89 protein-coding genes, 3 rRNA genes and 2 riboswitches (2 of these 94 only partly in view) are annotated in these 115,343 nt (G+C 44.4%); of the genes, 66 read left to right on the forward strand and 26 right to left on the reverse strand.

Annotation, left to right across the window (positions count from 1 at the left end; genetic code table 11):
* Positions 1–638, forward strand: the 3' portion of a protein-coding gene (locus V6669_RS04125; protein WP_338590942.1) for a phosphotransferase. 352 nt of this gene lie to the left of the window's left edge; only the last 638 of its 990 coding nucleotides appear in the window; its start codon lies off the left edge, out of view; the stop codon is at positions 636–638.
* 114 nt (positions 639–752) lie between these two features.
* Here V6669_RS04125 and V6669_RS04130 read toward each other — a convergent pair whose 3' ends face one another.
* Both V6669_RS04130 and V6669_RS04135 read right to left on the reverse strand, forming a co-directional pair.
* Positions 753–1,745: a DUF4003 family protein gene (locus tag V6669_RS04130; protein WP_338590944.1), complete on the reverse strand. Its 993-nt coding sequence runs from the start codon at positions 1,743–1,745 to the stop codon at positions 753–755.
* Positions 1,746–1,817: 72 nt separating this feature from the next.
* Positions 1,818–2,183, reverse strand: a complete 366-nt coding sequence (locus V6669_RS04135; RefSeq protein ID WP_338590946.1) for a DUF6713 family protein — start codon at positions 2,181–2,183, stop codon at positions 1,818–1,820.
* 377 nt (positions 2,184–2,560) lie between these two features.
* Between V6669_RS04135 and V6669_RS04140 the strand changes: the two genes are divergently transcribed.
* Both V6669_RS04140 and V6669_RS04145 read left to right on the forward strand, forming a co-directional pair.
* Complete coding sequence (locus V6669_RS04140; RefSeq protein WP_338590948.1) at positions 2,561–3,940, forward strand: amino acid permease; 1,380 nt, start codon at positions 2,561–2,563, stop codon at positions 3,938–3,940.
* A 182-nt stretch (positions 3,941–4,122) separates the two neighbouring features.
* Positions 4,123–5,652, forward strand: coding sequence for an acetylhydrolase (locus V6669_RS04145; protein WP_338590950.1), 1,530 nt, complete (start codon positions 4,123–4,125; stop codon positions 5,650–5,652).
* Between the two features lie 26 nt (positions 5,653–5,678).
* Here the strand turns inward: V6669_RS04145 and V6669_RS04150 are convergent, their stop codons facing one another.
* The gene (locus V6669_RS04150; protein ID WP_338590952.1) at positions 5,679–6,683 is read right to left on the reverse strand and encodes a MerR family transcriptional regulator; all 1,005 of its coding nucleotides are present in this window, start codon (positions 6,681–6,683) and stop codon (positions 5,679–5,681) included.
* 313 nt (positions 6,684–6,996) lie between these two features.
* Here V6669_RS04150 and V6669_RS04155 point away from each other — a divergent pair, with 313 nt between their 5' ends.
* On the forward strand, positions 6,997–7,899 hold the full coding sequence (locus V6669_RS04155; RefSeq protein ID WP_338590954.1) for an SDR family oxidoreductase: 903 nt from the start codon (positions 6,997–6,999) through the stop codon (positions 7,897–7,899).
* A 126-nt stretch (positions 7,900–8,025) separates the two neighbouring features.
* Here the strand turns inward: V6669_RS04155 and V6669_RS04160 are convergent, their stop codons facing one another.
* Positions 8,026–10,548, reverse strand: a complete 2,523-nt coding sequence (locus V6669_RS04160) for a transglutaminase-like domain-containing protein (protein WP_338590956.1) — start codon at positions 10,546–10,548, stop codon at positions 8,026–8,028.
* A 304-nt stretch (positions 10,549–10,852) separates the two neighbouring features.
* Between V6669_RS04160 and V6669_RS04165 the strand changes: the two genes are divergently transcribed.
* Both V6669_RS04165 and V6669_RS04170 read left to right on the forward strand, forming a co-directional pair.
* A complete protein-coding gene (locus V6669_RS04165; RefSeq protein WP_338590958.1) occupies positions 10,853–11,272 on the forward strand; it encodes an ester cyclase in 420 nt (139 codons plus the stop codon).
* A 129-nt stretch (positions 11,273–11,401) separates the two neighbouring features.
* Positions 11,402–13,780: an NdvB protein gene (locus V6669_RS04170; protein ID WP_338590960.1), complete on the forward strand. Its 2,379-nt coding sequence runs from the start codon at positions 11,402–11,404 to the stop codon at positions 13,778–13,780.
* Positions 13,781–13,892: 112 nt separating this feature from the next.
* Here V6669_RS04170 and V6669_RS04175 read toward each other — a convergent pair whose 3' ends face one another.
* Positions 13,893–14,660, reverse strand: a complete 768-nt coding sequence (locus tag V6669_RS04175) for a GNAT family N-acetyltransferase (protein WP_338590962.1) — start codon at positions 14,658–14,660, stop codon at positions 13,893–13,895.
* A 336-nt stretch (positions 14,661–14,996) separates the two neighbouring features.
* Between V6669_RS04175 and V6669_RS04180 the strand changes: the two genes are divergently transcribed.
* The gene (locus V6669_RS04180; protein ID WP_338590965.1) at positions 14,997–15,659 is read left to right on the forward strand and encodes a SprT family zinc-dependent metalloprotease; all 663 of its coding nucleotides are present in this window, start codon (positions 14,997–14,999) and stop codon (positions 15,657–15,659) included.
* A 110-nt stretch (positions 15,660–15,769) separates the two neighbouring features.
* Complete coding sequence (locus V6669_RS04185) at positions 15,770–17,698, forward strand: flagellin (RefSeq protein WP_338590967.1); 1,929 nt, start codon at positions 15,770–15,772, stop codon at positions 17,696–17,698.
* Positions 17,699–17,844: 146 nt separating this feature from the next.
* Here V6669_RS04185 and V6669_RS04190 read toward each other — a convergent pair whose 3' ends face one another.
* Both V6669_RS04190 and V6669_RS04195 read right to left on the reverse strand, forming a co-directional pair.
* The gene (locus V6669_RS04190; protein ID WP_338590968.1) at positions 17,845–18,927 is read right to left on the reverse strand and encodes a saccharopine dehydrogenase; all 1,083 of its coding nucleotides are present in this window, start codon (positions 18,925–18,927) and stop codon (positions 17,845–17,847) included.
* Between the two features lie 99 nt (positions 18,928–19,026).
* Entirely contained in the window at positions 19,027–19,347 is a 321-nt protein-coding gene (locus V6669_RS04195) for a metalloregulator ArsR/SmtB family transcription factor (RefSeq protein WP_338590970.1), read from the reverse strand.
* Between the two features lie 184 nt (positions 19,348–19,531).
* On the opposite strand from V6669_RS04195, the gene V6669_RS04200 reads away from it, so the two are divergent.
* Complete coding sequence (locus V6669_RS04200) at positions 19,532–19,930, forward strand: DUF1801 domain-containing protein (RefSeq protein ID WP_091038905.1); 399 nt, start codon at positions 19,532–19,534, stop codon at positions 19,928–19,930.
* A gap of 181 nt (positions 19,931–20,111) precedes the next feature.
* Here the strand turns inward: V6669_RS04200 and V6669_RS04205 are convergent, their stop codons facing one another.
* Complete coding sequence (locus V6669_RS04205; protein WP_338590974.1) at positions 20,112–21,563, reverse strand: CAP domain-containing protein; 1,452 nt, start codon at positions 21,561–21,563, stop codon at positions 20,112–20,114.
* 173 nt (positions 21,564–21,736) lie between these two features.
* On the opposite strand from V6669_RS04205, the gene V6669_RS04210 reads away from it, so the two are divergent.
* The 3 genes from V6669_RS04210 to V6669_RS04220 all read left to right on the forward strand — a co-directional run bounded on the left by V6669_RS04210 (position 21,737) and on the right by V6669_RS04220 (position 25,264).
* Positions 21,737–23,320 (forward strand): glycosyltransferase family 39 protein, encoded by a 1,584-nt coding sequence (locus tag V6669_RS04210; protein ID WP_338590976.1) that lies wholly within the window; start codon positions 21,737–21,739, stop codon positions 23,318–23,320.
* A gap of 4 nt (positions 23,321–23,324) precedes the next feature.
* Positions 23,325–23,873 carry a hypothetical protein gene (locus tag V6669_RS04215; protein ID WP_338590978.1) on the forward strand — a complete coding sequence of 183 codons (549 nt, stop codon included), beginning with the start codon at positions 23,325–23,327 and terminating at the stop codon, positions 23,871–23,873.
* A 404-nt stretch (positions 23,874–24,277) separates the two neighbouring features.
* Positions 24,278–25,264 carry a phosphotransferase gene (locus tag V6669_RS04220; protein WP_338590980.1) on the forward strand — a complete coding sequence of 329 codons (987 nt, stop codon included), beginning with the start codon at positions 24,278–24,280 and terminating at the stop codon, positions 25,262–25,264.
* A gap of 142 nt (positions 25,265–25,406) precedes the next feature.
* Here V6669_RS04220 and V6669_RS04225 read toward each other — a convergent pair whose 3' ends face one another.
* Together V6669_RS04225 and V6669_RS04230 are read right to left on the reverse strand one after the other, a co-directional pair.
* Positions 25,407–27,647, reverse strand: a complete 2,241-nt coding sequence (locus tag V6669_RS04225) for an S-layer homology domain-containing protein (protein WP_338590982.1) — start codon at positions 27,645–27,647, stop codon at positions 25,407–25,409.
* 234 nt (positions 27,648–27,881) lie between these two features.
* Positions 27,882–28,484 (reverse strand): hypothetical protein, encoded by a 603-nt coding sequence (locus V6669_RS04230; protein WP_338590984.1) that lies wholly within the window; start codon positions 28,482–28,484, stop codon positions 27,882–27,884.
* Between the two features lie 347 nt (positions 28,485–28,831).
* Between V6669_RS04230 and V6669_RS04235 the strand changes: the two genes are divergently transcribed.
* From V6669_RS04235 to V6669_RS04245, 3 genes are all read left to right on the forward strand, one after another.
* Positions 28,832–29,308, forward strand: a complete 477-nt coding sequence (locus tag V6669_RS04235; RefSeq protein ID WP_338590986.1) for a GyrI-like domain-containing protein — start codon at positions 28,832–28,834, stop codon at positions 29,306–29,308.
* Between the two features lie 209 nt (positions 29,309–29,517).
* Complete coding sequence (locus V6669_RS04240) at positions 29,518–29,967, forward strand: hypothetical protein (protein WP_076217251.1); 450 nt, start codon at positions 29,518–29,520, stop codon at positions 29,965–29,967.
* On the forward strand, positions 29,964–30,404 hold the full coding sequence (locus V6669_RS04245; protein ID WP_133387315.1) for a hypothetical protein: 441 nt from the start codon (positions 29,964–29,966) through the stop codon (positions 30,402–30,404). The genes V6669_RS04240 and V6669_RS04245 overlap by 4 nt, the downstream gene beginning before the upstream one ends.
* Positions 30,405–30,524: 120 nt before the next feature.
* Here V6669_RS04245 and V6669_RS04250 read toward each other — a convergent pair whose 3' ends face one another.
* Positions 30,525–30,929, reverse strand: coding sequence for a CBS domain-containing protein (locus V6669_RS04250; protein ID WP_047840578.1), 405 nt, complete (start codon positions 30,927–30,929; stop codon positions 30,525–30,527).
* A 177-nt stretch (positions 30,930–31,106) separates the two neighbouring features.
* Between V6669_RS04250 and V6669_RS04255 the strand changes: the two genes are divergently transcribed.
* Complete coding sequence (locus V6669_RS04255; RefSeq protein ID WP_338590989.1) at positions 31,107–33,194, forward strand: penicillin-binding transpeptidase domain-containing protein; 2,088 nt, start codon at positions 31,107–31,109, stop codon at positions 33,192–33,194.
* Between the two features lie 100 nt (positions 33,195–33,294).
* Here the strand turns inward: V6669_RS04255 and V6669_RS04260 are convergent, their stop codons facing one another.
* Positions 33,295–34,050, reverse strand: coding sequence for a class I SAM-dependent methyltransferase (locus V6669_RS04260; RefSeq protein WP_338590991.1), 756 nt, complete (start codon positions 34,048–34,050; stop codon positions 33,295–33,297).
* Between the two features lie 278 nt (positions 34,051–34,328).
* Between V6669_RS04260 and V6669_RS04265 the strand changes: the two genes are divergently transcribed.
* From V6669_RS04265 to V6669_RS04295, 7 genes are all read left to right on the forward strand, one after another.
* Positions 34,329–34,745, forward strand: a complete 417-nt coding sequence (locus tag V6669_RS04265) for a VOC family protein (RefSeq protein WP_338594832.1) — start codon at positions 34,329–34,331, stop codon at positions 34,743–34,745.
* Between the two features lie 164 nt (positions 34,746–34,909).
* Entirely contained in the window at positions 34,910–35,086 is a 177-nt protein-coding gene (locus V6669_RS04270; RefSeq protein WP_338590993.1) for a hypothetical protein, read from the forward strand.
* A 36-nt stretch (positions 35,087–35,122) separates the two neighbouring features.
* The gene (locus tag V6669_RS04275; protein WP_310342688.1) at positions 35,123–35,302 is read left to right on the forward strand and encodes a hypothetical protein; all 180 of its coding nucleotides are present in this window, start codon (positions 35,123–35,125) and stop codon (positions 35,300–35,302) included.
* 328 nt (positions 35,303–35,630) lie between these two features.
* Complete coding sequence (locus V6669_RS04280) at positions 35,631–36,758, forward strand: FxLYD domain-containing protein (protein WP_338590998.1); 1,128 nt, start codon at positions 35,631–35,633, stop codon at positions 36,756–36,758.
* 14 nt (positions 36,759–36,772) lie between these two features.
* Positions 36,773–37,921 (forward strand): trypsin-like peptidase domain-containing protein, encoded by a 1,149-nt coding sequence (locus V6669_RS04285; protein ID WP_338591000.1) that lies wholly within the window; start codon positions 36,773–36,775, stop codon positions 37,919–37,921.
* A gap of 120 nt (positions 37,922–38,041) precedes the next feature.
* The gene (locus V6669_RS04290) at positions 38,042–38,641 is read left to right on the forward strand and encodes a TetR family transcriptional regulator C-terminal domain-containing protein (RefSeq protein WP_338594833.1); all 600 of its coding nucleotides are present in this window, start codon (positions 38,042–38,044) and stop codon (positions 38,639–38,641) included.
* Between the two features lie 32 nt (positions 38,642–38,673).
* Positions 38,674–39,894, forward strand: a complete 1,221-nt coding sequence (locus tag V6669_RS04295; protein ID WP_338591003.1) for an MFS transporter — start codon at positions 38,674–38,676, stop codon at positions 39,892–39,894.
* Between the two features lie 100 nt (positions 39,895–39,994).
* On the opposite strand, the gene V6669_RS04300 is transcribed toward V6669_RS04295, so the two are convergent.
* From V6669_RS04300 to V6669_RS04310, 3 genes are all read right to left on the reverse strand, one after another.
* Positions 39,995–41,404 (reverse strand): glycoside hydrolase family 1 protein, encoded by a 1,410-nt coding sequence (locus V6669_RS04300; RefSeq protein ID WP_338591005.1) that lies wholly within the window; start codon positions 41,402–41,404, stop codon positions 39,995–39,997.
* A gap of 42 nt (positions 41,405–41,446) precedes the next feature.
* Positions 41,447–43,345, reverse strand: coding sequence for a beta-glucoside-specific PTS transporter subunit IIABC (locus V6669_RS04305; RefSeq protein WP_338591007.1), 1,899 nt, complete (start codon positions 43,343–43,345; stop codon positions 41,447–41,449).
* Positions 43,346–43,529: 184 nt separating this feature from the next.
* A complete protein-coding gene (locus V6669_RS04310) occupies positions 43,530–44,390 on the reverse strand; it encodes a PRD domain-containing protein (RefSeq protein ID WP_338591009.1) in 861 nt (286 codons plus the stop codon).
* A gap of 312 nt (positions 44,391–44,702) precedes the next feature.
* Between V6669_RS04310 and V6669_RS04315 the strand changes: the two genes are divergently transcribed.
* The 28 genes from V6669_RS04315 (at position 44,703) to V6669_RS04450 (ending at position 82,696) form a co-directional block, all read left to right on the forward strand.
* Positions 44,703–44,870 carry a DUF3934 family protein gene (locus tag V6669_RS04315; protein WP_074093608.1) on the forward strand — a complete coding sequence of 56 codons (168 nt, stop codon included), beginning with the start codon at positions 44,703–44,705 and terminating at the stop codon, positions 44,868–44,870.
* A 165-nt stretch (positions 44,871–45,035) separates the two neighbouring features.
* The gene (locus tag V6669_RS04320; RefSeq protein WP_074093609.1) at positions 45,036–45,467 is read left to right on the forward strand and encodes a MarR family transcriptional regulator; all 432 of its coding nucleotides are present in this window, start codon (positions 45,036–45,038) and stop codon (positions 45,465–45,467) included.
* An 80-nt stretch (positions 45,468–45,547) separates the two neighbouring features.
* Positions 45,548–46,714 (forward strand): ABC transporter permease, encoded by a 1,167-nt coding sequence (locus tag V6669_RS04325; protein WP_338591015.1) that lies wholly within the window; start codon positions 45,548–45,550, stop codon positions 46,712–46,714.
* Between the two features lie 252 nt (positions 46,715–46,966).
* The gene (locus V6669_RS04330; protein WP_076333361.1) at positions 46,967–47,884 is read left to right on the forward strand and encodes an ABC transporter ATP-binding protein; all 918 of its coding nucleotides are present in this window, start codon (positions 46,967–46,969) and stop codon (positions 47,882–47,884) included.
* 4 nt (positions 47,885–47,888) lie between these two features.
* On the forward strand, positions 47,889–49,043 hold the full coding sequence (locus tag V6669_RS04335) for an ABC transporter permease (RefSeq protein WP_338591019.1): 1,155 nt from the start codon (positions 47,889–47,891) through the stop codon (positions 49,041–49,043).
* A gap of 1 nt (position 49,044) precedes the next feature.
* Complete coding sequence (locus V6669_RS04340) at positions 49,045–50,151, forward strand: ABC transporter permease (RefSeq protein ID WP_338591021.1); 1,107 nt, start codon at positions 49,045–49,047, stop codon at positions 50,149–50,151.
* Positions 50,152–50,254: 103 nt separating this feature from the next.
* Positions 50,255–52,912, forward strand: coding sequence for a condensation domain-containing protein (locus V6669_RS04345; protein WP_338591023.1), 2,658 nt, complete (start codon positions 50,255–50,257; stop codon positions 52,910–52,912).
* Positions 52,893–54,032 carry a condensation domain-containing protein gene (locus tag V6669_RS04350; protein ID WP_338591025.1) on the forward strand — a complete coding sequence of 380 codons (1,140 nt, stop codon included), beginning with the start codon at positions 52,893–52,895 and terminating at the stop codon, positions 54,030–54,032. Before V6669_RS04345 ends, V6669_RS04350 begins: the two co-directional genes overlap by 20 nt.
* A gap of 14 nt (positions 54,033–54,046) precedes the next feature.
* Positions 54,047–55,654, forward strand: coding sequence for a non-ribosomal peptide synthetase (locus V6669_RS04355; RefSeq protein WP_338591027.1), 1,608 nt, complete (start codon positions 54,047–54,049; stop codon positions 55,652–55,654).
* Positions 55,635–57,110 (forward strand): condensation domain-containing protein, encoded by a 1,476-nt coding sequence (locus V6669_RS04360; RefSeq protein ID WP_338591029.1) that lies wholly within the window; start codon positions 55,635–55,637, stop codon positions 57,108–57,110. The genes V6669_RS04355 and V6669_RS04360 overlap by 20 nt, the downstream gene beginning before the upstream one ends.
* A gap of 15 nt (positions 57,111–57,125) precedes the next feature.
* Positions 57,126–58,286, forward strand: a complete 1,161-nt coding sequence (locus V6669_RS04365) for an ACP S-malonyltransferase (RefSeq protein WP_338591031.1) — start codon at positions 57,126–57,128, stop codon at positions 58,284–58,286.
* Between the two features lie 36 nt (positions 58,287–58,322).
* On the forward strand, positions 58,323–62,099 hold the full coding sequence (locus tag V6669_RS04370; RefSeq protein ID WP_338591033.1) for an SDR family NAD(P)-dependent oxidoreductase: 3,777 nt from the start codon (positions 58,323–58,325) through the stop codon (positions 62,097–62,099).
* Positions 62,100–62,123: 24 nt separating this feature from the next.
* Positions 62,124–66,617 (forward strand): SDR family NAD(P)-dependent oxidoreductase, encoded by a 4,494-nt coding sequence (locus V6669_RS04375; RefSeq protein WP_338591035.1) that lies wholly within the window; start codon positions 62,124–62,126, stop codon positions 66,615–66,617.
* Complete coding sequence (locus tag V6669_RS04380) at positions 66,614–67,831, forward strand: beta-ketoacyl synthase N-terminal-like domain-containing protein (protein WP_338591037.1); 1,218 nt, start codon at positions 66,614–66,616, stop codon at positions 67,829–67,831. The genes V6669_RS04375 and V6669_RS04380 overlap by 4 nt, the downstream gene beginning before the upstream one ends.
* Positions 67,832–67,845: 14 nt before the next feature.
* Positions 67,846–68,571 carry a thioesterase domain-containing protein gene (locus V6669_RS04385; protein WP_338591039.1) on the forward strand — a complete coding sequence of 242 codons (726 nt, stop codon included), beginning with the start codon at positions 67,846–67,848 and terminating at the stop codon, positions 68,569–68,571.
* 14 nt (positions 68,572–68,585) lie between these two features.
* Positions 68,586–70,181 (forward strand): non-ribosomal peptide synthetase, encoded by a 1,596-nt coding sequence (locus V6669_RS04390; RefSeq protein WP_338591041.1) that lies wholly within the window; start codon positions 68,586–68,588, stop codon positions 70,179–70,181.
* Complete coding sequence (locus V6669_RS04395; protein WP_338591043.1) at positions 70,159–70,815, forward strand: hypothetical protein; 657 nt, start codon at positions 70,159–70,161, stop codon at positions 70,813–70,815. Before V6669_RS04390 ends, V6669_RS04395 begins: the two co-directional genes overlap by 23 nt.
* Before the next feature lie 11 nt (positions 70,816–70,826).
* Positions 70,827–71,498: a 4'-phosphopantetheinyl transferase superfamily protein gene (locus V6669_RS04400; protein ID WP_338591045.1), complete on the forward strand. Its 672-nt coding sequence runs from the start codon at positions 70,827–70,829 to the stop codon at positions 71,496–71,498.
* 160 nt (positions 71,499–71,658) lie between these two features.
* On the forward strand, positions 71,659–72,360 hold the full coding sequence (locus V6669_RS04405) for an accessory gene regulator B family protein (protein WP_338591047.1): 702 nt from the start codon (positions 71,659–71,661) through the stop codon (positions 72,358–72,360).
* The gene (locus V6669_RS04410) at positions 72,341–72,490 is read left to right on the forward strand and encodes a cyclic lactone autoinducer peptide (protein WP_338594834.1); all 150 of its coding nucleotides are present in this window, start codon (positions 72,341–72,343) and stop codon (positions 72,488–72,490) included. The genes V6669_RS04405 and V6669_RS04410 overlap by 20 nt, the downstream gene beginning before the upstream one ends.
* A gap of 217 nt (positions 72,491–72,707) precedes the next feature.
* Positions 72,708–74,009 carry a GHKL domain-containing protein gene (locus V6669_RS04415; protein ID WP_338591049.1) on the forward strand — a complete coding sequence of 434 codons (1,302 nt, stop codon included), beginning with the start codon at positions 72,708–72,710 and terminating at the stop codon, positions 74,007–74,009.
* 72 nt (positions 74,010–74,081) lie between these two features.
* Positions 74,082–74,816, forward strand: coding sequence for a LytTR family DNA-binding domain-containing protein (locus V6669_RS04420; protein WP_338591051.1), 735 nt, complete (start codon positions 74,082–74,084; stop codon positions 74,814–74,816).
* Positions 74,817–75,426: 610 nt separating this feature from the next.
* Positions 75,427–76,979, forward strand: a 16S ribosomal RNA gene (locus V6669_RS04425).
* A 311-nt stretch (positions 76,980–77,290) separates the two neighbouring features.
* Positions 77,291–80,216: ribosomal RNA gene (locus V6669_RS04430) — 23S ribosomal RNA — on the forward strand.
* A gap of 76 nt (positions 80,217–80,292) precedes the next feature.
* Positions 80,293–80,409, forward strand: a 5S ribosomal RNA gene (rrf, locus tag V6669_RS04435).
* Together the 16S, 23S and 5S rRNA genes form the textbook arrangement of a ribosomal RNA operon.
* A gap of 199 nt (positions 80,410–80,608) precedes the next feature.
* Complete coding sequence (locus V6669_RS04440; protein WP_017690540.1) at positions 80,609–81,232, forward strand: deoxynucleoside kinase; 624 nt, start codon at positions 80,609–80,611, stop codon at positions 81,230–81,232.
* Positions 81,229–81,885 (forward strand): deoxynucleoside kinase, encoded by a 657-nt coding sequence (locus tag V6669_RS04445; RefSeq protein WP_036672670.1) that lies wholly within the window; start codon positions 81,229–81,231, stop codon positions 81,883–81,885. The genes V6669_RS04440 and V6669_RS04445 overlap by 4 nt, the downstream gene beginning before the upstream one ends.
* A gap of 328 nt (positions 81,886–82,213) precedes the next feature.
* On the forward strand, positions 82,214–82,696 hold the full coding sequence (locus V6669_RS04450) for a hypothetical protein (protein ID WP_338591055.1): 483 nt from the start codon (positions 82,214–82,216) through the stop codon (positions 82,694–82,696).
* Positions 82,697–83,264: 568 nt separating this feature from the next.
* Here the strand turns inward: V6669_RS04450 and V6669_RS04455 are convergent.
* The 7 genes from V6669_RS04455 to V6669_RS04485 form a co-directional block, all read right to left on the reverse strand.
* Positions 83,265–84,008 (reverse strand): MerR family transcriptional regulator, encoded by a 744-nt coding sequence (locus V6669_RS04455; RefSeq protein WP_338591057.1) that lies wholly within the window; start codon positions 84,006–84,008, stop codon positions 83,265–83,267.
* A gap of 319 nt (positions 84,009–84,327) precedes the next feature.
* Positions 84,328–84,993: a thiamine phosphate synthase gene (gene thiE / locus V6669_RS04460; RefSeq protein ID WP_338591059.1), complete on the reverse strand. Its 666-nt coding sequence runs from the start codon at positions 84,991–84,993 to the stop codon at positions 84,328–84,330.
* The gene (gene thiD, locus V6669_RS04465; protein WP_338591061.1) at positions 84,993–85,805 is read right to left on the reverse strand and encodes a bifunctional hydroxymethylpyrimidine kinase/phosphomethylpyrimidine kinase; all 813 of its coding nucleotides are present in this window, start codon (positions 85,803–85,805) and stop codon (positions 84,993–84,995) included. The genes thiE and thiD overlap by 1 nt, the downstream gene beginning before the upstream one ends.
* Positions 85,802–86,614, reverse strand: a complete 813-nt coding sequence (thiM, locus tag V6669_RS04470) for a hydroxyethylthiazole kinase (protein WP_338591063.1) — start codon at positions 86,612–86,614, stop codon at positions 85,802–85,804. Before thiM ends, thiD begins: the two co-directional genes overlap by 4 nt.
* 129 nt (positions 86,615–86,743) lie before the next feature.
* Entirely contained in the window at positions 86,744–87,817 is a 1,074-nt protein-coding gene (locus tag V6669_RS04475) for an ABC transporter substrate-binding protein (RefSeq protein WP_338591065.1), read from the reverse strand.
* A 162-nt stretch (positions 87,818–87,979) separates the two neighbouring features.
* Complete coding sequence (locus V6669_RS04480; RefSeq protein WP_338591067.1) at positions 87,980–88,810, reverse strand: ABC transporter permease; 831 nt, start codon at positions 88,808–88,810, stop codon at positions 87,980–87,982.
* Positions 88,800–89,564: an ABC transporter ATP-binding protein gene (locus V6669_RS04485; RefSeq protein ID WP_338591069.1), complete on the reverse strand. Its 765-nt coding sequence runs from the start codon at positions 89,562–89,564 to the stop codon at positions 88,800–88,802. Before V6669_RS04485 ends, V6669_RS04480 begins: the two co-directional genes overlap by 11 nt.
* Positions 89,565–89,722: 158 nt before the next feature.
* Positions 89,723–89,825: riboswitch (TPP riboswitch) on the reverse strand.
* A 182-nt stretch (positions 89,826–90,007) separates the two neighbouring features.
* Between V6669_RS04485 and V6669_RS04490 the strand changes: the two genes are divergently transcribed.
* Both V6669_RS04490 and V6669_RS04495 read left to right on the forward strand, forming a co-directional pair.
* Entirely contained in the window at positions 90,008–90,883 is an 876-nt protein-coding gene (locus V6669_RS04490) for a radical SAM/SPASM domain-containing protein (RefSeq protein WP_338591071.1), read from the forward strand.
* 349 nt (positions 90,884–91,232) lie between these two features.
* Positions 91,233–91,901 (forward strand): pectate lyase, encoded by a 669-nt coding sequence (locus tag V6669_RS04495; protein WP_289391203.1) that lies wholly within the window; start codon positions 91,233–91,235, stop codon positions 91,899–91,901.
* Positions 91,902–92,091: 190 nt separating this feature from the next.
* On the opposite strand, the gene V6669_RS04500 is transcribed toward V6669_RS04495, so the two are convergent.
* Positions 92,092–93,045 (reverse strand): copper amine oxidase N-terminal domain-containing protein, encoded by a 954-nt coding sequence (locus V6669_RS04500; protein WP_338591075.1) that lies wholly within the window; start codon positions 93,043–93,045, stop codon positions 92,092–92,094.
* Positions 93,046–93,206: 161 nt separating this feature from the next.
* Positions 93,207–93,316: riboswitch (TPP riboswitch) on the forward strand.
* A gap of 230 nt (positions 93,317–93,546) precedes the next feature.
* Between V6669_RS04500 and V6669_RS04505 the strand changes: the two genes are divergently transcribed.
* From V6669_RS04505 to V6669_RS04550, 10 genes are all read left to right on the forward strand, one after another.
* A complete protein-coding gene (locus V6669_RS04505) occupies positions 93,547–94,140 on the forward strand; it encodes an ECF transporter S component (protein WP_338591077.1) in 594 nt (197 codons plus the stop codon).
* On the forward strand, positions 94,141–95,712 hold the full coding sequence (locus V6669_RS04510; RefSeq protein ID WP_338591079.1) for an ABC transporter ATP-binding protein: 1,572 nt from the start codon (positions 94,141–94,143) through the stop codon (positions 95,710–95,712).
* Entirely contained in the window at positions 95,687–96,481 is a 795-nt protein-coding gene (locus V6669_RS04515; RefSeq protein WP_338591081.1) for an energy-coupling factor transporter transmembrane component T, read from the forward strand. Before V6669_RS04510 ends, V6669_RS04515 begins: the two co-directional genes overlap by 26 nt.
* Positions 96,482–96,581: 100 nt before the next feature.
* A complete protein-coding gene (locus V6669_RS04520; protein WP_338591083.1) occupies positions 96,582–98,885 on the forward strand; it encodes a PQQ-binding-like beta-propeller repeat protein in 2,304 nt (767 codons plus the stop codon).
* A gap of 131 nt (positions 98,886–99,016) precedes the next feature.
* Positions 99,017–99,826, forward strand: a complete 810-nt coding sequence (locus V6669_RS04525; RefSeq protein WP_338591085.1) for a methionine ABC transporter ATP-binding protein — start codon at positions 99,017–99,019, stop codon at positions 99,824–99,826.
* Entirely contained in the window at positions 99,823–100,494 is a 672-nt protein-coding gene (locus V6669_RS04530) for a methionine ABC transporter permease (RefSeq protein WP_237176880.1), read from the forward strand. The genes V6669_RS04525 and V6669_RS04530 overlap by 4 nt, the downstream gene beginning before the upstream one ends.
* A gap of 64 nt (positions 100,495–100,558) precedes the next feature.
* Entirely contained in the window at positions 100,559–101,398 is an 840-nt protein-coding gene (locus V6669_RS04535; protein WP_338591089.1) for a MetQ/NlpA family ABC transporter substrate-binding protein, read from the forward strand.
* A gap of 373 nt (positions 101,399–101,771) precedes the next feature.
* Complete coding sequence (locus V6669_RS04540; protein ID WP_338594836.1) at positions 101,772–103,730, forward strand: methyl-accepting chemotaxis protein; 1,959 nt, start codon at positions 101,772–101,774, stop codon at positions 103,728–103,730.
* A 71-nt stretch (positions 103,731–103,801) separates the two neighbouring features.
* Positions 103,802–104,107, forward strand: coding sequence for a PAS domain-containing protein (locus V6669_RS04545; protein WP_036672654.1), 306 nt, complete (start codon positions 103,802–103,804; stop codon positions 104,105–104,107).
* 179 nt (positions 104,108–104,286) lie between these two features.
* Complete coding sequence (locus V6669_RS04550; RefSeq protein WP_338591096.1) at positions 104,287–107,526, forward strand: response regulator; 3,240 nt, start codon at positions 104,287–104,289, stop codon at positions 107,524–107,526.
* Positions 107,527–107,547: 21 nt separating this feature from the next.
* Here V6669_RS04550 and V6669_RS04555 read toward each other — a convergent pair whose 3' ends face one another.
* On the reverse strand, positions 107,548–108,222 hold the full coding sequence (locus V6669_RS04555) for a response regulator transcription factor (RefSeq protein ID WP_091034665.1): 675 nt from the start codon (positions 108,220–108,222) through the stop codon (positions 107,548–107,550).
* A 134-nt stretch (positions 108,223–108,356) separates the two neighbouring features.
* Positions 108,357–109,220, reverse strand: a complete 864-nt coding sequence (locus tag V6669_RS04560; RefSeq protein WP_338591100.1) for a helix-turn-helix transcriptional regulator — start codon at positions 109,218–109,220, stop codon at positions 108,357–108,359.
* Between the two features lie 138 nt (positions 109,221–109,358).
* Between V6669_RS04560 and fabF the strand changes: the two genes are divergently transcribed.
* On the forward strand, positions 109,359–110,597 hold the full coding sequence (gene fabF, locus V6669_RS04565; RefSeq protein ID WP_338591102.1) for a beta-ketoacyl-ACP synthase II: 1,239 nt from the start codon (positions 109,359–109,361) through the stop codon (positions 110,595–110,597).
* A 146-nt stretch (positions 110,598–110,743) separates the two neighbouring features.
* Here the strand turns inward: fabF and V6669_RS04570 are convergent, their stop codons facing one another.
* Positions 110,744–111,973, reverse strand: a complete 1,230-nt coding sequence (locus tag V6669_RS04570) for a nitrate/nitrite transporter (RefSeq protein WP_338594837.1) — start codon at positions 111,971–111,973, stop codon at positions 110,744–110,746.
* A 424-nt stretch (positions 111,974–112,397) separates the two neighbouring features.
* Here V6669_RS04570 and nirB point away from each other — a divergent pair, with 424 nt between their 5' ends.
* Positions 112,398–114,512 carry a nitrite reductase large subunit NirB gene (nirB, locus tag V6669_RS04575; protein WP_338591104.1) on the forward strand — a complete coding sequence of 705 codons (2,115 nt, stop codon included), beginning with the start codon at positions 112,398–112,400 and terminating at the stop codon, positions 114,510–114,512.
* Positions 114,513–114,533: 21 nt separating this feature from the next.
* Positions 114,534–115,343, forward strand: the beginning of a protein-coding gene (locus V6669_RS04580) for a molybdopterin oxidoreductase family protein (protein WP_338591106.1). The gene runs 1,323 nt beyond the window's last position; the window shows 810 of its 2,133 coding nt (coding positions 1–810); its start codon is at positions 114,534–114,536; its stop codon lies beyond the right edge, outside the window.

The raw sequence follows: 115,343 nt of genomic DNA on the forward strand, positions 1-115,343 counted from the left end.
ATATTGAGGGTACGGAGAACAACCTGGAGGATGAGGAGTCTTGTTACGCCTTTGGTCAATCTGCCGCTGAATTGCATAAGGCTATGGATCAGGTGAACGTGGAGCTGCCACGATATGAGCTTGATTTGAAATTTCTTATCGATGAACCCCTTAAGCGAATCATCCACTATATCGGTGAGAACAATGAAGCAGCAGCATTTCTCTATACGTTTGCCACAACGTTAAAAGAACGCATCGTTGCCGCTTCCAGACAAGATCTGGACTTTGGTCTGTGCCATGGCGATATGCATGGGAATAACAATGCGTTTCAACAGGAGCATCAGTTCATCCACTATGACTTCGAGTGGGCAGCCAAAAGCTGGCGTGCCTACGATCTGGCTCAAGTGAAGGTGCGAAAAAGGCAGTCTGATGAGCGAAAAGCAGCATTATGGGATGCGCTAATGGCAGGATATCGTTCAGTCAGAAGCTTCTCTGCCGAAGATGAGCAGGCGGTTGATCTCTTTATTATTGCTCGCCGATTCTGGGTGATGGGACTAGATGTTGCTTTTATTGAGAGTGATACGGGTGGGCTGGACTATGGTTCGGATTGGCTGGATAGTTTCGTGGAAGAGTTCCGGGATACAGGGATTGTATCATAGCGAATGATGAACATTATTTTAGATATAGCTTTGAATGCTTTAAGACCCTTCCGAGTTAACTTGAACTCGAGAGGGTCTTTTTCAACTCATAAGAGAAGGTAACAGGGTCACTTATTAGTTCGATGATGATGAAGAAGCGGCTGCAGCCGAAGCACCGGTAGCTGCGGCCATGGCTGCTTGTTGAGCGATGATAATATTTGTAATACTGGTTGAGATCGTTGTCGTAAGCACACCGTTTCGCAGATTCTCCACATGTTGAATGGCTATCAACGCGGATGAGAACAGGAGCAACTCCTGTTTGTCGATTGACCAGGCACCGAAGCCTTTTTGAGTCCGTAACCAGTCATTTGTTTCGGCGACTTCATCCACTAACGCGTCTCTGTCCGAAGGCAGTAGAGAAAGTATCCCGAGAGAGGGTAAGGTATACGTTTTATCCATTCGGAGATCCCTTTTTCGAAAAGCTTCATTTAAGGCAATCACACGAGTCCCTGCATCCGGGGTATCCTTTCCAAGAACCAGTACCTGTGTTAACGCCTGCACACTGTTTCTGGAAGAGAACTCTGGTTTTAATTCCCTATAGAGTTGTTCCATACGTGCCACACCAGTATCCACGTTGAGATCGGAAAGGGCTAACATGGCAGCAAAAATGTAGTCATCCTGACCAGTAAGGAAGCGATGCTCTGCTTTCATACTGTCATAGAATGATTTGGCTCGCTCCACCGTAGGTTGAAACTGGTCAGGTGATGTCTGAGTAGCGATCTGATAGGCGGCAATAACCAGATAATCAGAGTTGTGGAATTTGATCTCTTTCATCAAGTCATAGACATGCAGGGTATCTACCAATCTCGTCTCTTCATCTGTTGTAAGGGAGAGCATGGCAGCAATGCTAATGGCCGAGTTACCTCTGAATGCAGAGAAGAGTTTTGTGTTTTGCTTGATCAACTCTTGGCTTTGGCGAATGGCTTCCACATCAGCAACTTTATTCTCCGCTGCATAGAGCAAGGCGGCCAGACGGAGAATCATCCCATGTTGCCATTTGAACGACTTTTTGATGATCTGAGTGTTGGAAACGAATAATTCAGCTCGTTCTGCATGATGTTGTTGCATAGGCACACCTCCATATTCACTGTTATTCAACAATACCCTTCCAGCTTCCTTCATTCCGTCGGTGTAAACAAATTAGATGATTAGGAATATCAAATGAATTAAAGCAATTATTCCCATAGGGTAGATCAATGATCTGGAGAACCCGTTTTTAAATTCATTTCGAGGATGTTTTTCGAAAAAGAAGTGTAATACGGTATGTATGATGAAAAAGATATCCAGCACCCAGAATGTAATGGTCTGATACGAGCTAAAAAGAAGAGAGAGGATGATGGTATACATTGGCAGGTGAATCCAAGTGAAATACCTGTAGGCTTTATCATCTTCCATATCTTTTAACACCATAAACAATTTCCACTCGGACCGCCTGATGGCATCCATTTCGTGAAGCAGAAAGAGAGACAGATTAAACAAAAATAAAACCAGTAAAAATTCAGGCATGTAATGCCTCCCATTTTTCAATTTTATACAAGCAGGTCAATAGCGAACAAGTCACTTACGGTATTGCAATCCACATATACAATACGTGAGTTGTCCTTTGGGGGTTCCAGCAACCTCCCTGTCGAGTCATGTATTAGAAAGTCTCTGTCACTTTGTTTACACAACGCTGCAGTGAATTGTTTATTGAACTGTCTGCCATATTCATTAAGCGGTTATCCTATACCTATATGTGTAGTGAATCCGTTTCCTCACATTCCTTGTTGTATTTCTGCGGCACATCTCGTACAATTTGGTGAAGTAATTCTGCATTGCGTTAATGTGAATGTGAAAATTAAAATTACATCAGGAATCTGTACACAAGAAAAGGGGAGAATCGTTTGGAATCAAAGCAACTATCTAGAGGGCTAAAGCCCCGCCATGTAGAGCTGATTGCACTCGGAGGTACAATCGGCGTTGGTTTGTTCATGGGATCGGCAAGTACGATCAAATGGGCAGGTCCATCCGTGCTGCTGGCTTATTTATTGGCTGGTATCGTTATCTTTTTTGTCATGCGCATTATGGGGGAAATGTTGATTCAGGAGCCGGTCACGGGTTCGTTTGCAACATTTGCTCACAAATATATTAGTCCGCTTGCCGGATTTCTGACCGCCTGGAGCTATTGGTTCCTGTGGGTTACGGTTGGTATGGCGGAAGTTACGGCGATTGGTATCTATGTCGGGTATTGGTTCCCGGATATACCTCAGTGGCTGCCTGCACTTGCTGGGGTGCTCATCATTGCGGCGGCAAATCTGGCGGCTGTGAAGTTCTATGGAGAATTTGAATTCTGGTTTGCGATGATCAAAGTGACGGCTATTGTGGCGATGATCGTGATCGGAACAGGACTCATTTTCTTCGGCTGGGGGAATGGGGGTCAGGCCATTGGTCTGTCGAATCTGTTCAGCCATGGTGGCTTCTTCCCTGGGGGCATCAAAGGTTTCCTCTTCGCGCTGTGTATCGTAACGGCTGCGTATCAAGGGGTGGAGATGGTCGGTATTACAGCAGGCGAAGCGGAGAATCCGAAATACACCTTGCGTAAAGCGATCAAAAATATCGTGTGGCGTATTCTTATTTTCTACGTTGGTGCCATATTTGTTATCGTAACCCTGTACCCTTGGAACGAAGTGGGCGAGACGGGCAGCCCGTTTGTGCTCACCTTTGCCAAAGTTGGTATTGTTGCTGCAGCGGGGATCATTAACTTTGTGGTGCTCACGGCGGCCATGTCGGGATGTAACAGCGGGATCTACAGTGCAGGACGGATGTTATACACACTGGCTGAGAATGGGCAGGCACCTGCCTTTTTCAAAAAGCTGTCCAAAGGCGGGGTTCCCCGCAACAGTATCGTCATTACAATCTCCTTGCTGCTGATTGGGGTTGTGCTGAACTACCTGATGCCGGACTCCAAGCTGTTCCTGTACATCTACAGTGCAAGTGTTCTTCCGGGCATGGTTCCATGGTTCGCGCTGGCGTTCAGCCAGTTCCGATTCAGAAAGCGTTGGGGTAACGAAATGGCGGATCATAACTTCAAGTCCAAATGGTTCCCGATCAGCAATTACATTATTATTGTGTATCTGATCCTCGTCATTATCGGTATGGCGTTTAACCCGGATACGCGCTTGCCTTTGATTGTTGGTGCTACGTTTATGGCCATCGTGGTGGCTGGATATTTTGCATTTGGCATCGGAAAAAGACAACGGACAGATGGCGGCGAAGATCGCTAGTCTAATATTCAAAAATCAACTTATATCGTAATATCATACATGCATTCCTTGAAATGATTGAAGAACCTGCGGGTGATTCAGCGACATTCAGGGAGTGCATTTTTTTATCCTCAAAAATCATGCTTGAATCTCCTGTAACTGGAGGTTTTAAGATTGGAGGCAGACAAGGGGGCGTACATCTTATGAGAACAGTAGAATGGATTTCTCTTATTTTCAACCTGCTTATATTAGTGGGGGTAATCGGGATTGGAAGACAGAATCAACATTTTCGGAAAATGGTATGGGGTGGATTTGCCATATCGGGTGTGCTACTGATCATCCATGGTGTGGTCGAAGGACTACGTTGGCCGATGATTCCGGCGTATCTGCTCACGTTGGTTCCACTGGTTGTGTTATTTACAAAGGCAAGACGCCAGCAACAGTCAGGTGTAACCTCGCTGAACAGCAAAGGTTCCGGGGCATCTGCTTCGAAATCACCTGTGGCGGGGAAATTCGGACGTGTTCGAATCATCGCAACGTCTTTCCTGGTGTTGCTATACGCTGTTGTGAGCATTGGCTTGCCACTGCTGTTCCCGGTGTTTTCGTTTGCCAAGCCAGCAGGTCCTTATGGAATCGGAACCGTATCCTACGATTGGATAGATAACAGCCGGGAGGAGTTGCTGACGAGTGACGCCGGAGATAAACGGGAGCTGATGGTACAGATCTGGTATCCAACAAATCCAGAAGCAGAGGGAGCAACAGCCCCTTATGTTAATAAGCCGGAGATCTACGGGACAGCCTTCAATGAAGTGCTGAAACTGCCAAAGCTTTTATTTTCCAGTCTGATTCAGGTCAAAACACATGCGATTCAGGAAGCTCAATTATCAGATGCCGAAGCCAAGTATCCGGTTGTTCTCTTCTCTCATGGTCTGCATGGCTATGAAAATCAGAATACGTTCCAGGTCGAGCAGCTGGTCAGTCAAGGTTACATTGTTGTGGGCATTAATCACACGTATAACAGTCTGGTGTCCGTATTCCCGGATGGACGTGTGGCGCAGTTTGAATCGGAAGGGAAAGAAGGCTTTGAGCAGCTGCAATTCAGTTACATGGACAAGTTGAATGAGACATGGGTGAAGGATGCACAGTTTGTACTGGATGAGGTAGAGAAGTTGGGAACGGGAGATCCGAGCAGACGCTTTACAGGACATATGGATCTGGACAACATCGGCATGTTTGGGCATTCATTTGGCGGAGCAACGACAGTACAGATGTTAATGGATGATCCGCGTGTGAAAGCAGGCATGAATATGGACGGTGTATTGTTTGGCGAGAAACGTATCCCTGCGGAAGGCGTGGGCAAACCGTTCCTGATGATGAGTGCAGACTCAACCGTTGCAGGCACAAGTGTGATGAGTGACGAGGAAATTGCTGCGATGGGCACGACCCGTCCGGAAGCGGAGAAATATTACGAGGAAGTGTACGAGCGCTATGAGCCGGTAACCGCAGGAGGGAACTTCTGGATGGAGCTGACCAACACCAAACATCTGAGTTTCTCCGACCTCTACCTGATCTCTCCACTGCTCGAATGGACACAGGGTGTAGATGCGCGGGGAGCGCAACAGTTGGTCAACGATACAACGATTGATTTCTTCAACCACTACTTGAAAGGGCAACCGCTCCATATGGACACGGAAGTGGGAGAACATGAATCCTATTTGTTGAAAAAAGGCTAAACGTACAAATGGAAGGAGACTGAAATTCAGTCTTCTTCCATTTGTTTTAATCGTAACCGCATGCCCTCCTGCAACAGGTTAATGCCATCTACAATCTGGCTCCATTCGGGATTCATCACCTTGCACAGCTTGTTAAAACGCAAAATACGATCCGTCACAGAGTCCAGCATATATCGGGCCTGTTTGCGAAAAAATACTTCTGGTGCTTCCGCATGCTCAGCACTTGCATACATCAACACAAAGTCCCACACCATGCTTTGCACAGCAGGGCTATCGATTGCCCAACGCTTGTCCAGAGCTTCGGTAGTGCGAATGCGAATAGCCTCCATTTTTTTCACCCAGACGTCCGCTTCGACTTGTGGCTGATTCGCCATAATGAAGAAGGGAACCTCCAACCTAGCCAGATCAGCCCAATAGGCCGGATCATTGATCAGTTCCTGAATTTCCTTCCAGGCCAGTGTTTGCTGAGCCGTCAGTTTGGTATCTTTCATCATGTATTTGTCGAAAAAGTGCAGAAACGACACTCTCCAATCCTGCGGAATGCTGTCCAGCAGATGGGATTCATCCATCTTGGCAGCAACAAATTGTTTTCGCCTGCTCGCATTGGCCGTCAGGGATTCTACCAGACTGGAGATATACGTGAGAGACTGTTCCGAGCCAAGTGAAGTTTTTTCTTCATGCTGCCTCGCTTGCTGCAAAACAGAGAGCATGGAATTCATCGTGCCGATCTGGGTTTCCAACGCTTCAATCTGCAGATCCAGCGCCTGTGCTACCGCCAGTTCACCCGACATGAGTTTTCGAATATCCGGTATGCTGAAATTCAAATAACGTAGTGTTGTAATGAGTTCGAGTTGCCACAGGTCTTGCGTTGTATAGAGTCGATGCCCACCTTCCGTATGACTGGAGGGCTGTAACAGTTCAATCTCATCGTAATAACGGATCGTTTTCACCGTGGAGCCGATCAGTTTGGCTGCTTCACCGATGGAATAGGGTTCTTTGTTTGCATTCAACGAGATCACCTCATGATTCATTATACAACCTCCTGTCACTGGAGATTCAATGTTAGACGACTGTCATGGAATTCTGGCGGGCTTAGTTTAAATTCCACCCATCTCGGTTACAAAGGAAGGAGTGCAACTTTTAAGAAAACAACTTCTGAACATAAATTTAACATTTACATGATAACGAAGAGCACAGAAATAACCTGAAGAAACGGAGTGTTCGCCTTTATCACCGGATTTTCACCTTATATAAGGGAGAGAAAAAAATCTGGGGATAAGAGCGATCGGAAGGTTATTCTGTGATCGTAGTGATCAATGTAAATAACCAAGGAGGAAATTGAACATGGCTAATCAAGACCAGCACACCATGCAAGATCCAACGACACAATATCCGAAGGCTACACCGGAGTGGAAACAGCAACAGGATGAGCCGGGACTTCAGCGTGAGATGACTCCTGTTCCTGATGCGGGTGAGAAAAGTTATAAAGGTAGCGGACGTTTAACAGGACGCAAAGCGGTTGTGACCGGAGCCGATAGCGGAATTGGTCGGGCGGCTGCGATTGCGTTTGCCCGTGAAGGTGCAGATGTTGTTCTGGCCTATCTGCCGGAAGAGGAAGCAGATGCGCAGGAAGTTGTGAAGCTGATTGAGGAAGCCGGTCGCAAAGCAATCACAATGCCAGGTGACTTGAAGGATGAAAAATATTGTGAAGAACTCATTGAATCTGCGGTAAAAGAGCTTGGCGGGATTGATATCCTTGCTAACGTGGCAGGTAAACAGCAGTATGTCGAGCAGATTGCGGACCTGACCACCGAGCAGTTCGATGCAACGTTCAAAACAAATGTCTATTCCATGTTCTGGCTCTGCAAAGCAGCTGTGAAATACATGAAGCCGGGCAGCTCCATTATCAACACATCATCGATTCAGGCATACAAACCTTCGCCAATCCTGCTGGATTATGCGACAACGAAGGCATCCATTAACACGTTCAGTAAAGCGCTAGCACAACAGGTGGGTAGCAAAGGGATTCGTGTCAATGTTGTTGCACCAGGACCGGTATGGACACCACTTCAGGTCGTGGGTGGACAACCAGTCGAGAAGCTGGCTGATTTTGGCTCCAACACACCGCTTGGTCGAGCAGGACAACCTGCCGAGATGGCTCCGGCATTTGTGTTCCTGGCAAGCCAGGAATCCAGCTATGTGAGCGGCGAGACACTGAATGCGAATGGTGGTACGGTTAGTCCGTAAACGTTGGATATAAAAGGCCTATGAATCCTAGGTCAGTGATCATAGGCCAGTTAAATAAAGAACACCATTCCCTATGGAGGTGAATGGTGTTCTTTGTTGTTATGCTATTTTTTTAAAATTATAAAGTTACTTCTGCTCTGGTTTCGGGTCCAGAATGGCATAACTGCCTAGCGTGGCTAATTGTGCTGTATTCAGAAGGGCTTCATCCACTGCAGCAAGGGCTTCGCCAGCAGCTGTCATCAGCTCATCAGAGTCAACAGGCGAGGCAAAACGGAGGATGACCCGGTTCTCTCCTTTTTTAAGTTCACTCTCAGCCTTGGTTTTGTACTCATTAAGGGATGCGACTTCGAGATCATTCTGCACATAATAATCATTGGCATCGCTCTCGCCATTAAACATCGCGAGCTCGGAATCAAGCCAGTAATCCTTATCCGCTATTGTTTTCTGACTTGCAGCAGTCTCATCGTTGGCATTGTACAAGAAGTAGGGGATGCCGGAGTTTGTCAGGTTGTTGGTGGCATCCACATGGAACCATTCGTTCCCGATTTTGACCTTGTTCCATGCATGTGGTACACCGCTGGAAGCGCCCGTTACAACGATGCTTTCCAGTCCCGAGAGATCGGAGAGCAATTTGTAGACGGAGGCATAGCTGGCACATACCCCAACACCTTTGACCAGAATACCGTATGTGGTAAACGAGTCATTGAACTGCGGATCGACATTTTTGAAGTTGTTTTGCTCCGCATTTTCCAGCGCTGCATCATCATACTTCGCGTTATCGTTCAGATAATCGTAGATGGCTTTTCGTTTCTCGTCTTCGTTCATGCCATCCTTGATAATGGAAGCCACAACTTCGTTTGCTTTGGCAATAATCTCATCTTTCTTCTTCTGGATACCACTAGCCGATTCATTATAATGAATCGAAAGGGTAAGCGTACCATAGTTGTATTCAAAACCTTCCACACCAAGAATCAAGGGATTCTGGTACATCACTTTCAGAACAACATCCGAGAGTGTCGTGAAATTTTGAGCTTCAGGGAAAGCTTTTAACGAAATTTTATCTTGTGCCGCAATCATGTTTTTGGCTAAAACTTCTTCCAATGCGGAATCTGCATTGATCATTGCATCGCCTGTAGCAGGCTGAGGCACGGTTTCCTGATTACCTTGTTCTACATTTTGCTGTGTATTCGATTTCTGCTCATCTACCAGATTGTCTTCTTCAGCTTCGGGAGCTGGAGCAGGTGTTTCGGTGGAAGTTTCTTCAGAAGCCATATCTGAAGAATTATCAGAAGTATCATTAGAAGCCTCAGTAGATAGAGGATTAGTTACATCTTCTGACGTTCCCGTATCGGTTGTGGACTCTGTAGTTGGAGTTTCCGAAGCTGGTGCTTCTTCTGTTTCCGTTGCAGACTCAGGTGCATCATGATTGTTGATGATCGTTGGCACATCAGGTGCAGGGACGTAAGGTGTATCATTCTTCGGTTCCACCAGTCCGTTGCTGGACTCGGCTACGGTTTGCTGAGCAAGTTTTTCCAAATCTGCTTGAGTTACATTCTCTACGCGCACGTAGCTTTTCAGAGCCGTTCCTTTAACATGAAAAGGAATATTCGTTTCATTGAACTCCGAAATCTCTACGCTTTCGGTATCATAAACAATGGTTTCACGGGCTAGAGAGCCGTCATTGTACTCAACTGTTGTTTTCTGAGGAAGAACATCTATATTCTTTAATTTCTCCATATACAATTGTTCTTTCAAAGCTGTTGGTAACTGGGAAGCAAGCGGAGCTGTAGGGACACCTCTGCTAAAATTGGATTCTTTGCCTCCACCGATTGCAGTGACGTAATATTCTCCTCGTATACCATGGTTCTGAGTGGTAGTTATCATTTCATTATAAGTGCCTAGCCCGCCTTTTCCGTCTTTCATAAAATCATTGAAAGACGTCTCTGTTGTTACCGCAATATCTAAAGGCAGACTATTACTGAAAGCGTCCTCTGCGCCAGTTAGAGGTACATTTGTATCAAAGTTGGTTAGGTCAGAACGTTTATAAATTTTATATTCGGTGGCGCCTTCAACCTTGTCCCAGACCAACTTGAACCGTCTATCTTTGTCAATTTCGTATCTTAGGTTAGGTACGGGTAACTCCGATTTTACTGTAAACGGAATAATGATAGGCTGATCAAGTAGTGTTAGATTTTCCGCATCTGGATCATAATTCAGACGAATGTAATAAATGGGGGCACCGCCCCAAGAACTTTGATCCTTGTTCATTATGGAATCTGAACTTAATACGCCCCATCCAAGAGGTCTAATAGAAATACTATTGTCATGAATATCTGATAAAAAAGGTACTTCGCTTGCTTTGAGTGCTTTAATATCGGTATGTACGGATATGGTATCTCTCAGGGACCAATTAGATTTTCCTAAATCTGCTTTAAACTTGAACGTAAATTCTTCATCTTGAGCTACGTTGTACATCGGCATAATTGCTTGTTCCGATTCGGAGCCGTATTTTTGCTTCAAACTTAAAATGGTAGAACCTTCTACTACTTCGGTAGGATTATTCTCGGACGGACTGCTTTCCTGTTCATTACTCTGGCATCCAGCCAGTAACAGGGTGAGCGCAAACATAATGAAAAATAGACGTTTCATGATACACCGCTTTCTTGTTTTTCTGAATTGCTCTAATAGCTACGTTGCTACACACCGAAAGATTATCAGATATGGTTAAAACCCATATGTGAACCTCTTAACATCTAAACCTCCTATTAATTTCCTGATATCCTTTGCTAGTTTATGGTCATATTGACGCATTGTCAAGGTGATAGGATAGGATATAAGTCCTGTATAACAATAGAACAGTTGTAATTCCGTAGCGAGGGGACCATGTTAAAATACAAGAGTTACTACATATTTAAATATATAACAGAATAATTTGAATAGAATGGGGTGCCGTATGACAGCGGAACAGATTGTCAGAACCTTTTTTGAAGAAGTCCGATCAGGTCGGAATCCTGATTATGCAAGCAACGTGATGGCAGAACAAGTACTGGCCCATCAAGTGATATCTGAAGATGAGGTCACGGTCACCCGAACACCTTCTGATTATGCGGATCATGTGCGAGAGATGATTGAAGCATACGGGGAATTTTCACTCGAAATTCTGGAGTTGCTGACGCAAGGTGATAAAGTTTATGTGCGCTGGAGACAAACGGGTACCCATATTGGCGAAGTGGACGGATACAGCCCAACGAACCTCCCGGTGATTGAAATTGCCAGTGCGGTATACCGAGTGGAAAACGAACAAATTGCAGAGTATTGGATACAGATCGACAGGTTGGGCATCGAAAAACAATTGGAACGTAATCGGAGCTGAGTTTCTTAGCTCTTTTTTAGTTTTCAGTTCTTTGTAAGCGTTACCGTGTTATAATGAACAAAGTTGTATACAAGTTACCTAAAACGTTTTCTGTCTTTTGACTCCATTATCTGAAAGTGAGGTTCAGTGATGATTAAAGCAACGGAAGATAATCAATATGTTGAACTGACAAGCCCGACAAGTTTACCGAAGGCATCCGGATTCCTTTGGAATGAAAAGATGATGATTCATGTGAATTGCCGGGGGTACGCGGTGGCCCAATTCATGCAGCCCGAACCTGCCAAATACTCGTATGCGCCCAACCTGGAAGCGAAGACGTTTATGCAACCGGAGCAGCCGTACTATGCCCACCATCCGGGACGGTTTGTCTACATTAAAGATGAAATAAGTGGCGAAATTTTCTCAGCCCCGTATGAACCGGTTCGCAAGCAGGCGGATAGCTATACGTTCGCTGTCGGTAAACACGATATTCACTGGAAAGTGATTCAGGACGACATTTGCATCGAGATGTCCCTGCGTTTACCGAAGGAAGATGTCATGGAGCTGTGGCGTGTGAAGGTAACCAATCTGTCTTCGAGAAAACGCAAGCTTAGTATCTACCCGTATTTTACGGTCGGCTATATGTCATGGATGAATCAATCCGGTTCATATGTGGAAGATTTGCAGGGCATTGTCTGCTCGGCAATTACGCCGTATCAGAAATATCAGGATTATAGCAAAATCAAAAATTACAGCGACAAAACCTATCTGCTTGCAGATCACCAGCCGACCGCGTGGGAAGTAAATCATGAGAGCTTTGAAGGCGAAGGCGGACTTCATAATCCTTCTGCTCTTCAGTCGGAGATACTTGCTGGTGGAGATGCTCGTTATGAGACACCAGTGGCTGTATTGCAATACAGAGTAGAACTGGAAGCGGGAGCGGAGCAGGCGTATCGATTTATCTTTGGCCCGGCTCATGATGAGACTGAGATTGAGGGCATTCGTCAGCATTATTTTGTGAAGCAGAATGAGGAAGGACAGGATGGTTTCACCGCAGCCGAGCAGGAGTATGCTGAGTATATTGCGGAAGGGCAAGGAAACATCCAGATCAAGACACCGGACAGCTGGCTAGATAATGTCGTGAATCACTGGCTACCTCGCCAGATGTACTATCATGGCAAAACCAATCGTCTGACAACCGATCCGCAGACGCGGAATTATTTGCAAGACAACATGGGCATGAGTTACATTCAGCCGCAGATTGCACGAGCTGCGTTCTTGACAGCCTTGTCTCAGCAGCATATAAGCGGTGCGATGCCAGACGGCATTATTTTGCACCCGGACGCAGAACTGAAATATATTAACCAGGTTCCTCATACCGATCATTGTATCTGGCTCCCAGTCTGTATGAAGACTTATTTGGATGAAACGAATGACTATAGCATTTTGGAGGAACAGGTTGCTTTTACAGACAGTGAACAAAAGGTTTCCGTACTGGAACATATGAATCTTGCGATGCGCTGGTTGATCCATGAGCGTGACGCGCGTGGGTTGAACTATATCAATCAGGGTGACTGGTGTGATCCGATGAACATGGTGGGATACAAAGGCAAAGGCGTATCCGGCTGGCTGACCATTGCGACGGCATATGCGTTCAATGTGTGGGCAGATATTGGTGAACAGGCAGGGCATGCCGAGGTCGCAGCGGAATTCCGTCAGGAAGCCAACCAGACCAATGCGGTAGCCAATGAGTATCTGTGGGATGGGGACTGGTATGCCCGCGGAATTACGGATGATAACGTAGTGTTTGGCGTAAGAAAAGACGTGGAAGGACGCATCTATATCAATCCTCAGAGCTGGGCACTTATGAGCGGTGCTGCGGATCAGGAGAAACAGGAGAAGTTAATCCGTGCCGTAGAGGAGCAATTGGAGACGCCATATGGTGTCGAGAAACTCGCGCCGTCTTTCACAGCGATGCGTGAAGATGTAGGTCGAGTTACGCAGAAACATCCGGGAAGTGCGGAGAATGGTGCAGTGTACAATCACGCGGCGGCGTTCTATATTTACGCGTTGTACCTGGTGGGCGAGAAGGAGAAGGCGTATCGTCTGTTGCGTAAAATGATTCCTGGCCCTGATGGAGAGGATATTCTCCAGCGGGGTCAGCTACCCGTATTTATCCCGAATTATTATCGCGGAGCTTATCGGCAATTCCCACGTACAGCTGGGCGCTCCAGTCATCTGTTCAACACCGGCACAGTACCTTGGGTGTATCGCTGCCTGATCGACGGATTGTTTGGACTGCAAGGTCATGCACAAGGACTTCAAGTGCGTCCGCAGTTACCAGAAGATTGGAACGAGGCATCGGTCACCCGGTTGTTCCGTGGGGCTGAGCTGAACGTGAACATGAAGAAGGATGCAACTGTCCAGCAGATTGAAGTGTACGTTGACGGTGAACGGATCGAAGGCGACATCATCAAGAACATCCAAGCTGGCGTGAAATATGAGGTGCTGGTGAAGTTGCCATTGTAGAAAAGCGCAAGGGGTACTGCTGAACGATGTGAAGAGTTTTGGACAATCACGAAGACAAATTAAAAACTGCCTTTCCTTTATAGAAGGAGGGCAGTTTTTGGTTTCAGCATAGTCAGGACTCATTCCATTCTTTGACTCTGTACCAATAGCTATAAATCTCTGAATAACCCAGCTTGGCGTAAAGCTTCAAGGCAGGTGCATTATTCGCAACGACTTGCAGATAACTAGAAGTAGCACCTTGTTTTTTTGCCCAATGCAATAGATGCAGGATCATCTGTTCAGCAAGTCCCTGATTCCGGAAGTTAGCGTCTGTAATGATGTCATACAATCCAATGTAGCCACGTTCGATGACACCAAACCCACAAGCGACGACTTGCCCATCAATTAACAGCGAGATGAAACCTACCTGTGTGCGGATGTTATGTAACATTAATTCCGTCGTTTCCCGTTGCAGATCATTCACCTTGTTCAATCGGCAAAAGTGATCCAGCCAAGCTGTGGTCAACTGTTCGTCGATCTGTACAACTTGGTGCACAGGCTCTTTGATCTCTTCCAGACTCCGAGTTTGGATACGGGTCAGATCAACAACGCCATACCCTTTGTCTTGCAAAAGCTGGTCGAGATGATCCGGCTGAATAAACGGCGTGATTTTGAATATGGTACTTAATTGATTGGAAGCATAGATACGCTCACATTCCTCAATCTTTTCATGCACATCCAGAGTGGAGTAGTGGATCGGTTGAATGGAGTTGGCACGTTTGGTATATCCTTTGGCAAAACGCAGTACCCAGCCGTCATACAGTAAGGTGGACAAGGGTTGCCAGTGATTAAGCGATAGTTCTTCAATGGTTTTGTGTTCTGTATCTATTGTATGCGTCATATCCAACTCCCGATTTTATGATTAAATAATAATACATAATAATGTATAAAAATACAACAAAAACAGATATATCGCCGAACAGTATGCATTATAGCCGGAGATGGTATACAATTTGATATGGTTGAAAGAATGTATATATCTTTTACACATTAACGGAGAGGACAGAAATAACCTGAAGAAGCGAAGTTAAAAGCTTTCTGAAAGAAAGCTACTTCGGAAGCATACACCTCGCCTTTATCCACGGATTTTTCCTTTAAAAAAGGAATCAAAAAAATCTGGGGATAACAGCGATCGGAAGGTTGTTCTGTCATCGGAGTGCCAGAAGCGGAGCGCATTATGTTAACTATAGAATTAAATAATCACAGCATTAACTGTCATATCCAATACGGCAAACGCAAGAAAGTGTCTATCACGATGGACTTGCCTTACATGGTAACGATCAAAGCACCGAATGGTACCAGTGAAGACATGATCCGGCAACTTGTGGAGCAGCATGGGGATGTGATTTTGAAGAAATCCGCTCTGATGCAGCAAGCGCTCGACGGTCCTCAAGCCAAGGAATATGAAGATGAGGGCAAGGGGAAGTTCCTGCTTTTTGGCAAGGAACATGCACTGCATGAATTAATTCCTGTAGAGGGGCTTACAGAAGAGGAGCTGCGAGCGAATCTGAAGAAGTTTTATTTTGCCGAGTGTAAACGCATGATTGGGGAGCGCATCGGTCGCTATCAGCAGGAGTTGAAGGTGAAGCCGAAGTCAGTAGAGATCGTAGATTCTCCCACCAAGTGGGGCAGTTGTAGCTGGGACAAAAAGCTGACGTTCAATTATCGCCTGGCGATGGCGCCACTGGAAGTGATCGATTATGTCATCATTCATGAACTTTGCCATATTCACCACATGAATCATGACCGCTCTTTCTGGCGGCGGATCGGCAGCATCATGCCGGATTACAAAACAAAAGAAGATTACCTGATGCGAAATGGTAGAGCCATGACGTTGTGATTATAATTTTCAACACTTTATTGTTTTGTTATCAGATTTCATGTTTCTCTAGTATAATGGACAGTAAGTCCTATACATTTTAGTTAAAGAGTAGATTAAGAGGTGAGAATTTGATAGTAAAGAATAATATACTTGGCTTGAATATTACCAATAGATTAAAAAATACTAATAAATCAATCTCCGAATCAACAAGTAAATTATCTTCTGGTTTACGAATTAACAAGGCGGCAGATGACGCAGCAGGATTGAGTATTTCTGAGAAGATGAGGGCTCAGATTCGTGGTATGAATCAGGCGGAAAGAAATATACAAGATGGGATATCATTAATTCAAACTGCTGAGTCAGGACTAGGTAATATACAGGATCCATTATTAATTAGATTAAGAGAGCTTGCTGTGCAAGCAGCAAATGGTAGCTTAACAGATTCGGATCGTTTGATTATACAGGAAGAAGTTCGACAGATTAAAGAGGGCATTAATGATATTGCCAATAATACATATTTTAACGGGATTAATTTGTTGAATAATGGATCAAATGAAGTTGTTAATCAGGATGGAGAAATTAAACCAGGCTCAGTAAGTTTCATTACGTATGTAGGAGAAAATATATCCACTCTCGGCCGATCCACCTTGATTGGTAATAGTGGAAATATTCAGAATGCTATTGGAGTTGAAATCTTATCCGGAATTAATGATCAGTTAACGATAAAATTTGACGATACGGCATACACCATTAATATCAGTGCAGGTGTGTATCGTGGATCCTCTACTGCACTATATGATGATATTAACTCAAAACTAAGGGCTATAGGGGCTCCAGTAGAACTCTCCAATGCTTACAGTCATTGGGATGATACACATATGAGAACGCTATTGACCAGCACAATTTCAGGGAATCACAAGATAGAAGTTGAAGGAACAGCGTTTAATGAAATTTTCACCGAAGAGCTTACATATAGAGCAAGATATGAGGTTTGGGGCAGGGAAGCTGATTTTTCTATAGGTTATACGGTTAAAAGTGGTGTGAATGATACTCTTCATATTAAGGATTCGGGTGTTGACAAGACCATAATTCTTGCAGAAGGAACGTATAGCAGAGATGAACTTATTGAACAGTTAAATAACCAGTTCGATAGTGTCGGAGTCGATATCTCAGCTAGTTTTTCATCTGCTACTGGTGTGAATGTGAGTGCTGGACCGGGTAATAAACACTACATGCTAATATTGACACACAAAACAAGTGTTTCTCCGAACGCAATTCAACTAGTTTCAGGTAACGCACTTAATCCCCTTTTTATGCGTCCAGTGATTCCAGGTGATGTTTGGAATCCCAAAACGAAGAGTTCTTTAACGACAAATCTTGATCTAACTAATGGTATTGTTATTAATGGAGATAGTAACCGATGGGAAATTGGTCTTGAACATTCAATAAATAAAACATTTATTTTAGATGAGGGTAGTTACTCTTCATCAGAATTTATAGATTATCTGAACAATGAATTTCAAAAAAAAAGTGCGGGAATTATTGCTGTTGATGATAATGGTATGCTCAAATTTGAAAGAGAAATGAACGGTAGTAGTTACCAGATAACTGATTTTAAGATAACTGATATCAGTGGAAATGAAAATGGTTCAAGTTCTGACCAAACATATTTAGGTTTGCAAGTGGGAGCTAATCAAGGAGCAACTTACAAAGTTCAGCTGGCAGATGTTAGAACGAAATCAATTGGAGTAGAGAACATTAACCTTTCTTTACAGCACGATGCCAACAGATCACTCGTCCAGATTGATAAAGCCATTGAACATGTGTCTTCACACAGAGCTAGATTTGGCGCTTACCAAAATGCTCTTGGGCATGTATTGAACAATGTTATGAACGCTTCTTCTAACTTGTCCGCTGCAGAATCCAAGATAAGAGACGCAGATATTGCGAAAGAAATGATGAAAAATACGAAAGAAACTGTTCTTTTACAAGCGACACAAGCTATGCTAGCTCAAGCCAATCAAAAATCATCAGATATATTGCAACTGTTGAGATGAAAAATCAAATGGTCGAGCCGTGACGCTATAATGCCAGACACAAGCTTGTACTTAAAAAGATACATTTCTCCATTATTATTCGTAAAATCCGCGATGGTCCCACTGTTTGCAGTGAGCGGCTTCGCGGATTTTTTGTTATGACTGGATCAGGAGTGGGTTACTTGAACGCCATATTGTGTGAAAAAATGAGTAACTGCATCCATGTCCATTCGGTCATCGAACAGATGCTCAGGATAATAGATGCCTGGAGCCATAGGCTTGTCCGTTGGCATCAACAGTATCTTCTCGGCTTGCACCGCAGCGCCGAGTGCAGTCATATGAGTTTGACCGAGTGGGTCAGAGACTGTCATCGTTCGCTCAACCTTGTTCCCTTTCGCATCCAGCCCTTTCAATTGAATGACGAGATGATGTGCACTCCCAGTTCCCGGATTATAGAGCAATTTTCGCCGGAATGGCTGGAAACGTTCACCACTGATCATCTTCCAGACTCCGGTTTTGACCAATCCGGCGAGTGCATAGGTAGATACTTTACTATCGAATGAAATACGGAAACTGGCGGAATCGATATGGCTGGTATGAGGCAAAGTGACGTGATCGGGTGTGTCCAGTCTGTAACATGGGGTCGTATACCCGTTCGGGAAATGAACTTTGATCGGATCTGTCATGGGATAGACGAGTCGATGTGTATTGGATTCGGTTATCTGAAAAGGAATACTCATCCGGTCCATGAAGGCTGCCGAATCAGGGCCGGCCTTATCCCGCAGCGACCATAGGGCATGAATGTTTACTTCGACATGTTGCAGCGAGTTAGAGAGTATCATGGCAAATAGAGAAGCTGTTCCTGCCATCCATCCAGAGGATAGCACTACAGGGGCATGAAGTTCCTCCTGTTCTACTGAACGGATCGCTTGATTGAACACCTCAGTCCAGCGTGTTACATCGATAAGTGGAATTTTTCTCCGCACTGCCGATACCAGTAGCCGATCATCCAGATCGTTCACTGCATTAATGATTAACGATATATTCTCTCCTGCGTGAATCAGTGGATCGTCTGCATTGGTATCAACAACAACCGTTTGGACACGATTGGATGGAAAAGGTGCTGCTTTACCCGCAGAACGGCCTCCCAGTACCAATTCCAGATCAGGATGCCTGTCATGCAAAATGCGGGCAAGCTGTGCACCTACAGCACCATAACCTCCAGCGATAAGAACTTTTTTTCTATTCATTCGATAAACCTCCGTTGATATGTTTATGTACTTATATGTTTAAACTATTAAACATAATAGAGTGAAGAAAAGGAATGCAGTACACCAGCGCGGTATGCGCTAGCTCTGACATTCCACGTCCACGAGATGAACGAGCTGTTTGAGTAATTCGATCGCATCGTTGAACTCCAGCTTGTAATACATCTCCGTACCTTTTTTCTGAACCGATAACAGCCCGGATTGACGCAATATTTTCAAGTGATGAGAGACCGTAGGGCGTGACATGGGGACATGCTCTGCAATCTGTGATACGTTCATGCTCTCTTGATCAATGAGCAGCGATATGATTCGCTGGCGAACGGGATCTCCCAAACCTTGAAGATAAGGACTTAGATTCTCGAAAATATCAATAACTTTTTGGTTACCCATCGACTCGTTCATGGCTCACTCCGTTATAATGTTTAATTGTTTAAACGTATTATAAGGCTTAGTTCACTTGAAAATCAAATTTAACATTCCAAGTTGCAGAAAAATAGCTGTTCCGCTTGTCCATTTGAAGTACAATATAAGCAAATATGCCCGTACCACGAATCCATTGATGTATCCGTGGTGGAAGGAGTCCAAGATGGCTGAGAGTAACCATTATTCGGTGCTGGTAGATGAATATATCTCGGAGTTTGCACCTGATGTACAGGTGAGATTACAGGCAATAAGGCAGATTATTCGTGAAGCGGCTCCGAACGCCGAAGAGAAGATCAGTTACAAGATGCCTACGTATGCACAGCATGGGAATCTGGTTCATTTTGCCGCATACCAGCATCATATTGGGTTTTACCCAGCTCCCAGGGGAATTCAAGCTTTCCAGGAGGAACTCTCCAAGTATAAAGGGGGAAAGGGATCTGTCCAGTTTCCACTGGATCAGCCATTGCCCGAGGATCTCATCCGCCGGATTGTGGAGTATCGGGTAAAAGAAAATGTGGAGATTGCGTTGGAAAAGAAACGCAAAAAAGGAGCACCGAAGTAATTAAAGCTCGTATCATAAAAGCTCGTATCATAAAAGCTCGTATCATAAAAGCTCGTATCATAAACTATAAAAAAACAGTCGGATGCCTATGCATTCCGACTGTTTTTGTTTTTAGATTCTAGGTTTTACTCTGGTCGTACTTTATTTTACTTTAGTTTATTCCTATGCTCTTGCTTCGCTTCTATTCAAAGTAATACGTAACGTCTGAATTACTTGCTGTAGGAATCAGATACATAAAGCTTGGGTCCACTTGCAAGTATATGGTCAGATCGGACACGCCGAGATTGGGAACGGTCAGACTGAACCGACCATTAGCATCCAGCTTCACCGTTTCAGTGCGAATATGTTTTTCGTCAGGTGAAGGACCGTGGATCTGGAATGAGAATGTTTTGCCTGTATAAGCCGTGAGTGTTCCCCGTACTTTCAGCGTACGATCCGCTGTATATTCGAACTGCATTAGATGGTTATCCAGGTAATCCTCGTTCCCCGTATCCGGGTCCTGGGGCTCTGTTCCAGGGTCTTGTGGTTCTGTCCCAGGATTCTGTGGATCAGTTACAGGCTCTTGTGAAGGATTGATAACCGAGAAGAAACGTGTCTGATATGAAATTTCTGCTTTGGACCCGTCTTTCTTTTTCAAACCGGTTATGCGAACGTTGAACGTGTCGCCTGCCTTCAAGGATTTCAAATTATCTGGGCGGAAAATAACAGCATAGTTATACCCATAACCATCGGAATTTACATTGAAATAGGCCTTTGCAGGATCACTGCTAACCGGGTTTTTTGCTCCCAGTACCCAAGTTTTCTGATCCGATGAACGCACGATCTCCACCTGTACCTCCGATTTGGAAGGCTTCGCGAAGACGTCCGGATTCAGCTGTGCAGACCAAGCTTGTGACACATTGAATGCCTCAATCGGGAATGCCCCTTTGTTAGGATACAAGTTGTAATTGTAATTGAGTTTTCCTGAACGGCTTGTATCCATCACTTGCATGGTGCTGAAGTGGCTCGCATAGTTTTTGTTGTCCCGGGATGCAATCCCGAAACCGACTTTCTTCAGTTGCGGACTCAAAATCCAGCGACGATGGCCGAGTGCAGCAATGTTACTGGAATCCGAATCATCCATATAAGCTTCTACGCTTTTGACTGCAAGGTTTCCTTGAGCACCATAGGAAGCGTACAGGTTGGAGCTTGAAGCCGATTTGGCTCCCAGATCAAAAAAGTCTTTTGGCATATCTACCGGACGAGCTGGGAAGTGAGTCAATTCTCCGGTAGAAACAACGACTGCTCCATGTTGGGCTTGACGATTGAGAGCAGCATCGAGAATGAGATCTCCATCCAAACCGGAGAGATAACGATAGAAGTTGGCTGCACCTAGGGCCTGCTCTAATGTGGAATCACTTACTACACCAGCGACATAAGGTGCCTTGGTCGAAGGATTCTGAGTGAATGTAGCAGTTTGGTCCTTGCCACTCATCCATTGCGTCCATTTCTGACTGATTTCTTGCTCACTTCGCTCAGGCAGCAGACTATCGACAGGGGCAGCAGCGATCTGCTGGGTCCCCAGCAGCATGAATAACAGGCCTGCCAGAGGAAGAGAGAGTAACGAGCGGATGTACTTTTTTTGAATAAACATGTTCTAATCTCCTTCTAGTAAAAAAATATTATTATGTATTCGATGTATATTATCGACATTAAAGGTATAATTCGTTAGTTTAATGAATGCAATTGTTTATTCGAATTCAGCGATTTTTCAGCCAGAGCCATTATAATACTCACGGAATCCTGTAATCGAAAAGGAGTTTTTGCATGTCTAAGATGCTGCATAAGTCGTTTTATCTCATTTTGCTCGTGTTTGTTGCGGTGTTTATTGCTTCGTCCTTATTGGTTCGGGCACAGTACAACTACGCCTTGTATGGGGACAATCCCATTTTGGGCATGCAACAGTGGAGTATTTTTCTCCCGGTCATTCTTTTGCTTCTTGGTTCAGGTGTCGGGTTATATGCGCTGTGTCTGAAACTGAACAAATACAGCCCGAAGGTTGTCATTCCGATTGTGCTGTTATGTTCTCTGGTCATTCAGGTCATCATCATTTTTGTATTTCCGAGAGTGCCCACGGATGATTCGCAGACCGTTCTTTCACTTGCCATGAACATGCTGTATGACCAAGACTACTCTTCGTTTGAAACGGGTGGTTATCTGCACATGTTCCCGTTTAACTACTCGATCGTGTTGTACCTGAAGACATTGCTGTACCTGTTCCCGGACAACTATCTGGTCATCAAACTATTTAATATTTTGTTTTCAACGTTAACGACGTTCATGATTTATCTTATCTACAAACAAGTGAACGACAGATCCACGGAACGTGATTACGGTGTGTTAATCTTTGCAGCCACGTACCTGCCTTCCTTATTCCTGAACAACCTGATCTATAATGATGTGATTGCCACAGCATTCCTGATATCGTGTCTATACTTTATCATTCGTTTTGTACGTGAAAAGTCTTGGAAAACAATCGTCATTGCCGCCGTTTTTCTTGCGATGGCTAATTACTTCCGAAGCATCGGCGTGATCGTGCTAATTGCTGCCATCATAACTATCCTGCTGAATATGCGGAGCATCGGAATGAAGAAAGTCATCATTTCCATCGGTGTGTTGGGTATGTTGTTTAATGTCCCAACCTGGACTCAGAACGCGGTTCTTCAATCCTCTGGAGCTGTGAGCGAACCTGTTGGAGAGAACTCTGCACCGGTCTATATGTGGCTGAATATGGGGATTAATCTGGAGCGTTTTGGCTTCTGGGACAATATGGAGAGTTATCAGATCTATCAGAGGCAGGCCAACTACAATAAGGCTGAGAGCGCAGATTTATTCAAACAAGAGATTGGCAAGAAGCTGTATGAAGCAAGTGCGAGTGACTTGGTGCAGATGTATTACAAAAAGATCATATGGACCTGGACCGAAGGGACATACCAGATGGATCGATACGGAATCGGCAATGAAAGTTCCATGGGTGCCGGAAGAGGAAGGGGAGGCGGAATCGCAGGCTCCTATAGTTACACGAATGTGATAACAGAACTGTTGCAGGGGGATTCGGCTTATCGGACGGGGTTACTCTGGATCGTATATGTGATGAATTTCTTGATGTACTGTTTTATTTTCATCCGGTTGGTCGGTGGAATTCGTCGTAAACGGTATGACGAAGTTTCATTGATCCTGGTTATTCTCGGATTCATCGGGTTTTATATTCTGTGGGAGATTAAGTCCAGATACATCTATCCTGTATATCCGCTGTTGGTTGTTCTGTCCTATATGGGGTTCAAAGATACGTATGACTTCATATTCCATCGTAAAGGTACCTTGGAGCAATATTCCCTGAGAAAAAGGTGAGCATATGCGAAAAAATAAATATTTCACATCGGTTACGTCACTCCTGCTGATGGGATGTTTGGTTATGCTGACGGCCTGCGATGTTATAACCGCCCAGAATATTACCAACACCGGTTCTGTGCAAGGCATGAATGGATTCGGCATGCCGAATGGTGGTGGCCTGGGCATGAATGGAGGGACACCGAGAGGTGGAAGGGGCGGCACGGGTATGAATGACCGTACAGGCAGTCCGGACATGACGCAGGGGATGATGAATGCCGACATGATAGGTAGAGTTATTTCTGTGAATGGAAACACAGTCACGTTAGCGTTACTTGAGGTGCAGGACACCTCATCCCCAGGCATGGAATGGAAGGATACCGGAATGGAGATGAAATTAAATATAAATGATGATGTTGCTATCACGGAAGGTATGGGGACGCCGCGCTCGGGCAGTTCCAGCTCACGTGCGAATTCGTCCATTCAAGTGTCTGATCTTCAAAAAGAAAACATCGTGATGGTGTGGTATAAGGACAACACCGAGACGGTGGAACGGGTGATGGTTGTCCAGTAAAAAATGATGGGATTATCGTCATTTTGTAATTGCTTACATTTGGCTTATCGGCTATTATGGAAACAACTGGTTTTTTGAAGGGAGTGAGCGTCATGAAACGACGGTCTAAGATGGTATGTTCCATTACTACAATGAAGGTAAGCATAAACTGAATAATTCCGGCAGATCATTCAGATACAGTGTGGGACACATCCAGTTTCCCAGTCGATCTGAGATCTGCTGATATATAGGGATATAACTGCTCATTTTTTCTGGCGTATGCGAGGTTTATTTGCTTGTGCAAATTTCTCATACACTCAGAATTTTAAAAGCCGCAGGCATAGCCTGCGGCTTTTTGCGCGCAAAAATAGGCATTCGTTGGCTACGAGCAATCCACATGAAATGATCAAAAAGGAGAAATGCCCATGTTAAATTTAAAATATTTATTTCAACATAATGATCTTGCCGCGATGATTTTAAAGAATTGGAGTTATGATCCTGAGTCGCTGGACATGTTTCAGTATTATCGTATATCCTCCAATGCCGTGTATCCGTTCAGAGATCAGGGAGAAGTGAGATTGCTTCGATTTGCCCCGGTAGAGGAAAAAAATCGAGTCAACCTCAGCGCTGAACTGGAGTTCCTCCGTTATCTTCGAACGAATCAGTATGGAGGCATGGAGGTGGTACCTTCTCATTCAGGAACAGAACTTGTAGAAGCTCATACGCCATGGGGAGTGTACTATGCTTCCGTATTCAAGCGAGTACCTGGATCGCAGTTAGGAAGTATTGATTTGAATGACTCCATCCTGTACAGCTATGGTCAGGCATTGGGTGAGCTGCATCATCTATCGCGCGCATTCATGCCTGAGCAGAAGGAGAAACGCTGGACCTATAAGGATGTTTTGAATTGGATGCAGGAGATCTTGAAGGGTTTTCCTGGTGAAACGGCTGCTCTGAACGAGGTGGAGTTTCTCCGAACATATTTTGCGACTTGGCCGATGACCCAGCAAAATTTCGGACTCATCCACTACGATTTTGAATTGGATAATGTCTTCTATGACGAAGATAGCCAGTCTTGTTATGCCATTGATTTTGATGACTCGATGTATCACTGGTACGCGATGGACGTGGAACAGAGTCTGGATAGTTTACGTGAGGAGATCGAGCCTGAACAATGGGAGCAGAAGAAACAATTGTTCCTGAATGGTTACTGGTCCGAGGCAGGAGAACGTTATGATCTGGAGAGTATGTTCCCCGCTTGTCGCCGTTTTGCCAACTTGTACGGTTATGTGCGTATGCTTCAATCTGTTGCAGAGCAGTGGTCATATGAGCCGGAGTGGATGAGTGGATTAAGAGCGAGGTTAGCGAGGATAATGAATGAAAAGGCAGAGCAATTTGGTCATCCGATTTAAAGTCTACACTTAAAAAGTTATATCCACCAATAATTGAACACTGAACATTGAACGTATGTCATGTCTCATATCAAAATCAGTCCTCATAACAAACAAACCAGCTGGGAATTCAATGTAGAATTCCTAAGCTGGTTTTTACATGTTACTCGGTATAATCACTTATCGCAGTTCGCCCTGCCTCTACACTGATCCAGTAGGAATAATCTTCGCGTACGTCCACATAGAGGTTAAGTTCCTTCGCATCAAGGTTACTTACCGTGAGTTTAAAATTGCCATAGGCATCCGTTGTAACCTGCTGCGTCTGGATGTGTTCTACAGCAGGCGAAGGACCATGGATTTTAATCGGCATCGTCTGGTTGGCATACGCCGGGAACGTACCTTGAAGGACCAACGTGTGATCGTCAGAATATACTGCTTTCATGGTCTGATCCGGTAGTCCACCGTTCTTTTCATTCTCGGTAGCTTCAGTGGCATTCTTAGGTCTGCTCCATAGTTCGAAGCCTTTTTCCTTCAGGTTCTGGAGAAAAACAACGGCCTCTGCCCGGGTCAAGGATTCTTGTCCCGCATAACCTTGCACCGTAGCTGCCGTTTTGCCTGAAGAGTATCCCATGTTCAGCAGATACCGGATGGCATCGTCATCCTGGGTATAATTTTTACCGCCAAGCCCCGCCACGATTACGGCTACTTCTGTTCGGTTCAAGGCATGATTGCGCATCTTCGGATTCTGTTTGCTGGCATCCAGATTCAGATTCAACGCGGAAGCATAGGTATAATAACGATCACTCCAGATGTTTCCTTTGATAGCTTGTCCTTCTGCAGCATCAATGCTCTGAATGACATGGGAATTCGCATACAGCTTAAACAACATGGAGAGGAATTCGGCTTCACTGACCTGATTGTTGGGTTTGAACGTTCCATCCTCGTATCCACTGACCATCTCCTGTTGGACGGCCCATTGAATGGCATCTTTCGCCCAATGTGTACGGACATCAGTTAATTGGGGAATTCCCGTTACCGTAACAGAGACAACCGCTTCTTTCCCTTCAAAACGAATCCGAATTTCGGCTTTACCGGCCTGAAGTCCGACTATTTTTCCATCCTTGATGGCAATGCGATCTGACGTCGTGGTGAAGGAAACGTTAGATTGTGGAACATAGGATGTTCCGTTATCATTCACTGCAGTGATTGAAGGCAGATCAATCTGTTCTCCTGCTCGTACGTTCAGGTTTTGTTGTCCTGGCGTTATACGGGTAAGAGTGGCATCTTGAACACCGTCAACATGGAAGAAACGTGTGGAGTATGAGATCTCCGCTGCTGTACCATTTTTCTTTTGCAGACCTGTAATTCGAATGTCGAACGTATCGCCGTTCTTTAACAATTGCACATCGTCCGGACGGAAGATGATGGCGTAGCCATATCCATATCCACCTGTCTCTACATTGAAATAGGCTTGATTAAACCATTGTTTATCCGCAGGGTCCACGTTGTAATAACCGGTTGGAAAGCCACTGTTCTGATTCTTGGCATTAAAGGTCCACGTACGTTGATCGGAAGTCCGAGTCATCTCGACCTGTACCTCAGATAGTGATGGTTTCGCGAATACATCTGTATTCAGTTGAACAGACCAGGCCTGTGTACTGCCAAAGGCTTCGATTGGAAATGCGCCCTGATTCGGGAACAGGCTGTAGTTGAACGAAGTTCCACCAGTTCTGCTTTTATCAAATACCTGCATGGCACTATAGTACTGATCATATGTCTTGCCTGCTTCACTACGAGTGGCGAGTCCAAATCCGATTCGTTGCAGTTGTGGACTCAAAATCCAGCGCCGATGACCGAGTCGATCAATATTGGAGGCGTCTGAATCATTCATGTAGGCCTGTATGCTTTTTGTCAGGACGTTATTCTTGGCACTGCTGGTAACGTACAGATTGGAGCTGCTGGCAGACTTTGAACCGGTGTCAAAGAAATCCTTTGGCATATCTCCTGGCTGCTCTGGATAATGGGACAGGTATCCACCCGTGGAGACCACAACAGCCCCATGCTGGGCTTGACGATTCAAGGTAGGATCAAGGACAAGATCGCCCTGTAGCCCCGTGATAAAACGATAAAAGTTGGCTGCGTTCAGCCCTTGTTCCAGATAGGCGTCACTTACCACACCAGCAGAGTAGGGAGCACTTGTCGAAGGTGTCTCTGTATACAGGGGAGATGTATCATTGCCATTCATCCACTGATTCCACTTTTGAACGATCTCCTGCTGACTTCGCTCAGGCAACAAACTGTCGACCTGTTCCGCATGTGCAGCTTGAGCACCCCATAACAGAAACAGCAGACCTGCCAAGGGCAGAGCGAACAACGAATGCATTTTATTTTTCCGGTAAACCATGTTTCCAACCCCTCTCATATCTGAACGTACAAAGAACATATGCATGTACAGCATTATGGTATATTCATCGACATTACAGCTGGTTTTGCTTAGAGCCAGACATGGGAAGATAAGGCCGAGCGTATGAAGGAGGGGGGAAATTAGGCAGTTGGTGATTCATCTGTGAAAAAAAGAGCACAGGCTACCCCGCTGATTCGGGACAGCTTATGCTCTTTCTACATATGTATCTACTTTTTAGTCGAGACTCAGGTCGAAATCAGGCTCACACATATAATCTAATGGGTACAGATCATCTCGTGCCGAGATTAATGCACGGAAATGCAGATCCCTGATACCGTGCTCAGTTGCACTTTCATCTGAGCGATTGGAAACAAGTTCAGCTACCACAAAAACGTCTTCTGCGAGGTTACATTTAAAAAGAACATTTTTCGGATGAATGACTTCCTCCAGGTAACTATACGTCATCACGTGAAATGTTTGTCCACGCCAGTTTGTCTTGATCACTTTATAGGATTGCGTTCGCACCAGATCCAAATAACGTTCCAGCTGGAACGTATGTTCAAATTGCGTAATATAACCTTTTTTGTCCACATCAATCGTAAACTCCACATCATAGCTCACATGCATTTCATCTTTATAAGATCCGTTCATGACCTTCATGTTGTCAAAGTGTGATCCGAATTCCGGATCTTCCACATAGGGAATGGTAACGAGTTCAGGATCAACATGATCTGTAATTTGGCTGTTACTGGAAGGTGGGGTGTAATACTTCGATGGCTGAAGATCAATTGATCCAATCATGCTTCCTGGGAAACCGGGGCTGCAAGTTATTCGCATAGTCATCTCCTTAGTTGTTGGTCAGTAGTTAGACGAACGAGTAAGAATAAAGTTGCACCAGAATAAGGAAATGAAGGACGGGAAGAACCCAGTATGTCTATCTCCCAAAACATCGAGCAGGAACGAATGGTAGGCAAGTATTCTTTTAAGTCATGAATCGCACGTCTACTTCTGTTCCTGCTACTTTCATATGAACAGGAGTACTGGCACTATTTCCAATCTACTTACTCTTTTGATACAGTATCTGTAGGACATATCGGAGGTATATATTATGTATGGAACAATGTTTTCATGAATGGGTCATGGAGAACCGTGCCCCATATCGCTCTCGAAGAGGAATCCATCTAATGAATGTGAATGAACATGTGATCGAACAACAGTCCCTTACCTTTGTGGGCGTCAAACGAACGTTCTCTTGTGTGGATGGTGAGAATCTAAGAGAAATTCCTAAGATGTGGCAGGATGCATTGGCAGACGGAATTGAGGGACGTTTAAACGGGTTCAATAACGGAGCTATTCCCGGTCTGGTGGGCATCTGTGTAGATCAGCGAGAGCTGCAGGACAATCAAATGGAGTACTGGATTGCTACCTCTCACTCAGGTGAAGTGCCTGAAGGTTTGGTGTCCATCGAACTTCCCGCGTCCCATTGGGTTGTATTTGAGGCCGATGAATTAGAGCCGGAGGCGATACAACGCTTGTGGCGCCATATTATGACAGAGTGGTTTCCTTCCACTTCATATAAGCATGCAGGGATTCCGGAACTTGAAGTGTATAGAGGTCACGGCACACCTCCCCAAATCTGGATACCCGTAAAATCACTATAAGGGGTTGTTCAAAAAGTCCGCTTTTGATTACTAAGGATGCCTGGGGGCATCATCAGCATCGAATATGGAATTCAGCCGAAATGTCCGTTGCTCACGTAGTTATCCCTACGCTCCGCTACTCCATTTCTAGCTTCATCCCATCTTCTCGGTACTGAAAACCACTCTTTTTGAACAGGTATTATAAGCAAAATTGAATTAGGAGGTCTACGATGTTATCCAATAAAGTAATTGATCATTGCCAGGAGCAAGGCTGGTGGCATGAAGATGTTCCAGCAGCATACGAAGAAGCATTGCAAAAGCTGGAGATTGATCTTCAGTCGGATTTCGCACAATTTTATTTACATGCAGAGGATGGACCGACTTTTTACAGCAGGCATCAGGAGTTGTATCAGATCTGCTGGTTTATGGAGAACACCGTATATATGGAAGACATGAATGTAGCACAGCTTACACTGGGACTTCCCGAGGCGTATATTCCACTGGACAGTTTTGAAGGTGAAGGTGGATTTTTCTACAACCGTCAGACGGGAGAAGTGGTGCTGGTGGAACTGGGCGAATCGATTGAACGGTTTCTTAATGGTGAGAGTGAGCCACAGTGGGCTGATTTCAATGCTTTTCTGGAGTGGTATTTCGTCCTGGAGGAGGAGACGGTGCAATGAAAGATCTGACACCGGAACATGCCGAACTGGAGCGACAAATTGTAGAAACGGTAGAAGCCGGTAATGTGCTGGATGAGACGCAACAACATGAACAAGCACTTATCTATTATGATCAGGCATGGGGCATGTTGCCCGAGCCGAAGATGGAATGGGAGATTGCAAGCTGGATCGCATCCTGTCATGCGAATGCACATATCGATCTGAAGCAATATGAACTGGCGAAGCCGTGGGCTGAGATATCGTTAAGTACGCGGAGTTCGGATAGAAGTACGAGTCCGTTGATCGATCTCGGCATGATCTGCATGAGACTTGAACAGCATGACGAGGCGTATTCGTATCTGCATCAGGCGTATGAGTTCGGCAAAGAGCGGGCATTCCAGGGAAGCCCAAGGGACGTGTTGAACTATTATAAGGAAGAGCGCGCCAAGCGTACCTAGAGTGATTCCGACCATACCATGAAACAAAAAGGGTACCCCGGTTTGGCCAAACATGACCACAGGAGTACCCTTTCGAGTTGAATATTCGTTTATTACTTATTACAGGATGTTCCACTTCATCTAATCCGAAATGTTGCGCGTATAGTATTCAATAATATCCTTACGACGGATAATACCGAGGAAGACACGATCGACATCCACCACAGGCACAAAATTTTGGTCTGCTGCAAGTGTCAGCATATCCTCCATTTCAGCCTCAATGAATACACATTCATTATATACCCGATTGTTAATCTCATGGACTTGGACCTGATCCATCGTGTCAAAAGTCAATCCGGGTGTATTTCGCATTTTCCATAACAAATCGCCTTCGGACAGGGTAGCAACATATTTTCCATCCTGGTCAATCACGGGAATGGCGGTGTAGTGTTGCGATTCCAATTGCTCAATAGCATCTTTCATGGAAGCGGTAGACTTGATATAGGCCACTTCGGCTTTGGGGAGTAAAAAATAGCTGATTTCCATCATCGGGCTCCTTTTCAGCCTTTTGCATAGCAAAAAAGCTTTAGTATGTAATCTCACTCTTCTTATTTAAACATATTATGTGAGCTTTCGGCTATTTTTAATGATAAATTCGTCAGATTTGTTTCATTGTTTAAATGGCTCTGGAAATCTATAGTGTATATTAGAGGTGATGTAACCATGAAATCCAAACGTAAATTAATGTACGGACTGCTGCCCATCTTGTTTGCAGGTGGAATCGGAATGTATCTATACATGCAGAATAATAAAGAAGCAGAGGCCAAGCCCCAAACTACCGTGAATCAGTACATAGAGCATCTGCAAAAAAAAGAGTTTGACCAGTTGTACACCTTGATGACACCTGCTTCGCTGCAAGAGTCGGGCATGAACAAGGAACAATTTGTTGAGAAATACAATGCGATCTATTCGGGTATGGAAGTATCCACCGTCAAGGCGGAGGTTAAACCTGTGGAAGTTGCCGAAACGGCTTCCGATGGCAGTAAGACCGATGCAGAGAAACAAAACCCGGATACGTATGAGGTGGATTACAACCTGAAACTGACAACTTTTTTGGGAGAAGTCAGTGAGACGCATACATTGAAACTGGTCCGGCAAGAGCTTGAGGACGGGGGCAAAAACTGGCAAATAAACTGGCAGCCTTCACTGATTCTGAATGACATGGTTAAGGGTAGTAAGGTACGAGTGAGGACACTGTTCCCGGATCGTGGAGACATTGTGGATCGTGATGGTTTGCCGCTCGCTACCAAGGGCACGATGAATGAATGGGGCATTGTACCTGAGAAACTTGGTGATAACCCGGACCAGATGATTGCTCGAATCGCGAGCCATTATCAGGTTTCGGAAGATGCCATACATAAGGCGCTTGCGCAGACATGGGTGAAGCCGGAGTATTTTGTCCCGATTGGTTCAACGGAGGAGTTTGACGTACCAGAATCTTTAAGCGGGGTTACGATGCAAAGCAAGGAAATCCGCTATTATCCACTCGGCGAGGCAGCTGCGCACCTGATTGGTTACGTGCGTAAAGCCACCAAGGAAGATCTGGATAAGGATACGGAAGGGTATTATCGCGCAGAAGATTGGATTGGTAAAGCGGGTTTGGAGCAGTCCATGGAGAAACAGCTGCGTGGTGAACGTGGTGGTCTGATTGAAATCACCGATGAATCCGGTAACTCTCGTTCTGAGCTTATTCGCAAGGATGCTGTAGATGGACAGAATGTTCAGCTGACGATTAGCTCCAAACAGCAAAAGAAATTATATCAGACATTATCCAGTGGTGGAGACGCCGGTGCAATGGTTCTAATGAATCCGACGGACGGCAATCTGCTGGCGTTGGTCAGTGCACCTTCCTATAACCCGAACAAAATGGTCACAGGACTTACACAGGCAGAGTGGGATGCTTATTCGGCGAATGAGAAGCTTCCTTTTATCAACAGAGTCACTACCCGGTATGCACCAGGATCAACCTTCAAAGCGATTACAGCCGCAGCGGGACTGATGGAGAAGGTGACTACAGCGGACAAAACACATGATATCTCTGGCTTGCAATGGCGTAAAGACGATAGTTGGGGCGGTTATTATGTCAAGCGTGTGAAGAGTTTATCTCCGGTTAACATGGTTGATGCACTGGTATACTCGGATAATATTTACTTTGCCATGGAAGCGATTGAGATGGGCAGCGCCAAGTTTATTGATGGGATTCAGAAGTTTGGTTTTGGTGATAACTTTGGACTGGATGAAATGTATCTGAAGCCAAGCCAATATGCCAATGAAGCACATCTGGATCTGTCGTCTGAGGTGTTACTCGCTGATACGTCTTACGGGCAAGGGGAAATGTTAATGTCCCCGATTCATCTTGCAGCGTCATTTACACCTTTTATTAATGAAGGGAAGCTGGTGAAACCTGTTCTGATCGAGGGAAAAGAAAGCACTAACCCTGAGGTAATTATTACTCCGGAAGCCGCAAATACGGTTAAGGATGCTTTGGGAGAAGTTGTTTCCCGGCAGGGAGGCACCGCCCACACCTTGAATTCAGTTCCTGGAGGACTCGCGGGCAAGACGGGAACAGCGGAGCTGAAAGCGAAGAAGGGAGAGAAGGGGCAGGAAAACGGATTTTTCGTAGTATTTGATACCGATTCTCCGACCTTCCTGTTATCCGCTGTCATTGAAGAGGTGAACGGCCGGGGCGGAAGCCACTATGTCGTGGATAAATTAAAGCCTTTTTTGGAAAAGTTGGAGATTTCGCAGTAACTCTGATTTAATATATAGCCTCGCAAGCATAATAAATGGCCCGGTCACCATGTTATGGTTCTCACATGTGACCGGGCCTTTTTTGGTTTCATTTTATCATTTATTTCCTTGCAGTGATCATGAAGCGTGCAGAGTTGGTACGAATGCCCTTCTCGTCGTGATGTTCTTTCACAAACTGCTGGAATCGCTCGAAGTCAGTGTCTACCTTTCCGAAATCAGGAATGATGGGTGCATGGGTTAGGAGAAACATCAAATCTTCGGGTGTAGCGTAATGCTCCACCACATTATATTCACGGGCCTGAATGTCATGGAAACCTGCTTTTTGAAGTTCATGTCTGTACCGTTCCATCAATGTACCAGGTTGAATGCCAAGGCTCTGTCCACGGCCAATAGATTCTGAGATGTTGGATTTATCGTGTTCGCTGACCTGCTGGGTTAGAAATATCCCGCCATCAGCAAGAACCCTGAATACTTCTGAAGCAGAGAATCCGGAGTGTCTGGAAGATACCACATTAAAGAAGCAATCTGGAAAAGCCAGTTTTTCTGCGTCCATATGAAGAAAGCGTACATTGGAATGACCGCCCGTAGCCTGAAGATTATGCTGTGCGGTCTCAATCATTCCTTGAGCGAGATCAATTCCCACCAGTAATAAGGCTTCTTCCGCAATGGACAGAATAGCTTCTCCGCCACCTGTTCCGATATCTAGCAACAGATCGGACGGTCGTGTATGGCGAACAACTTCCTTATAGAAGTTCCATCCGATTTTCTCCGAGACAACGTTCATGGAGCTGAAGTTCCAGCCATTCGTCCGGCCTACTCGTTCATAAAAGTCAGCGTAATCTATTTTGTTTTTCATTTTCATATTCCTCCAATGTGAGTTTGTTTGAACAGGACAAGAGAGTTGTGCCAAATCGTTCTAGTGTAAATGGTCGAATAGGATCAAATGGGCAGACGTATCCCTTGATAGCTGGTACGCGTTTTGACCCAGCCCGACGACTAATTACTTCGAACAATACGGAGCAACAGCCGGGTCACCTCACAAGTTGGAATGTCTCCATTATATTCAATTGACAGCGTATACGCGAGGTGTTATTTTGAGGTGAAATCTATTCTATGAGTTCGAGGTGATCGATGGTGGCTATTCGTGCTAAGCAGATTTTTGTCAATTTACCTGTTCAAGATTTGAAGAAATCGGTTGAGTTTTTTACCAAGGTGGGGTTTGAGTTTGACGCCAATTTTACGGACGAGTCTGCTACTTGTATGATCATTGGGGAAAATATTTATGTCATGCTTTTGGTGGAGGAACGCTTCCAATCCTTCATCTCGAAAAAAATCTCCAATGCTGCCGATACAACCGAAGTCATCGTTGCCCTGGCTGTAGATAGCCGTGAGCAGGTAGATGTGATTGTACAAGCTGCCCTCGATGCAGGAGGGAAGCCATCCAACGAACCACAAGATCATGGATTCATGTATGGATGGAGTTTTCAGGATCTGGATGATCATCTGTGGGAAGTCTCCTATATGGATCTAAGCGCTTTTCCTTCGGCGTGACAAAATGAAAATAAGTAGAACCTTCCTAATAGTATAATAGGAAGGTTTTTTTGCATCTTTTCTTCATCCATTTATTATCGGAAGTATGCATTCACACATCCCCATGTACATGGACATGAATAGGATAACCCGAGCTTGTTAAAAACGATCACAGGGAGATGACCATGACTCGTTCAAACGTGAAAAGTTATCGCTATCGTGTTGGAAAAAAGCAATATATCGTAATCCAGATTCACCAAACGGCGAAGGGTTATGCTGACTCAGGTAACGTACTTGCAAGTAATGCAGTTAACGTGCAGATTCTGAAACAGAAAGGTCGCCGTTCTTCTCGCAGACGTTAGTCTGGCAGCAGAGAAGAGAAGTGTGGAGGGGGATGAATGATGAGTACACGCAAAAAGAAAGCAAAACAGGTTAACCGGGTGGACGTGGACAAAAGCCGTTTGAAATTCCAGGCACGACAGTCTGCCAAAGCTTCGGTTGGACAGGGCGGTAATGCATTCGCGATCAATGCCAACGAACTGGGCAACATCCGGGTGCGCGCAGGACAGCAGGGCTGAACAGGAGGAGATACCGCGTGTCGGTATCTCCTTTTTCGTTTATGGAAACACCACAGAATTTATCCGGATTACATATGGTGTATTTTACCTTTTTGCTATATGATAAGTGTCGATTCCTGTTGACACTAAGTATCGAAAGATGCCTAAAGCTGATGTACTAAAAAGTTAGAAGGTAAGTATACATACGTTTCTTTTTGATGGAGGGATTAGGATGTATTGTCACATATGTGGGACCAAAAGTAGTCCTGGGGATAGTACGTGCAGAAAGTGTAACACAAAACTGAAAGATGCAAGCTCCACAGAGGAACAGATCTGGGCGGAAACAGCCGTGGGTTTGGAAAAAAGAACAGAAGAAACAGCCGAATTATTATCCCGGCAGCAACAGCCTGCACCCAGACAGAGCAAGACCAGTCAGGGCCGCGCATTTAGTTGGATCATTCCACTGCTACTTGCAGCCGTGATGGGGGCTTTACTAACGTTCTACTACAAGCAGGAGATGAGTATTAATGCGGAGGTGAAAACTCTGCATCAACAGGCGGAACAAGCTGCACTAGAGGGGAAATATAAAGAGGCTCTTCAGCTGCTGGACAGCGCTCTAACGAAACGACCGAACTATGATGCACTTATACAGGATCGGCAAATTACGGCGAAAGCGTTCAATCTGATGAATCAGTTGGATGAGGCATCCATAAGTCTGAAGACAGGAAAGCTGTCCGCAGGAGACAAGACCATTCAAGCTGTAGCCAAAGCGTTGATGGAGCGGGAAGAACCTGTTTTTGCCAAAGTGCGTGCCGCATTCAACAACAGAAAGGTAACGCTGGCCGTATTGAAGGTGAAAAAGGAAATCGACAGTTTGACAACAATTGAGGCACTAGCTGAGAAGCTGGATACCGTATCAAACTTGAAAGGCAAGGAAGCTGAGACGGTAGAGAAGCAAATTGTCGACAAGCTCGCAAGCATAAGTTATAAAGAGGCGGAACAGCAAGTAAAGCAAAAGAATTTCACAACTGCTTTACAAACGGTCGACCAGGGATTGTCCTATGCTCCGGAAAATGAAAAACTGACTTCGTATCGTGAACGGGTGCTCAGTGAAAAAAAGGCATTTGAAAAAGCGGAAGCGGATCGCATTCAATTGGCGGAGCAACAGGCTGCAGAAGAAGATCTGATGAATCGAACGGCGGCAGTAAGTGTCGTGAACGTTGATGCGACGCTTGATATGTACGGGGATCTTTATATTAGCGGTTCATTGATCAATAATGCAACTCGTCCGATCTCTTCCGTTACAGTTTTGATTGATATTTATGATATAGACGGTGTATACCTGGGCCAAACTTATGCAGATGTGTATCCAAGCTGGCTGGATGTAGGTGAAGAAGGTTTCTTTGAAACCTATTATTATGGTGTGTACGAGGAAGCGGAAATCTCTGTTGTGAATGCAACGTGGTATCTCGAATAGGGGGACAGGTTGGAATGGCCAAACGAACATGGAGTACGATCATATCCAGTGCTATTATCATTGGTGCTGGAGCAGGAGGCGTGTTCTGGATACACCAGCATTCAGCAGATCAGTTGCAGGATGGGCCCAGACTGGCAGTTGTTGCCGCTAAGGAAACGGAAAATGCGGCAGCGACGACTGCCTCCAAGCAACCTGTGAAGAAAACACGCAAACAGATTATAGAAGAAAGCCAGAAGAAAGTGGTAACGATCGAGAGTAGCAGCGGATTGGGCTCCGGTTTTATCTACAATGATCAGGGAGATGTCGTGACCAATGCGCATGTGGTGGAGGGGGCGAATGAAGTAACTATTCGGACCTTGAACCATGAGGAATACAAGGGGACGGTTATTGGTATTGGGGATGAAACAGACGTAGCTGTAGTCAGGGTTCCTGATTTGAAAAAAATTAAGCCGTTAATCATCGCCAAATCCAAAGCTGAGACCGGAGACGAGATTCTGGCATTGGGTAGTCCACTTGGGCTAGAGAACACCGTAACAACCGGAATCATCAGTGGATTGGGGCGTAGCTTTGAAATAGCGCCTTACATCTATAGTAACCTCTATCAGATTTCTGCACCAATAACACATGGCAACAGTGGTGGACCACTCATTAGTGCGGAGACTGGTGAAGTGATCGGCATTAATTCGGCGGTCGTGGAACAGGAAGGGGGAATAGGATTCAGTATCCCTATGACTAGTGTGCTCAAGCAGGTGCAGGCGTGGTCCAAAAATCCTTCTGGCACAACGTCGGTACGGACGGCTGGAGATACTAACTTGGGTTCAGCCACTAAGACATTGCAAGCAGAAGGAATTGTAACGGACTTTTATACAAGCCTTAATCTGAGTGATTATGTCACCGCTTATGCACTGCTCGGAAGCGAGTGGCAGAGTGCTACAACATATGCCAAGTTCAGAGAAGGATATCTGAATACAAGTGAAGTGACCATCAGTGAGGTGTCCTCAGTCAATAAAGGCGATGACGAGATGGAAGTGAAGGCAATGATTACAGCAAATGAACGCAAGGATGGGGAATATATACTATCGCAATATCGGGTCGAGTATCAATTGGGTTATGAGAATGGTCAACTGAAAATATTGCATGGTAAAGGTAAAAAAGTGAAATGATTGTGGAGGGAGAGTTGGCCTATGTGCCAACTCTCCTTTTTGATTGCTTATATTCGATGTATCTGTTAAAATACAGAACGAATGTTCAGTATGTATGGGACGGAGTGAAATGGAATGAATATGAATAAAAAGCAACTTCAAACCGAGCAGACCAAGAAAAAACTTGCGGATGCTTCCAAAGCCCTTTTTGTACAAAAAGGTTATAAAGCAACGTCCATTGAGGATATTGTAGCTGCGACGGGCAGCAGTAAAGGCAATATATATTACCATTTTAAAAGTAAGGAAGGTCTGTTCCTCTATCTAATCGATGAGTGGGACCGGGAGTGGGAAGAGAGCTGGGCGGCCAAAGAACATCTCTATCGCACCTCCACGGAAAAGGTTTATGGTTTGGCGGAACAATTAGTTCTGGATGATATGAATCACCCGCTGACGAAGGCAGCTGATGAGTTCTTCACAGGGGAAAAGAAAGAAAATGATATTGAGGAGCGGATCTCCTTAATGTTTGAGCGGCATATTCAATTTAATAAACAAATGATAGAGCAAGGCATTGAGAGCGGTGAGTTCAAAGCAGACAATGTAGATAATCTCGCGCTCATATTGGAAAGTACCATTATTGGTCTTAGTCAGATGTCACGGGGCATGGAGCCAGATCAGGCTCTTGCGTTATACCGCCAGGCCGCCAGTGTATTCTTACATGGGATTGCAAAAGATAAAGATTAAGCAACATTTTGACAACTACGGAGGATGGAATCATGGCATTACTTACACGGAACAGGGGCGCACTGCTGCTGTTAATGTTTAATATTTTTCTTGTTTTTACGGGTATTGGTCTGGTTGTGCCGATCATGCCTGCGTATATGGATCTACTGCATATCACCGGATTCACGGTTGGATTGCTGGTAGCGGCATTTTCCTTCACACAGTTCCTGTTCTCCCCGCTTGCGGGTAGATGGTCGGATACGTGGGGACGTAAGAAAATTATCGTTGGCGGCATGCTGATCTTTGCCGTATCGGAGTTTATGTTTGGTGCGGTCAATGCACCAGTCTTGCTCTTCGCAGCCCGGATGTTAGGTGGTATTGGTGCGGCGATGATCTTCCCGGCGGTTATGGCTTACACCGCAGATATTACAACAGAGGAAGAACGCGGCAAAGGTATGGGATTGATTAATGCAGCGATTACAACCGGATTTATCATCGGTCCGGGAATTGGTGGGTACATCGCGGACTTTGGCATTCGAATTCCGTTCTACGCCGCTGGGGTTGCCGGGTTGCTGGCATCCATCATTACATTGATTATCTTGCCTGAATCTACGCGAAGCACAGGAGAACAAAGTAAACCTGTGGCTGGTGCAGCGAAGGTCAAAGCTCCGGGCATGGTATCCCAATTGCTGAATTCGTACCGTGAACCGTACTTTTTCAGCTTGATTATTGTATTTGTTATGGCATTTGGTCTGGCAAACTACGAGACGGTATTTTCACTGTTTGTGGATCACAAGTTTGGCTTCACGACCAAAGACATTGCATTTATCATTACATTTGGCTCCATCGCGGGTGCGGTTGTGCAAGTATCTCTGATCGGTTGGTTGCTCAATCGATTTGGTGAAAAAATGGTTATATCGGTCTGTCTGTTATTTGTAGCCGTATTTGTACTGTTGACCTTGTTTGTAAGTACGTACTGGATGATTCTTGTCGTAACGTTTATCGTCTTTCTGGGTATGGATATTTTACGTCCGGCGATCAGTACACAGATGTCCAAACTGGCACAAGAACAACAAGGCTTTGTGGCGGGACTGAACTCGGCGTATACCAGTTTGGGGAATATTGCAGGTCCAATCGTAGCTGGAGCACTGTTCGATGTGAATATTAACTATCCTTATGTTTCAGCAGCTGCCGTTCTGGCGATCTGTTTCCTGTTATCCCTGCGGGTACTCAGAGGGACCAAAGCGGTAAAGCAACCGAAGGCTGAAATGTAATTCTATAATTGGAAAAGAAAGCTTGCATATCAATGCATCAACACCAAAAAAGTCGACTACACATGTTTCATGTGCAGTCGACTTTTTTAATAGTTCGGTATTAACGAATTTCTCCATTCGTTTCAATCAGTTTTTGATACCAGTGGAAACTCTGTTTGCGGATACGTCTCAATTCCTTGATATCGAATTCCTCACGATCCACATAGATGAATCCATAACGTTTGCTTGATCCTTGATGTGTGCTAACCAGATCGATCGCAGACCAAGGGCAGAAGCCAAATACATCCACGCCGTCCGTGATCGCCAGTTGAATCTGATCGATATGTTTCTTGAAGAACTCAATACGATACGGATCGTTAACCACGTCGCCTTCCTCCAGTTTATCAAAGGCACCCAGACCATTTTCCGTAACAATCAATGGCAGGTGGTAACGGGAGTAGATCTGGCGAAGGGTAGAGCGGAAGCCGACCGGATCAATTTCCCAGCCAAACTCCGTTTTTTGCAGATTGGGATTCACAGATCCTCTATATGCGCCCGGTTCACCTACGATTTCATGCTGATCTCCTGTATGGGAGAAGTCATTACCATCGTTCAGACTTTCACCAACCGTTTGAGAAGTATAGTAGTTAAACGCAATAAAGTCAGGGTTTCCTTGCGCCAGGATATCCATATCTCCGTCTTCAATGACAGGCGTATATCCTTTCTCTTCGAGATAACTCCAGGCAATATGATTATAACGTCCATATACGGCCATATCGAGATAGAGCCAGTTACGAATGGCAGCATAGTTATCAGCCGCGAGTGTGTCTTCTGGTTTGGAGCTCGCCGGGTAAATTACACCGATATTAGGAGCTGGGCCAATTTTGGCTTCAGGCAGCATTTCATGACATAGCACCATGGCTTTAGCTTGAGCAACCAGCATGTGGTGATTTTGCTGATACAGTGTTTTTTGCGGATCAACAAGTGTTGTATCCAGTGTCCCCAGAGAGCCAGGATGCAGGATCAGCATATTTTGTTCGTTAATGGTCAACCAATATTTGACCCGATCTCCGTAGTTCTCATACAGGGTCTTGGCATATTGTTCAAAAGCATCAATCGTTGCACGGTTGGACCAGCCACCTTTTTCTTCAAGTGCATAAGGAAGATCGAAGTGATACATCGTCACAATGGGTTCAATACCGTATTTAATTAACTCATTAATGAGAGAATCGTAAAAGGCGAGCCCCTTCGGATTCACTTCACCCGCTCCTTGCGGATAGATGCGTGTCCATGCGATGGAGAAGCGGTAGGCTTTAAAGCCCATTTCGGCGAGCAACGCCACATCTTCTTTGTACATATGATAGTGATCACTGGTTACCTTGAAGTCGGTTACGCCTTCCACATGATTGCCCATGTCGATGACAGAAGGGCCTTTGCCATCTTCATTCCAGGCTCCCTCGATCTGATAGGCAGAGGTTGAACCTCCCCAGAAGAAATCTTTAGGAAATGGTTTCAGTTGAGTATGTTTCATGGTTAGTTCCTCCTAAGTTGAATTCATAATATATAAGTTGGGTCAGACAACGAGAGTCAGCAGGACATCATTTTTCTGTACCTGTTCCTGAGTCGTTTCGAACACATCTACTTCTTGCTGCGTTAGGGTCACAATGACAGGTGTTACGGTTTCGTATCCGGCTTCCTTGATCTTATCGATGTCAAACTGGATCAACAGATCGCCCTGTCTGACGATATCCCCTTCCTGAACGACAGGAGAGAAGTGTTTTCCTTTCAGTGCTACTGTGTTGATGCCAATATGAATCAGGATTTCCGTTCCTGCGTTGGTGGTTAGTCCAATGGCATGTCCAGTTGGGAAGAGGGAAGTGACAACACCGTCTACCGGAGCGACAACTTCACCAATCTCAGGGACAATCGCCAAACCTTTGCCCATAGCACCAGTCGAAAAAGCCGGGTCATTAATGGTACTCAGTGCTACGGCTTTACCTGTAAGTGGGCTATAAATTTGTTCTTTCTTGATTTCTGTTGTTTTGGTCTCAGGTACGACAGGAAGCTCTACCGGCGTACTTTCAGCAGATGTGCTGGAGACAGATTCATTTTTCTCGGAAACTGTGTCTTTCGTTTTGCTTTCATAACCAAACATCACCGTTAATACCGCGGCTACCGCAAAGGAGCAGGCAATTGCAATTACGTAGACAACCGTTGGTGTATAGACAGGAATGGCAAATATATTGTGGAACACATAAGCAGTCATTTTAACACCAAAGTGACCATTGATGGCACCGCCGATCGCACCTGCGATAACCACGATAGGAATCACACGTTTATAACGCAGGATCAGACCGTATACGATTGGTTCAGTGACTCCTGCAAGTAAACCTGTAAGGCTGGTCGAGCCAGCAAGAGTGCGCAGGGTTTTGTTTTTTTTCGCTTTCAGGAAAATACCGAAGGCTACACCGATTTGTGCAAATACAGCTGCAGCAGCCATGGCTTCAATTGGATCGCCGCCAACCCCGATATTCTGTATCGTGATTGGAGTGAAGCCCCAGTGGAGTCCGAACACAACCATGAAGGTCATGAATCCACCCAGTACAACCCCTGATAATATACCGCTGACGCCAATGAGCCAAGTTACGCCGGAGGAGATCCAGTCACCTACCGTAGTGCCGAATGGTCCAAAGGCCATTGCGGACAGCGGAACCATAATCATCAGAGCAATCATCGGTACAAGGAACAATTGCAGGTCTTTCAAAATGATTTTCTTGAGTAACTTATCGAGAACAGCGTAGATACTAATCGATATGAAGATTGGGAATACGCTGGCTGAATAATTCATCATCACAACCGGTATACCCAGGAACGATACATCTGAGCCCTTATCCATCAGCCCGGTGAAGCTCGGTTCCATCAGAGCGGCACCAATTACGCCAGCTACATAAGGATTAGCTTTCAGCTTCATACCCAGTGTGATGCCGAGGAAAATGGGCAAGAAATAAAATACAGCGTTGCCGGCAGCAGATAGAATCAGGTATGTGTCACTTGTATCCGACATCCATCCGAGCATGGTCAAGACAGTCAGCAAAGCTTTTAGCATACCTGATCCTGCCATAGCCGGGATTAACGGTGAGAAACTTCCGGATATTATTTCAAAAACTTTGGATAATAGCGAGGTTTTTTCCCCTGTGGACTCACCCGATGAGGAGGAGTCTCCTCCGAAATCCCGGTTTTTCATAATCTCCGCATATACATGAGCCACGTTACTACCGATGACAACCTGGAACTGGCCTCCGCTTTCTACAACGGTAATAATGCCATCGTGTTTCTCAAGCGTTTCACGTTCAGCCTTTTTCGAATCTTTCAGGTCAAATCTCAGCCGGGTCGCACAGTGGACAAGACCATTGATATTGGCTTCTCCGCCGACGAGACGAACGATGTCATCCCCCATTTTTTTATGATCCATGTTCATTCTCCTTTGTTGTTAAGATTGCCTGAAAACAAAAAAATACCTAAACGAATGGCTATGATCATCGGAAAGATGACCTGTTGCCAATCATTTAGGTATCGCCTGCTTGAGCAGTAACAATCCTTGTCGTTAAGTTGTGAGACCTACTATATCTGACGCCGAAATCGTTTGCAAGCTTTTTTTATTCCACGTCAAGCAAATCGTTACGGGAAGTGACACGTTGAATATGGATCGTCAAATATACCTTTTCATCAATGGACATGGCACTTTCAAACTTATCTTCAAGGTACTGATTGATCCGTTGTGTGCACTCAAAAGCCTTGCTATATTTGTCCTTCACCTGCTCATACAGAAAGTTATCTCCTGAAGCAAATTGCTCCTGTTCATTACTCAACATTCTCTGCACAAAGTATTGCAGATGGGTAATAAACCGGGAATAATTAAATGAATTTTCATCCAGGGCAATGTGGTAATGGTTGGTCACAATGTTGAAGATATCATCAATTACTTCAGTGATTTCAACGGTTTGTTTCATGCCTTGAGCATCTTGGCGTGCGTTTACAAAATGCATGGCAATAAAACTTGCCTCATGTTCATCCATTTGAATGCCAAATTGTTTCTGGATCAGTTCCACAGCGTTCATGCCAATCCCAAATTCCTTTTTGTAAAACTTCTTGATCTGCCACAAAAGGGAATTTTTCAGCCCGACGGATTTACGGTACCGGGTAATGGCAAACTGAATATGATCGATCAATGAAATATAGATATTATCACTAAAAATATCGCCCATTTCCTGTTTGGCATGGCCTACAATTTCGTCCGCTAACTTCAAATATTCAACCGACGTTTCCCCAATCAGATCAATGAGTTTTTGCGGTATTTTATCCGATTTCAGCACAAAGGTTTTTTCGATTTTATCCTCATCCACGGGCTGTCCATTTTTCTTTTTGAAGCCAAGACCGTTGCCAATGACAACAAATTCGTGACCAACCTGGTTCTCAGCCCGGATGACATTGTTGTTAAAAATCTGACGGATGATCATATATGTGTTTCACCTCAATTGGTCGTAATAATAACAAAAAACCCAAACTAAGGCTTAATAGACAGCCTTGGTTTGGGTATCGCCTGCTTACCAGTAACAATCCCGAAGAAGACGCAGCTTCCTCTTTCAATTATGTCCACTATACCGCTTTCATAACAGAATAACAATACAATGATTTATGGAAATGGACGTAAAGACGTGGATTTTTGGTATAATAAGAAATGCTGGAAGTGAATTAGATGGGCTGGGTTGCATGATAAGTTACCGAGGACGGTCATTTTTAAGCATATACAGGATTATTGGAGTGATAACATGAGCAATGCAAAAGGAAAAGGCGGCACCGGCCGTGGTACGGGTAAAAAAGGCTGGAACCGTTGGCAAGCCGCTGCTAACCGGGCGAAAAGTGCCCCGAAGCCTTATAAAAGTAAAGGCACAAAGAAGAAGGACGATACCGAAACTTCAAGTGGCAAGCCCGAGTAAGTATGGCTTGACGATGCCAGAGGAGAGAGCTGCCTGACTAACGGGTGGGTCTCTTTTTGCTTGAAAAGATAAAAAATTAAATTGACAGTATTGTAGATATGGTAATAATATAGAGCTTACGCAAATTAGATGGTAGTGCTACTATATAGAGAAAGGAGCATCAGCATGCCTGTTAATATGGATGAAAATCCACTTGGACTGATTCTGTCACGGACGTATCTGGCATACAAAAAAACAACAACCAGAAATCTGAGTGAACAGGATATTACGCCGGAACAATTTGCAGTTCTGAATGAATTGAGCAAGGCTGGAAGCCATATATCACAGAAAAAACTGGCTGAATTAACAGTGCGGGACCAGACAACTGTAGGCAAAATCATAGACAAGTTGATTCGCAAAGGTCTGGTGACAAGAGAAGAAGATCCACAGGACCGCAGAGCGGTTTTGCTTTGTTTAACGGCGGAAGGACTGGAAATGAATAACGTTCTGACACCTAAGTCAAAAAAGCAAGAGCAAGAGGCACTCGCCGATTGTTCCCCTGAAGAGCTTGAAGCATTTATGAATGTGATGAATCGGATCTACGAAAAGATGAAATAAATTTTTTTGGTCTAATATGTGCATGTGCATATATATGTAGTGCAATTATTTTAATTTTAACTAATGGGAGTCGTGAACGAATGAAAAGCTTCAAAGATTTTCTTAAAGTGCCACAGACAAAAATAGGGTTGGTTTTTGCATTGATTGTTCCACTGTTATTTGTTGTGATCTGGATGACGGGTTATCATCAAGCCACGGAGAGAGTGGATCAACTTCAAGTAGCGCTGGTGAACGAAGACGGGACACAGGGAACAGAGGTGCAGAAGCAGATTGAAACGCTCGCGCCTTTCCATGTCAATGTACTGGATTCTGCCCAGGAAGCCGAGAAACAGATGAATGCAGGTAACTATGCGATGGTTATTGTTATTCCGGAAGGATTCACTGACCGGATTGAAGGCGGTACAGAGACGAGTTTGTCCTTCTATATTAATCAGGGAAATGCTGATGTAGCCAAATCCATTGTGGAACACGCGGCGACTGGAATGACTGCACAAATGGGACAAGGGATTTTGGAGTCCAAGGTTCAAGTCACCCTTAACCAGGATAGTATCAACAACGATGAGTTGAGTGCAGCTATTGGACAAGCGATGGCAAAGATGAATGAAGGGCCTGTAAAGGCTGAAATTAATAAAACGAACAGTGTGAGTGATTTTGCTACATCGATGCTTCCCATGATTCTGGGTTTTATCACCTACATTGCTGCGATGACTATGAACATTCAGTTTAATATTACGTCGAATATGATGAAGCGTACCCATTCCAAATGGGAAATCTTCTGGGGACGGCAAGTGCTGTTATTGTGTATAGCAGTGATCGTTCCTCTAATAGTGGATACAGTTGCTCTTCTGTTCACGGATGTGGCGAGCTCCTTCGGCGCGTTGTATCTGTATCATGTGCTGGTGAGTCTGGCGTGTATCTGTTTTACACAGATGAGTTTTGCCCTGTTTGGCAATGCAGGCCCTCTATTTAATGTTGCGATGGTTCCACTCCAGTTGATGACAGCAGGAAATATCATTCCAGCCGAGATGCTGGCGCCATTCTACCGTTATATCGGTAACTTTCTGCCCGCTTCAAATGGGGTACAGGGATTTATGCGTTTGATCTATAGTGGAGAGGCAGTAGGTGGATACATGGTTCATCTTCTGTTGATCTCCATTATTACATGGGGAATTACGTTGCTGCGAGTTGGCATGCAAAAGAATAAGTTAGCTCGACCCATTACCGCAACCGTTACGACATCAACATAATAAGAGAAGAGAGAGTCTGAGGTGTAACAACGGTCCTATAGATACGATATATCGTATCTATAGGACCGTTGTTTTAGTTAATGAAGCTAATCAGCAAAGGTACTTTTTAACGGTTACGAAGCCAATATCTGTTTCAGAAAGTACAGTTATTACTTCATACGTACCTGTTATGATATGAAAGTTTAAGTGATGAGATTGAGTGCTAAACTAAGTTTACATAAAAGGCACAACAAATCTAGGAGGTAAACTTATATGCAAACGGTATTTACTGGAGAGAATATTCAATTCAGTTATAACAAAAAGAAACCAGTATTAAAACAATTGTCCTTATCGGTTGGGGATCGTCAGATTTACGGATTACTTGGTCCCAATGGGGCAGGGAAATCTACTCTAACCAGAGTTATGCTAGGGCTGGATAAACCTCAAAATGGAAAAATTCAGTGGTTTAATGAACATCTCAATGCAAGCACAAACAAACGAGTAGGATATGTTCCACAGGATTTGGCCTTGATTTATGATCTATCTGCTTATGAGAATGTATTGTTTTTCGGTAAACTGTACGGATTGAAGGGGGAGCGTCTGAAGAAACAGGTTCGTTTCGCCCTTGAGTTTGTTGGATTGTGGGAAGAACGCAAACAAAAACCTAAAAAATTCTCGGGTGGTATGAAAAGAAGACTCAATATTGCTTGTGGTATTGTCCACAACCCGGATGTCATTATACTGGATGAGCCAACGGTGGGTGTTGATCCGCAATCCCGTAATCGAATTTTGGATGCCATTATAGAGTTGAATCAACTTGGAACAACCGTTATCTATATTTCTCACTATATGGAGGAAGTTGAACGAATTTGCTCTCATGTCGGAATTATCGATGATGGACAATTGCTCTGCCAAGGTAAGCTCAATGATGTTATTCAGGAACATACAGACCAGGCCATTATCCGTCTGGAACTGCAACGTAAAAGTACAGCTTATACCAAGCAGCTTGAGGATTATGTTGTATTACTGGCAGAAGGGAACAATGTCGAGTTAGGAGTCCCTAAAAATGACGTGAATGCGATAAGTCAGATTAAAGAATCTTTTGGCGAAGATGTGAAAAGCTTTCAATATATCACTCCTAATTTGGAACAAGTGTTCTTCAAATTAACCAGAAAGAATTTGAGGGATTAGATCTATGTGGACAATATTTGCAACGAGTATGAAGCGTAAGCTTCAGAGTCCTGTCGTATTTGTCAATTACATCCTGTTGCCGCTTCTTTTGATTCTTATCCTGGGTAATGCACTGTCCGGTGTGTTCCAGACAGGGGATAAGGAAACGAAGTCTACCATTGTATCTCAGATTTCAACAGTTGTGGTCAATGAAGATAGTGGGGATGTAGGGAAAAATATTGTTTCATTCCTTAGTAGTAAAGACAATAAAGAGATGTTTGATATCAAGGTGGAGTCCAGTAGCACACAAGCGCTTAAAATGCTGGAGTCTGGTGAGGTAGAACAGTATATTTATTTGCCTAAAGATCTAACAAGTGAATATAAGGATAAGAAGAACGGGAACATCATGGTATATGGTAAGGATAATAATATTGAGAAAGTTAATATTACAGATCTGGCCCTATCAGCTTATGGTGATGGATACCTGGCAATGGAGATTGCAAGTGCCAACAATCCGAATATTGTATATTCACATGAGTATAGTAACATGTTGGCTGCACCGGGAACTACAACAGAGGCTTCCACTGAGAGTGGTTCCAATATTTCTGCGATGAGCTACTATGGAGTGACTATGCTAGTACTAATTCTTGTGTATGGTTTGGCTAATACTATGAACTTTGTGCAAGAAGAGTACAGTGAGGCACTAGGGGATCGTTACCTTGTTAGTCCCATTTCAAAAACAGCACTAATTATGGGACAGTTTTTAACGGGTTGTACGATATCTATTATGCAAGGCGCAGTCATTGTATTTTGTGCAAAGCTGTTCTTCAACGTCAGCTATGGAGACAACATGATGTTTGTATTTTTCATCATTATCGCAGGTTCGATTTTCTTTAACGCTCTAGGTTTGCTCTTGGGGGTTATTGGGCGCCGAATCAAGCAAGTGGATGGTGTAGTGACATTGTTGATTCCGGTTATGACATTTGTCGGTGGTGGATTCGTTAAACTGGATATGGGAGAACTCAGTTCCATAAGCATCAATGAAGTGTTTCAACGTCCAATGTTTGATTATATTGGGCAAGGCGTAATTGATTTGATGCCTGTGTTTACTGCCCTTATTGCTGCAATGGGTTTTGTTCTAATTGCAGTATACTCGCTCACAAGAAAGGAGGCACGATAAGATGCGGGTATTCGAACTTTATTTAAGACGGATTTTCAAGCGAAAGCTTACCTTTATCTTAATCTTGTTGTTGCCAGTTGTATTTACGTATTCCGTAGTAGCGCAATATGAGGAAGCAACCAAGGTCACACTTACGATGTATGTAGAAGATTCAGCTGTGAATTCTTATGTCACTGCTATGCTGAAGAAGCAGGATGTCACCATTACTCAAGCAGTATCAGCAGATGATGCTATTCATCATAGTACCAATCTGGGGATCGTATTTACTTCAAGTATTCAGGACATATTTAATGATCCGGATCTGCTAAAGGTAAACAGTTACGTGAATGAACAAAATTTCAATTCCAACTCGTTGGAGATTAAACTTAATAGCGTATTCTCTGTTCTAAAAACACTGGCCAAAAATGCCACCAGTGAAGAATCACTAACCGCAGGTATGAAAGAAACTGCAGCGACCAGCGCTCCAATCCAAGTGGAACAGAAGATTCTTGGAAACCCTAATGCAGTGGTGTTAACGAGTTCATTCAACATGATTGTATTTATCATTATGTTCCTTACAATGACCAATACATTGTTATTTCTTGGTGATAAGGTGCATACCACGACGCAGCGTTTATTACTGGCAGCCAGCAGTAAATTGAGCTACTACTTGCAGACCGTAAGTGTATTTGCAGTCATCGGTGTTGGACAATTTATACTAATGATTGCTCTTATGACTGGGGTTTTCCAAATTGATCTTTCTTTATCTGTCGGAGAACTTTTATTGCTCGTGTTAGCGTATGGGTTACTAAATATGATTGCAGCAGGTATCGGTTTACTGCTTATAAGTCGTACAACCAAGATGTCTACTGGGCGGTTGCTTATTACTGTAGTATCGCTTCCGCTAGCAATGTTGGGGGGGACACTCTGGCCAAGTTCAATTATGCCTGAAGGTATGCAAAAGATTGCAAGTGTACTGCCTACCCATTGGATCACGGAGTTGAACAATGAGATGTTTAGTGGATTTAAAGGTAATAGTAGCATGATTACAGTGCATATTATCAGTTTGTTCCTCTGTGCTGCGATTATTTTTGTGCTACTGACAAGAGTGAGAACGGAAGATATCTAGGCTCTTCCGTAGTATAAAACATAGCGGAACATCGTTTTCCCGGTAAATCCTCAAATGAAGGAGATACCGGGGATACACGATGGAGATAGGAGGAAGGATTATCTTGGCTATTCAGGTTGCGCAAACAATCGAACTATCCGATCTATCATCTCTACACGAAAAGATTCTGTATGCGGAGAAACATCGTAAGAATTATGATATATTTTTTTCCGTGAAATATGATCCTAAGTGGACAGCTTCTTATATAGCTGATGCTATTGAACGAGTAATGGAAGGCCATAAAAATTTGGGACTAACCATTATTAAGGAGGAGTCCCGGTATACTTTTTGTTCTAAGTTAAACGCTCCTAATTCATTTAGAAGTCATGCTCCTCTACAGAATACCAAGCTGAATGTTTTTGAGGGAGAAGGGCTGGCAAAATATTATATCAATGAAGCGGAATGCAGAATTGAATTTCTTATCCATCATTTGGTTTTTGATGGTGATTCAATGAATGAATTTTTTACTGCTTTGGAATATTCAGTGCTTAATGGAGAATTCTCTGTTCCTGCTGATCTGTATGATATGACGGAGAAGTCCCAAACGATTCGAGAAGAAGATTCATCCAAGATCCGTGACTATTTCGAATCATTTAAGACTCAATCCCTTTTCTCTGCTCAGGAGTATTTGGAAAATCCTATCTATGGTAAAGTCAAATTTCCATCAAATGTATGGGGAGCTATTGGATCATTGGCTCAAAAACTCCGGATTACCAAATTTGGTGTCATATTATATGCATTAGCTCTTGCAACGGAGCGTAGGCAATCCCGGTTCGGGATAGTTATATCTCGGCGGAATCATCAGACAGAGCAGAAACATATTGGTAATTTTACAGATGTTGTTCCTTACCCATTCCAATTGTCAGATAAGCTGAGTTATAAGGATAACGCTAAAGATCTTTTCAAAGATTTTTTTGTGGCTATTGAATCTTCAGGTGCATTAACTTATGAAGAATATATGAATCTCCTTGGCGCGATGGGTTTTGACTTGGTAGTCTCTTATACACGAATGTCAGATCCAATTGCCCATTCTGAAGTGTTCTCAGCATTTGTTCTGGGAGATTATCTGTACAAATATGATAACCATACACAATTTAATGAATATGAAGATGGTCTGTGTATGGAGTTTCGTTACGATAACACCTTAGTAAAGGGCATATGCGATCGTTTGGGAGAGATGATACTTGAGTTGGATAGTATTAATCTCGATGAGCAGTTAAGTGTTAGTGGGCAGGAAGTAAGTAGCGAGAAAGGTGAAGTTCAGCAAAAAAACAGCGCGACTACTATTGCTGGTAAAGCTCAACGGAGCTCGACACTTCAACTTCTTCTTGAGCGATATAACGATGAGGATAATCTACTGGATACGGATATCACTTCTTTCGAAATTGCTCAGATTATCACGGATGCCTACGAGTACTATGAAGTTGAATTGTCTTACCATGATATTTATACTTCCTCTACAATTGGAGAATTGAAACAGAAACTCAGTAAAAAGTCCATTGCAGAAAAGGAGGATGGGCCAGAATCGAATGATTCTAATCGTTATCATCTTCCGGGCTTCTTGAAAACCGTCTTTATTGATAGTTTTCGGTTCATAAATACGGATATGTACAATGTAAGTTATGCATTTCGTCTAACCTCTCAGGCAGCCAGTCATATGGAAAGGGTTAAGGAAGCTATTGAACAGGTTATTCAAGGAAATGATATTTTTTTCACTTCATTTGAAATGCAGGACGGTCAGTTTATGGCTTCAGTAATACCTGAGCGGCAGGTACATATTGAATTAGTGGATGTAGGAGCGTTATGCGAACTACAGCTAGAGCAGGAGACACTTCGTATACATCCGCACTCGAAATTATGGGACTTTAAACTTGTTCATTTGAAGTCGACAGGAGATATGTATCTGTACTTCAATATTCACCATTTACTTATTGACCATATGGGTATTCAGATCCTTAAAAAGCAGATAACAGAGTGTTATAACTACCGAAAACCTGTTTATTCGCAGTATGCTTCATTGGCAGAGGAGTACAGTAATGCTACGTCTATAGCCCTTCAGCAGTGGGAAAGTCTTCTTCCTTACAAACAATTCTATAACCCGGGTAAATCGTCTCTTGGGAGTGGATACTTTCATCAATATCACTGGAACCTGGATACAGGCACACAAAATTTCGAAGAGACAGAATTAAGGATACTTAAAGTAGTCCATTATTCATTATCCAGATATTTTGATTACGAAGAGGGTTATATTGGTGCTGTTTATCATGGGCGCGTTATAGCACGAACTAGTCAGGTAATTGGTTCATTTGCAAGAGTGTTACCCTTGTTCTTCTCTACTACGAATTCGGATATTCTGAAGAGAAGTCTATATATTGCAAGAATGAACCAAACGGTTTCTCTGATGGAGTTGAATCAAAATGGATTTAATCTAACCTATCCCCGTGTTGTTTTTCAAACGTTGCAAGAAGGGGATGAGCCTGAGGATTCATCTATATTTGATCAAACAATTGAATTTGACGGATTATCCAAGTTTCAAATTTTCGTTCAACTGCGTAGAGGTATCTCAAATTCCCAACTGAGTGTATATTTCGATCGTAACGTATATGACTCGGAAGAAGAAAGACGGATGGTTGTTATATTTGAGCAAGCTTTAAGGGAGTTTCAAGGAATTTCTATGGATATTGAAGGGGTGTTAACATCAGATGGAACTTCTTCAATCTAGTGAACTGACGTATATACAACGAAAAATGTATATCTGCAATAATTTGCCTGTGTATCGTCTGCCCTTCATTTATGAAATTCCAGAAAACGTTGATCTTAATGAAGTTTACACTGCTCTTTTGATTACATTACAGGAATGTCCAACATTGCAGACCCGTTATACTTATGATGCGGAGCGCCGAATGTTTAGACAGTTTTATCATCGTTTGGATGCAATTCAATTTGAGATTCCACATATCTCTTTAGATGAACATCCCGAAATATATCTGAAGCAAAGGAAGGAAATGATCGATCTCACAAAAGAATATCCATGGAGAACTCAATTCGCAGAGTATGAACAAAAGAGGTATTTGCTAATTGAATTTCACCATATCTGTATTGACGGATGGGGAATTAGAAATTTTGAATCTATGTTTATGGATCACCTAGAAGGACGATCACGGAATTCTCCATATAGTGACTTTGGCTTCTATCAACGAATTAATGAGTTACAAACCAATAGGTCTTCTTTTACTAAGGAAGAATTCTTAAGATTATTTGAACAAAATGTTCAGGTAACAACTAGAAATAGTCATTTAGGTCGTCTGATAAAACTCTTGAAACCTAAACAATTTAAACATATTGAGCAAATCTCAACAGCGTTGAAAGTAACCAAGAATTCAGTTTTTCAAGGATTATGGGAATCGGTATTAGAACAGACTTGCACAGGCAGCGTTTATGGAACCATAGGTAATTGGCGTATGAGTATGGGGGCATTTCATGAGATCGGTTGTTTTGTACAGATGCAGTCCCGAAAAATTGTAAGGGGACGTGACACTTTAACAACCATCAAACAAATATCCTTGGACAATCTCAATGCGTTCGCAAAGCGGGGCAAGGAACCACTAACACTATGTACTATTGATCACCCGGTTGTCTATTCCTACGAAGAAGACATGTTTAATTACTTTCGATATATTCCTGCGGATAACTTAAACAAATTTGAACTATATATCCGTGTTTTTCTAGTGAATGGTGAAGCACAGATCGAAATTGAATTTAATCCAAGCAAATACAGTGAAATGCAGGTTCGTTTTATGTTAGATCAAATCGATACAACGCTGGAAAGCTGTCTTGTCTAATAGGGGGATTTCTGATGAATGTATTAGAAGAATTAGAGTGGAGCTTCAATACGTATAAGGAGAAGACAGCAATTAAGGGGTCTTCAAAGACACTTACGTATGGTCAATTGGATAAGTTAACAGCCAAGGTAGCTTCATATTTAATTCGGCAAAAAATTGCCAATGAAGATGTAGTAACTATTGAGGCGGAGGATAAGTTGGAAGCGGTCATTCTTATGCTTGGAGTTGTCCGAGCGGGGGCTGCATATTGTGTCATCCCTCAAGATTATCCGGACTATCGCAAAAATAAAATGCGTACTAAAGTGAATGGCAAAGTCACACTTCATAGTCTTAATGAAATAGAGAAGAAAGAGAGTGCTCTTCAAAATGGGGTACAAGACGTATTGGGAGTAAAGCGTACTTCTCGCCAAGGAGACAGTCTTTTGTACATTATCTTCACTTCAGGATCAACTGGCGAGCCTAAGGCTGTAGCTATTCAGGATCGGTCCATTGAAAAAATTGTGAGGCAGAAGGAATTCTATCGGGGCAATGTAATTGGTCAATTTGCTCCTCTTGAATTCGATGCATCAGTCTACGAAATTTTTGGCGGGTTACTAAATGGAATGACACTTAGAATGGTGAGTAAGGACGACAGTCTTGACTTTGATATTATTCCAGAGATTTTGACAGAGATAGATACGGTATTCCTAACAACACGTTTGTTCAATCTGTATGTTGAAGAATGTGTGGAGGACCTTGGGAAGCTACAACTCATTTTAACGGGTGGTGAACGTGCTTCTATCAAACATCTGCATGAAGCGGCGCAATATTGTAACGTGTACAATATGTATGGCCCAACGGAGACAACAGTCTTTGCAACCCGATATAAGATAAAAGGGGATGAAACAGAAATTCCGATTGGGAAGATGTTTGACCAGGGGAATTATCTCATTCTGGATGAAAGTGGTATACCGGTGAGTCACGGGGAACAAGGGGAATTATTGTTATCTGACTCCGGATTGATGAGAGGATACATTGACAATGATCAAGCGAATCAAAAAGCGTTTGCGTACTGGGAGGGGCAACGCTATTATCGGACAGGCGATGTTGTTTATGAAGGTACAGATGGAGAATTGAGCTATATCGAGCGAATAGATCGGCAGGTTAAAGTCTCTGGATATCGAATCGAACTTGGCGAGATTGAACGATGTGCATACAACTATGGCCTGAATAAAGAATGTCTTGCTCATTTCGATGGTAAACGTCTGTACCTATTTGTAACGGATATGATCGAACTGGAACCATTCCGGCAGCATCTTCGCAATATACTTCCAGATTATATGATACCAACGGTTAAGGTGGTGGACAAAATCCCGATGAATAAGAATGGTAAAACAGACATGCAAGCAATGAACCAACATAAAGACCAGGAGTCCAACAGTATGAATAAGGTTGCAGAAGTCATTACAAGTGTACTCCAAATTGAGCTAATCATGAATAAGACCTTTCTGGAACTGGGTGGTGACTCTATTAAAGCAATGGAAGTCATCTGGAAACTAGGAGGAGAGGGTTATCCGATGGATCTGGATATGCTATTTACGCGCACCTTAGGAGAGATTGTGAATGATGCTAAAGCCGGCTAGTGATAGTGAGAAAAGAATTATTAATAGCAGTATACTAAATCCTACAGCTTATAATATTCCCATGATTGTGAAGTTTGGGAAAGGGCTCAATATTGCCAAAATGTATAATCTGCTGACAGTGTACTTTGAACATTATGATATTTTCCGGACTTCTTATCGAATTGGTTCTGACATCGAAAGATGGATCACGACAGCAGTACCTACAATCGAAATTTGCTCACAGTCTATTTTTGAACCCCAAGCAATGCTTGATTCTCATTTGATATCGGTTGAAGATAAAGAGTTAGTCAAAATTGTATTATGTAAGGTGGCGGATGAAACCAATGATTACCTTTTTGTTAATGTACATCATGCGTTACTTGATGGCTTAAGTATTAATCTATTTTTACAAGATGTAATTGCAGCATATCTCTCGGAAGAGCCATTGCTTTTCCGATGTAGTACTGTGAATGAACATACTGTTTCTAATCATAACTCACAGCGTGTTACAGTAAATTTCGGAGATTATGAAGGATTCAAGTCTCGGTTACTCAATAAACAAATTGAGCATGTGAACTACCGAAGTGAAACTATAAAACTGGGGAATATAGTCAAACATAAATACACCGATTTCTCTTTATGTCTTACTGCGTTTGCAATAAGTGTTGCTGGCTGGTTGAACCATAACTCCGTGTATCTGGCTTATCCGTATTTGGGTAGGAATCAGACCAATTTCAGAGCACTTGGAAACTTTGTTCAGCTAGTTCCTTTTCATAAGAGGCTTGAGCCACAGAATTATTCAAGCGTTGAGCTACTAACTGCAGAAGTTCAACAACAGATATTCAAGGATATGACAACGAATAGCCATTATGATGATGTGAGATATCGGGAGTCCATGAACTGTATGAACATATTTAGGGATATCATATTTGACTACAAGTCAGGAAGTCTGATCGAGACTACACTTAGTCATGAGCATGAAATAACACTCCATGAAATCGAGACATACCGCGATGAAAAATATGGTCTTCACTTTTCGATATATAAACATCTGAATGAACTTCATATAACAATGATATCTAGTGAATATAGTTCGGAAGATATGGAACAACTGTTATCTATATTTTGTCGTAATGTCCATGTAGTATACGCTGATACAGAAGTAGGGCTGGATCAAATTCTACGTTTGAAAGATGAAATTAAACCAGATAGGGATACCATTTCTCCAAGCGTTATCTTAAGTGAAGACAATTATGAAGTTATATTTAAAGAGGTATCCGGGATGGTGTGTACACTGCTGAATGAGCAGACTGTACACGCAGAAGAGAGCTTTTTTGATCTCGGTATGGATTCGACACTCTTGGTAAAGTTCAAAAAAAGAATACGCGAACAATTCAAAGTGAATCTGAAAATAAGTGATTTCTTTAATCACTATACTTCCGAAATGCTTACAAAAATAATTCTTGAACGATTATAAGGAGGACAACGTGATATGAAAATTGCATTAATGTTGGCGGGACAAGGAACTAAAATCAGCGAAGAAGTAAAAGAAATATGGCTGAAAAATAAACAAACACTAAAATGGATTGAGCAAGCAGAGGCACAATTGCAGGAGCCGATTCGAGAGTGGTTCTGCTCTGATCTAAGCCAAGACACAAGAAAAGCACAATTGGCAACTTATGTAGGGTCCATGTGCATGTATCAATTGTACCGGGAACATGTGGGTTTATATCCTAGTGTCGTCCTTGGACACAGCCTGGGTGAGATTACAGCGCTAACTATTGCAGGTGCATTAAGCTACAGTTCGGGATTAAAACTGGTAGATGTGCGAGGAACGGCTATGAAAAAAGCTATTGATACACAAGAAAGTACAGGCATGACAGCTGTGTTTGCTTCACCGGAGAAGGTAGAAGCATGGTTGGATGGTAGACAAGACATCTTTGTAGCCAATTATAATTCTTCCAAACAAACGGTTATTGCCGGTAGGAAGGATAATCTACAGGACTTCGTCAAACAAAATAAGATAGAGTCTGTTCCTTTAGGAGTCAGTGGCGCTTTTCACACTCATTACATGAAAGAAGCAGCTGAAGAAGTGTACAACCAGTTGAACAGTTTTACTTTTAATCCGTATTGGAGTACTGAAGTAATTAGTAACGAATTCGCAAGAACATATCAACCTTCGAATATTCAAAAAGGAATTTCCAGTCAAATGATAAATCCAGTTCGCTGGACTCAATCTGTAGATTACGCGGTGAAGCAGGGCGTGCAATTATTCATTGATTTATCTCCAAATGGGATGTTTGTTAAAATGCTTGGCAATCAGGTTCAAGTCCACACCCTACACAACGAAGAGCAATTCTCAAAGCTTATTAAGGAACTGAAAGATGATATCGAAGTCAATAAACACTACAGTGTCTTTTCTCGAGCGCTAGGAATTATTGTCTCGACCAAAAATAATAATGAAGATCCAGAAGCATATGAAAATATTGTGATTAGTGGATATAACCAGATTAAATCACAGATTGGAAAAGAGGCAACTGCGGAGGATGTGGAAAAAACGTTGTCATTGTTGGAGCTCATTCTTCGGACGAAAAAAGTTCCAGAGGAACAAATTATGCATTATCGTAACAAATTAGCCTGGAAAGCGGGATAATTCCCTAGAAGCTGAGTAAGGAGAGGAGGAGAACTATTGAGTTTAGGAGATATCGCCATTATCGGTATGGATCTTATGCTTCCAGGGTGTGTGAATATGAATGATGCATGGAATAAAATTCGAGACAAGCGAATTTCCGTAGGAAAATTCCCGAATAACAGACATGCACAGATTGGTGAACTGGTTAATGAGGATATATTCATGCCAGGTTCATACCTTGAACATATCGATCAATTTGATCATAAATATTTCAATATAGCACAAAAAAGTGCTGATTATATGGATCCTAATCAGAGAATGACTCTACTATCAGTCACCCGAGCACTGAATGATGCTGGTTGTCTTGAGAATATCCGCGGTACGCAAACCAGTGTTTACGCAAGTGTGAACTCTACACAGCAGTATCAATATCAATTATTGTTACAGCAGCGTAGGTTGAAACCGGATCTGCTTGGGATGTTAAACTCGACTATATCAAGTCGAATCCAATATATCTATGACCTACGTGGTGCTTCAATAATGACCGATACGGCCTGTTCATCGTCATTAGTATCTATTATTCAAGCATCAAATGATCTTAGACAAGGTATTATTGATCAGGCTATAGTAGTTAGTTCTAATCTTTATGTAAAACCAGGGTACAAGTCCGATAAACTGGTTGACATTTTGGCAACAGATGCGAGGACGCGCACCTTTGATGATCGAAGCACAGGCACATCCATTGGGGAGGGGGTAGGTTCTGTCATTCTCAAACGGAAGGAGGATGCAGAACGGGATGGTAACTTTATCTATGGTCTGATCCGTAGCTATGCCATGAATAACGATGGTCAAACGATGAATATGTCTTCGCCTAACCCGGATGCGCAAGAACGGCTGATAGAGCAGGCTTGGGCTCCCCTTCAGAATGAGATGCAGCAGCTGGCGTTTATTGAGGCTCACGGTACGGGGACGGCGATAGGGGACACGATCGAATTTGAGAGCTTGAGTAATTACTTTTCAGAGCGTGTTAAAACAAAACAGAAAATTGCTTTGACAGCATGTAAGTCCAATTTCGGACATCTGGATGTTACATCAGGATTGTTCTCATTGATTAAGTCGACCTTATCTTTACGTAATCGCTTAGTGTTACCTCATCCGGATTTCCAGATTCCTAATGAAGAGATTGATTTTGAAACATCGGCTTTCTATATTCCGGATCGTTCTGTTCCGCTGGAAGAATATGCGCTTGCAGGTATTAGCTCTTTTGGCATGACAGGTACAAACGCTCACGTTATTCTTCAACAATATAGCGGTTCGGTGCCATCCGAAGTTAAGGAGTTGCCACTGAATTTAAAGAGTTACTGGTTTCCATTGGATGAAAATTCATTCACAGTACAAGATGATCTTCAACGCTTGGAAACAGATGAGTGGCTTATCGTGCAGTTTCCTTTACACAGTAAGAGACAGTGGGAGATTCATGAACATCAATTCAATGGCAAACATCTGCTTGTAGGTACCAGTATCTTCGAAATGATAGCCCAGGGGTTAGGTTGTACACCATACACTCTTGAACAGTATGACATTAATGGTCTTCACATTATGAATCAGATGGCGGTTCAGGATGGTCCCCTAAACGTTCTACTCAAACTTGATAAGAAAACCTTAAAGGTGGTTGTAACATATACGACTTCAGGAGTGTTGAAGACTTGGCTTCAGTTTGAATTATATGATAAATCTTCAATGCACAATCCGGTAATAAGAGCGGCTACCCAGCTGGATCAGGCTATTAGAGCAGGAGAACTTGTGGAAGTCGCTGTAACTAGCCAAGTTGGAGGTGAAGGAGGAGAGGATATTGCTGTATCCCGAAGATGGGATGTAGTAGATCGCTTATGGGCTAATCAGGAACATACAAGAGCTGTAGTTAAGCTGAGACCTCCTTCAGATTACAAAGTGGAATTCTCAATGTATAACTTTTATCCCTCCATTCTCGATCCTGCCTTCAATGCACTAAATCGAATGGCTGAACCGGAACAGATTGTGTTTCCTTGGTATTGGAGTGATATCCGTTTTGAGCAGTTTGAACTTGTAGGAGATGAGTTCTATTCCGAAATAGAATTAGTAGATCGTACTATGGATGAAAGAGGAAACGTCATCCTCTCACTCAATGTTAAGTTGTTCGATGGACAGTGGAATCTTATTCTATCTGCTGATCATTATAAAGTAAAAAATGCTCTTAACAAGGAAGGATCGAGTTCATACTTTAAGCAAGAAGAGATTATACCCGCAACATTTGCACAACATTCGTATAGCTCATCCGAAGTGATCCATTTTGTACATGAATCCTTGCGTTCACAGCTCGAATTTGATAGTCCAATAGCTTATTTTACAGACCTAGCAGAAATCAGCGAAAGGGCGATGGGGCTTCAAGAGAAAGATATCATCCAACATGTGTACCTGTGGGACCGGAATTATACAGAGATAGATCGTATTGCGGATGAGACGTATACCCTTGGAAAAGTGCTAATTGATTTAAACAAAATACTGCATATGAAAAAGTTTTATTATGTAAATTCAGGAGTTTTGGGATACACAGGTAAGAAGACTGAATATGCAAAAATGAATGCTTTAAATCGTTCCATCGCTATGGGAGCCTATGCCTTAAGACTGGAAGTGAATAGTGAAGTCATTGTTGTGGATACAGACCATACATACTCAATGGAAGTAGGGCGAGTTGACTATGGGTCTGAGCAACATATTATTCACCGGGAAGGTAAGTTCTACATCCTGCGCTTGAAGAGTTTGAAAGTAGATGAATCATCCCAGGACAAATTCCCTGAAGGTACTACTGTACTGATTGTTGGGGCTAGTTCTGGAATCGGTGAGGCATACACAAGAGATTTGGCTGACCGATATGCTGACATCCAAATTTTAGCTGCAGGAAGAAGAACTGCGTGGGATGGTCTACCGTTAAGGGATAATGTGAGTTATCTCAAGTTGGATATATCTAATGAGGAAGAGGTTTCTGCTTTAGCTGCTCAATATCATGGCAAGCTTGATTATATTCTGAATTTTGCAGGTGAACCGGCTCAGGGATTGTTTATTACAAAGTCCAGGAATGAGTTTTGTTCGAAGACAAGAGGAAAAATAGAAGGTTCATATCTGTTGGGAATGTATTTCCCAGAAGCTAAAGAAATTATTCATTTCTCATCACTAGCTGGTGTTATTGGGGCAATGGGACAAGCGGAGTATTCTATGGCTAATGCGTATCAATCGGGCTTGTCCTTAACTAGTACGAACGTAAGAGTCCTCAATTTAACGGGTTGGCAGGATGTAGGTATGTCAGCAGGAATGGAAGATTATTATTTCGAGAAATTAGCCAGTGCAGATGGCATTCCACTATTAAATCTATTTATTCAATCAAATGCCAAGTCAGCTTCTATCTTTAAGTTAAAACGTGCAGCTGATGAATATTCTTCTCTCTTCAGTCCTGTTATGAAAATGCAAAAAAAGGAACAAGTAGAGAAGGTAAACACAGGTTCTAATCATGTTGAAGATCATATCGTTGCAGCATGGCAAAGAACGTTGGGTGAAGATGATTACGACTACAATGTTAGCTTCTTTGAACAAGGTGGGGACTCTATTACGATCGTACATTTATGTGATGAATTGAATCTTGCTTTTCCGGGACAATTCGATGTAACCACATTGTTCTCTATTGCAACGATACAGGGTCAAGTTGATCTTATTAATCAACTGGACAACCAGGAGGCAACGGCCGAACAGAGCGATGGTCATTATGATGCAGCAGAGATGTTAGCATTTCTCAATAAATAATAATTATGAAAGAGGCGATTGAACATGAAGGCGAGTGAGTATATCTTCGGTCAGATTCAAAAGGGCCAACTCGATTCAGCAGTAGGCAAAGGTTTGTTAGAAGAGATTATTCCAGATGATATTGCCATAGTGGGTATGTCGTGTGAATACAGTGATATTAAGGATACCTTTGAGTTTTACCAAACTGTCAAAAACGGAAAACAGGGGTTTAAGGAGTTTCCCAAAGGTCGAATTGGTTATATTCCCGAAGATCACACTTATCTGCACAACGGAGCTAAACATTTGAAGATTACACCTGAGGAATTCCTAGACAGATTGTGTAAAGAAAAGGGGTCGTATCTTGAGGATATTGATACCTTTGATTATGACTTTTTCGGTATTAGTCAGGATGAGGCTAGATATATTGATCCCACGCATCGTTTGGTTATGAAGCACTCCTATCTTGCTCTGGAAGATGCAGGTATTCGCTTATCGGATGTTAAGGATAGTAAAACGGCTATATATATAGGCAAAGACAAATCCATAACAGCAAGTTATCGTTCTGAGATTGAAGAGGACTCCAACCATATAAACTCAGGAAACTGGGAAGGCATACTGGCAAGTCGTCTCAACTATATTTATAACTTGTCTGGAGGTTCGTTTGTAGTTGATACAGCTTGTTCCTCCTCACTGGTGGCTGCACATCTGGCATTGAAGACACTTCGGGATAAAGAAATTGATACAGCAATTGTCGGCGGTATTGCACTCGGACTTTTCCCGCGTCAAGGTAGTGTACTCGATCAATACAGTAATGTGGAGACACCACGTTCCTTCCTGAAAGTATTTGATGCTGAATCTCAAGGAACAATCTTTGGCGAAGGTGTAGGTATTGTCATTCTTAAAAGGTTGAAGGATGCCATCGCAGACAATGACAACATTTATTCCATTATTCGTGGCAGTATGATTAATAGTGATGGAAAATCTAACGGTTTGACTGCTCCTAATCCACATGCTCAAAAGGATCTTCTACTGGATGCCTATACAAGCAGTCATATTTCACCTGAAACGGTAGATTACATTGATGCACATGGAACGGGTACGAAACTTGGCGATCCGATTGAAGTTCGAGGGCTAACGGACGCATACAAAAAATATGTGAACAAACGCGGTTTTTGTGCATTGACAAGTTTGAAAGAAAATATTGGTCATACCGTAGGAGCAGCAGGGGTAGGCGGACTGATTAAGATGTCGCTTGCACTTCGCAATCAGGAGATCTTTCCAAACCATTCTTTTGAAGCTCCGAATGAATATATCAAGTTTGTGGACAGTCCATTCTACATTCCTACCCAGGCTGAGAAGTGGATTAAAGGAAAATACCCGCGTCGGGGAGGAATCAGTTCCTTCGGATTCAGCGGCACCAATGCTCATGTGATTCTTGAGGAATACGAGCACGCTATAAACGAGTCGGATAATGATCAATGTGCCTTTCCATTTGTTTTCACTGCACAATCGCCTGATCAGTTAATCAAGATGTTGTACAAGTATGTGAAACATGAAGAATACATGAGTGCATATAGGTTACAAGATATTTCATATACCCTTATTCATAGAAGAAACTGGTTTAATACAGGTGTTGGTTTCCAGGCTAGCTCGATGGAAGAATTTTTGACAAAAGTAAGAGCTGCGATCACATTGTTGGAAGACCGAGTGCCAGCAGAAGGAATCTTTACGACGAATGACCATGAAGTAACAGCTGATATGAAAAAACTTATCCACTATCAATTGAAAACAGACTTTAGACAGTTTGATCTGAACGGACTTATTCAACTCAAATTGGATGGGTACGAAACAAAATTCGACGAATACCCGTATCAGAAGGCTAGAACTGTAACATTACCAGGTTACGAATTCAAATCTGATATTCTATGGGCGACAGTTAAACGATATAGTCCACCTGTTCAATCAGGCCTGAGTCTTTCAGTGAAAGCGACATTGATTCAAGAACAAGTTATTAGATCCGCCAAATCGGATGTATACCAAGTCAACTTATCCCCAGATGATTGGTTCGTAGATGATCATCGGATTGGAGGTAAGCGTACGTTCTCGGGGACCACCTATACCGAATTGGCCGCTGAACTAGCTTCCTTATATTTTGATGAACCTGCGTTTACGCTAGAAAAATTGTATTTCAAAAATCTGATTCAGCTAAATGACAAAACAGATAAACGTTTCCTGATTCATGTTAACAAGCTGTCCGCCAAGCAACTGGATATTGAGGTTCTCTCTTATGAGAATGATGATCTAGAGCAGTATACGACTCATGCAGTCTTTACCCTCAAACCTCAGGAAGTAATGGAGAAGCATAAGCTTGATTTGTCCTCAGAAGTACACAATCAATTGAAGCCTACAGCAATGGGAAGTACAGAAGAGGAGAATAACTTCTTTAAAGGGCGTTGGAACTTTATCGCTCAGGACTTCCGGATGGTTCATATGAACGATTCCAAATTACTTCTCTCACTTAATCTGCAAGAGGAATTTCTCGAAGATTTGGAAGCCTATCATCTGCATCCTTCCATGTTGGATGGAATTCTGGGGGCAATGGTATATGAGAGGGCTCAGGCTCGCCAGAAGACCTACCTTCCTTTGTCTTATGGTCGGTTTACCTATACAGGAGTAAGGTTCACCAGAAAAATGTATTCCGTCACCGAGCTTCTTTATGACATTACAGGAGATCATGATGTAATCACTGCGCATATTCATGTGTACAATGATCAAGGAGATCTTGTTGCTTATGTGGATAAATATATCATGAAGTCCTTCGCCAATATGTTATTTAAGCCTTATCTTCATACTATTGGGTGGGAACGTTCAACAGTTGAGTTTACAAATAGGGAAGTTGAACACGGGGCGGACAAACAAGTATTACTTATAAGTAATGATCGGGTTATCACGCCTGAATTTTCTACGATAAGTCGTGTGAATTATAAACAATTAGATCAGATAACAACGGGAATTAGATATGATGTGGTTATTTATGCACCATGGATTGGATTGGAAATAACTGATCCAGGGAAAATTGAAGAAGAGATGTTGAATTACTTCCTATTTGCCAAGACAGCTAACAAGTTGCTAAAAAGAGGCGCTAAATTAATTTTCGCAGCCGATCAGGGTCTTGCTTTGGAAAAAGACCAGCTTCAAATTAACCCGCTTCAATATGCAATGTTGAGTTCAGGTCGTATTGTGGGTTTGGAAAACACAGGTTTCACTACACAAATGATTCAGATCTCCGAGTTTAATATCAACGAGTTGTTACGGCTTGCTGCATTCAGTGAACTGGATGGTAAAAAAGTCATTGTTGATGATGGAATAATATATGAAGAATCTCTCATTGAAAATAAAGATTTGAAGCATCGACCCGTAAATTTGGTGAAAGACGATTGCGTTATTGTCACAGGGGGATACGGAGGCATAGGACTTGAATACATTGAGCAGCTACTCGATATTAATGCTGAAGTACACATAGCGGTATTGGGACGTACAGATATCCAAGCAGCCCTCGCTTCCAAACAAGAACGTACACCGTATGAAGACAGCAAACTTAATAAAATCAATAAGCTGATATCTAAAGGGGCTAACCTGAAGTTCTACCCTTGCGATATTTCACATGAGTCTGACGTACAGAAAGCGATAACTAAAATTCTAGCGAAATATAATATAGCTGGAATTATTCATTTGGCGGGAGTGCCAGAGGAAGGCATGTTGTTCTCCAAAATGGAAGATGATTTCAAAAACATTATAGCACCTAAGGTTACCGGGACACTTTTGCTCCGCAAGTATGTTAATACAGACAAGCTACAATTTTTTGTTACCAGTTCTTCAATGACTACAATTACAGGTTCTGCCGGCCAGTTCTCTTATACCGTTGCTAACGCATATTTGGAAGGAACAGCACTATCTGATTCTTTGATAACAGCAATACAGTGGCCAGGATGGAAAGAGACGGGAATGGCCCTTGATTTCGGAGATCTGGATGCTGCGGATGAACATCTCTTAATGAAGTCTGTTTCTAACATGGAAGGCAGAGAATATATTAAACTTTCGCTTCAGACGGGAGACTCCGGTTTTATTGCAGGTGAATTTAACACATCTAAGATAGGAGAGTATTTAGGTGGTTATATCCATCTACCAGGCGATTACGGTCATGAGAGAGCTCGTCCTAATTCAGAAGGAGAAGCAGAGGAAGATCGCCCATACCAGATCAAAGATTTTAGTTCTTTAACTGTTACTGGGACAGATCGCCAGGATGATGTTGAAAAATTTGTTACTGTTGTATTCGCTTCAGTGCTTGATCTCGATGAGATTGATGTGCAGAAGAGCTTTACCGATCTGGGTGGAGATTCTCTAAAAGCATTTGGCATTTACGGGCCTATTGCAGAGCAATTTAACATTGATATAGAAGTGGCTGATGTCTTTATTTACCCAACCATTGTGCAGCTAAGTGAGTATGTGAAAGAGCTGATGGAAGAGGCTGCGGCATGATTAAAAACAGTTCTCGTGTCGTCATTGTAGACTACCGCTGTGATATGCCGGCTATAGACGATTCGCATGCGGAGCAACTTCTCCAAAACAAGGACAGGCTCTGGGGAAACAGAATAAAGCAATTAAGTGAACGGTTCAGTCAAGATTTTCACGGAGCTAACTCATTCGAAGGGATCTTCTATCCATCAATTGAAGAAAGATTTGATTTAGAAGGCATAGTTGATGAAAAAACAAAATATTTGCTCTCCAGTGAAAGAATCACATTATCGTTGTTCCAGTCACTCATTAATCAGAATGTTATGACAACGAAACACGATGTGTTGGTGTCAAACGGAAGTGCACAGACGGACTTGATATCCAAATCGGCCTACTTGGGGATGCAGGACATTGATTTCATGAAGGCTGTAGAGTTGCTTGATCCATTGGCGTATCTGAAAATGCTACGTTTATCCAGGCCGCCAGCAATACAAATGGTAAGCGAAGCGTCAACTTCAGGTATTGGCGCTTTATATAGCGGATATAACGCCATAAAGAAAGGGAAGTTTAATACAGCCTTGGTCGGTGGTTCTTCCGCCAGTACGATGCCATTTCCACATGAGTTGTCCAAATTTGGGTTCGGTTCTGATCGATTCGTCCAACCGTTTGAACAAGGTGCTTCGGGGCACTATTTTTCAGAAGGAGGCGCTGCCTTTCTACTTAAAGAAAGGCAGCAAGCCCTTGCAGATGGAGATCATATTCTTGCTGAAATTAAAGATATTACCTTAGGCACTATGGGAAGTCCTGTAATTAATCGTAATGCAGTTAAAAAACTTGTGCTTCAATCTTTGGAAGATGCTGGTGTGCTTCCTACAGATGATATATTTATGGACCTCTATGGAAGAGGTAATGAGATTGATGATACTGCTGAGTTCTCCTGTTTGAAAAATGTGCAGAAGGTTTTCCCCGGTTTAAAGGGAGGATATCTTAAACAACATGCTCAATATATGATTGGATATTATGGATTAGTAGGATTATGTCGTTTGCTGGAATCGAAGAAAAATAAAACAGAGTTACAGGGCCGTTATGTTAATCAGCCAAACTCATATATAGGCAAGATAGAATCGGACCAATGGACGACTCAAGTGAATGACTACCATTGGATTACAATGCCCATGTATTCCATGCATGGTAACGTTTATAACTTAGTCATTCATATGGACGGTCATGAAGGATAGAGGGGGTAGCAGATATGCAAATGATATGTTTTCCTTATGCTGGAGCTCATGTAAATGTATTTGTTGAATTACAGAATCAAATAAAAATTAAGTATCCCCATATGCAGATCATGTCTGTGGAATATGCAGGGCATGGAAGACGCTTTTCTGAAACATCGCACCAGTCCATTCAAGAGAATGCTGCCGATCTTTACACGAAAATTACAGCAACAATGAACAAAGAAGAAGAGATCATTATACTTGGATACAGTATGGGTTCAATCGTTGCCTATGAAGTTGCACAAATGCTAATCAGGGAGGGGTACAACGTTGTCAAACTGATTTTTATGGCCGCTACCCCACCTCATCGTATAGATATTCGACACGAGGATCTATCAGGAGATGAGGAACTTCTTCTGCGCTGCAAACATTACGGATTGATTAAAGAAGGGCAGTTTGATTCTGCACAGATGCGTAAGCTTTTTTTGCCAGCATTACGCAATGACATTAATTCAGTTAATGCTTACAATGTCGTCAATAACTATCAGAGCCATACGTTTGATGAAAAAGTTCAGATTGCTGTTTTTCTAGGTCAGCAGGATCTATCTGTCACCGATGAAGATCATTGGACAGACCTTTCCGAGAATGATGTACAGTATCATTTCTACCCTTCTGGACATTTCTTCTTATATGATCACCAGAATCAAGTTAGTCTGGATGTTATTGATTTTATTACGAATTCGAATACTACTATTTTCTGAGGAGGGGTTAAGATATGAGTTTACTTGGAATGCTGCAGCAAAGTGTGGAGAGGTATAAAAACAAGATTGCCATTTCTGAAACGAATCGTACGGTTACTTATGGAGAGTTGAATGCTTTGTCTAACCAATACTATGACTGGCTAAAAGAAAAAGGGGTATCTGTTAATGAGATTGTTGCTATTGAATTGGAGCGAAGTATAGAAGCTATTGCTGCGATGATCGCTATATTAAAACATGGCGCAGCATATACGGTTATCAATAAAGACTATCCAGAGACTCGTAAGGAGTACATGAGACAGACACTGGATATTAAGATAACAATCGAATCTGTTTTTGAGGTAGATCATCAAAGAATGGAAGAGTGGCCATGTGTAACGAGATCAAAGGATCAAATGTGTTATGTCATTTTCACTTCGGGCACAACATCACTTCCTAAGGCAGTAGGAATTCCTGATCGTGGAGTGGTGCGATTATTACATGAAGAACGTTTGGAATGGGATCCGGCGAAAACAATTTCCCATATCAGTCCTCTTGAGTTTGATGCTTCAATTATTGAGGTCTGGGGAGGATTGCTTAGTGGTATGACCATTGCATTACTTTCCAAAACAGAGGTTCTGAACATTTATCTGGTTGAAAAACGAATTCAACAAGAAATAGATATCATGTGGGTAACGAGTTCCTTGTTTAACTTTTGGGTGGATAAAAAACCTGAAATGTTCAAGAAATTAAGTCATGTTATTGTCGGTGGGGAGCAACTAAGCTTGTCCCATGTACAGAAGGTTCTGCCGTTTACTAAAGTTATCAACGGATATGGACCTACGGAGAATACTGTGTTCACTACAATAGATGTAATGGAAGGTTCAGTGGATGAGATCGCGATAGGAACTCCATTTTTCGGAACGCAAGTATATATCGTAAATGAGCAAGGTCAAGAAAGTAACGAAGGAGAACTTTACACCGCAGGGAAGGGAGTCGCCTTGGGATACCTTGGAAACTCTGAGAAGACCAAGGAATCATTTGTTATTTGGAATGGCCTACCTGTGTATAAGACGGGCGACCTGGTACGGATGAATCCAGACGGCCGAATAATCTATATGGGAAGAAAAGATACCCAAGTTAAAATTAATGGTTACCGAATTGATCTTCAGGAAATCGAATCTACTGTAAAATCTTTGGGTATTTCCAACTGTCATGCATTTGTTCAGGATAAAAAGATCTACCTTGCTGTTACAACACGCCAAGAGAATATAGCAAGCCAACTGAAGCGATTACTTCCTATTTACATGATCCCGTCCAAAATAGCTTACGTTAGCGAATTGCCTTTGACAGGAAACGGGAAGACAGATACTAAAACCTTGTACGAGCATTATTTTCTTACAAAAAATAAAAGGCTCATTCGAATTTTACAGCGGTATTTGAATGCGGACATCACTGAACAGACAAATTTGTTTGAGTTCGCCATCGATTCAATTACGATCTGGGAGATTGCAAGAGAGATTAATCATTCGTTCCATAGCGATCTCAGCTTCTTTGATATTATTGAGAATCCAACAGTTAGCGAGATTACCAAAATGTTAGGAGAAGAATATGATGCAGCGTACAATTTATGATTTTTTGCTCCGAAAGTATGAGCTACATCAAGCGGGTCAAAATCCTTCATTTAGAAAAACATTTACGGGAAGTATGAAGTGGTATTGGGGATTGAAATTAATAGTTGTAGGTGTATACATTGTACTCTTTCTCCACTATGTAGGAGAGGATCAGTTTCTTCCTTCGGAAACATATTGGTTTATTGGTGGAATTGCGTTCTCATTATTCGTTATTACGTTATCCTATCTGAATATTTTTACAGCCTGGTTTGCCATCATGCTTGGAAAACATCGTAAATGGATAGACAATCTATTAATTATTACAGGTATTATCTTATGTATAAAACTCCCTGTGTATACGTTTGGAACTGGTGATGTTAACTTTTTCAATATACAGGATTCACTTCTTCTTCCCGGTATACTGATGATTGCTATGGGTCTCTATCGTAAAGTTCATTATAGATCTTCAAAAGTAGTACCTTGGTGTGCAGGTGTGAGTCTCTTTATCTCAGCAGTTATTCTAGTTAAGTTTCCAATTGATTCAATCGGCCAGAGTATTTATCTTGGATTTATAATGTTGGTAAATGCAGGTTTTATCATTGATTTGCTAGTGCTCTATATGCTGCACTTAAGATCAAGAATGATAGCACATTGAGGTGAATACGTATGATTAGTCCAAATCTGATTGCAATCAGTGAGCAAGAGATTAAGGCTGGTGACATCTTGAGTCCTTATGAACATGAAATCTACGATAACATAACCAATGAAAACAGAAGGAAAGAGTTTCTGGTTGGACGATATGCTATAAAAAAAAATCTAAAGGATCAAATTCCCTCATATCATGGGGAAATGAATAATATCTCTGTTGAATATGGGAGCCTGCGTTTTCCGGTGATCCATGACAATCTGTTCGAAGTAGGATTAAGTCATTCCAAGACATATGCTTTCTCTGTGCTTTATAGCAAGGATAACGTAGTCGGAGTAGACATAGAAACTATACGTTCCGATATTCCAATTGAAGAAATGCTTAGTAAAGCTGAGAAAAAGCTTATAGAACATCGTTATCCAGCCTTACAATTTGCCTATATGTTTTTCAGTTGCAAAGAAGCACTGGGGAAAGCGTTGAAAATGGGACTCTTGGCTGATTATTCAATCTATGAGATAAGTGAAGTTGTTTCAGAAATTATACATGGACAAGAAGTATTTCGAATACAATTCAAACGATTTCCGTTCCTTACAGCATATAGTTTTATGAAAGATGAAAAAGAAATCTGTAGTTTGGTTGTACCACAAAAAGTCGATGTAAAGGAGGTACTGGGATTACTCATTGCTTCCTGAGTCAAGAAATAAATAAACCACCACCAATTCCGTAGTCTTGAAGACTGCGAAATGGTGGTGGTTTTGTCTTTTCATGCAGTTACGTGACATTTTGAAGCGCTTATGACATATACAATGATAGATCATATACGGTTGTGATGGAAAGGAATAATAGTATGAAATGAACGGAAATATAGGTCTTTATTCCCTTAATATTAGTACCAGAGAGGTGATCAACATACAGGAACAAGCCGCAGTACATATAAGTTTAACGGAAACATTGGCTAGTAAAATTGCATTATGGATTAACAAGGAGCGTGATGGAGAACACATTCAATACTTAAAGATGAAGCTTGGTATTGAAACGTTATTGATTAATATCACTAAAAGTGTTTTGGTTTATGGTTTAGCTCTCCTATTAAATATGCTTATGGAAACGTTAATTGTACATGCAACGTATTATGCAGTCCGTCGTATATCATTTGGATTGCATGCCAGTACAAGCTTCAGATGCAGCCTGATCAGCATCATCTTATTCGTTGGTTCACCTTACATATGCTCGTACATAATGATTGACAACTATATGGTTTTGATTATTGGAATGATTTCTGTAGTACTTCTGTATCGTTATGCGCCAGCAGACACCGACAAATTCCCACTACTTGGAGTGGAGAGAAGAAAGAAACTGAGAAAAGCTTCTGTACGAACAGCAGCTTTTCTCACCTTTATTGCTCTGTTATGTCCAATTCACACGGTGAAAACATTAATGATGGCAGGCATGTTGTTACAGATCATTTCAATTCTTCCCGTAACATACAAAATACTTAAGAGGAGTGTTAGAAATTATGAAAAATATGAAACAGATGCTGTTGGACGGATTTAAGAATAATGTAGCGAAATCAATGGAGGTAATGGCCATTAAAAGTGGAGAAATTGCGATGGAAACGAGTTGTTCACTTTTTAATTATGAGACTAAAATCCCATGTGAGTTATTGTTAAAAAATAATAAATAGTTAAATATAACCTGCATTACCCTAATAGTCTACCTTACTTTGTACCCAGTTATAGACTGGTGAAACAGTAAGATAGACTATTTTGTTGATATATTTTACATTATTTCATATAATCATGATTATATTCTCATGCTAATGGATTATAATGTTTAATTAAGGATTAATTACAATATAGACTGAGGTAATCTTCATCACATAGAGAGAAGGGTTATTGATAATGTTATTGATTTTTGGCTCTATAATACAAATGGTAACCTTTAGTTTATCTATTCCTATCATGTTGAAGGATCACTTAAGTAAGAAGTATATTGCTTTTATGGTTACTTTTTCAATAATTCTTGGATATTTCTTTTTTTTAGTTATGGGATCAGCAAGTAGTTTTGTCGTTTTATTGTTTCTAGTAATAAGTGTATATTACAAGTCAAGAAAGCTTATCGTGAGTATTTTAATTCCAACGATTACGCTTATTTTCATGGTCATAAGTGACTACATATGTGGTGTAATAAATATCAATATTATTGGTGGTTCCAATGAATCGCTTCAAAATAATTCATTTTATATGTTACTCTCTTTGACGGGAATTATGTTTTTAACATTTCTAATGAGTGCGATAGCTAGGGTACTTCTTATAAGGTTGAGTGGTCATGATATCTTTTTAAAAAGATACGGTTTATATCTAACGATACTATCAATTTTTACTGTTGTGATTTTTTACATCAATATATGGATCGGTCAACGACAAGGTTTCTCAGATGAGAACATTCAAGCCAATAGTATTCTTTTTATATTCTATTTTGTATTGTTAATTGGAGTTTTTGTTGCCCTGACGCGAACAGTGATGAAAGAGTCATCACTTCAAAATCAACAGGAACAGTATGAACAATTAACGGAGTACACGGAAAATTTGGAACACTTATATACAGACATGCAGAAATTCCGACATGATTATATTAATATTCTTCTGAGTATGTCTGAATTTATTCGTAATAAAGATATGGATCAGTTACAAACTTACTTTGAAGAAAAGATCATGCCAATTAGTCAAGGGATGCAGTCTAATACATATAAGTTGGGGGCATTGCATAATCTGAAAATACAGGAGTTAAAAGGTGTCATCTCTGCAAAAATGATTAAGGCACAGGAATTGGACATTGATGCAGTAATTGAAGTGATTGAGCCTATTGAACGTATCAGTATGGATTCCGTGCAATTATGCCGATGTGTAGGGATACTATTAGATAATGCTATTGAAGAAGCAATTCATTGTGATGAACCACTTGTGAATTTAGCACTGATTCGTAACGAAAAGGGAGTACTAATTGTGGTCACGAACAGTTGTAGAGAGGAAACTCCTGAATTGTACAAACTTTTTGAAAAAGGCTTTTCAACTAAAGGCAACAATCGTGGACTCGGTCTTAGCAATTTAAAAGAGATGGTTTCGCAATGTAAGGGTGTTGCTCTGGACACCGAGCGCAAAGAAAAAAAATTTATTCAAGTAGTAGAAGTGCTCGAATCCTAGGTCAACAATGATGTGAAGAGATAGTCTAGTAGTAGAATATAGAATAACTCATTTTAAGTGGGGGGGAAAGGCATGTTGGAGATTTTTATTTGTGAAGATGATGAAGAACAACGCAAACGTCTAACCAAATATGTGACTGATTATATTATGATAGAGAACTTAGATATGAAGGTTGTTATTTCTACTGCACATTCTAGCGATATTATTGAATATCTCCAACAGAATAATACAACAGGTTTATATTTCTTGGATGTAGATATACAGGAGGAAAAGAGTGGAATTGCTCTGGGAGCGGAAATTCGTCAATATGATACTCAGGGAGCTATCGTATTTGTGACGACACATTCAGAGTTGACCTATCTAACATTCACTTATAAAGTTGAAGCAATGGATTACATTACAAAAGATAATTTTACTGATATACAAAAACGAGTTATCGAATGTATAAATACGGCAAATCAGCGATATGTGCAAAATAAGCAAAGCAGTCGTAAAGTATTTCAAACAAAGTCTGGGGATAAAGTCATTAGTATTGAATACAACGATATTTTATTCTTTGAGACCTCCCCACAATTACATAAAGTGATTTTACATGCCAAGAATCGCCAAGTTGAGTTCTATGGGAAGTTAAAGGTTTTGCTTGAAATGGATAACAGATTTTATCGGTGTCACAACTCCTATGTAGTGAATAAAGATAATATTGCAGAAATTGACTTTGCTACGAGAGAAATTCAAATGGTAAATGGTCAGATATGTTATGCTTCCAGTCGTTTTTTAAAAGGTCTAAAAGATATTGTACAAAAGTGATTAATTTTAGTCCTCCTGTAGTATAGCTGTTAACAGTTTATATAACAGGAGGACTATTTTTTTTCCAATTTTAAGGAAATTGTGAATTCGAGTTGTACAATGAATATGAAGTGAAACGATACATACCAGATGTTTGTAATGTATGCCCGTGGATTGTATTTTTTTATTTGAGTTTAAGAAATACTTGAGATCAATGTTGTATAGGCTAGCCAAGTGCTATTCAGCATTATATGGTAAGAGAAATTATATTGAATTAAATCAACTAAATAAATGTTGCAATTATTTTTATGGCATGGTATATTCTATTTCCGGCCAAAAAAACACGAGATACACGGTGCGTCAAGCAAACAAAATAAGCTTCGAAAGAATCTTAAAAAAAGAGCTTGCAAAGTTGGTTCGGACATGATATTATATAAGAGTTGCTGAAGAGAACAAAATTCGGTAACGAAATAAGTTTGATCTTTGAAAACTGAACAACGAGTGAGTAAACATTCTGCTTGCAGAATGAACGCGAAAGTTTGAGACGAGCCTTGGCTTGAATCGACTGGAGCACAAATGAGATTTTTAATCTCGTCAGATTCAAAATGAGCTTATCGCTCTTTTCAATACTTTATTGGAGAGTTTGATCCTGGCTCAGGACGAACGCTGGCGGCATGCCTAATACATGCAAGTCGAGCGGACTTGATGAGAAGCTTGCTTCTCGGATGGTTAGCGGCGGACGGGTGAGTAACACGTAGGCAACCTGCCCTCAAGTTTGGGACAACTACCGGAAACGGTAGCTAATACCGAATAGTTGTTTTCTTCGCCTGAAGGAAACTGGAAAGACGGAGCAATCTGTCACTTGGGGATGGGCCTGCGGCGCATTAGCTAGTTGGTGGGGTAACGGCTCACCAAGGCGACGATGCGTAGCCGACCTGAGAGGGTGATCGGCCACACTGGGACTGAGACACGGCCCAGACTCCTACGGGAGGCAGCAGTAGGGAATCTTCCGCAATGGGCGAAAGCCTGACGGAGCAATGCCGCGTGAGTGATGAAGGTTTTCGGATCGTAAAGCTCTGTTGCCAGGGAAGAACGCTTGGGAGAGTAACTGCTCTCAAGGTGACGGTACCTGAGAAGAAAGCCCCGGCTAACTACGTGCCAGCAGCCGCGGTAATACGTAGGGGGCAAGCGTTGTCCGGAATTATTGGGCGTAAAGCGCGCGCAGGCGGTCATTTAAGTCTGGTGTTTAATCCCGGGGCTCAACCCCGGATCGCACTGGAAACTGGGTGACTTGAGTGCAGAAGAGGAGAGTGGAATTCCACGTGTAGCGGTGAAATGCGTAGATATGTGGAGGAACACCAGTGGCGAAGGCGACTCTCTGGGCTGTAACTGACGCTGAGGCGCGAAAGCGTGGGGAGCAAACAGGATTAGATACCCTGGTAGTCCACGCCGTAAACGATGAGTGCTAGGTGTTAGGGGTTTCGATACCCTTGGTGCCGAAGTTAACACATTAAGCACTCCGCCTGGGGAGTACGGTCGCAAGACTGAAACTCAAAGGAATTGACGGGGACCCGCACAAGCAGTGGAGTATGTGGTTTAATTCGAAGCAACGCGAAGAACCTTACCAGGTCTTGACATCAGCATGACCGGGCTAGAGATAGTCCTTTCCTTCGGGACATGCTAGACAGGTGGTGCATGGTTGTCGTCAGCTCGTGTCGTGAGATGTTGGGTTAAGTCCCGCAACGAGCGCAACCCTTATATTTAGTTGCCAGCATTTCGGATGGGCACTCTAGATAGACTGCCGGTGACAAACCGGAGGAAGGTGGGGATGACGTCAAATCATCATGCCCCTTATGACCTGGGCTACACACGTACTACAATGGCCGGTACAACGGGCTGCGAAATCGCGAGATGGAGCCAATCCCAACAAAGCCGGTCTCAGTTCGGATTGCAGGCTGCAACTCGCCTGCATGAAGTCGGAATTGCTAGTAATCGCGGATCAGCATGCCGCGGTGAATACGTTCCCGGGTCTTGTACACACCGCCCGTCACACCACGAGAGTTTATAACACCCGAAGTCGGTGGGGTAACCGCAAGGAGCCAGCCGCCGAAGGTGGGATAGATGATTGGGGTGAAGTCGTAACAAGGTAGCCGTATCGGAAGGTGCGGCTGGATCACCTCCTTTCTATGGAGAATCGTTTCCTGCAACGGAAACATTCAAATATGCAGCTTAGCTGCAAAACACTCACTCGTTGCTCAGTTTTGAGAGCTCAAACTCTCAAACAGCTTGCTTTTGCATGGAGCTTGTTCTTTGAAAACTAGATATCGAAACGAAACAAACGCGAATTAGAACATTCCTTTTTAGCTGAACTTGTGTTAAACAAGTTTAATAAATTGGTACTTAATTGCTTTTGCGATGGTATTGGGTGGGAGCGACTTTTGGCTTTGGACGTAGTCCAAAACAAGGGAAGCGAGCAGTCAAAACCGGAGCAATATGGTTAAGCTACTAAGAGCACACGGAGGATGCCTAGGCGCTAGGAGCCGATGAAGGACGTGGCGAACAACGAAACTGCCTCGGGGAGCTGTAAGCAAGCTTTGATCCGGGGATGTCCGAATGGGGAAACCCAGCTGGGGTAATTTCCAGTTACTCACAACTGAATACATAGGTTGTGCAGAGGCATACCAGGGGAACTGAAACATCTAAGTACCCTGAGGAAGAGAAAACAATAGTGATTCCGTCAGTAGCGGCGAGCGAACGCGGAGAAGCCCAAACCAGAGAGCTTGCTCTTTGGGGTTGTGGGACGTCTCACATGGAGTTACAAAGGAACCGGTTAAGCGAAGAGGTCTGGAAAGGCCCGCCAAAGAAGGTAAAAGCCCTGTAATTGAAAGTCTGTTCCCTCCGAGACGGATCCCGAGTAGTGCGGGGCACGTGAAACCCCGTATGAATCCGGCAGGACCATCTGCCAAGGCTAAATACTTCCTAGCGACCGATAGTGAAGCAGTACCGTGAGGGAAAGGTGAAAAGCACCCCGGAAGGGGAGTGAAATAGAACCTGAAACCGTGTGCTTACAAAAAGTCAGAGCCCGTTTTAGGGGTGATGGCGTGCCTTTTGTAGAATGAACCGGCGAGTTACGTTCCCGTGCAAGGTTAAGGTGAAGAGCCGGAGCCGCAGCGAAAGCGAGTCTGAATAGGGCGATGTAGTACGTGGACGTAGACCCGAAACCGGGTGATCTACCCCTGTCCAGGGTGAAGGTGCGGTAACACGCACTGGAGGCCCGAACCCACGCATGTTGAAAAATGCGGGGATGAGGTGGGGGTAGCGGAGAAATTCCAATCGAACTCGGAGATAGCTGGTTCTCCCCGAAATAGCTTTAGGGCTAGCCTCGGAAAACAGAGTCGTGGAGGTAGAGCACTGATTGGGTGCGGGGCCCGCAAGGGTTACCAAGCTCAGTCAAACTCCGAATGCCATAGACTTACTTCCGGGAGTCAGACAGTGAGTGCTAAGATCCATTGTCAAAAGGGAAACAGCCCAGACCATCAGCTAAGGTCCCCAAGTGTGTGTTAAGTGGGAAAGGATGTGGAGTTGCACAGACAACCAGGATGTTGGCTTAGAAGCAGCCACCATTGAAAGAGTGCGTAATAGCTCACTGGTCGAGTGACTCTGCGCCGAAAATGTAACGGGGCTAAACACACCACCGAAGCTATGGCTTGATGCTTTGCATCAGGGGTAGGGGAGCGTTGTATAAGGGTTGAAGGTGTACCGTAAGGAGCGCTGGACATTATACAAGTGAGAATGCCGGTATGAGTAACGAAAAGATCAGTGAGAATCTGATCCGCCGAAAGCCTAAGGGTTCCTGAGGAAGGCTCGTCCGCTCAGGGTAAGTCGGGACCTAAGGCGAGGCCGAAAGGCGTAGTCGAAGGACAACAGGTCGAAATTCCTGTACCACCGTAAGCCGTTATGAGCAATGGGGGGACGCAGTAGGGTAGTGACGCGGACTGATGGATGTCCGTCTAAGCAGTAAGGCTGATGTGTAGGCAAATCCGCACATTGTAAGGCTAAGCTGTGATGGGGAGCGAAAATTATAGTAGCGAAGGTCATGATCTCACACTGCCAAGAAAAGCCTCTAGCCAGGTGAAGGTGCCCGTACCGCAAACCGACACAGGTAGGCGAGAAGAGTATTCTAAGGCGCGCGGAAGAACTCTCGTTAAGGAACTCGGCAAAATGACCCCGTAACTTCGGGAGAAGGGGTGCCCCGGTAGTGTGAATAGCACGAGGGGGCCGCAGTGAAAAGGCCCAAGCGACTGTTTAGCAAAAACACAGGTCTGTGCGAAGCCGTAAGGCGAAGTATACGGGCTGACGCCTGCCCGGTGCTGGAAGGTTAAGGGGAGTGGTTAGGAGCAATCCGAAGCTGTGAACCGAAGCCCCAGTAAACGGCGGCCGTAACTATAACGGTCCTAAGGTAGCGAAATTCCTTGTCAGGTAAATTCTGACCCGCACGAATGGCGTAACGACTTGGGCGCTGTCTCAACGAGAGATCCGGTGAAATTTTAATACCTGTGAAGATGCAGGTTACCCGCGACAAGACGGAAAGACCCCATGGAGCTTTACTGCAGCTTGATATTGAATTTGGGTACGATCTGTACAGGATAGGTGGGAGCCTTTGAAACGTGAGCGCCAGCTTGCGTGGAGGCAACGTTGGGATACCACCCTGATCGTATCTAGGTTCTAACCTGGTACCGTAATCCGGTGCGGGGACAGTGTCAGGTGGGCAGTTTGACTGGGGCGGTCGCCTCCTAAAGAGTAACGGAGGCGCCCAAAGGTTCCCTCAGAATGGTTGGAAATCATTCGAAGAGTGCAAAGGCATAAGGGAGCTTGACTGCGAGACCTACAAGTCGAGCAGGGACGAAAGTCGGGCTTAGTGATCCGGTGGTACCGCATGGAAGGGCCATCGCTCAACGGATAAAAGCTACCCTGGGGATAACAGGCTTATCTCCCCCAAGAGTCCACATCGACGGGGAGGTTTGGCACCTCGATGTCGGCTCATCGCATCCTGGGGCTGAAGTAGGTCCCAAGGGTTGGGCTGTTCGCCCATTAAAGCGGTACGCGAGCTGGGTTCAGAACGTCGTGAGACAGTTCGGTCCCTATCTGTCGTGGGCGTAGGAAATTTGAGAGGAGCTGTCCTTAGTACGAGAGGACCGGGATGGACGTACCGCTGGTGTACCAGTTGTTCCGCCAGGAGCACCGCTGGGTAGCTATGTACGGACGGGATAAACGCTGAAAGCATCTAAGCGTGAAGCCCCCCTCAAGATGAGATTTCCCAGTATGTAAGACCCCTTGAAGACGACGAGGTAGATAGGCTGGGGGTGGAAGTGCAGCAATGCATGGAGCTGACCAGTACTAATCGGTCGAGGGCTTATCCAAATATGCAAGTTCTAAATCGCATGTTTCGTTTCGAATCTAGTTTTCAGAGAACGATCTCTGAAATGTAAGCTACGCGTTTGGTGGCGATGGCGGAGGGGTTCCACACGTACCCATCCCGAACACGACCGTTAAGCCCTCTAGCGCCGATGGTACTTGGACCGCAGGGTCCTGGGAGAGTAGGACGCCGCCAAGCAACAGGAAGACACACTTGATGATATCGAGTGTGTCTTTTTTATTTTAATGTAATTTATTTTATGTAATTCATTAGTTCTGATTTGACTTGTTATATACATAAAATACTGGCGTTCCAATCCTTAAAGCTGTGATACAATAGGTGAGGTCTATATAGAAAACGGAAACACGCATAAGTACGAGGAGGAACAGTGAACACGATGAAATCAGCCCCGTTTATTGCCGTGGAAGGTCCGATCGGAGCGGGGAAAACAACGCTGGCAACGATGCTTTCCCATGAATTGAATCTTCCGTTAGTTAAAGAAATCGTAGAAGAGAATCCATTTCTGGCTTCCTTTTATCAGGATATCGACGAGTGGAGTTTCCAATTAGAAATGTTTTTTCTGTGTAATCGGTTTAAACAGCTGGAAGACACGGGCGCTCATTATGTAGAGCAGAATACCCCAGTCATTTCAGATTATCATATCTATAAAAATATGATTTTTGCCGATCGTACCTTAAAGGGAACGAAACGGGATAAATATCGTCAAATCTATCATCTGTTAACAGATGATCTGCCAAAGCCCAATCTGGTGCTCTATATTGAAGCTGAACTGGATACGTTGATGTATCGCATTAACAAGCGTGGACGCTCATTTGAGCAGGATATGGACCCGGCATATATGGAACAACTGATCGCCGATTACAAAACAGGAATGGATTATCTGGCGAATAGCTCAAATCCACCAGTAATCATTAAGGTCAATGCAGAGCAACTCGACTTTGTGGAACATCCTGAACACTTCAGGCAAATTGTTAATCAGGTAAAGGAGTATATAATATGAATAACTATGGCATTCCAACGAATGCATTAATTACGGTAGCAGGTACGGTTGGAGTGGGTAAATCCACGTTAACAGCTGCGCTTGCACAGCGTTTGAATTTCAAGACTTCTCTGGAGCAAGTTGATCATAATCCATATTTGGAGAAGTTCTATCATGACTTCGAGCGTTGGAGCTTCCATCTGCAGATTTATTTCCTGGCAGAGCGCTTCAAGGAACAGAAAAAGATTTTTGAACTGGGTGGGGGATTCGTACAGGATCGTTCCATCTATGAAGATACGGGCATTTTTGCACAAATGCATGCAGATCAAGGAACCATGTCTGCTACAGATTTCGAGACATACAGCAGTTTGTTTGAAGCGATGGTAATGACACCGTATTTCCCACATCCAGACGTGCTGATCTATCTGGAAGGCAGTCTGCCTTCGATTTTAAACCGTATTACGGAACGTGGACGTGAGATGGAAATCCAAACGGACCGTTCGTACTGGGAGCACATGCACGAGCGCTATTCCGTGTGGATTGATCAGTTTACGGCTTGCCCTGTGCTGCGTCTGAACATTGATGAGTATGATGTGCATGATCCGGCATCGGTGGATGCCATTTTGGCACAGATTGCAGCTGTCATTCAGCCTTCCAAGGAAGTGCAAAGGTAAGATAGAGCGAGTTTGCCAATATAGTTTTCTGGATTACAGAGGTTATATCTATGATATAGATACGGACAACGTCCCTTCTACGGCTATTATGCTGTTGAAGGGATGTTTTTTTATGTGCCAAGGGAATGATTATGAGATGTTTGTGGACAAAACTAAAAGGATATATTCGAGCGTATAAGGAAATGGATGCTTAATATATCTTTTCTATTATATAAATACATGGTCACCAAAAGTAGAAAAATGTTGAATAATAGGTCTTTTTGTGGTTTCATAGGAAAGGTGAATTCTGGAAAAGAAGCATATGCATGACTCAGGAGGGAAAGACAACGTGGAAGAGAAACAAGGAGTTAAAATCGGTATGCCGATCATTGGTGGCTTAATTGCAGCCATTCTGGGAGGCATCGTATGGGCAGCTATTGCCGCAATGACTGAGTATGAGGTGGGATTAATTGCGATTTTGATTGGAGCGCTCACGGGCTACGCAGTTGTGTTGTTCTCCAATAAACGAATTGCGACGGTGCATAAAGTCATTGCCGTACTTTTTGCGCTCGTCGGCATTCTGCTGGGGAAATATCTGACGGTGGTTTATTTTACTTCCGAACTGTTTGGTGATGTAAGCGTGATGGAACTCGTGTTTGATAGCGAGATGATCAGTGCGTTTGTGGAAACCTTCCAGGACTACTTCAGTCAACCGATTGATTTGTTATTCATCGTGCTTGCAATTGTATCTGCATGGCAGATTCCTGGACGGATGGCGAGAACCAGTTTAGCTACGGATGCATCTTCATCGGATCACGCGCCAAGAGCTTAATCGGATAGACGGTGGACGCTTGGCAGCAAAATGAAGAACGTTTGATAGAAGAAACTTAATGCTCATCATCCTAAGCACTTGTGAAAAGGTTATATCGAAGGACTGGTAGCAGAAGAAAAACGTAGTAAAGAGCATCTACTTTAAAAGTTATTCATAAAGTACTCAGAGTGAGCAGCAGTTAGGCATGTTCATATTGCGGCTGAGTTACTTGCATACATAAAAGGGACGATACGCCTTAGGGTGTACGTCCCTTTTGTGTATCCACTGGGCAGTAGGCGGGAAATGGCTCATAACCGATGTAATAACTCGGATCGATTAAAATTACTTACCACGACGTAACCCTAGTATATATCCAGCATGTTCATAAGGATAATTACAAGAAAGATATGTTCACCCCAGGAGGTAGGTTCAAATATCCTGATGGTCATTTACAGCGATAAAGCTGATGATGAGAGATTACTTTTACCACTAGAGGACAGAGCTCTAAGTTCCAGATTATCGTTTAAAGCGCATATCTTACGGCAATGAGAGTTGAATAATACTGTATGAAGTTGAAGACAGGGCTATATTATTTGTTTTGGTCAGCGAATACAGCCATGGCATCTCTCATGAATACTGCCAATCCATCGCCAAACTGATCAATATTACGAGTGAAGCGTTCATCGTCTACGTACATCTGACCAAGTCCTCTAAAGGCCTCAGGTGAGTAGCTTCCCATTTGGTTTAGCCAAGTGTACCACTCTTTGATGCCTGCCTGTGCCTCCGCAGATGCTGGTTCTGTGTGACGAAGTGAAGCCAGATGTTTGTAGATTTCGTTCATTTGATCGGATAGAGCTTTCTGATCCATGGTTGATTTACTGTGCAGCTTCTGGTTTGCCTGATCAACGGCATCGTCTCCCCACCGTTCACGCGCTTCCTGTTCATACGGATTCTGGCTAAAATCAAATCCTTCGAATTGTTCTTTGGCTGTCATTTTAATTTCTCCTCTCACGTGTAGAACTGTTCTATCAATAGTAGCAATCATCTGGTCCAAGCGTTGGCGCTTCTCCAGCAAAATAAGTCGGTGCATATTTAGTGCTTCTTCTGGATCGAAGGAGGGGTTGGTGATAATGTTTTTGATCTCCTTCAGAGAGAAGTCGAGTTCCTTGAAAAACAAAATCTGCTGCAACCGTTCCAGGTTGGCATCTGAATATAATCGATACCCTGCAGAAGTCACTTCGTCCGGGGTTAATAGTCCGATCTCATCATAGTGATGCAGTGTGCGCACACTGATCGAGGCAAGTTCGGCAACTTCTTTTACCTTCATGGCCATGTGTGAAACCTCCTTACAACACCGATTGTACAGTGTCACGTTACGTGAGAGTCAACCGTTGAAAATGAAAAAACAAGATGCAAGCATGGAGGCTGCATCTTGATTATGGATTGGTGACTGGATGTGAATAGATGTGATGAAATTATTGTATCATTCAGTCACTAGAGGGGGGCGGCTGCACTTCTATGTCGAAGACATGGGCTGCTGCCGCGCCGCAGGTGTTTGGAGGCTCCTCTGTTATGGAGAGGAGCGTGAGCAGTTGTGGGCTGCAACATGTATGCGGTGCAGCCCACGGGGCTGGCAGTGCAGGAGAGCAGGGCTACGCCGGCATCCCGCGCACTGCCGCAGCGAACTGCGCAGCCGCTGCGTGCACGTCGGCCGCACCCGCGATGGCGGAGATGACGGCTACGCCGTCGGCTCCAGCCGCCATCACGGCGGCCGTGGTATCGGGCGTAATGCCACCGATACCCACAACCGGAACTGCGATGCCTGCGGCGCGCAGTTCTGCCACCCCTGCGGGTCCCAGCACAGCGTGGGCATCCGCTTTGGAGCGCGTCGGGTACATGGGCCCGACGCCAAGATAGTCGGCGCCCGCCTGCACGGCACGGCGCGCCTCTTCCACAGAGTGGGCGGATACGCCAAGCATCCGCCCATCTCCAATGCGGGCGCGTACCAGCGCCGCGTCCGCATCTTCCTGGCCGACATGCACGCCGTCGGCCTCCACCGCTACAGCCAGCTCCACATCATCGTTCACGATGAACGGCACCCCGTGCTGGCTGCACACCTCACGAAGCCGCATCGCAAGCGTGATGCGAGCTTCGTGAGCCAGGGCGCCAGTTCCCTTTTCACGGAACTGGAACAGCGTGATGCCGCCAGCAATGGCCTGGCGCAGCACTTCCACAGGGTCTTGCGTTGTATTAACGCTGCCCATCACCAAATACACCTGCATCGCGCGTCGTACTGCTTCTGCATCCCAAGGGCTCATCACTGTTCACCCCGCTGTCTGCGCTGATACGCAAAATGATTCGTCGGCCCATGTCCGGCCCCAATCCCCAGCTCATCTTCGATGGCCGCCTGAATGAATGCTCGCGCAGTCGTAACGGCAGCCAGAACAGGTGAACCCTTGGCTAACTCTGCGGTGATGGCAGCAGAGTATGTACACCCTGTTCCGTGTGTATGACGTGTTACCACACGAACATTCTCCAGATAATGAAAAGACTGCCCATCGTAGAGCACATCCACGATCATGCCACTTCCTTCATCATGACCACCTTTGACCAAAGCATACGTTGAGCCCATCTGTACAATCCGTCTTGCGGCTTCTTCCCGCTGACTCAGATTCGTGATAGACATCTCGGTAAGCAATTCCGCTTCCGGAATATTAGGTGTTGTGATCAGGGCATGGGGCAACAGCTCCGTAACCAACGCCTGTACAGCTTCCTGCTGGAGCAGGGGGGCGCCGCCTTTGGCGACCATCACGGGGTCGATGACCAGATTAGACCAACGGTATTGCTGCCATTTCTCAGCCACTAGACGAATAATCTCGGCACTATATAACATCCCGGTCTTCATTGCGGTTGGTTGAAAGTCTTCGCCGGTCGAGTCCAATTGCTGGGCAATGCCATCGTAAGGGATGGGAAAAACGCCCTGCACACCTGTTGTATTTTGGGCAGCAATAGCGGTAATAACGGTCATGCCGTATACGCCAAGCTCCTGGAATGTTTTTAGATCGGCCTGAATTCCTGCGCCGCCCCCGTTATCAGAACCTGCAATGGTTAGCGCTTGAGCAATGCTCATATTGCACCTCCACGGATCTGACGGATCTGTGCGCGTTCTGCCAAAAGGTCGGGTGTTACTTGTGCCAGTTGATTCAACAATTCAATCTGAAAGCTGCCCGGCCCCTGATGAGCTGTCCGCTCTGCCGCCAGTTCAGCTGCTATACCATAAAACGCAAGCGCTTCAACAACACTGCCTAGAAGATCGGCTTTCGATTCCGCTATGGCTGTATAAGCACCAATCACCGAACTGAGCAGACAGCCAGCACCCGTGACCTGAGTGAGCAGGGCATGACCATTACTTGTGAGGAATGTGGATTGTCCATCGGTAATGATATCTTCTTTCCCGGTAATGACCACAACACAGCCAAGTTGTTGCGCTGCCCGCTCAGCAATGCCGATCCGGTCACCTTCACCTGATCCTGCGTCCACACCTTTGATACTCCAGCTCTCACCGATGACATTAGCGACCTCCGCCACATTGCCGCGCAGTACTGTGAGACGAAGTTCACGAATGAGCATCTGCACGGTTTCCGTGCGATAGGTGGTTGCGCCAGCTCCAACCGGATCAAGCACCACAGGCACGTGATGCGCATTAGCCGATTGGCCTGCCAGACGGATCGCCTGAACGACTTTGTCATCGAGAGTACCAATGTTGAGTACTACAGCTCCTGACATCTTGGCAACATCAGCGACCTCCTCATGAGCATAGGCCATAAAAGGGGACGCACCTAGTGCAAGCAGACCATTGGCTGTGAAGGGGGCAACGACAAGGTTGGTGATATTGTGTACCAGTGGATTTTGCGAACGAACACGTTCCAGATAAGACATATAATTTCCTCCTTGTTTTGAAGTAACCCCATCGGCAGAAGCCTGATATCTGGAGTCCCTCAGCAGAATAATAGGATATGAGTCCCCTTGCTTCATTACTATGTCTACATTCACATTGCTCTACGTTACTTACTCTCCTTGCAGATGAATAAAAGCATCCTCGGCTTTCACTGATTCAGGAATCAAATCCTGTTCAACGAGCCATGCGCGTACAATTTCCCATGATTCCATTTCCTGCCGGCCAAATGGTTGGCCTTCTTCATTCATGAGTGGCAGTAGAATAGCCAGACTTTTGGTTTCGATCTCCGGGTCAAGCGGAGACGTTTCATTCTCATGAGCGAGCAGAATATTCAAGGCTTCTTCTGGATGCTCCGTTACATATTTCTGTCCTTCCTGGATCGCTTTGACGAACCGGGTAAGTTGGTCTTTTTTTGCTTCAATACCAGCTTCACTCGCGGTCAGAACCAATTCATAATAATCAGGCACACCATACTCGACGGGGTTAATCGATTTCATGGCATGCCCTTCTTTCTCCAAAATCAATTGCTCATGGTTAATAAAACCACCCATAATCGCATCCGCCTGTCCAGAAGCCAGCGAAGGAATCAGATCGAACCCAACGTCGACCAGATTCATGTTGTCGGGATTGCCACCATCGTGGCTGATCATCGTACGCACCATCGCTTCATACAGCGGAATTGAGGAATAACCAACAGTTTTTCCTTCAAGGTCTTTGGGTGAGCTCACGTTGCCATTTGCTTCGGTCAACAGATGCACAAGCGGGTGGCGAACAACAGCAGCAATGGAACGTACAGGAATGTTCTCACCACGAGCGAGCAAAATTTGGGGCTGGTAGCTTAGAGCCAGATCAATTTTTCCAGCAGCAACAAGTTTGAGTGAATCATTAGTATCCGCAGGCATCTGAATTTCGGCATCGAGACCTTGATCTGCAAAGTATCCTTTTTCTTGAGCAACGTAGATGAAGGAGTGTACTGCATTCGGGTACCAGTCGAGCATGATGGACAGTTTATCTTTGGCGTCTGATGCTGGTTCGGTTGCAGACTTGTCTGTTTGTTGTGCATTGGTTGCAGCGTCTGTTGATGGCGTGTTTTTGCTGGTATTCGTGGTGCTGCATCCGCTAACGATCAGCAAAAGGCTAATGAGCATGATGGGAAGCAGGGAGTATATACCTTTGTTATTCATAAATGAAGGTCCTCATTTCATCGTTTTGATTTGTAGAAAATGGACAGCAGCATGTTAACGACAACGTGACAGTGAACTGATTGAAGATGCTACTGAAATTATGCATAAGGTATGTTTTGAAGATCGTAACTCCTGTATTTACATCTAATTTCTGTCTAAGTATTATCCAACCTTTCTTTTGCCTCCATGACGATGACGCCGTATGCTAAACCGTTTCTCCAGCCAGGTAATCAGTACAAACAAAACGATCCCAAGCAGGGATAACAGCAAAATGGCGGCAAACATCGCATCCGTGTTCATGTTGCTGGACATGCGGCGGCTGAAGTAGCCGAGACCTTTGCTGCCACCAAGCCATTCGCCAATCGTTGCCCCAACCACGCAGTACACCACGGACATCTTTAACCCCGAGAAAAAAGAGGGAAGTGCCAGCGGAACCTGGAGTTTGCAAAAAATATCCCATTTGCTGGCGCCCATGGTGAGCAGCAGTTCACGCTGCTCCGGATCGCCTTGGCGGAGTCCATCGTAGGTACTGACCACAATGGGGAAGAATGCGATTAGGAACACCACGGCGACTTTGCTCCACAACGTGTAACCAAACCACAAGATAAATACGGGAGACAAGGCAATCAGCGGTATGGTCTGACTGATCACGATGAAGGGATAGAAGGCCTTTTCAATCGATCGGTTCATATGCATGCCTGTTGCCAGCGTAATTCCAGTCACTATGGACAAGACAAAACCAACAATAACCTCCATAAAGGTAGCAGGCAGATGGATGGTCAACAGCAGATGACGATGATCAACCAGTGAGCCTATGATGGCCGTGGGTGCAGGAATGATGAAGGAGGGCACCCATCCCATACGCACAATCACTTCCCAGATCGCCAGTAATAAGAACATGAGCACAATAAACAAACCATATTGGGAAAACGACCTCGAGAGCCACTTAAAACACCACGTCCAGACGCTAACCTCAGCTCTATCATTTTGCATGCAATTGTTCCTCCAGTTGTTGCCTCATCTGCACGAGAGCCGGTTCGTAGATCATGTCCGAATGCCTTGGGCGTGGTAAAGGAACCGTTATCTCCCGTAACTGCTGACCTTGCCCACCTGGAGTTAACAGAATGATACGGTCACTTAACAGCAGGGCTTCCTCGATGTCATGTGTAATGAACAGCACGGTTTGTCCAAAGTCCTTCCACAGCTCCAACAACCAGCGATGCATTTCTCGTTTGGTTAAAGCGTCGAGTGCACCGAAGGGTTCATCCAGCAACATGAGCTGCCCGCCTGTAAGCAAGGTACGCAGCAGTGCCACCCGCTGCCGCATGCCGCCGGATAACTCATCTGGATAGGCCCGCTCATAACCGGACAAGCCGAACCTTGCCAATCCAGCGATGATATCGGCTCGTAGTTTGTCCTTGTCCTGTCGGCCTGGTGCCAGCTCGGCAGGCAGCAGGCAGTTCTCCATGACGGTACGCCAGGATAACAGCAGGTCTTTCTGCGGCATATAGGCGACTCGTCCGAGCCGTTGTCCTTGCGGTACATCAGCAATATCGATGGTGCCGCCGGTTGGCTCGTGCAAGCCTGCGAGCAGCTTGAAGAGCGTGCTTTTACCTGATCCGCTGGAGCCAATGAGCGAGACAAATTCTCCTTGTTGAACCTGAAGCGACACATTGGAGAGCACGGGTGAATCTTTTTTTTCGGGAAAAGCGAAGCTAACGTTCTCAATGGTTACATGGTTGCTCATCTGATCCTCACCCCCTTGATTTCAGACTGCTGGAATAACAACGGCATCCTGTACTCTGCAAAAGGAACAAAAAAGACCCACCCATTTCCGGAGAAATGAGTGGGTCTGTAAGTTAAATCCGCAATTTATCTTCACATACATGAAAAAATTCCGCTTACTAAAAGGCCGCTCCACTTCCCTCCGCTGGTATGATCCAGATCAGGTTCAAAGGGTCCGAATAGTCATATTCGTCTCAGCCGCAAGGCTCCCCTAGTGCAAAAGTTCAAGATATGCAGTTGTCTGTTCAGCATATATCACTCGAACATGAACTGTAAAGAGGCAGCATGATAACTGAACAATTTACCTTGGCTCATGAACCCGATATAATAGGGATGGCCCGTATAGGCCGGATCACAAAATGCAGGTGGGATTGTTCTCCCTCCTAGGCAGAATGGGGACCCGAGTTGAAAACGTTCAAAAAAGTATATATTGAGATCACGAGTATCTGCAATCTGGCTTGCAGCTTCTGTCCGCAGACGCAGCGTGCCAAAGGATTCATTGACCCTGAAGTCTTCAACAATATACTGGAACAAGTTAAACCACACACCAATCATATTTATCTACATGTCAAAGGTGAACCCTTGTTGCATCCCAAAATAGATCTGCTGCTTGATTCCGCACATGAGAAGGGACTCAAGGTGAACATTACAACGAATGGTACACTCTTGCCCAAGACTCAGCATAAATTGCTTGGCAAACCGGCGCTGCGGCAGATGAATTTCTCCCTGCACAGCTTCGATGGGCATGAAGGTTCAACAGACCGTGACGGATACCTGCGTCATATTTTGTCCTTTGTACACGAGGCCGTTAAGCACAATGTCATCATCTCATTCCGACTGTGGAATCTGACGCAGGATAACTTCACAAATGCTCAGATGAATCGAAATCGGGAGACTCTTGAAGTATTGGAACGTGAGTTCAATCTGGACTTCCGCATTGAGGAAAAAGTAGTTCCAGGCAGTGGGGTCAAAATTGCCCCGAATGTATATCTGAATCAGGACCATGAGTTCCAGTGGCCAAGTCTGGATGCACCTGAAGATGACGGCAAAGGCTTCTGCCATGCATTGCGTGGGCAGGCAGCTGTGCTTGTAGATGGAACGGTGGTTCCATGCTGTCTCGATGGCGAGGGTGTAATTAACTTGGGTAATGTGCACGAGAAGTCATTCTCGGAGATTATTGAGGGTGAGCGAGCGAACAATCTGGTATATGGTTTCTCCAAGCGGGAAGCTGTGGAAGAGTTGTGTCGAAAGTGCGGTTATCGTCAGAGATTCGGAGCCTGATATCTTATATCAGCAAGACAGAAGCCGTTCAAGATCACACATTTGGAGACAAATGTAGTGGTCTTTCTTTGTTATCGGGGATTCAAGTTAGGGGTACATACGTTACAAATGAGCATACCAGAGGTTGATATCAGCATATTGCTTGAGAGACCTGGCATGCAAAAAATGCCGATATGACAGGGATTGTGCGGTTTCATGATATATCTGATCTAATGATTATTCTAGTTGCCTTCCTTATTTGGTAGGATTAGGTTGTGGGTCGGACAGAGGTGCACCTCTGACGAACTTCCAGGACAAGCTTAGGCTTGTACACTACCAAATAACGAGAGAATAAGGGAGGAATAAAATTATGAAAAAAATATTGACGTTGTTGTTGTCCGCTGGTTTGGTTGCTTCCATATTTGGTGCAGTTCCGGTTGCTGCTGCACCTACAGTTGTTAATTCAACGATTGTTGTTCCAAAGGGCACGACCTATGACGGTCAAGGCAAAACATTTGTAGCCAATCCTTCCACACTGGGTGACGGTTCTCAAGCAGAGGGCCAGAAGCCAGTCTTCCGGCTGGAGGCAGGGGCCACGCTCAAAAATGTAAATATCGGATCACCTGCTGCCGATGGTGTTCACTGTTATGGTAACTGTAATATATCGAATGTAGTCTGGGAGGACGTAGGCGAGGATGCTCTGACATTGAAGTCGGCTGGAACGGTTAATATTACCGGTGGGGCAGCGTACAAGGCTTATGATAAAGTGTTCCAGATGAATGCAGCTGGAACGATTAACATCAAAAATTTCCGTGCAGATGATATTGGCAAACTGGTTCGCCAAAATGGTGGAACTTCCTTCGCAGTTAATATGACGCTGGATAACTCAAACATTTCCAATGTGAAAGATTCGATTATGCGTACAGACAGCAGTACATCACAAGGCAAAATTACGAATACCCGTTATTCCAAAGTACCAACGTTGTTCAAGGGGTTTGCTTCAGGTAAGACCAGTCAATCCGGCAATACGCAATATTAAACAGGAGATTGAATCGCTGGAGTTGGTAAAAGTTTAAGCTCCACTTGTGATTTGAAGTTAAAATATAACGCCAAAAAGAGCGTCCCAAGGTCATTGCCACACTGACTTTGAGGGACGCTTTTTGTAATGCAGATGTCATAGTATAGTTCTTATAGTTCTCCTGAGCAATGTTTTATAGCGGAGGCTCATATTATTTTTCTCCCAGAACTTCAACGATGATTTTGCCTTTCTCGGGGGTAACAGAACCGGTATCAATAGAGCCCAATTTGTTCATGATTTCGTAAGAGGTTTCTTCAAGCATGCGAGAGTACTTGAATGATACGAGTGTTTGACCTGCTACGGAAGGACGAGTCCCTGCTTCAGCAACGGCTTTGGTTTTAATAAAGAACAGGTCACCGATGGTTCCAGCACTTTTGCTGATGTTGGCCTGCCATTGTAGTAGGGCACTTCCATTTTTGAGGATATAATAACTGATCAGATCGTTATCCTCAACAACGAAGAAACGATCTTTTTTGCCTTGTTCAAAAATGTATTCAATGGATGAATCCACTGGACCCAAAGGGTTGCGAATGTCCAGACGTGCTTGTCCCAGTTCAGAAAAGCGGGGCAGATGCAGTGCGGCTTCACGCGCCACAGTCAGATCGGAACTGTTATATTCTTTTACAATCGTAGCATCGGTAGTGTAAATGTAGGCTTCCTTGGCCTTCTGGTTCCACTGCACCTTGGCACCAAAAGCTTCACCGACGGCACGGAGCGGAAGCATCGCTTTACCATTCACCAGAATCGGCGCTGAAGACAATGTCGCATTTTGACCATTTTTCTTCATTGTTTTGCTGTTAGGTGTAAGGACATACTTATCGCTGCCTGTATTAATGCTGATCTCTTTTGTTTTGTTATTGTAACCAAACGTATAGTTGCCGAGGAATTGAAGCTCCGTCAATGCCACGTACGTAATACCCTGCCGTATGACAACATCATATTGAGCTTGAACATTGTTAATATAAGCTGTCGGTTTAGGTTTGGTTGCTGCGGCTTCCGCCACAGTGGATGAGAGTAAGGCAGGTGCCGTGCCTGCGGTGAGTATCGAAGCGGCAAGGACCATTTTCCATGTTTTAAGCTGCCAAACAGAGTTGTAATCTTTCATCACTATCAATCTCCCTTCTAATGTTTAAGACGGACTACATAACCTAAATGTTTCATATTATGGAAAGTGAACCATCCGATGTCCTGTTCCCTGTTACCCCAAATAAAGCTTTTTCTAGGGATTGCCACAAATACCCATCTGATGTACATTAGAAGCAATGAAATAAGTGAACCGGGAGCTCAATGAAGTTGGGCTGAGAGAGTGGCCTTGTGCCGCTGACCGTACATCTGATCTGGGTAATGCCAGCGTAGAGAACAAGGATTTGCGATATGTAAGGGTGAATTGTGAGGAATGAACGTGGATGAACAACTGACCTTCTTTGAGCTGTGGTGGTGTATATGCCAGGGCGGATGGGGTATGGTTGATATTCCGTATTTTCGACATCCATCCATTACACATTGTGAGGATTGTATACTGCGCGTAAGGCCTGCCCGGAACCGGGGAGGCTTTTTCGTTTATTATGATAACCCTCACAGGGAACAAAGGAAGGACGTAGAGAACATGGCAACAACAGCAGGCAACAAGCGATTGAAACTAACGGATATTCTGGTAACCATCGTGATCGCAGTAGTGTTTGGGGTGATTTACAAGATATGGGGACCTACATATGACTTGATGAAACCATTCGGCGTTCATGCGGAGCAGATGATCTACGGCATGTGGTTTATGGCGGGCACATTTGCTTTTGTTATCATTCGTAAACCAGGCGTGGCGATTCTCGCCGAGGTTGCGGCTTCAACGGTAAGTGCTTTTCTGGGCAGTGAATGGGGCATGTCCACACTTGTGTATGGTTTGTTGCAAGGGTTGGGAGCCGAGATATTCTTTGCCGCTTTTTTGTATCGCAAAACCAATCTGTTTGTCACTTGTCTTGCAGCCATAGGAGCCGCAGCGGCTTCGCTTGTGCTGGATTATCAGTACGGGTATATTGATTCACTCTCGGCCTGGAATTATACGTTATTTATCGGATTCCGCTTCATCGGAAGCATCCTGATTGCAGGAGTGTTCGCTTATTATCTCGCAAAAGCATTGGAACTGACCGGTGTAACACGCTCCCTCAGACCGGTATCCAAACAGGATTATGAGGCGCTGGATTAGATGAGCGGAGAGGGGAATTCGCAAGCGGTAAGTGTGACAAATCTAAGATGCAAGTTCCCGGGAGAGAAAGCCTTGGTATTTCAAGGCTTGTCTCTTTCTGTGCGTCAAGGAGAGAAAGTGCTGTTGCTTGGCCCTAGCGGCTCCGGTAAATCAACGTTATTGCAAATTCTGAGCGGTTTAATTCCACGTTCGGTTGAGATTCCGATGAAATGTGATGATATTCAGGTTCCCGCCAAAGCAGGAGTGGTCTTTCAAGATCCGGATACCCAGTTCTGTATGTCCTTTACGGATGAAGAGATCGCATTTGTTCTGGAAAACCGAAATATTCCACGTGAAAAGATGCCGGCTCTGATTGAATATTATCTGAAACAAGTGGGGTTATCCTTTGAACAGAATCGTGTATTGATCCAGTCCATGTCACAGGGGATGAAGCAGCGTCTTGCGATTGCTTCGATGCTTGCCATGGACCCGGAGGTATTGTTTTTGGATGAACCCACTGCACTGCTGGATGATGAGGGCACTTCCCAGGTGTGGGATACCGTTAAACGTGTCGCCAGTGACAAAACAATCATCATCGTTGAACACAAAATAAACGAGATTGTGGATATGGTCGACCGCATCATTGTGTTGTCACCTGAAGGAAAGATTGTGGCGGATGGGCCAGCGCAGCAGGTATTCACGGATGAACGAGGCAAGCTGAAGGATTATGGAATCTGGTATCCAGGCATATGGGAGGAGCGAGAGCAGGCAACGAAGGCAGAAGAGGGAAGTACTTCTGGCAAGCTTCAAGTGTGTGTGAATCAGAACATCTCAAGCTTGGAAGCACAGCAATCGTCGGGTTTACCCGATACACCGGGCCTATTTCCCATATCTCATGGTTCATCCTTATCACCTGGATCACCCACCTATCAGCCTGCACTGGACTTGCACCAGTTCACCGGATGGCGTGGGAAAACACCCTTTATTCAGGTGGAGCAGGCCAAGGTATGGCATGGAGACTGGATTGGTGTTGTCGGAGCTAATGGAGCTGGCAAGAGTTCATTATTGTTATCTCTGATGAATATCCTGAAAACAACAGGTCATTATGAGGTGGACGGTCTGCCTTCTGGCAAAACGGAGCAGCTTGCAGATCAAATTGCGTTTGTATTTCAGAACCCGGAGTTTCAATTTGTGACTAACACCGTCGCGGAAGAAGTGGAATTTTCATTGCTGGGGGGCAGGCTAACAACGGAAGAAAGACTTGCCAGGACGAATCAGATGCTTAATCAATTTGGACTAATCGACCTGGCTGAGCGTCATCCCTACCAATTATCGATGGGGCAAAAGCGACGCTTGAGCGTTGCCTCTGCACTGGTGAGAGAGCAGCGAATACTGCTGTTGGATGAACCTACTTTTGGACAGGATGCCCGCAATACGTTTGCCATGTTAGCCCAACTGGAGCAATTGCGGAGAGAGGGAACAGCCATTGTTATGGTTACCCATGATCGTGAAATTGTAAAAAGATATTGCACCCGAATTTGGTCGGTGGATGAGGGGAGGTTATCTGATGCAACTGTCGTTTCCTCACCGTGAAACCTGGCTTCATACCGTTAATCCGGGATTAAAGATGATTATTCTGACGATGATGTTTGTCATCGTTATCCTTATTCACAATCTGAATGTAATGGCCAATGTTGCTGTGGCGATGATGTTATTACTGTGCTGGACAGGTCACCCATGGTATAGATTGATCCTGTACGCGTCCCCATTCATTCTGGTGTTTATCTCCACATCTACAGGTATGATGATGTTTGGTAAGGGCGAGAACACATGGTATACGTGGGGACTGATTCACATAACCGAAGAGAGCTTCTATCGCGGTCTACACTTGGGTTTTCGCTCGCTTAGCATGGCAGCGGCTGGGTTACTCTTTGGTCTTACGACCAAGCCGGTACGGCTGTTTTATTCTCTGATGCAGCAGTGGAAGCTACCTGCAAAATATGCTTATAGTTTTCTGGCCGCGATGCGCATGATCCCGATTTTGCTGGATGAATTCCAGACGCTCCGTTACGCTATTCGCATTCGGGGGACAAGGCAACGTGGTTCTCGCTGGAACGTGTATGGTACGCTGAAGCGTTACGCTATTCCACTGCTGGCACAGAGCATTCGCCGTGCACAGCGAATGGCGGTAGCGATGGAAGCGAAGGGATTCACGGATGGGGCCAGCCGGACGTATTACATTCAGATTGGCTATTCCCGAGCTGATCTGTGGTTTGTATTTTATTATATCCTCACCTTAACAGCTGCTTATTACATCGGGGTTACCTTTCCTTATCATGCTGCGATGGTGGATGTAAGGTAATACGGGGAGATAGAGAGAAATATATTGAGTTAACCGGTAACTTTTTCCTGTTTACAGCGTCTATATGGAAATAACTTCTAATGGATGGGGATGAACGAGAGTGAAGACGGGTCCTGACTGGCAGAGAACGGGGTACAAATGGATTACCATGACTGGATTATCAGTTGTGCTGTTGACGGGATGGATGCTGCTGGATTCCAAAATGGTCGTGCTTGGAGGACAAGCTGTGGCTACAACGCCACAAGCCTTGGGGGCAAGTTCTCAAGTCTTATCAACACAGTTGGCCTACAAACAAGGAGATACCGTTACGCTCATCAATGACATCCCTCTGTTCAAAAACAGAAGGGACGGCAGTGTGGCTGCTGACCAGCTGGGGATTGAATACTATACAACAAAAAACGAAAAGTATACGTTGGCCTCGGTTCGAGGCGAGTGGGTACAGCTTGAGTCAACCGAGCATGGAGACTTTTGGCTGCCAAGTTGGTATGCACTGAAGGAGAGCAGAAGCATGACGGAAACGGCTCCCCAAAGCTTCACGCTCCAATCAGGCAGCAAGCTGTATCTGGCTCCAGATAGTTCTACAACCTGGTCTAGTGAGAAAGCGCTAACGGATAAGGCTGTTATTGTTGCAAAGTGGAAAGGATGGTATGGGGTTTCCATTGCCCCACGAGTCTGGGATAAAGAATCCTTCACGTATCGGCCAGGACTCTTCTGGATCAAGGCACAGGCTATAGAACAGCGGATGAATGTGGCGGATGGTTGGTTCCAACAGGATGCATCGCTGCCAACTTCGGTTATACGCCATCTGACAGATATGAAGCTGAACAAGGCAACCACCTCCGAACAAGTGGCTGGGTGGTTAGGCGAGCCGGATTGGAAAGAGAGTTCTAGCAATTTGAATGATACCGGTTATGCAATGAGTATTGGGCAGACCTGGAGATATGAGCGGGAAGATGCGCAATTTCTGGTCACGTTCAACAAGAATGGCAGACTGGTCAGAACACGCTGGAATTTAGCACAGGATAATCGAAATACTGTCGTTTCCGATTGGAACATCAGTCGGGCGGATGAATATGGGTTCACGACAAAAATCTATGGCACAACGCTGCCGACGACAATACCTTGGAAACCGGTATGGACGAACCAGGGAGATATTAACTACACTTTTTTACAAGCAGCCACGGATGATGTGCTCCTGATGAAAGGCGATGACGGTGGATTTAGCGGAGGTTACTACGAAGGCTCCATATATGCTCTTGACCGACATACAGGCCAGAAATTATGGGGGATCAATGGGGGCTTTGGAAGACAGCAGGCAGAGGTGGATGCAGAGCGCAAATACGTTACAATCTACACCGATTATGACCCGGAAAAGAAAAAATACGTGGATCGTATTCGTCATCTGAACTTGAAGAACGGAAAGGTCACGTGGACGTACACCCCTAAGCAAAATTTTAGACTAAATGGTATCACCGCTGCGAAGAACGTTGTGGTTGTGGATAACCCGGTTGTTGAGAGCTCAAGCAACAGTTGGTTAACGGTTCTGGACAGTGCAAACGGAAAAACATTGTGGACGCGAAAACTGGCTACGGGTTATGAATTGTTGAACAAGAGTGCAGATGACCCCTATGTGTTGTATTGGGAAAAGAATAAGCTGGTTGCAGTCGATCCGCAATCAGGGCGAACCGTATGGAGCTTAAAGGGCAAACGATCCACCATAGAACAATTTTGGAATGATCCATATACTGGTGGAATTGAACGTCTTGATCCCTTTGCAACCACGAATGCTGAAAGATGGCTATCACTAGATAATCAGTGGTTGCTGCTTGATCTGAACACGGGGAAAAAGCTTGCCCAATTTCCTGCTCGGGTAGGACAGAGATTTGAGGTGCTGAATGATGGCATGTTGTTGATCCGTGAGAACAAAAACGGCAATCATTACGGCGAATATGAAGATTTTACAACCACCCTGTATGATGCCAAGACAGGCAAAACATGCTGGACGCTCAAGGGCAAGATTGAACGAGGACTGGTGGAAGAGGATCAGTTGTATGTGATTAAGAATGGTTATCCAGCGGCTTTGGATTATAAAACGGGGGAGACGCGTTGGAATGTCAAAGATACGATTGCAACACTAAGGCATCCGACGAATCAGGGAAGTTATCTGGTCATTGATGATCAGTTGCTGTTGCCCATGGACGAGAATCTGCTCATAATGAACAAAAAGAATGGAGCACTGTTAGGTCGTGTACATGATGTTGTGATGGGAAACCCGGAGCATCGCGACCGGGATGCGAAGAATGGAACGATCAACCGGATCGGCAATGAAGTGTACGTGGGTTCGTCCAACGGACGTTTTCGTGTATATGAAGCCAGCCGCCTGCACGAGGCAATCTCACCTTAAAAGCTTGTCTCATCAGGGATGTTGATTTATTATAAATGAACAGGATTGCTCGCGCTCCGGTTATCGGCTGTGCGGGCTTTCTTCATGTGTTCTTGAAGAACCATGCATGATCATTCACGGGAGGACTCTCCATGATCTCATTATATGGTGTAAGCAAACGTTATAACGAGCGCGGTTCCCGTGCAGATCAGGGATTCGAAGCATTAAGCTCGGTGTCCCTCGAAGTGGGACAAGGCGAAATACATGGCATCATCGGATCGAGTGGTGCGGGTAAATCCACGCTTCTGCGAATGCTCAACGGATTGGAAAAGCCGGATGATGGTGAGGTTGTTGTGAATGGGCAGCACCTGACCCAGATGAATGAACAGAGTCTGCGTCAGGCACGAAGATCCATTGGCATGATCTTTCAGCACTTCAATCTGGTCAGTAACCGAACGGTGAGTGGCAATGTCTGCATGCCGCTGGAACTGGCGGGTATATCTCGTGCGCAGCGAGTTGAACGTGGACTTGAGGTACTGCGGTTTGTTGGACTGGAAGACAAGGCAGATCAATATCCTGCTCAGCTTAGCGGAGGACAGAAGCAGCGTGTGGCGATTGCACGGGCGCTCGCCAGTCGTCCGGATGTGCTGCTCTGTGATGAACCGACCTCTTCGCTTGATCCACAGACCACAAGCGGTATCCTGGACGTGCTGCGTCATGTCAATGAAACGCTGGGCGTGACCATTGTTGTAGTGACGCATGAGATGGAAGTGGCTCGCAGACTATGTCACAGGATATCCGTCATGAAGGATGGGCGACTCGTTCGTACGTTGTCTAAAGTGGAAGTGAGCAGTATCCCCGCTCCACAGCCTGATCTGCTGACCTCCTTGCTTGCGGGTGACGAATACGGGATGACAGGTTCGTCTTTGTTCCGTCAGGCAGAACAGGAGGACAAGTCATGAGGTTACCTGAGTCTGTGCTGAAGTATCAGCATGAGATATGGCAGGCGATCGGAGAGACTTTTGTCATGGTGGGCATCTCCATTGCGGCAGCTGTTCTGATCGGGTTACCTCTGGGTACACTGCTGTACTTATTCCGGAGAGGACAACGGTATCAGAATCAAACGCTGTCTTTTGTACTCGGCAGTATCGTCAACATCGTTCGTTCGTTTCCGTTCTTACTGCTGGTTGTATTCATGATTCCATTCACACGGATTGTCGTGGGAACGTCCATAGGTACGCTGGCGGCAACCGTGCCACTCTCGGTCATTGCGATTGCCTACTACGCCAGACTGGTGGAACAAGCGTTGCTGGATGTACCTAGGGGAGTGGTTGAAGCTGCTGCTTCCATGGGGGCATCGACGATGCAACTTGTGGTGAAATTCTTGTACGTGGAGGCACGATCTGGCCTTGTACTGGGACTCACGACAGCTACGATTAGCTTCATCTCCTACTCGACGGTGATGGGCATTGTAGGTGGCGGAGGGGTTGGCGATTTTGCCATTCGCTACGGTTATCAGCGCTTCGAAACGGAGATTATGGTATTTACGATCATCATTATGATTATCCTGGTACAGATGATCCAATTCACAGGCAGCAGACTGTCCCACTGGCTGGATCGCAGATCCTGAACGGTTGGACCGCGCATTATCACGAATAACCAATACAGATTATACGAAGAGGGGTAGACATGAAATGAAAGCAAAAATGATGCTTATGTTGCTTGCAGTAATGCTGGTTGTAGCTGCTTGTGGCAAAAAAGAAGAAACACCTGCGGCTGAAGGAACGAAGGAAGACACACAAGCTGCACAAGAAGTTACGCTGAAAGTGGCCACATTGATTCCGCCGATGACAGACGTACTGGATATTGTTAAACCGCTATTGAAGGAAGATGGCGTCAACCTGGAAGTTGTTGTACTGTCCGATAACGTTCAACCAAATACGGCACTCGCGAACAAGGAAGTGGATGCAAACTTCTTCCAACACGTGCCTTACATGATTCAGTATAATGAAGCGAACAATGCGAACCTGGTGGCCGTGCAGCCTATCTATAATGCCATCTATGGGGGCTACTCCAAAAAGTACAAAACGATTGAGGAATTGCCAGAAGGTGCAACGATTGCAATTGCAAACGATCCTTCCAACATTGGTCGTTCTCTTGTGATGCTGGAGCAGAACGGGTTGATTAAGCTGAAAGAGGGCGTAGGTTTTAACGCCACACAGGCAGACATCACCGAGAATACAAAGAACTTCAAGTTTGAGGAAGTGGACTTGTTGATGCTGGCTCGCATGATGGATGATGCTGATCTGGTAGCCATGACACCTGCATATGCCAGTCCGCTCGGTCTTACACCGAAAAAGGATGCATTGTTAACCGAGAAGGACGATTCCCATTTTGCGATTACCCTGGTTGCTCGTGAGGATAATAAGGACTCCGAAGCGATCCAGAAGTTGGCTAAACGCATGGCGGGTCCAGAGGTCAAAGCCTTCTTTGAAGAGAAATACGCCGATATTGCGATCCCGGCATTTAAATAGAGAATACGTTGGTCCAATATAAATAGCCTTTAGATCTGAGCGATAACGCTTGGATCTTTTTTTTGTCATCTGTGTGCTTATTAACAAGTATTTAGAAAGTTAACAATTTGGTCATATCCCCGGAACACTTTATTTAATAGTTTTTTCGTATAATTTGTTTGAAAATAGTTCTTTTGGATTATAAATTAAGAGATTTGTTCGAGTTTTTTAGTGTAAAAAGTGTTTTTTACAAGAATGGAGACCTAGTTTTTGGAAAGATGGTTTACAATCTATGAGAGCTTTACAAGAGTTAGATCAAGTAAATCTAAAATTAATCTGGAAGAGGTAGAGAAATTTGTCCCAAAAAAATAGCAAATCGAATTGGTTCAACAAGATGCATAATAACTTTAAGACGAAGTTGATCGTGTCCTTTATTGCTTTCCTGGCCATTCCATCGTTCAGTATTGGAGTTTTATCGTATAACAGTGCAAAAGATGAAGTGGAGAAGCAAATTTTACATAGTGCGATGGAAAACGTGAACCTTGCCAGTGCAACGATTGATCTTTCGATCAATGCCAAGCGGAATCATATTGAATACTATGCGAATACACTTGCAGAGCAATTACGACAAGAAGATGCCGAAGTTCGGGTTGTGAACGAATTGAAGGGGTACGCTGCGCAGAACACCGATATCATCACCATAGGTGTGGGAACAGAAGCCGGTGTGTATCTGATGTCCTCTGATGCAGAGATGCCCAAGGATTACGATCCCCGAGTAAGACCATGGTACACCGAAGCAATGGGAAAACCAGAGCAGGTCATTGTTACAGACCCATATATTTCTGCCGAGACAAACGAGATCACCATCACCATCGCCAAGGCATTGAATGACCAATCTGGTGTAGTCCAGCTGGATCTTAATCTGTCGAATATCAGCACCTTGGTGAGTGGAATTAACGTGGGAGAACAGGGATATCTGATTCTATTGGATGCCAGCGAAAAGTATATCTACCATCCCACGGTAGAACCCGGAACAGATGCAACAGAGGATTTTTGGAAACCGGTGTATGCGAATGAATCGGGCAACTTCAACTATACCTTTGATCAGGTTGATAAGGTCATGTATTACGCCACGAATGCATCCACGGGATGGAAGGTCGCTGGCACCATGTTCTCCTCTGAAGTAGAGGATGCCGCTGCACCTATTCTGAATCGAACGATTATGGTCATCGTTTCTTGTCTTGTCATCGGAATTTTGATCATCTGGCTGGTGATGCGATCGATTGTTAAACCGATCCGTCAATTGAAGGATCAGGCGATTCAGGTGAGCGAAGGGGATCTGACCCAGATCATTACAAGCACAAGTCATGATGAAATAGGTGAACTGAGTGATGCCTTTGGCAAAATGCAGCACAATCTGCGTGTGTTGATTCAAAATGTGGAGAACAGCGCCAGTCAGGTAGTCATTTCATCGGATGAAATGACTCAGAGCGCAGAATCAACCAGTGCAGCCAGTGAGCAGGTAGCGCGAGCCATTCAGGAAATTGCGAGTGGTGCGGAGAAACAGACCCAGGGTATTGAACATAACCATCAGGCCATGAATGAAATTACGATTGGTATTACAAGAATCGCCGAACGTTCCATACATGTCGCTGATTTGGCGAAACATACAACCGTACAAGCAGAAGAAGGCGGTAACACCGTCAAGCAGACGGTAAGTCAGATGCAATCGATTCAAGAGACGGTAGAACAGACAAACCAGTTGATTCAGGCGTTATATGAACGATCACACCAAATTTCAGCGATCACGGAGTTAATCGGAAATATAGCCAAACAGACAAACCTGCTTGCGCTGAACGCATCCATTGAAGCTGCTCGTGCAGGTACACATGGCAATGGATTCGCCGTTGTAGCAGCAGAGGTTCGCAAGTTGGCAGAGCAATCCGGGCAGTCCGTCAATGAAATCACCGTGCTGACTACGGCAGTACAGGAAGATATGGCTGCTTCCGTTCGCATGATGGAGAAGGTGACTTCAGAGGTTGGAGAGGGTATGGACATCTCTACAGAAGCGATTCGGAAGTTTGAACGTATTCTGGATAGCATGCGGGAAACGACACCTCAGATTGAAGAGATTGCTGCCACGTCGCAAGAGATCACAGCAGGTGTACAGGAAGTATCTGCTGTATCCAATGAGTTGGCAGGCATTGCGTCAGGCAACGCCGCAACTTCCGAAGAAGTGGCCGCTTCCTCAGAGGAGCAACTGGCAGCAATGGAGCAGATTTCTGCCTCGGCTCGTGGCTTATCTACCCTGGCTGAAGAGCTGCAGCGCCTGATTAGACAGTTTAAGTATTAAACGGGATCGTAGAAGGGAGTATCACACAGGGACAGCATCACATCATGTTTCATTAGAGGGAGTGGACAACCATGCAACTGGAACTCAAAGCCTTCTTACTGCTAACGGATGCGGTCATGATTACGGATGAGGAGGGTGTAATTCTGGATGTGAATTCCGTTTATGTAACCAAAACAGGATTCTCACGGGAGAGCACCATAGGTCAGCCTGCCAGATTGCTAATGGATACCCACTGGAGAGGCAATCAGACGTGGTCGGGCGTAGCCAAACTGATGAAGGCTGATCAGGAAGTGTGGGAAGCCCAAGTTACGATTACATCGGTTCATTTGGATGATTCTCTTTTTTATATCAGCATATTTAATGATGAATTTTCATGAAAAAAAATCGTTGTTTGGTGATAAGGGTATGTTAGCTGAAATTAGTAATTATTTTCAAGAAAATGGTCAATATCGTCAATTGAATAAGGGAGCCTGGCATACTATGATTTGTGTACTGAGGAACTGCGACCATGAATCGGACAACATTCATTGAATGCATGAAATCCTGAAGTCGTAATGTGGACGGTGACCATTTGCTACGCGATCTTGTATTAAATTTCACGCTAATTTTGATCTTTGTTTTCCTAATTCATCACTATCTGAACCATACAAATGCTACCCGTTCAACATCCATCACGACTCGGATCATTATTGGTATTACGCTGAGCATGTTGGGCACGGCGCTCTATTATTTCTCTATTGTGCTTGAGGATGGTACATTGTTGAATTTCCGGGCCAGTGTGTATCTGCTTGCTGCTTATTTTGGTGGGAGTGGCTCTGCGTTCGTTACTTTTGCATTCATGTGGATTTTTCGGATTAATATGGGGCGTAATCCCTTGTTGGAGAACTGGCAGTATGCGTTGACAGAGTTGTTATTTGTTGTAGCCATATGTCTGATCTTTAAGTATATCAGGGGATTTATGCAGAAGTGGTTGTCCGGAGCGTTGCTGCTGATTATTGTGTATGAACTTTCTGTACTAAAGACAAATTCTCCTTCTCTGCTAACGATGGGGCAGATTCTCTTTTTTCAATGTATCTGCCTGCTGTCCGTTATATTATTCCTGTATTATCTGAACCAAAATCATCGATATAGGAGATTGGTCATTCAGAGGGATCAGGAAATGCTGGAGATGCTTCGTATGCAGCCGGGTTTTACTTTTAAAATCCGAAAACAGAACGGAAAATTCGAGTATCTTGTGCTTGAGGGAGAGATGCTCTCCCGACTGGGCTTGGATATGAGTAGTCTGAAGCAAGATTACAAACTGGGCACACTGGATATTTTACCTCAGGAAAAGGTAGAATTTCTGCGAAAGCAGTTTAACCGGGCATGGGAAGGGGAATCTTTTTTTTACGAGATTGAGCATGGAGGTTACTATTCGTTAGTGAACGTTCGCCCTCTGCGAGAAGAGGGCGTGGTGAAATATGTCGTGGGATATGGACTTGATATTACGGAACACAGAGCGGTTAAACGAAGGATTCAAGAAAGTGAAGAGCGATATCGAACACTTGAGCGAGTGTCGGCAGACTGGTTTGTCGGATTGGATAACAACAGATGTATTGTGTCGGTTAATCAGAAATTTCTGGATGTTCTCGGTCTCGGCAGGCAGGAAGTGATTGGGCGTCAGCTTGAAGAATTGTTGTTCATTGAGCAGCTGGAGAACTGGTTGTTCGTTTTCCAAAAAGCCTTACATCACAATATAGCACAGGATACGGAACTGAGTTTCATTGTTGGAGAAGGTCATGAGCAGCAGGTTCGGGTTCACCTATACCCTGTTAAAGTATTAAACTCGAGTGAGAAAATTAAGGCAGTCATTCATGACATTTCGGATCACTATAGACGTGTTAAGGCCGACAAAGCAAGCCAGGCGAAGAGTGAGTTTCTCGCATTCATGAGCCACGAGATTCGTACCCCACTGAGCGGTATTATCAACTTTTCGGTGTTGCTTCAACGAACGGATCTATCTCCACAACAAAAGGATTATTTGAGTAAAATCAACGCGTCCTCCCAAACCTTGCTTGCCCTCGTAAATGATATTCTTGATTTTTCAAAAATAGAGGCAGGCAAGCTGATGTTGGAGAAGGTCTCTTTTTCACCAGAGGAAGTGATCAAACGTGTGGCAGATCAGATTGGTGTGGCCATCGGGCACAAAGATATCGAAGTGATCTTTACAACCGATCCCGATCTGCCGTTAACGGTAATTGGTGATCCATTCCGACTTGAACAGGTGTTATTGAATCTTCTGAGTAATGCGATTAAATTTACGGAGCATGGATATGTAACGTTGCAGGCAGAGGTTCTTTCATTGGAGACGGAGCGAGTTCATGTCCGTTTTGAGGTAGAGGACACGGGAATCGGAATGTCACCCGAACAATTGGAACGGCTCTTTGTCCCGTTTACTCAAGCGGAACCCTCGACGTATCGAACATATGGTGGCTCTGGTCTTGGGCTGGTCATCTGTTACCTCCTGGTCACCTCTTTGGGAGGGAGCTTGCGGGTGGATAGTGTGCTCGGAGAGTACAGTCTGTTTTCATTTGACTTGATATTTGAACTCGCAGATTCGGAAGAAGAAAGTTCCTTCCTGCAAACATACCCTCTTCTATATTCTGCCGATGATGTGGTTATCATTGAAGAAGATGAACGAATGGGCGCAAATCTGAAGCAGTTACTCTACTCATTCGGAATGAAGCCGAAGCTGTATCCTTCGTTGAACCATATGATGAAAAGTGATTGGTATGTCCCTCATGTAGATGGGGCAAGTTCCATGTTGATGATGATGGATATGGATGCAGAGGACACCGTGCACGATTCGTCATGGGACAGCTTCATGAAGCGATTGAATCGAACCAAATTTCAAATGGTGGGTTATACCCATGCTTTTAGTGAAAATGCCCTGTGGAGTGAGGGGAAATCCTTTCGCCCGGATCTCATGATGATCAAACCGATTACTCGTCTGGGATTGTTCGAAGTGTTACTTGCACTTCAGGGTGAAGGGCCATTGGAGAAAAAGCGGATGATAGAAGGCGATGAATCTTATTTGCTTAAATCCAAAGGGCACATTCTAATCGCTGAAGATCATGAAATCAATCAACTAGTCATTCGGGCCATGCTGGAACATACCGGATTCAAGGTTACGCTGGCAGACAGTGGCACAGAGGTTTTGAAGAAATTGGACGAACAAACATGGGAACTGATTCTGATGGACCTCTATATGCCAGCTATGAACGGAATTGATGCAGCGCGACACATTCGCAAGATGAGGAAATATGATCGTACACCTATTATCGCGCTTACAGCGAATAGTTTGAAAAGCGACCATGAATTATATCTTGAAGCAGGCATGAATGCCATCCTGACTAAGCCTATACATGAACAACAGCTCGCAGACATTTTGGAAATATGGATTGATCTTAAGGGCATAAGGGAGATCAATGGAATTGATGCAGATAAGGCGATCAGACAGATGGACGGCAAGCCGCATATTTTGCAATATGCGCTTACGAAATTCAGAATGGAGTATGGCTCGTTTCAGAAAAAACTGGCGATTCAACTTCAGCAACAGCAGATTGCTGATGTCATTCGTATTGTTCATTCTCTTCGAGGCGTAGCTGCGAATCTGCATGCAGTGGACCTGATGTGTGCGGTTCTCCAATTGGAATCGCTCTTGTCCCGTCCGTTATTTAAAGAAGATGAACTGCGTTCAGTATTGGAGAAGGTACAACAGGAAATTGATAAAATCACCGAGTCCCTGCCATGGTGATCGGAATGAAGCTGTGTTGTTTTAAGGTGTGAACTTATATCCGACCCCCCAGATGGTTTGAATGTATTGGGGGTTTTTTGGATTGTCCTCAATTTTTTTACGAAGCTTGGTAATGTGCACATCGATGGTGCGATCATTAATGTACGCATCAATACCACGAATGGCTTCAATCAGGGCATACCTACTGTAGACCTTGCCAGGATTGAGAATAAACAGCTTCATGATCTCAAATTCGGAAAACGTCATCTCTACGCGCTGGTTATTCAACAGAACAGTTCTTCGGGCCAGATCGAGAGATATTCCGGATTCCTGTTCAGTGACAACAGAGCTGTTCAATATGGAGTAGCGGCGCAATACGGCCTCAATACGTGCCTTCAGCTCCTGCATGCTGAAAGGTTTACATACATAGTCATCAGCACCATCTGTTAATGATCGAATCCGCTCAGAAACCTCGGTTAACGAAGATATGACAATAATGGGGATTGCCGTATGCTGGCGCATGAGAGAACAAGGATTCTTATTACCCGAATCAGGGAGCATCAAGTCAAGAAGCAGGATATCAGGCCGCGCTTGAAGCTGTAGAAGACCATCTCTTGCGTTATCGACACGGATAACATCATACCCTTCACCTTGCAAATACAAGGATAATGTATCGCCTAACATGTTGTCGTCCTCTATGATAAGCACTTTCGTCATGATATTCCTTTCTGAACCCCCTTCTTGTAGAAGGACTAAGATCCATGAATTACTTAATATACCTGATATTTAAAACATGCAACATGAGGAAGTCAAGACTCTAACATGACTCCAAGAAGGTGAGAGACTCCGATTTAATGCTTGCCAAGATGTGGATCAGTTTCACGCTCGATCAGGCGCATCAGTTTGCGTTCGGTAGCGCTCTCTGGCGCAGGGGTGTAGACACTGCAACGAAGATCGGAACTACCCTGAACCTGCAACGAAGTCAGATCAAACAACATTTTGCCTGCTTTGGAATGTCTAAATTCGATTAATACGTCCGGGGCACTGCTGACGCTGCTTTGTTTCCAAAGGGTATGAAAATCGGGATGTCTGTTCATCATGTCATCCAGAAATAAATTATACCATTCATCATCAACGTACTGACCATAGTAAGCACGAAAAATCGCCAGAAATCCGCTAACAAAATCCTCCCAGTTCACCGCGAGCCTGCGAAATTCCTTTCGATCAAATAACAGACTGATCATATTCCGCTGTTCGGGGGCAATCTGTTCAAAATCCATAAAAACATGCCGGGCTGCATCATTCCAGCCAACAATATAACAACGCCGATCCGAGATCACGGTAGGGCAGTGGTGAAGCTCTTGTAAAATTTTCTGCAAGGAAGGGTGAAGTTGAACCGGTTCTTCTTCCAGTGTGGGCAGCTCCATATGATGGTCCATGGCGAGCGAAAATAGATACTTTCGTTCATCTGCAGTAAGCCTTAGTGCTGAAGCAATGTTATCCAACACGGAATGGGAGACCTGAATATCCCGACCTTGTTCAAGCCAGGTATACCATGTTGTACTCACTCCTGCCAGTTGGGAAACCTCTTCTCTTCTCAGCCCAGGCGTTCTTCTCCGACTTCCAGTGGGTAAACCGACCGATTCGGGAGAAATTTTGGAACGCTGTGTTTTCAGAAAAGTGGACAATGCCTGTAACCTGACATCGTAGTTCACTCCATCACCTTCAATCCTCGTTATCATGGTAGTCATTATACTATTATAATTGACAACTTGTAATAGGATATTCAAAAGTGCACTATTAGTGGCAGAGCGTAAGAGTAAGGTAAACAACAGCGCTGAAGGAGGATGGACATGGAACGAGTCGTGATTACAGGTATGGGAGTCATCTCTCCTTTGGGAAATGATGTACATACATTCTGGAATGGATTAATTGAAGGTAGATCAGGTGTATCGCCTATAGAACATTTTGATACAGCTTTGTACAAAACCAGAATCGCTGGTGTAGTCCGTGATTTTGATGGTGAAGAGCGTTTTGGACGCAAGGAAGCAAGGCGTATGGATCGATTCGTTCAATTTGCTGTTGCTGCTGCGGATCAGGCTGTATCACAATCGGTTCTTGTGATGGATGAATTGGACCGTGAACGGGTAGGTGTATATATTGGTTCAGGTATAGGCGGCATCCAGACATTAATGGAACAAGGCAAGGTCCTGTCAGATCGGGGACCTGCGCGAGTCAGCCCAACACTGGTACCGATGATGATATCCAATATGGCGGCAGCTATGGTCAGTATGAGGTTTGGTTGCTGGGGGCCGACATTGTCACCAGTAACAGCTTGTTCCATTGGCAATACAGCCATTGGAGAGGCTTTCCGGGTAATTCGTCATGGCGGAGCTGATGTCATTATTGCTGGCGGGACAGAAGCGGCTGTAACGGAAGTGTCACTGGCAAGCTTTGGTAATGCAACAGCGTTGTCAACAAGAAATGAAGCGTTCCAAGCAGCAAGTCGTCCATTTGATGCGGGGAGAGACGGTTTTGTCATGGCGGAGGGCGCTGGAATTCTGGTTGTTGAGTCACTATCTCATGCACTGGGAAGAGGGGCGAATATTCTTGCCGAAGTGATTGGATATGGTGCCAGTTCAGATGCGTATCATATGGTAGCTACCCATCCGGAAGGGCGGGGTGCATATCTGGCGATGAAAGCAGCGCTGAAAGAAGCACAGATTGGTCCTGAGGATATTGATGTGATTAACGCTCATGCCACCAGTACGGAGGCAGGTGATCTGTCTGAGACGAGAGCGATTAAGCAACTTTTTGGGACAGGTGCCTATGATATTCCGGTCACAGCGAATAAGTCCATGACGGGACATATGCTTGGTGCAGCTGGTGGTGCGGAGGCGATCTCACTTATCCAAAGTCTGCGGCATGGCATCATACCTCCAACAATCAATCAGGAGCAGAGTGACCCTGAATGTGATCTGGATTATGTACCAAACGAGGCAAGAAAAGCGGATTTGCGGATTGGGATGTCTAATTCCTTTGGTTTTGGCGGTCATAATGCAGTTATTGTTCTTCAAAAATATTCATCTTAAGTCAAAAAGAAAAAGCTGCTTTAAGCAGAAAGAAAGCCGTAACCAAAGAAACAGCGCTGCCTGATGAGGCAACGCTGTTTCTTTGGTTACTTATGGATCACTCGTAAACACCATACCATTGGTTAACGGCCAAGTGGTTGTACGCCTCAGGAAGAGAGGGATGTTGATTCCGCCATGCCTTTGCTGCCCCGATTCAACCAGCTCACACGCCAGCGGGATTGCATGAAGAGAACCAGGAACAGGGAAGCTGCTGCAATCAGGCTAAGAATGACAAAACCTGGTGTATAGGATTGATAACTGCTGTACAGTTGACCGAGAATCAGCGGCAGTGCATACCCGCCCAATCCGCCAGCGGCACCTACAATACCTGTCATTAGACCAATCTCGTTACCGAAGCGTTGGGGAACCAGTTGGAACACCGAACCATTTCCGGCTCCCAGACACATCATGCCGAGGAACAACATGACTACCACAACGGGAAGTGGTGGCATGAAGGATACACCGATCAACATGATACAGGCACCTGTGTACAGGAAAGTTAGCATGCGAGTTCCCCCAATTTTGTCCGCCAAGTACCCCCCAACAGGCCGGAAGAAACTGCCTGCGATCACACAGAAGGTGGTAATGTCTGCGGCACGAACAGGAGAGAGTCCATACTGGGTGTTGAAGAAGATGGTGAGATAGTTACATAATCCAACGAAACCACCAAAGGTTACACAATAGAAGGCACAGAATACCCAAGCATCTTTTTGTTTAAGCAGACTTCCATATTGAGACAATTTCTTGGGTTCAGGCCGGTTAGGGCTATTCTTGGCAAAGATAGAAAAGAGAATAAATACGATAGCAATCGGTATAATAGCAAGTCCGAACACAACTTCCCAGCTGCCAAAATGCGTAGCCAAGCGATTGGCAAACAACGTCGCGAGTACGGTTCCGCTGTTACCCGCCCCGGCAATACCCATGGCCAGACCCTGATGCTCCTTGCCATACCATTGGCCTGCCAGAGGTAGCGCAGCAGCAAATGAGGCACCTGCGACACCAAGCAAGAGTGCCACCACGTACAGTTGGCTTAAAGAGTCAACCCATAACCAGCCGAGTAATAAAGGAACTAAGGTGACGAGCATCCCGATCTGTGCGGTTAGTTTCGGACCAATATAATCAGACATGAAGCCAAGCACAAGGCGCAGGATGGAGCCGCCGAGAATAGGCAATGCGACCAGATTGGCCTTTTCCAGCGGAGTCATCGGATAGTCCAATGCAATGACAACTGCGAGTGGACCCAGCATCCCCCATATCATAAAACTGATGTCAAAATACATAAACGCCCCGAAGAGGGTGGGCTTATGCCCGCTTTTCCAAAAACTTTTGCTCTCCATCATCCATCATCGCTCCTCATCCAATTGAGATCTTCGTGATTTGTCTATGTGCGTGTTAAGGCAGAAAAAGGCCGCAATTCGTCCAGATATGAACGATTTGCGGCCCCGTTGCCGACAGGCGGTACACGTCATTGTGTTCCCGCATCTGAGTTGATCACAGCACTGTGATTTTGATTCAAATTATAATCAAGAGAAAATATATATGTCAACAAAAATTACATGTAATTTTAAATAATTCATTTTTTATTGTATTTCGGAGTTTTGATGTTAATTTAGTTGACATTATATTGAGATTCCCTTAATCTGAATCTAATATGAATCCACACAAAGGCGTGTGTATTCCGGAGGCAACGGTGCCCTTTTCCGAATTATGGAGAAGGGATTTTTCTGTTTATTTTCAGGTGAGAGAGATAGGGGGCAGCCCATGAGTAGAAGCAAACTGGTGATTATCGGGAATGGCATGGCTGGAGTGAAGTGTGTTGAAGAGATTATCGCACTGGAGCCTGATACGTATGAGATTGTAATCTACGGCAATGAACCCCGTCCCAATTACAATCGGATCATGTTATCGAAAGTATTGCAGGGGGAGCATTCGTTACAGGATATCATAATCAATGATTGGACTTGGTATGCCGAGCGTCATATACGGCTATGTACAGGTGAAACGGTACACCGCATTGATACCCGTGGAAAATATATAGAGACGGAATCCGGACTAAAAGAAACCTATGATATCCTGATTCTGGCGACAGGGTCTTCACCTTTTATCCCATCGATTCCGGGAATAGATAAAGAGCGGGTCATGTCCTTCCGAACGATTGACGATTGTACGCGCATGTCTGATTATTCCAAAATCTATCGCAAGGCCGCCGTCATTGGTGGCGGATTGCTTGGGCTAGAGGCTGCGCGCGGGTTGCTGCATCTGGGCATGGAAGCTGTGGTGGTCCATAACGCAACTTACATTATGAATCGGCAGTTGGATCAGAAGGCTGCCACGATGCTTCAGGAGGAACTTGAAGGGCAGGGTATGTCCTTTCTTTTGGCCAGAAATACGCAAAAAATCACCGGACGATCGCAGGCCCAGGGGCTGCTCTTCACAGATGGTTCCAAGCTTGAAGCTCAGGTTGTCATTGTCGCTGTAGGGATTCGGCCAAATGTGGATCTGGCCAGACGAAGCGGAATCGCAACCAATCGGGCAATTATGGTAGATGACTATATGCGCACTAGTGTACCTGATATATACGCAGTCGGGGAATGTGCTGAACATCGGGGGATCAGTTATGGTCTGGTGGCTCCCTTATACGAGCAGGGGAAAGTACTCGCACGTACGCTCTGTGGGCAGGAAACTCCTGAATACAAAGGATCTATTCCCTACTCACAGTTGAAGGTATCGGGGGTTGATGTTTTCTCGGCGGGTGAGATCAGTGGGGAAGGCATGCAGACCGCAATTCAACATCTGGATGGCATTCAAGGCACATATAAAAAAGTGCTGATGCAGGCTGGAAAAGTGCGTGGAGCCATTTTATTTGGAGATACAACCGAAGGAACGGCATTGCTTGGACTTGTGCAACGAGGTGCAGATGTGGCGGAATTGGCTCCGTGTGAAGGGGCCCCAGACCCGGCTGAGATGGCTGCTGCGGCATTACCGGCTCAGGAGACCGTATGTGCCTGCAACAATGTGACCAAGGCGGCCATTATGAAAGCTATTCAGGAACAGGGTCTCGAGACGGCAGATCAGGTGAAGGAGCAGACTAAAGCGTCGGGTTCATGCGGTGGCTGTCGTCCGATGGTGGTTGCTCTATTGAAACATACACATAATCTGAAAAATAACGGGGGTACAGGCGTGGTAGCCACACCGGATAAACCTGCTCCAATGCCTGTATGCAGTTGTACGGAGCTTGGGCATGCAGAACTGAAGGAAATACTGGCTGACATCGTTGTTCTGGAGACAGTGCTACCAGACATATCTTTGATCTTGCAGAAGCTGGGTTGGGGTTCGGAACATGGTTGCTGGGTATGTCGCCCGGTAATTCATTATTACTTACAGGTATCCGGTGGAACAATTAATGACAGAGAGATCGAAGGTCACTCAGAGATTCAGGTGCGCTGGGATGATCGTATCCCACAGTTGTCCTATTCAAGAGATGCGGGTGGCTTGGCTAAACAGCTTCGTGCCCGGTGGATCGGCGCAGCGATGCCGTCGCCGGTGAATATGGGAGTCGCACCAGGGCCGGGGTCCTTGGTGAGCACGTTGGTGCAGGATATCGGTTTGCTGGCTTCACCAGCTGGGTGGGAGATCTATGCAGGCGGTCATGCAGAACATCCGGTCAAGCAAGGTGGCTTGCTCGGGGTGGCTGAAACAGAGGTGCAAGCGGCCACTCTCGCATCAGCCTGCCTTCAATGGTATCGACAAACCGCTTGGTATGATGAGCCGTTATGGGCATGGACGGAACGATTGGGATTCATGTCGATTCGGGAAACGCTGCTGGATGACCAGTTACAGAAGGAACTTGCAGCTACACTTCAAGCTGATATATAGATGAAAGGCGGGGATGGAAAGATGGGATTATCCGTGAGTTCAGAACCAACAGCCTCCAAGCTGTATGTAAAGGAAACCCAGTGTCCGTATTGCAGTGTGCAATGCAAGATGACTGTTGAAGAACTGGCTGCACCTGTTGCAGGGCAGCGTCGTGGTGAGTATACGGTTCAGGGTGTTCCGAATGAAGCCTCGCAGGGCAGGTTGTGTGTGAAGGGCATGAATGCTCATCAACATGCGCTCAGTGGTCAACGATTAATGCATCCGCTTATTCGTCGCAATGGCGAGCTTGAACCCTGTTCATGGGAGGAGGCTATTCAGACCATCGCAGAGCGGTTCCAGGACTTGAAAGATTCATACGGAGCAGATACGGTCGGAGTATACGGAGGCGGATCTTTGACAAATGAAACAGCCTATCTGCTCGGTAAGTTTGCCAGAGTTGCATTGGGGACAAAATATATCGACTATAATGGACGGTTCTGCATGTCAGCTGCGGCTTCAGCTGGCAGTAAAGTGTTTGGGATGGACCGTGGATTGACGTTCCGTCTGTCCGATATTCCCAAGGCAGGTTGTATAGTACTCGCAGGTACCAATATTTCAGAATGCCAACCTACCCTTCTGCCCTACTTCAATCAGGCCAAGGCGAACGGGGCATTCATTATCGTTATTGATCCACGCAAAACGGCAACCGCAGCTATTGCCGACCTTCATTTGAAGGTGAAGCCTGGCATGGATGCTCTGCTGGCAGATAGCATGTTGAAGGTGATTATGGATGCCGGATTGGTGAAGCCTCATTTTATAGACAAACGAACGCATGGTTACGATCAATTGATA

Origin of the sequence: Paenibacillus sp. Y5S-9 (assembly GCF_036894235.1) — a bacterium.
In the GTDB taxonomy this organism is placed as follows: Bacteria; Bacillota; Bacilli; order Paenibacillales; family Paenibacillaceae; genus Paenibacillus.

Bases quoted from the DNA above. Each gene is read 5' to 3' on its own strand.
- V6669_RS04130 (WP_338590944.1), bottom strand. From the start codon at position 1,745: ATGCAACAACATCATGCAGAACGAGCTGAATTATTCGTTTCCAACACT.
- V6669_RS04135 (WP_338590946.1), bottom strand. From the start codon at position 2,183: ATGCCTGAATTTTTACTGGTTTTATTTTTGTTTAATCTGTCTCTCTTT.
- V6669_RS04145 (WP_338590950.1), top strand. From the start codon at position 4,123: ATGAGAACAGTAGAATGGATTTCTCTTATTTTCAACCTGCTTATATTA.
- V6669_RS04150 (WP_338590952.1), bottom strand. From the start codon at position 6,683: ATGAATCATGAGGTGATCTCGTTGAATGCAAACAAAGAACCCTATTCC.
- V6669_RS04155 (WP_338590954.1), top strand. From the start codon at position 6,997: ATGGCTAATCAAGACCAGCACACCATGCAAGATCCAACGACACAATAT.
- V6669_RS04160 (WP_338590956.1), bottom strand. From the start codon at position 10,548: ATGAAACGTCTATTTTTCATTATGTTTGCGCTCACCCTGTTACTGGCT.
- V6669_RS04165 (WP_338590958.1), top strand. From the start codon at position 10,853: ATGACAGCGGAACAGATTGTCAGAACCTTTTTTGAAGAAGTCCGATCA.
- V6669_RS04170 (WP_338590960.1), top strand. From the start codon at position 11,402: ATGATTAAAGCAACGGAAGATAATCAATATGTTGAACTGACAAGCCCG.
- V6669_RS04175 (WP_338590962.1), bottom strand. From the start codon at position 14,660: ATGACGCATACAATAGATACAGAACACAAAACCATTGAAGAACTATCG.
- V6669_RS04180 (WP_338590965.1), top strand. From the start codon at position 14,997: ATGTTAACTATAGAATTAAATAATCACAGCATTAACTGTCATATCCAA.
- V6669_RS04190 (WP_338590968.1), bottom strand. From the start codon at position 18,927: ATGAATAGAAAAAAAGTTCTTATCGCTGGAGGTTATGGTGCTGTAGGT.
- V6669_RS04195 (WP_338590970.1), bottom strand. From the start codon at position 19,347: ATGAACGAGTCGATGGGTAACCAAAAAGTTATTGATATTTTCGAGAAT.
- V6669_RS04200 (WP_091038905.1), top strand. From the start codon at position 19,532: ATGGCTGAGAGTAACCATTATTCGGTGCTGGTAGATGAATATATCTCG.
- V6669_RS04205 (WP_338590974.1), bottom strand. From the start codon at position 21,563: ATGTTTATTCAAAAAAAGTACATCCGCTCGTTACTCTCTCTTCCTCTG.
- V6669_RS04210 (WP_338590976.1), top strand. From the start codon at position 21,737: ATGTCTAAGATGCTGCATAAGTCGTTTTATCTCATTTTGCTCGTGTTT.
- V6669_RS04215 (WP_338590978.1), top strand. From the start codon at position 23,325: ATGCGAAAAAATAAATATTTCACATCGGTTACGTCACTCCTGCTGATG.
- V6669_RS04220 (WP_338590980.1), top strand. From the start codon at position 24,278: ATGTTAAATTTAAAATATTTATTTCAACATAATGATCTTGCCGCGATG.
- V6669_RS04225 (WP_338590982.1), bottom strand. From the start codon at position 27,647: ATGGTTTACCGGAAAAATAAAATGCATTCGTTGTTCGCTCTGCCCTTG.
- V6669_RS04230 (WP_338590984.1), bottom strand. From the start codon at position 28,484: ATGCGAATAACTTGCAGCCCCGGTTTCCCAGGAAGCATGATTGGATCA.
- V6669_RS04235 (WP_338590986.1), top strand. From the start codon at position 28,832: ATGAATGTGAATGAACATGTGATCGAACAACAGTCCCTTACCTTTGTG.
- V6669_RS04240 (WP_076217251.1), top strand. From the start codon at position 29,518: ATGTTATCCAATAAAGTAATTGATCATTGCCAGGAGCAAGGCTGGTGG.
- V6669_RS04245 (WP_133387315.1), top strand. From the start codon at position 29,964: ATGAAAGATCTGACACCGGAACATGCCGAACTGGAGCGACAAATTGTA.
- V6669_RS04250 (WP_047840578.1), bottom strand. From the start codon at position 30,929: ATGGAAATCAGCTATTTTTTACTCCCCAAAGCCGAAGTGGCCTATATC.
- V6669_RS04255 (WP_338590989.1), top strand. From the start codon at position 31,107: ATGAAATCCAAACGTAAATTAATGTACGGACTGCTGCCCATCTTGTTT.
- V6669_RS04260 (WP_338590991.1), bottom strand. From the start codon at position 34,050: ATGAAAAACAAAATAGATTACGCTGACTTTTATGAACGAGTAGGCCGG.
- V6669_RS04270 (WP_338590993.1), top strand. From the start codon at position 34,910: ATGACTCGTTCAAACGTGAAAAGTTATCGCTATCGTGTTGGAAAAAAG.
- V6669_RS04275 (WP_310342688.1), top strand. From the start codon at position 35,123: ATGATGAGTACACGCAAAAAGAAAGCAAAACAGGTTAACCGGGTGGAC.
- V6669_RS04285 (WP_338591000.1), top strand. From the start codon at position 36,773: ATGGCCAAACGAACATGGAGTACGATCATATCCAGTGCTATTATCATT.
- V6669_RS04290 (WP_338594833.1), top strand. From the start codon at position 38,042: ATGAATAAAAAGCAACTTCAAACCGAGCAGACCAAGAAAAAACTTGCG.
- V6669_RS04295 (WP_338591003.1), top strand. From the start codon at position 38,674: ATGGCATTACTTACACGGAACAGGGGCGCACTGCTGCTGTTAATGTTT.
- V6669_RS04300 (WP_338591005.1), bottom strand. From the start codon at position 41,404: ATGAAACATACTCAACTGAAACCATTTCCTAAAGATTTCTTCTGGGGA.
- V6669_RS04305 (WP_338591007.1), bottom strand. From the start codon at position 43,345: ATGGATCATAAAAAAATGGGGGATGACATCGTTCGTCTCGTCGGCGGA.
- V6669_RS04310 (WP_338591009.1), bottom strand. From the start codon at position 44,390: ATGATCATCCGTCAGATTTTTAACAACAATGTCATCCGGGCTGAGAAC.
- V6669_RS04315 (WP_074093608.1), top strand. From the start codon at position 44,703: ATGAGCAATGCAAAAGGAAAAGGCGGCACCGGCCGTGGTACGGGTAAA.
- V6669_RS04320 (WP_074093609.1), top strand. From the start codon at position 45,036: ATGCCTGTTAATATGGATGAAAATCCACTTGGACTGATTCTGTCACGG.
- V6669_RS04325 (WP_338591015.1), top strand. From the start codon at position 45,548: ATGAAAAGCTTCAAAGATTTTCTTAAAGTGCCACAGACAAAAATAGGG.
- V6669_RS04330 (WP_076333361.1), top strand. From the start codon at position 46,967: ATGCAAACGGTATTTACTGGAGAGAATATTCAATTCAGTTATAACAAA.
- V6669_RS04335 (WP_338591019.1), top strand. From the start codon at position 47,889: ATGTGGACAATATTTGCAACGAGTATGAAGCGTAAGCTTCAGAGTCCT.
- V6669_RS04340 (WP_338591021.1), top strand. From the start codon at position 49,045: ATGCGGGTATTCGAACTTTATTTAAGACGGATTTTCAAGCGAAAGCTT.
- V6669_RS04350 (WP_338591025.1), top strand. From the start codon at position 52,893: ATGGAACTTCTTCAATCTAGTGAACTGACGTATATACAACGAAAAATG.
- V6669_RS04355 (WP_338591027.1), top strand. From the start codon at position 54,047: ATGAATGTATTAGAAGAATTAGAGTGGAGCTTCAATACGTATAAGGAG.
- V6669_RS04360 (WP_338591029.1), top strand. From the start codon at position 55,635: ATGATGCTAAAGCCGGCTAGTGATAGTGAGAAAAGAATTATTAATAGC.
- V6669_RS04365 (WP_338591031.1), top strand. From the start codon at position 57,126: ATGAAAATTGCATTAATGTTGGCGGGACAAGGAACTAAAATCAGCGAA.
- V6669_RS04375 (WP_338591035.1), top strand. From the start codon at position 62,124: ATGAAGGCGAGTGAGTATATCTTCGGTCAGATTCAAAAGGGCCAACTC.
- V6669_RS04380 (WP_338591037.1), top strand. From the start codon at position 66,614: ATGATTAAAAACAGTTCTCGTGTCGTCATTGTAGACTACCGCTGTGAT.
- V6669_RS04385 (WP_338591039.1), top strand. From the start codon at position 67,846: ATGCAAATGATATGTTTTCCTTATGCTGGAGCTCATGTAAATGTATTT.
- V6669_RS04390 (WP_338591041.1), top strand. From the start codon at position 68,586: ATGAGTTTACTTGGAATGCTGCAGCAAAGTGTGGAGAGGTATAAAAAC.
- V6669_RS04395 (WP_338591043.1), top strand. From the start codon at position 70,159: ATGATGCAGCGTACAATTTATGATTTTTTGCTCCGAAAGTATGAGCTA.
- V6669_RS04400 (WP_338591045.1), top strand. From the start codon at position 70,827: ATGATTAGTCCAAATCTGATTGCAATCAGTGAGCAAGAGATTAAGGCT.
- V6669_RS04405 (WP_338591047.1), top strand. From the start codon at position 71,659: ATGAACGGAAATATAGGTCTTTATTCCCTTAATATTAGTACCAGAGAG.
- V6669_RS04410 (WP_338594834.1), top strand. From the start codon at position 72,341: ATGCTGTTGGACGGATTTAAGAATAATGTAGCGAAATCAATGGAGGTA.
- V6669_RS04415 (WP_338591049.1), top strand. From the start codon at position 72,708: ATGTTATTGATTTTTGGCTCTATAATACAAATGGTAACCTTTAGTTTA.
- V6669_RS04420 (WP_338591051.1), top strand. From the start codon at position 74,082: ATGTTGGAGATTTTTATTTGTGAAGATGATGAAGAACAACGCAAACGT.
- V6669_RS04440 (WP_017690540.1), top strand. From the start codon at position 80,609: ATGAAATCAGCCCCGTTTATTGCCGTGGAAGGTCCGATCGGAGCGGGG.
- V6669_RS04445 (WP_036672670.1), top strand. From the start codon at position 81,229: ATGAATAACTATGGCATTCCAACGAATGCATTAATTACGGTAGCAGGT.
- V6669_RS04455 (WP_338591057.1), bottom strand. From the start codon at position 84,008: ATGGCCATGAAGGTAAAAGAAGTTGCCGAACTTGCCTCGATCAGTGTG.
- thiE (WP_338591059.1), bottom strand. From the start codon at position 84,993: ATGAGCCCTTGGGATGCAGAAGCAGTACGACGCGCGATGCAGGTGTAT.
- thiD (WP_338591061.1), bottom strand. From the start codon at position 85,805: ATGAGCATTGCTCAAGCGCTAACCATTGCAGGTTCTGATAACGGGGGC.
- thiM (WP_338591063.1), bottom strand. From the start codon at position 86,614: ATGTCTTATCTGGAACGTGTTCGTTCGCAAAATCCACTGGTACACAAT.
- V6669_RS04475 (WP_338591065.1), bottom strand. From the start codon at position 87,817: ATGAATAACAAAGGTATATACTCCCTGCTTCCCATCATGCTCATTAGC.
- V6669_RS04480 (WP_338591067.1), bottom strand. From the start codon at position 88,810: ATGCAAAATGATAGAGCTGAGGTTAGCGTCTGGACGTGGTGTTTTAAG.
- V6669_RS04485 (WP_338591069.1), bottom strand. From the start codon at position 89,564: ATGAGCAACCATGTAACCATTGAGAACGTTAGCTTCGCTTTTCCCGAA.
- V6669_RS04495 (WP_289391203.1), top strand. From the start codon at position 91,233: ATGAAAAAAATATTGACGTTGTTGTTGTCCGCTGGTTTGGTTGCTTCC.
- V6669_RS04500 (WP_338591075.1), bottom strand. From the start codon at position 93,045: ATGAAAGATTACAACTCTGTTTGGCAGCTTAAAACATGGAAAATGGTC.
- V6669_RS04505 (WP_338591077.1), top strand. From the start codon at position 93,547: ATGGCAACAACAGCAGGCAACAAGCGATTGAAACTAACGGATATTCTG.
- V6669_RS04510 (WP_338591079.1), top strand. From the start codon at position 94,141: ATGAGCGGAGAGGGGAATTCGCAAGCGGTAAGTGTGACAAATCTAAGA.
- V6669_RS04515 (WP_338591081.1), top strand. From the start codon at position 95,687: ATGCAACTGTCGTTTCCTCACCGTGAAACCTGGCTTCATACCGTTAAT.
- V6669_RS04525 (WP_338591085.1), top strand. From the start codon at position 99,017: ATGATCTCATTATATGGTGTAAGCAAACGTTATAACGAGCGCGGTTCC.
- V6669_RS04530 (WP_237176880.1), top strand. From the start codon at position 99,823: ATGAGGTTACCTGAGTCTGTGCTGAAGTATCAGCATGAGATATGGCAG.
- V6669_RS04535 (WP_338591089.1), top strand. From the start codon at position 100,559: ATGAAAGCAAAAATGATGCTTATGTTGCTTGCAGTAATGCTGGTTGTA.
- V6669_RS04540 (WP_338594836.1), top strand. From the start codon at position 101,772: ATGCATAATAACTTTAAGACGAAGTTGATCGTGTCCTTTATTGCTTTC.
- V6669_RS04545 (WP_036672654.1), top strand. From the start codon at position 103,802: ATGCAACTGGAACTCAAAGCCTTCTTACTGCTAACGGATGCGGTCATG.
- V6669_RS04555 (WP_091034665.1), bottom strand. From the start codon at position 108,222: ATGACGAAAGTGCTTATCATAGAGGACGACAACATGTTAGGCGATACA.
- fabF (WP_338591102.1), top strand. From the start codon at position 109,359: ATGGAACGAGTCGTGATTACAGGTATGGGAGTCATCTCTCCTTTGGGA.
- V6669_RS04570 (WP_338594837.1), bottom strand. From the start codon at position 111,973: ATGGAGAGCAAAAGTTTTTGGAAAAGCGGGCATAAGCCCACCCTCTTC.
- nirB (WP_338591104.1), top strand. From the start codon at position 112,398: ATGAGTAGAAGCAAACTGGTGATTATCGGGAATGGCATGGCTGGAGTG.